The sequence below is a fragment of the Mangrovibacter phragmitis genome (assembly GCF_040429585.1).
Lineage (GTDB): Bacteria > Pseudomonadota > Gammaproteobacteria > Enterobacterales > Enterobacteriaceae > Mangrovibacter > Mangrovibacter phragmitis.
On sequence record NZ_CP134782.1, the window covers coordinates 1,379,709 to 1,495,051 of the forward strand.

General features: G+C 49.2%; 104 protein-coding genes, 2 pseudogenes and 1 other annotated feature (1 of these 107 only partly in view). Of the genes and pseudogenes, 50 read left to right on the forward strand and 56 right to left on the reverse strand.

Features of this window, described 5'->3' with window-relative positions:
• On the reverse strand, positions 1-232 hold the start of the coding sequence (locus MPHASIOC01_RS06545) for an ABC transporter substrate-binding protein (RefSeq protein WP_064593781.1). 548 nt of this gene lie to the left of the window's left edge; the window shows 232 of its 780 coding nt (coding positions 1-232); its start codon is at positions 230-232; its stop codon lies off the left edge, out of view.
• 12 nt (positions 233-244) lie between these two features.
• The gene (locus tag MPHASIOC01_RS06550) at positions 245-1,414 is read right to left on the reverse strand and encodes a methionine aminotransferase (protein ID WP_353614230.1); all 1,170 of its coding nucleotides are present in this window, start codon (positions 1,412-1,414) and stop codon (positions 245-247) included.
• A 114-nt stretch (positions 1,415-1,528) separates the two neighbouring features.
• On the opposite strand from MPHASIOC01_RS06550, the gene MPHASIOC01_RS06555 reads away from it, so the two are divergent.
• A complete protein-coding gene (locus tag MPHASIOC01_RS06555) occupies positions 1,529-2,410 on the forward strand; it encodes a LysR family transcriptional regulator (protein WP_064593786.1) in 882 nt (293 codons plus the stop codon).
• Here MPHASIOC01_RS06555 and MPHASIOC01_RS06560 read toward each other — a convergent pair.
• Both MPHASIOC01_RS06560 and MPHASIOC01_RS06565 read right to left on the reverse strand, forming a co-directional pair.
• Positions 2,373-3,866: a carboxylesterase/lipase family protein gene (locus tag MPHASIOC01_RS06560; RefSeq protein ID WP_405027768.1), complete on the reverse strand. Its 1,494-nt coding sequence runs from the start codon at positions 3,864-3,866 to the stop codon at positions 2,373-2,375. The genes MPHASIOC01_RS06555 and MPHASIOC01_RS06560 overlap by 38 nt on opposite strands.
• A complete protein-coding gene (locus MPHASIOC01_RS06565) occupies positions 3,844-4,791 on the reverse strand; it encodes a LysR family transcriptional regulator (protein ID WP_064593790.1) in 948 nt (315 codons plus the stop codon). Before MPHASIOC01_RS06565 ends, MPHASIOC01_RS06560 begins: the two co-directional genes overlap by 23 nt.
• Positions 4,792-4,886: 95 nt before the next feature.
• Between MPHASIOC01_RS06565 and MPHASIOC01_RS06570 the strand changes: the two genes are divergently transcribed.
• Entirely contained in the window at positions 4,887-5,747 is an 861-nt protein-coding gene (locus MPHASIOC01_RS06570) for an oxidoreductase (protein WP_064593793.1), read from the forward strand.
• On the opposite strand, the gene MPHASIOC01_RS06575 is transcribed toward MPHASIOC01_RS06570, so the two are convergent.
• The gene (locus MPHASIOC01_RS06575) at positions 5,744-7,114 is read right to left on the reverse strand and encodes a VOC family protein (RefSeq protein ID WP_353614231.1); all 1,371 of its coding nucleotides are present in this window, start codon (positions 7,112-7,114) and stop codon (positions 5,744-5,746) included. The genes MPHASIOC01_RS06570 and MPHASIOC01_RS06575 overlap by 4 nt on opposite strands.
• Before the next feature lie 333 nt (positions 7,115-7,447).
• Here MPHASIOC01_RS06575 and MPHASIOC01_RS06580 point away from each other — a divergent pair, with 333 nt between their 5' ends.
• Both MPHASIOC01_RS06580 and MPHASIOC01_RS06585 read left to right on the forward strand, forming a co-directional pair.
• Positions 7,448-8,368: a LysR substrate-binding domain-containing protein gene (locus MPHASIOC01_RS06580; RefSeq protein WP_353614232.1), complete on the forward strand. Its 921-nt coding sequence runs from the start codon at positions 7,448-7,450 to the stop codon at positions 8,366-8,368.
• Between the two features lie 159 nt (positions 8,369-8,527).
• The gene (locus MPHASIOC01_RS06585) at positions 8,528-10,822 is read left to right on the forward strand and encodes an FdhF/YdeP family oxidoreductase (RefSeq protein ID WP_353614233.1); all 2,295 of its coding nucleotides are present in this window, start codon (positions 8,528-8,530) and stop codon (positions 10,820-10,822) included.
• Between the two features lie 56 nt (positions 10,823-10,878).
• Here MPHASIOC01_RS06585 and MPHASIOC01_RS06590 read toward each other — a convergent pair whose 3' ends face one another.
• From MPHASIOC01_RS06590 to cybB, 3 genes are all read right to left on the reverse strand, one after another.
• Positions 10,879-12,582 (reverse strand): methyl-accepting chemotaxis protein, encoded by a 1,704-nt coding sequence (locus tag MPHASIOC01_RS06590; RefSeq protein ID WP_353614234.1) that lies wholly within the window; start codon positions 12,580-12,582, stop codon positions 10,879-10,881.
• A 169-nt stretch (positions 12,583-12,751) separates the two neighbouring features.
• Positions 12,752-14,395 carry a bifunctional diguanylate cyclase/phosphodiesterase gene (locus MPHASIOC01_RS06595; protein ID WP_064593802.1) on the reverse strand — a complete coding sequence of 548 codons (1,644 nt, stop codon included), beginning with the start codon at positions 14,393-14,395 and terminating at the stop codon, positions 12,752-12,754.
• Between the two features lie 270 nt (positions 14,396-14,665).
• Positions 14,666-15,199, reverse strand: a complete 534-nt coding sequence (cybB, locus tag MPHASIOC01_RS06600) for a cytochrome b561 (protein WP_156518962.1) — start codon at positions 15,197-15,199, stop codon at positions 14,666-14,668.
• A 185-nt stretch (positions 15,200-15,384) separates the two neighbouring features.
• Here cybB and MPHASIOC01_RS06605 point away from each other — a divergent pair, with 185 nt between their 5' ends.
• Entirely contained in the window at positions 15,385-16,296 is a 912-nt protein-coding gene (locus tag MPHASIOC01_RS06605; RefSeq protein WP_064593806.1) for an alpha/beta hydrolase, read from the forward strand.
• Between the two features lie 2 nt (positions 16,297-16,298).
• Here the strand turns inward: MPHASIOC01_RS06605 and MPHASIOC01_RS06610 are convergent, their stop codons facing one another.
• Complete coding sequence (locus MPHASIOC01_RS06610; RefSeq protein WP_353614235.1) at positions 16,299-17,111, reverse strand: YdcF family protein; 813 nt, start codon at positions 17,109-17,111, stop codon at positions 16,299-16,301.
• A gap of 318 nt (positions 17,112-17,429) precedes the next feature.
• Here MPHASIOC01_RS06610 and MPHASIOC01_RS06615 point away from each other — a divergent pair, with 318 nt between their 5' ends.
• Complete coding sequence (locus MPHASIOC01_RS06615) at positions 17,430-18,089, forward strand: O-methyltransferase (protein WP_064593808.1); 660 nt, start codon at positions 17,430-17,432, stop codon at positions 18,087-18,089.
• Between the two features lie 113 nt (positions 18,090-18,202).
• Here MPHASIOC01_RS06615 and hrpA read toward each other — a convergent pair whose 3' ends face one another.
• Positions 18,203-22,096, reverse strand: a complete 3,894-nt coding sequence (hrpA, locus tag MPHASIOC01_RS06620) for an ATP-dependent RNA helicase HrpA (RefSeq protein WP_064593810.1) — start codon at positions 22,094-22,096, stop codon at positions 18,203-18,205.
• A 216-nt stretch (positions 22,097-22,312) separates the two neighbouring features.
• Here hrpA and MPHASIOC01_RS06625 point away from each other — a divergent pair, with 216 nt between their 5' ends.
• Positions 22,313-22,798 (forward strand): Hcp family type VI secretion system effector, encoded by a 486-nt coding sequence (locus tag MPHASIOC01_RS06625; RefSeq protein WP_064593812.1) that lies wholly within the window; start codon positions 22,313-22,315, stop codon positions 22,796-22,798.
• Positions 22,799-22,833: 35 nt separating this feature from the next.
• Here the strand turns inward: MPHASIOC01_RS06625 and MPHASIOC01_RS06630 are convergent, their stop codons facing one another.
• Together MPHASIOC01_RS06630 and MPHASIOC01_RS06635 are read right to left on the reverse strand one after the other, a co-directional pair.
• Complete coding sequence (locus tag MPHASIOC01_RS06630) at positions 22,834-23,091, reverse strand: hypothetical protein (RefSeq protein WP_064593814.1); 258 nt, start codon at positions 23,089-23,091, stop codon at positions 22,834-22,836.
• On the reverse strand, positions 23,060-23,587 hold the full coding sequence (locus MPHASIOC01_RS06635) for a DUF2778 domain-containing protein (protein ID WP_064593816.1): 528 nt from the start codon (positions 23,585-23,587) through the stop codon (positions 23,060-23,062). The genes MPHASIOC01_RS06630 and MPHASIOC01_RS06635 overlap by 32 nt, the downstream gene beginning before the upstream one ends.
• A gap of 287 nt (positions 23,588-23,874) precedes the next feature.
• Between MPHASIOC01_RS06635 and MPHASIOC01_RS06640 the strand changes: the two are divergent.
• Positions 23,875-24,152, forward strand: a pseudogene (locus MPHASIOC01_RS06640) (Tn3 family transposase); the annotation flags it as partial.
• 199 nt (positions 24,153-24,351) lie between these two features.
• Entirely contained in the window at positions 24,352-24,951 is a 600-nt protein-coding gene (locus MPHASIOC01_RS06645; RefSeq protein WP_064593818.1) for an FMN-dependent NADH-azoreductase, read from the forward strand.
• Positions 24,952-25,050: 99 nt separating this feature from the next.
• Here MPHASIOC01_RS06645 and MPHASIOC01_RS06650 read toward each other — a convergent pair whose 3' ends face one another.
• Genes MPHASIOC01_RS06650 through MPHASIOC01_RS06660 form a run of 3 tightly spaced genes read right to left on the reverse strand, consistent with a single transcriptional unit; the run spans position 25,051 to position 28,185 of the window.
• The gene (locus MPHASIOC01_RS06650; protein ID WP_064593820.1) at positions 25,051-25,347 is read right to left on the reverse strand and encodes a YdbL family protein; all 297 of its coding nucleotides are present in this window, start codon (positions 25,345-25,347) and stop codon (positions 25,051-25,053) included.
• Positions 25,348-25,366: 19 nt separating this feature from the next.
• Entirely contained in the window at positions 25,367-25,555 is a 189-nt protein-coding gene (locus MPHASIOC01_RS06655; RefSeq protein WP_064593822.1) for a YnbE family lipoprotein, read from the reverse strand.
• Positions 25,552-28,185, reverse strand: coding sequence for a YdbH family protein (locus MPHASIOC01_RS06660; protein WP_353614236.1), 2,634 nt, complete (start codon positions 28,183-28,185; stop codon positions 25,552-25,554). Before MPHASIOC01_RS06660 ends, MPHASIOC01_RS06655 begins: the two co-directional genes overlap by 4 nt.
• 214 nt (positions 28,186-28,399) lie before the next feature.
• On the opposite strand from MPHASIOC01_RS06660, the gene MPHASIOC01_RS06665 reads away from it, so the two are divergent.
• Positions 28,400-29,353: a 2-hydroxyacid dehydrogenase gene (locus tag MPHASIOC01_RS06665; RefSeq protein ID WP_353614237.1), complete on the forward strand. Its 954-nt coding sequence runs from the start codon at positions 28,400-28,402 to the stop codon at positions 29,351-29,353.
• 61 nt (positions 29,354-29,414) lie between these two features.
• On the opposite strand, the gene MPHASIOC01_RS06670 is transcribed toward MPHASIOC01_RS06665, so the two are convergent.
• Positions 29,415-29,975, reverse strand: coding sequence for a recombinase family protein (locus MPHASIOC01_RS06670; protein WP_353614238.1), 561 nt, complete (start codon positions 29,973-29,975; stop codon positions 29,415-29,417).
• 684 nt (positions 29,976-30,659) lie between these two features.
• Here MPHASIOC01_RS06670 and MPHASIOC01_RS06675 point away from each other — a divergent pair.
• From MPHASIOC01_RS06675 to MPHASIOC01_RS06705, 7 genes are all read left to right on the forward strand, one after another.
• The gene (locus MPHASIOC01_RS06675; RefSeq protein ID WP_353614239.1) at positions 30,660-30,932 is read left to right on the forward strand and encodes a CopG family ribbon-helix-helix protein; all 273 of its coding nucleotides are present in this window, start codon (positions 30,660-30,662) and stop codon (positions 30,930-30,932) included.
• Positions 30,920-31,210, forward strand: coding sequence for a type II toxin-antitoxin system RelE/ParE family toxin (locus MPHASIOC01_RS06680; RefSeq protein ID WP_353614240.1), 291 nt, complete (start codon positions 30,920-30,922; stop codon positions 31,208-31,210). The genes MPHASIOC01_RS06675 and MPHASIOC01_RS06680 overlap by 13 nt, the downstream gene beginning before the upstream one ends.
• 21 nt (positions 31,211-31,231) lie before the next feature.
• Entirely contained in the window at positions 31,232-34,171 is a 2,940-nt protein-coding gene (locus tag MPHASIOC01_RS06685) for a Tn3 family transposase (protein ID WP_353614241.1), read from the forward strand.
• Between the two features lie 64 nt (positions 34,172-34,235).
• Complete coding sequence (locus MPHASIOC01_RS06690) at positions 34,236-35,036, forward strand: undecaprenyl-diphosphate phosphatase (protein WP_353614242.1); 801 nt, start codon at positions 34,236-34,238, stop codon at positions 35,034-35,036.
• Positions 35,037-35,045: 9 nt separating this feature from the next.
• Entirely contained in the window at positions 35,046-36,128 is a 1,083-nt protein-coding gene (locus MPHASIOC01_RS06695; protein ID WP_353614243.1) for an FAD:protein FMN transferase, read from the forward strand.
• Positions 36,128-37,081: a magnesium/cobalt transporter CorA gene (gene corA, locus MPHASIOC01_RS06700; RefSeq protein WP_353614244.1), complete on the forward strand. Its 954-nt coding sequence runs from the start codon at positions 36,128-36,130 to the stop codon at positions 37,079-37,081. Before MPHASIOC01_RS06695 ends, corA begins: the two co-directional genes overlap by 1 nt.
• 298 nt (positions 37,082-37,379) lie before the next feature.
• Positions 37,380-37,802 carry an META domain-containing protein gene (locus tag MPHASIOC01_RS06705; protein WP_064593829.1) on the forward strand — a complete coding sequence of 141 codons (423 nt, stop codon included), beginning with the start codon at positions 37,380-37,382 and terminating at the stop codon, positions 37,800-37,802.
• On the opposite strand, the gene MPHASIOC01_RS06710 is transcribed toward MPHASIOC01_RS06705, so the two are convergent.
• Complete coding sequence (locus MPHASIOC01_RS06710) at positions 37,803-38,078, reverse strand: DUF333 domain-containing protein (RefSeq protein ID WP_064593831.1); 276 nt, start codon at positions 38,076-38,078, stop codon at positions 37,803-37,805.
• 312 nt (positions 38,079-38,390) lie between these two features.
• On the opposite strand from MPHASIOC01_RS06710, the gene nifJ reads away from it, so the two are divergent.
• Both nifJ and ttcA read left to right on the forward strand, forming a co-directional pair.
• Positions 38,391-41,924: a pyruvate:ferredoxin (flavodoxin) oxidoreductase gene (nifJ, locus tag MPHASIOC01_RS06715; RefSeq protein ID WP_064593833.1), complete on the forward strand. Its 3,534-nt coding sequence runs from the start codon at positions 38,391-38,393 to the stop codon at positions 41,922-41,924.
• 353 nt (positions 41,925-42,277) lie between these two features.
• A complete protein-coding gene (gene ttcA, locus MPHASIOC01_RS06720; RefSeq protein WP_064593836.1) occupies positions 42,278-43,204 on the forward strand; it encodes a tRNA 2-thiocytidine(32) synthetase TtcA in 927 nt (308 codons plus the stop codon).
• 495 nt (positions 43,205-43,699) lie between these two features.
• Here ttcA and zntB read toward each other — a convergent pair whose 3' ends face one another.
• Positions 43,700-44,683, reverse strand: coding sequence for a zinc transporter ZntB (gene zntB / locus MPHASIOC01_RS06725; RefSeq protein ID WP_064593838.1), 984 nt, complete (start codon positions 44,681-44,683; stop codon positions 43,700-43,702).
• Between the two features lie 163 nt (positions 44,684-44,846).
• On the opposite strand from zntB, the gene MPHASIOC01_RS06730 reads away from it, so the two are divergent.
• Both MPHASIOC01_RS06730 and MPHASIOC01_RS06735 read left to right on the forward strand, forming a co-directional pair.
• Positions 44,847-46,028 carry a GGDEF domain-containing protein gene (locus MPHASIOC01_RS06730; RefSeq protein WP_064593840.1) on the forward strand — a complete coding sequence of 394 codons (1,182 nt, stop codon included), beginning with the start codon at positions 44,847-44,849 and terminating at the stop codon, positions 46,026-46,028.
• Between the two features lie 121 nt (positions 46,029-46,149).
• Positions 46,150-46,494: a hypothetical protein gene (locus tag MPHASIOC01_RS06735; RefSeq protein ID WP_064593842.1), complete on the forward strand. Its 345-nt coding sequence runs from the start codon at positions 46,150-46,152 to the stop codon at positions 46,492-46,494.
• A 5-nt stretch (positions 46,495-46,499) separates the two neighbouring features.
• Here the strand turns inward: MPHASIOC01_RS06735 and MPHASIOC01_RS06740 are convergent, their stop codons facing one another.
• Together MPHASIOC01_RS06740 and MPHASIOC01_RS06745 are read right to left on the reverse strand one after the other, a co-directional pair.
• Entirely contained in the window at positions 46,500-47,753 is a 1,254-nt protein-coding gene (locus MPHASIOC01_RS06740; RefSeq protein ID WP_064593844.1) for a mechanosensitive ion channel family protein, read from the reverse strand.
• Positions 47,754-48,052: 299 nt separating this feature from the next.
• Positions 48,053-49,654 (reverse strand): ABC transporter substrate-binding protein, encoded by a 1,602-nt coding sequence (locus MPHASIOC01_RS06745; RefSeq protein WP_405027769.1) that lies wholly within the window; start codon positions 49,652-49,654, stop codon positions 48,053-48,055.
• A gap of 210 nt (positions 49,655-49,864) precedes the next feature.
• Here MPHASIOC01_RS06745 and mpaA point away from each other — a divergent pair, with 210 nt between their 5' ends.
• Positions 49,865-50,572, forward strand: a complete 708-nt coding sequence (gene mpaA / locus MPHASIOC01_RS06750) for a murein tripeptide amidase MpaA (RefSeq protein ID WP_064593848.1) — start codon at positions 49,865-49,867, stop codon at positions 50,570-50,572.
• Here the strand turns inward: mpaA and ycjG are convergent.
• Entirely contained in the window at positions 50,569-51,537 is a 969-nt protein-coding gene (ycjG, locus tag MPHASIOC01_RS06755) for an L-Ala-D/L-Glu epimerase (RefSeq protein ID WP_064593850.1), read from the reverse strand. The two genes, mpaA and ycjG, sit on opposite strands and share 4 nt — an antisense overlap.
• 220 nt (positions 51,538-51,757) lie before the next feature.
• On the opposite strand from ycjG, the gene tpx reads away from it, so the two are divergent.
• Positions 51,758-52,264: a thiol peroxidase gene (gene tpx, locus MPHASIOC01_RS06760; protein WP_064593852.1), complete on the forward strand. Its 507-nt coding sequence runs from the start codon at positions 51,758-51,760 to the stop codon at positions 52,262-52,264.
• A 53-nt stretch (positions 52,265-52,317) separates the two neighbouring features.
• On the opposite strand, the gene tyrR is transcribed toward tpx, so the two are convergent.
• The 7 genes from tyrR to pspA all read right to left on the reverse strand — a co-directional run bounded on the left by tyrR (position 52,318) and on the right by pspA (position 58,272).
• The gene (gene tyrR, locus MPHASIOC01_RS06765) at positions 52,318-53,883 is read right to left on the reverse strand and encodes a transcriptional regulator TyrR (RefSeq protein WP_064593853.1); all 1,566 of its coding nucleotides are present in this window, start codon (positions 53,881-53,883) and stop codon (positions 52,318-52,320) included.
• A 194-nt stretch (positions 53,884-54,077) separates the two neighbouring features.
• Positions 54,078-55,142 (reverse strand): YcjF family protein, encoded by a 1,065-nt coding sequence (locus tag MPHASIOC01_RS06770; RefSeq protein WP_064593855.1) that lies wholly within the window; start codon positions 55,140-55,142, stop codon positions 54,078-54,080.
• A complete protein-coding gene (locus MPHASIOC01_RS06775; RefSeq protein WP_064595438.1) occupies positions 55,139-56,536 on the reverse strand; it encodes a YcjX family protein in 1,398 nt (465 codons plus the stop codon). Before MPHASIOC01_RS06775 ends, MPHASIOC01_RS06770 begins: the two co-directional genes overlap by 4 nt.
• Before the next feature lie 200 nt (positions 56,537-56,736).
• Positions 56,737-56,967 (reverse strand): phage shock protein PspD, encoded by a 231-nt coding sequence (locus MPHASIOC01_RS06780; protein ID WP_064593857.1) that lies wholly within the window; start codon positions 56,965-56,967, stop codon positions 56,737-56,739.
• Entirely contained in the window at positions 56,964-57,323 is a 360-nt protein-coding gene (gene pspC / locus MPHASIOC01_RS06785) for an envelope stress response membrane protein PspC (protein ID WP_064593859.1), read from the reverse strand. Before pspC ends, MPHASIOC01_RS06780 begins: the two co-directional genes overlap by 4 nt.
• A complete protein-coding gene (gene pspB, locus MPHASIOC01_RS06790; RefSeq protein WP_064593861.1) occupies positions 57,323-57,550 on the reverse strand; it encodes an envelope stress response membrane protein PspB in 228 nt (75 codons plus the stop codon). The genes pspC and pspB overlap by 1 nt, the downstream gene beginning before the upstream one ends.
• Before the next feature lie 50 nt (positions 57,551-57,600).
• A complete protein-coding gene (gene pspA, locus MPHASIOC01_RS06795) occupies positions 57,601-58,272 on the reverse strand; it encodes a phage shock protein PspA (protein WP_064593863.1) in 672 nt (223 codons plus the stop codon).
• A gap of 250 nt (positions 58,273-58,522) precedes the next feature.
• On the opposite strand from pspA, the gene pspF reads away from it, so the two are divergent.
• The 9 genes from pspF (at position 58,523) to pdeR (ending at position 70,524) form a co-directional block, all read left to right on the forward strand.
• On the forward strand, positions 58,523-59,512 hold the full coding sequence (pspF, locus tag MPHASIOC01_RS06800) for a phage shock protein operon transcriptional activator (protein WP_064593866.1): 990 nt from the start codon (positions 58,523-58,525) through the stop codon (positions 59,510-59,512).
• Positions 59,513-59,610: 98 nt separating this feature from the next.
• The gene (gene sapA / locus MPHASIOC01_RS06805; protein ID WP_064595440.1) at positions 59,611-61,248 is read left to right on the forward strand and encodes an ABC transporter substrate-binding protein SapA; all 1,638 of its coding nucleotides are present in this window, start codon (positions 59,611-59,613) and stop codon (positions 61,246-61,248) included.
• A complete protein-coding gene (gene sapB / locus MPHASIOC01_RS06810) occupies positions 61,245-62,210 on the forward strand; it encodes a putrescine export ABC transporter permease SapB (protein ID WP_064593868.1) in 966 nt (321 codons plus the stop codon). The genes sapA and sapB overlap by 4 nt, the downstream gene beginning before the upstream one ends.
• Complete coding sequence (sapC, locus tag MPHASIOC01_RS06815; RefSeq protein ID WP_064593870.1) at positions 62,197-63,087, forward strand: putrescine export ABC transporter permease SapC; 891 nt, start codon at positions 62,197-62,199, stop codon at positions 63,085-63,087. Before sapB ends, sapC begins: the two co-directional genes overlap by 14 nt.
• Positions 63,087-64,079 carry a putrescine export ABC transporter ATP-binding protein SapD gene (gene sapD, locus MPHASIOC01_RS06820; protein ID WP_064593872.1) on the forward strand — a complete coding sequence of 331 codons (993 nt, stop codon included), beginning with the start codon at positions 63,087-63,089 and terminating at the stop codon, positions 64,077-64,079. The genes sapC and sapD overlap by 1 nt, the downstream gene beginning before the upstream one ends.
• Positions 64,080-64,081: 2 nt before the next feature.
• Positions 64,082-64,891, forward strand: a complete 810-nt coding sequence (gene sapF, locus MPHASIOC01_RS06825; protein WP_064593875.1) for a putrescine export ABC transporter ATP-binding protein SapF — start codon at positions 64,082-64,084, stop codon at positions 64,889-64,891.
• A gap of 222 nt (positions 64,892-65,113) precedes the next feature.
• Positions 65,114-65,902, forward strand: a complete 789-nt coding sequence (gene fabI, locus MPHASIOC01_RS06830) for an enoyl-ACP reductase FabI (RefSeq protein ID WP_064593877.1) — start codon at positions 65,114-65,116, stop codon at positions 65,900-65,902.
• Between the two features lie 316 nt (positions 65,903-66,218).
• Positions 66,219-68,150, forward strand: coding sequence for an exoribonuclease II (locus MPHASIOC01_RS06835; RefSeq protein WP_064593880.1), 1,932 nt, complete (start codon positions 66,219-66,221; stop codon positions 68,148-68,150).
• Positions 68,151-68,532: 382 nt separating this feature from the next.
• A complete protein-coding gene (gene pdeR, locus MPHASIOC01_RS06840) occupies positions 68,533-70,524 on the forward strand; it encodes a cyclic di-GMP phosphodiesterase (protein WP_064593882.1) in 1,992 nt (663 codons plus the stop codon).
• Here the strand turns inward: pdeR and MPHASIOC01_RS06845 are convergent.
• Positions 70,521-71,390, reverse strand: a complete 870-nt coding sequence (locus MPHASIOC01_RS06845) for a crotonase/enoyl-CoA hydratase family protein (protein WP_064593884.1) — start codon at positions 71,388-71,390, stop codon at positions 70,521-70,523. The two genes, pdeR and MPHASIOC01_RS06845, sit on opposite strands and share 4 nt — an antisense overlap.
• Before the next feature lie 517 nt (positions 71,391-71,907).
• Here MPHASIOC01_RS06845 and MPHASIOC01_RS06850 point away from each other — a divergent pair.
• Both MPHASIOC01_RS06850 and osmB read left to right on the forward strand, forming a co-directional pair.
• Complete coding sequence (locus MPHASIOC01_RS06850) at positions 71,908-72,087, forward strand: hypothetical protein (RefSeq protein ID WP_353614246.1); 180 nt, start codon at positions 71,908-71,910, stop codon at positions 72,085-72,087.
• A gap of 297 nt (positions 72,088-72,384) precedes the next feature.
• Positions 72,385-72,603: an osmotically-inducible lipoprotein OsmB gene (gene osmB / locus MPHASIOC01_RS06855; protein ID WP_064593887.1), complete on the forward strand. Its 219-nt coding sequence runs from the start codon at positions 72,385-72,387 to the stop codon at positions 72,601-72,603.
• A 68-nt stretch (positions 72,604-72,671) separates the two neighbouring features.
• On the opposite strand, the gene yciH is transcribed toward osmB, so the two are convergent.
• From yciH to pgpB, 5 genes are all read right to left on the reverse strand, one after another.
• Positions 72,672-72,998 (reverse strand): stress response translation initiation inhibitor YciH, encoded by a 327-nt coding sequence (yciH, locus tag MPHASIOC01_RS06860; RefSeq protein WP_353614247.1) that lies wholly within the window; start codon positions 72,996-72,998, stop codon positions 72,672-72,674.
• Positions 72,999-73,733 carry an orotidine-5'-phosphate decarboxylase gene (pyrF, locus tag MPHASIOC01_RS06865; protein WP_353614248.1) on the reverse strand — a complete coding sequence of 245 codons (735 nt, stop codon included), beginning with the start codon at positions 73,731-73,733 and terminating at the stop codon, positions 72,999-73,001.
• A gap of 163 nt (positions 73,734-73,896) precedes the next feature.
• Positions 73,897-75,066: a lipopolysaccharide assembly protein LapB gene (gene lapB, locus MPHASIOC01_RS06870; protein WP_064593892.1), complete on the reverse strand. Its 1,170-nt coding sequence runs from the start codon at positions 75,064-75,066 to the stop codon at positions 73,897-73,899.
• Between the two features lie 3 nt (positions 75,067-75,069).
• Positions 75,070-75,369 carry a LapA family protein gene (locus tag MPHASIOC01_RS06875; RefSeq protein WP_064593894.1) on the reverse strand — a complete coding sequence of 100 codons (300 nt, stop codon included), beginning with the start codon at positions 75,367-75,369 and terminating at the stop codon, positions 75,070-75,072.
• A 139-nt stretch (positions 75,370-75,508) separates the two neighbouring features.
• A complete protein-coding gene (gene pgpB, locus MPHASIOC01_RS06880) occupies positions 75,509-76,246 on the reverse strand; it encodes a phosphatidylglycerophosphatase B (protein WP_064593896.1) in 738 nt (245 codons plus the stop codon).
• 202 nt (positions 76,247-76,448) lie between these two features.
• Here pgpB and ribA point away from each other — a divergent pair, with 202 nt between their 5' ends.
• Positions 76,449-77,039, forward strand: coding sequence for a GTP cyclohydrolase II (ribA, locus tag MPHASIOC01_RS06885; protein ID WP_064593897.1), 591 nt, complete (start codon positions 76,449-76,451; stop codon positions 77,037-77,039).
• 45 nt (positions 77,040-77,084) lie between these two features.
• Here ribA and acnA read toward each other — a convergent pair whose 3' ends face one another.
• The 6 genes from acnA to MPHASIOC01_RS06915 all read right to left on the reverse strand — a co-directional run bounded on the left by acnA (position 77,085) and on the right by MPHASIOC01_RS06915 (position 84,848).
• Positions 77,085-79,769: an aconitate hydratase AcnA gene (acnA, locus tag MPHASIOC01_RS06890; RefSeq protein ID WP_353614249.1), complete on the reverse strand. Its 2,685-nt coding sequence runs from the start codon at positions 79,767-79,769 to the stop codon at positions 77,085-77,087.
• Positions 79,770-80,198: 429 nt separating this feature from the next.
• The gene (locus tag MPHASIOC01_RS06895) at positions 80,199-80,369 is read right to left on the reverse strand and encodes a hypothetical protein (RefSeq protein ID WP_156518965.1); all 171 of its coding nucleotides are present in this window, start codon (positions 80,367-80,369) and stop codon (positions 80,199-80,201) included.
• An 8-nt stretch (positions 80,370-80,377) separates the two neighbouring features.
• The gene (locus MPHASIOC01_RS06900; protein ID WP_331710024.1) at positions 80,378-80,542 is read right to left on the reverse strand and encodes a YmiA family putative membrane protein; all 165 of its coding nucleotides are present in this window, start codon (positions 80,540-80,542) and stop codon (positions 80,378-80,380) included.
• 308 nt (positions 80,543-80,850) lie between these two features.
• Positions 80,851-81,825, reverse strand: coding sequence for an HTH-type transcriptional regulator CysB (gene cysB / locus MPHASIOC01_RS06905; RefSeq protein ID WP_064593900.1), 975 nt, complete (start codon positions 81,823-81,825; stop codon positions 80,851-80,853).
• A 241-nt stretch (positions 81,826-82,066) separates the two neighbouring features.
• The gene (gene topA, locus MPHASIOC01_RS06910) at positions 82,067-84,664 is read right to left on the reverse strand and encodes a type I DNA topoisomerase (RefSeq protein WP_064593902.1); all 2,598 of its coding nucleotides are present in this window, start codon (positions 84,662-84,664) and stop codon (positions 82,067-82,069) included.
• Entirely contained in the window at positions 84,639-84,848 is a 210-nt protein-coding gene (locus MPHASIOC01_RS06915; protein WP_156518966.1) for a hypothetical protein, read from the reverse strand. The genes topA and MPHASIOC01_RS06915 overlap by 26 nt, the downstream gene beginning before the upstream one ends.
• Before the next feature lie 214 nt (positions 84,849-85,062).
• Here MPHASIOC01_RS06915 and MPHASIOC01_RS06920 point away from each other — a divergent pair, with 214 nt between their 5' ends.
• A complete protein-coding gene (locus tag MPHASIOC01_RS06920; RefSeq protein ID WP_064593904.1) occupies positions 85,063-85,314 on the forward strand; it encodes a YciN family protein in 252 nt (83 codons plus the stop codon).
• 35 nt (positions 85,315-85,349) lie between these two features.
• On the opposite strand, the gene sohB is transcribed toward MPHASIOC01_RS06920, so the two are convergent.
• Positions 85,350-86,399, reverse strand: a complete 1,050-nt coding sequence (sohB, locus tag MPHASIOC01_RS06925) for a protease SohB (protein ID WP_064595442.1) — start codon at positions 86,397-86,399, stop codon at positions 85,350-85,352.
• A 232-nt stretch (positions 86,400-86,631) separates the two neighbouring features.
• Between sohB and MPHASIOC01_RS06930 the strand changes: the two genes are divergently transcribed.
• Positions 86,632-87,393, forward strand: coding sequence for a YciK family oxidoreductase (locus tag MPHASIOC01_RS06930; RefSeq protein WP_353614250.1), 762 nt, complete (start codon positions 86,632-86,634; stop codon positions 87,391-87,393).
• A complete protein-coding gene (gene cobO / locus MPHASIOC01_RS06935; protein ID WP_064593909.1) occupies positions 87,390-87,980 on the forward strand; it encodes a cob(I)yrinic acid a,c-diamide adenosyltransferase in 591 nt (196 codons plus the stop codon). Before MPHASIOC01_RS06930 ends, cobO begins: the two co-directional genes overlap by 4 nt.
• Positions 87,981-88,374: 394 nt before the next feature.
• On the opposite strand, the gene rluB is transcribed toward cobO, so the two are convergent.
• The 3 genes from rluB to MPHASIOC01_RS06950 all read right to left on the reverse strand — a co-directional run bounded on the left by rluB (position 88,375) and on the right by MPHASIOC01_RS06950 (position 90,971).
• Positions 88,375-89,238, reverse strand: a complete 864-nt coding sequence (gene rluB / locus MPHASIOC01_RS06940) for a 23S rRNA pseudouridine(2605) synthase RluB (protein ID WP_036105425.1) — start codon at positions 89,236-89,238, stop codon at positions 88,375-88,377.
• Positions 89,239-89,475: 237 nt separating this feature from the next.
• Complete coding sequence (locus MPHASIOC01_RS06945) at positions 89,476-90,096, reverse strand: L-threonylcarbamoyladenylate synthase (RefSeq protein ID WP_064593913.1); 621 nt, start codon at positions 90,094-90,096, stop codon at positions 89,476-89,478.
• Positions 90,093-90,971 (reverse strand): RNase RNM, encoded by an 879-nt coding sequence (locus MPHASIOC01_RS06950; RefSeq protein ID WP_353614251.1) that lies wholly within the window; start codon positions 90,969-90,971, stop codon positions 90,093-90,095. Before MPHASIOC01_RS06950 ends, MPHASIOC01_RS06945 begins: the two co-directional genes overlap by 4 nt.
• 159 nt (positions 90,972-91,130) lie before the next feature.
• Positions 91,131-91,226 (forward strand) — a sequence feature (Trp leader region).
• Between the two features lie 23 nt (positions 91,227-91,249).
• Here MPHASIOC01_RS06950 and MPHASIOC01_RS06955 point away from each other — a divergent pair.
• The 5 genes and pseudogenes from MPHASIOC01_RS06955 to trpA all read left to right on the forward strand — a co-directional run bounded on the left by MPHASIOC01_RS06955 (position 91,250) and on the right by trpA (position 97,826).
• Complete coding sequence (locus tag MPHASIOC01_RS06955) at positions 91,250-92,812, forward strand: anthranilate synthase component 1 (protein ID WP_353614252.1); 1,563 nt, start codon at positions 91,250-91,252, stop codon at positions 92,810-92,812.
• Positions 92,812-94,403: pseudogene (gene trpD, locus MPHASIOC01_RS06960) on the forward strand (bifunctional anthranilate synthase glutamate amidotransferase component TrpG/anthranilate phosphoribosyltransferase TrpD). Before MPHASIOC01_RS06955 ends, trpD begins: the two are co-directional and overlap by 1 nt.
• Before the next feature lie 3 nt (positions 94,404-94,406).
• Positions 94,407-95,765, forward strand: a complete 1,359-nt coding sequence (gene trpCF, locus MPHASIOC01_RS06965) for a bifunctional indole-3-glycerol-phosphate synthase TrpC/phosphoribosylanthranilate isomerase TrpF (protein ID WP_353614253.1) — start codon at positions 94,407-94,409, stop codon at positions 95,763-95,765.
• Positions 95,766-95,826: 61 nt separating this feature from the next.
• Positions 95,827-97,020, forward strand: coding sequence for a tryptophan synthase subunit beta (trpB, locus tag MPHASIOC01_RS06970; protein WP_353614254.1), 1,194 nt, complete (start codon positions 95,827-95,829; stop codon positions 97,018-97,020).
• Positions 97,020-97,826, forward strand: coding sequence for a tryptophan synthase subunit alpha (gene trpA, locus MPHASIOC01_RS06975; RefSeq protein ID WP_353614255.1), 807 nt, complete (start codon positions 97,020-97,022; stop codon positions 97,824-97,826). Before trpB ends, trpA begins: the two co-directional genes overlap by 1 nt.
• A 198-nt stretch (positions 97,827-98,024) precedes the next feature.
• On the opposite strand, the gene ompW is transcribed toward trpA, so the two are convergent.
• Positions 98,025-98,657, reverse strand: coding sequence for an outer membrane protein OmpW (ompW, locus tag MPHASIOC01_RS06980; RefSeq protein WP_064593932.1), 633 nt, complete (start codon positions 98,655-98,657; stop codon positions 98,025-98,027).
• 372 nt (positions 98,658-99,029) lie between these two features.
• Between ompW and MPHASIOC01_RS06985 the strand changes: the two genes are divergently transcribed.
• A complete protein-coding gene (locus MPHASIOC01_RS06985; RefSeq protein WP_064593933.1) occupies positions 99,030-99,773 on the forward strand; it encodes a YciC family protein in 744 nt (247 codons plus the stop codon).
• Positions 99,774-99,825: 52 nt separating this feature from the next.
• Complete coding sequence (locus tag MPHASIOC01_RS06990; protein WP_064593934.1) at positions 99,826-100,362, forward strand: septation protein A; 537 nt, start codon at positions 99,826-99,828, stop codon at positions 100,360-100,362.
• Between the two features lie 266 nt (positions 100,363-100,628).
• Here the strand turns inward: MPHASIOC01_RS06990 and MPHASIOC01_RS06995 are convergent, their stop codons facing one another.
• Positions 100,629-100,817 carry a YdiH family protein gene (locus MPHASIOC01_RS06995; RefSeq protein ID WP_036105367.1) on the reverse strand — a complete coding sequence of 63 codons (189 nt, stop codon included), beginning with the start codon at positions 100,815-100,817 and terminating at the stop codon, positions 100,629-100,631.
• A gap of 262 nt (positions 100,818-101,079) precedes the next feature.
• On the opposite strand from MPHASIOC01_RS06995, the gene MPHASIOC01_RS07000 reads away from it, so the two are divergent.
• Positions 101,080-101,460 (forward strand): hypothetical protein, encoded by a 381-nt coding sequence (locus MPHASIOC01_RS07000; protein WP_064593936.1) that lies wholly within the window; start codon positions 101,080-101,082, stop codon positions 101,458-101,460.
• A gap of 143 nt (positions 101,461-101,603) precedes the next feature.
• Entirely contained in the window at positions 101,604-101,996 is a 393-nt protein-coding gene (yciA, locus tag MPHASIOC01_RS07005; RefSeq protein WP_036105361.1) for an acyl-CoA thioester hydrolase YciA, read from the forward strand.
• A 19-nt stretch (positions 101,997-102,015) separates the two neighbouring features.
• On the opposite strand, the gene MPHASIOC01_RS07010 is transcribed toward yciA, so the two are convergent.
• Together MPHASIOC01_RS07010 and MPHASIOC01_RS07015 are read right to left on the reverse strand one after the other, a co-directional pair.
• The gene (locus MPHASIOC01_RS07010) at positions 102,016-102,741 is read right to left on the reverse strand and encodes an energy transducer TonB (protein ID WP_353614903.1); all 726 of its coding nucleotides are present in this window, start codon (positions 102,739-102,741) and stop codon (positions 102,016-102,018) included.
• On the reverse strand, positions 102,731-102,886 hold the full coding sequence (locus MPHASIOC01_RS07015) for a hypothetical protein (protein ID WP_156518967.1): 156 nt from the start codon (positions 102,884-102,886) through the stop codon (positions 102,731-102,733). Before MPHASIOC01_RS07015 ends, MPHASIOC01_RS07010 begins: the two co-directional genes overlap by 11 nt.
• Before the next feature lie 68 nt (positions 102,887-102,954).
• Here MPHASIOC01_RS07015 and MPHASIOC01_RS07020 point away from each other — a divergent pair, with 68 nt between their 5' ends.
• Positions 102,955-103,251: a YciI family protein gene (locus MPHASIOC01_RS07020; RefSeq protein ID WP_064593940.1), complete on the forward strand. Its 297-nt coding sequence runs from the start codon at positions 102,955-102,957 to the stop codon at positions 103,249-103,251.
• A gap of 86 nt (positions 103,252-103,337) precedes the next feature.
• On the opposite strand, the gene MPHASIOC01_RS07025 is transcribed toward MPHASIOC01_RS07020, so the two are convergent.
• The 3 genes from MPHASIOC01_RS07025 to MPHASIOC01_RS07035 form a co-directional block, all read right to left on the reverse strand.
• Entirely contained in the window at positions 103,338-104,915 is a 1,578-nt protein-coding gene (locus MPHASIOC01_RS07025; RefSeq protein ID WP_353614256.1) for a methyl-accepting chemotaxis protein, read from the reverse strand.
• A gap of 260 nt (positions 104,916-105,175) precedes the next feature.
• Positions 105,176-106,771: an EAL domain-containing protein gene (locus MPHASIOC01_RS07030; protein ID WP_353614257.1), complete on the reverse strand. Its 1,596-nt coding sequence runs from the start codon at positions 106,769-106,771 to the stop codon at positions 105,176-105,178.
• Between the two features lie 231 nt (positions 106,772-107,002).
• Positions 107,003-107,176: a YciY family protein gene (locus MPHASIOC01_RS07035; RefSeq protein WP_156518968.1), complete on the reverse strand. Its 174-nt coding sequence runs from the start codon at positions 107,174-107,176 to the stop codon at positions 107,003-107,005.
• A 146-nt stretch (positions 107,177-107,322) separates the two neighbouring features.
• Between MPHASIOC01_RS07035 and cls the strand changes: the two genes are divergently transcribed.
• Both cls and MPHASIOC01_RS07045 read left to right on the forward strand, forming a co-directional pair.
• A complete protein-coding gene (gene cls, locus MPHASIOC01_RS07040) occupies positions 107,323-108,783 on the forward strand; it encodes a cardiolipin synthase (RefSeq protein ID WP_064593946.1) in 1,461 nt (486 codons plus the stop codon).
• A 37-nt stretch (positions 108,784-108,820) separates the two neighbouring features.
• Complete coding sequence (locus MPHASIOC01_RS07045; protein ID WP_064593948.1) at positions 108,821-109,150, forward strand: HI1450 family dsDNA-mimic protein; 330 nt, start codon at positions 108,821-108,823, stop codon at positions 109,148-109,150.
• Between the two features lie 97 nt (positions 109,151-109,247).
• Here the strand turns inward: MPHASIOC01_RS07045 and oppF are convergent, their stop codons facing one another.
• The 5 genes from oppF to oppA all read right to left on the reverse strand — a co-directional run bounded on the left by oppF (position 109,248) and on the right by oppA (position 114,833).
• Positions 109,248-110,252, reverse strand: a complete 1,005-nt coding sequence (gene oppF, locus MPHASIOC01_RS07050) for a murein tripeptide/oligopeptide ABC transporter ATP binding protein OppF (protein WP_064593950.1) — start codon at positions 110,250-110,252, stop codon at positions 109,248-109,250.
• Entirely contained in the window at positions 110,249-111,262 is a 1,014-nt protein-coding gene (locus tag MPHASIOC01_RS07055; RefSeq protein ID WP_064593952.1) for an ABC transporter ATP-binding protein, read from the reverse strand. Before MPHASIOC01_RS07055 ends, oppF begins: the two co-directional genes overlap by 4 nt.
• A gap of 9 nt (positions 111,263-111,271) precedes the next feature.
• A complete protein-coding gene (gene oppC / locus MPHASIOC01_RS07060) occupies positions 111,272-112,177 on the reverse strand; it encodes an oligopeptide ABC transporter permease OppC (protein WP_064593954.1) in 906 nt (301 codons plus the stop codon).
• A gap of 16 nt (positions 112,178-112,193) precedes the next feature.
• A complete protein-coding gene (gene oppB / locus MPHASIOC01_RS07065) occupies positions 112,194-113,114 on the reverse strand; it encodes an oligopeptide ABC transporter permease OppB (RefSeq protein ID WP_064593956.1) in 921 nt (306 codons plus the stop codon).
• 87 nt (positions 113,115-113,201) lie between these two features.
• The gene (gene oppA / locus MPHASIOC01_RS07070) at positions 113,202-114,833 is read right to left on the reverse strand and encodes an oligopeptide ABC transporter substrate-binding protein OppA (RefSeq protein ID WP_064593958.1); all 1,632 of its coding nucleotides are present in this window, start codon (positions 114,831-114,833) and stop codon (positions 113,202-113,204) included.
• Positions 114,834-115,343 lie beyond the last annotated feature (510 nt).

Consider the following 115,343-nt stretch of genomic DNA (forward strand, 5'->3'; position numbering starts at 1 on the left):
CTGGTATCAGGGCATCAAATGACGTTTCCACCCATTCGCACTTCAGTTTTGCCGCCTGGCAAACTGCTTTGCCGAGATCGATATCAAACCCTTCCAACTGGCCTGCGGCATTACGGCTTTCAAACGGTGGATATTCAGCTTCCAGCCCAAAGCGCAGCGTGTTTTCTGCAGCAATAGCAGATAAAGAAGATAACAACCCAGCGGCTAATAACAGTGATGTAATTTTTTTCATGAGTAACCCTGCTTAACGTGGCTTAACCTGGCATAACGCCTGCGCGCCTGCCTTTAATGTCGCATCGTCTTTAGCAAAAGAGAGGCGAATCAGTTTATTGTCTGTACCATCGGTGTAGAACGCGGATAACGGAATGGCAGCAACACCATGCTCCACAATCAGACGTTTTACCATCTCGCTGTCGGGTTCGTCACTAAAGTGCCCGTAACTGGCGAGCATAAAGAATGACCCGGCACTCGGTAATAACCTGAAGGGAGACTCAGCCAGCAAAGACTGGAGTAAATCACGCTTACGCTGGTAAAACGGCCCCAGACTTTGCCAGGTGACCGGATTCGTCATGTAGTCGGCGAACGCATACTGCATAGGCGTATCTGCCGCAAACATTAAGAACTGGTGCACTTTGACTATCCCATCCATCAGCACTTTTGGCGCAACGCAGTACCCCACGCGCCAGCCTGTAACATGGAACGTTTTACCAAAAGATGAAATGATGACACTGCGTTCCGCCAGACGCGGATGTGTGGCCATGCCGTGGTGGCGCGCGCCATCAAAGACGATATGCTCATACACTTCATCTGCCAGCAAAATGATATCGGTCCCCTGAGTCAAACGCACCAGTTCGCTCAAATCTGACTCACTCAGCACCTGGCCACTCGGGTTATGTGGGGTATTGATAATTATCATGCGGGTACGGCTGTTTATCGCAGCCGACACTTCATCCCAGTTAATCCGGAAATCAGGCTGAGTCAGTTTGACAGCAACGGGCGTTGCACCCTGCAAACGAACTACCGGCGCATAGCTGTCGAAGGAGGGTTCAAAGTAAATCACTTCATCGCCCGGGTGAACCAGGCCACTGATGGCAGAGTAGATCCCTTCACTGGCACTGGCGGTAACCAGCACTTCATCTGTAGTGTCATAATGCTGACCATATGCCAGTGCGACTTTCTCACTAATCAGCTGTTTGAGGTGAGGCAAACCCGTCATTGGAGCATACTGGTTGCGGTTTTCTTTCATCGCTTTTGTTACGCCATCAACCAGTGCCGGGTCACACGGAAAGCCTGGCGCACCCTGGGAAAGGTTAATGGCATTGTGCTGGGATGAAAGCTGCCCAATTACGGTAAAAATGGTGGTACCTACATCCGGCAGTTTTGATTTGCACTGTACCGGGGATTGCATGGACATGGCCGCTCCTGTGATAGCTACGAATTGCATAACTATTCAAGCGACCCGGCATTGCAAGCACAACCGAATTGTTGTCATAATAGCCATGCAAAAATTGCATAGCTGGAGATGTGTATGCCCCGCCATTCCCTGCCACTGAATGCGCTTGAAGCCTTTATTGTTACCGCCCGGCACCTTAACCTGACTCATGCAGCGAAAGCGCTTTACCTGACTCAGGGTGCGGTAAGCCGCAAAATTGCTTCGCTGGAAAACTGGTTTGGCTTTGCGTTGTTTGAGCGGCATGCCCGGGGTTTGCACCTGACGCCACGCGGGAAAGCGTTACTCCCGGAACTTGAGCAGGCATACAGGCAAGTGCATATTGTGGCTGAACAGGCACGTCAGAAACCACAATCAGTTCGCCTTAAAGCGCCAACCTGCGCTATGCGCTGGTTGCTACCTAACCTTCTTGCCATTGAGCATCACTACCCGGACCTCGATGTGGTGTTAACCACCACAACCGATCACGGCATTAATTTTCATGCTGAACCTTTTGATGCCGCAATTGAATATGGGAAATCTGAACGTGGTGAATTGCTGTTTGATGAGTGCCTGACACCGGTAGTAAGCCCGGTGCTGGCAAACCAACTGGCAACACAACCGGAAAGCTTATCCCGCCTGACATTTTTACACCCCACGCGGGATAAAACTGACTGGTTATTGTGGTGGAACAGCCAACCCCGCCCCTGGCCGGTAATGCGTAAGAACCAGCACTTCGATACCATGGATCTGGCTATCAGTGCCGCCATCCAGGGATACGGTGTTGCGATTGCCGATGAACACCTTGTCGCCGCGGATATCAAAGCCGGGAGACTGGTGCGGCTGTCTGAACAGGCAGTGCCTACGGGAGCGGCATACCGCCTGGTGTTGCGCCAGGCGGGTAGCGAAGCAGGCAATTTAAACGACTTCCGCCAGGCGTTGCTTAGTCCAGATTTACATGGTGTTTCATCACTCGCTTAAACAGCCGCAGACGCAAAGGCATAAACCAGCGGCGATGGCGAAAACCAAACTGCCGCTGCAGGCCAATTTGCAAAACGCCATGTGCCGGCCAGGCGACCGGCCCCGCAAGAGCCTGCGCTTCCCCCTTCTTCTGGCTGGCAAATGCGGCCCAGTAATCTGCGAGAATCGAGGCGACTTTTTGGTCTGGTTCTGTAGTAGTTATCATGGTTGCCAGCGTATCAAATACGTAAGCCACTTCGTTACCATGTGACGCGCCGAAAGGCAGGCTGCCCCGTTCACCTTCACTGACATAATCAAACCAGTAACGCCAGCAAGCCTGGCCTGCTCTCTTTTGTGCATCACTGATAATCAGGCCCAGTGTGGTAAACGCCATATCACGGCAAACCTCGCGCCCGAGCGCATCATCCTGTAAAGCATGCGGGTAAAGCGTGCGGATCAGGGCAAGTCCGCCCCGGTGAGTTTTGCGCATCTGGCGGATTTGTTGTGCGGCATCCACACCAAACACAGAGAGCACGCTGGCTTCATCACTGTTACTTCCCACCAGTACTGGCAAGGCGTGTTGCTGCCCTGCCATAAAGCAATCCAGCGCGGGTTGTGGCAGCACGATATCGCCACTTATCGGCACAGGTGCGGGTGAATAAGGTGCGGCCAGAGGCCAGAAGGCATCGCCTGGTAATTCTCGCAACTGTTCAGCAGTGGCGTGCTTTAACCCCAGCACAGCCGCCACTTGTTCACCATTTTGTAATGCGTCTGGCCGGGGAGTGTCAGGTAACGTGTAACCGCTTTGAATAATCGCTCTGTGAAACAACCCCCTGGCGAGTGGTGAGGTCATCAGTGACATTACACTACGTGCACCTGCAGATTCGCCGAACAACGTCACCTGTTGTGCATCACCACCAAAAGCTGCGATGTTCTCCCTGACCCAGTTCAGTGCCGCAACTTGGTCAAGCAAACCAAAATTGTGTACCGGGCCACGGGGATCTTCTCCGTCTAACGCCGGGTGAGCAAAAAAACCGAGATGCCCAAGGCGGTAATTCACGGTAACCAGGATAACACCGCGCCGGGTGAAGCCGTGGCCTTCATAAGGCGGCAGGCCACCGGCACCAATGGTAAACCCACCACCATGCAGCCAGACCATAACAGGCAAAGGATGCACTGACGGTGTTGCGGGGGCCCAGATATTTAAATACAGGCAATCTTCACTAAAACTGCCCGGGTCCCCGCCACCCAGTTCACGGCAGTACTCTTCATCCTGCCAACTTGCCGGGCCATACACATATGCCTGTTTTACGCCCTGCCAGTTGGAAGGGGGTTGAGGTGCACGCCAGCGTAATGCTCCAACAGGTGGCGTGGCATAAGGAACGCCTCGCCATACCCGAACACCCGCTTCACACTTTCCCTCAAGTAACCCGTTGCCTGTCATCACCTGACAATTATCCACTGAGTGTGCCAGCATCATGTTTCCCGCTTTCCCTTCCGTTCGCATTCATTTCATGAATAAAATCAATAAAGGCCCTTAATGGCGCGGGCACCAGGCGGCGATCCGGGTAATAGAGCCACGGGCCACTGAATTCGGGCCACCAGGGTTCCAGTACCGGCTTGAGTTCTCCACGGGCGATTGCCGGGGCCAGCCAGTCTTCGAAAAGCATAATAATCCCCGCGCCTTTAATCGCTGCATCCACAGCCAGGTCAACGGCAGCACCGATACTGACGACCAGGGGGCCTTTGACCTGAACACGCAATGTTTCATCGCCTTTGTGAAATTCCCAGTCAGAGATAACGCCACTATGGTAGCGGCAACGAATACAGCGGTGTTGTATTAATTGCGTCGGGTGTTCGGGCTGGCCTGAAAGTTCCAGGTACTCAGGTGAGGCCACTACCGCGAACCGTTGAGTACGCGGCCCAAAGGGAACGGCAATCATATCCTGTGCCAGGCTCTCTTCGTAACGGATCCCGGCATCGCAACCCGCGCTGAAAATATCAACCAGGTTACTTTCAGCAATGATGTCGACATCAATCTCCGGGTAACGGGCGAGAAATGCCGGAATAATATCAGGCAGAATCAGCCGGGCGGCACTCACCGGTACGTTCAGGCGCAATGTACCACGCGGGGTATGACGAAAACCGTTGATTTTATCCAGCGCAGTTTCGACTTCATCCAGCGCCGGGCGTAAGTTTTCCACCAAAGCCCGCCCCGCTTCTGTCAGGGCGACGGTGCGAGTGGTTCGGTTGAACAAGCGCACACCCAGTTGTTGTTCTGCTCGCCGTACTGCATCACTGAGCCGCGACGGATTACTGTTGAGATTACGGGCAGCTTCACGAAAACCGCCCGCCCGTGCAACAGCAACCACCGCCTGCAGGTCGTTCAAATCATATGGCATTGTGCGGATTCCCGTACATCGTGTCGTGATTGACTGGAATAGTCGCACAAGACTGGCTTGTCTACAATTCAGAGTACACTAACAGGAGGTATCCAATGACAACCGTTCAACTGGCAGGCACCCGGCAATTAGGCGACAAGCAAGTATTCAGAATGGGTTACGGCGCAATGCAACTCGCCGGTCCTGGTGTTTTTGGCCCCCCGGATAACCCGGAACAGGCAATTGAAGTCCTGCGTCTGGCTATCGAACAAGGTATTAATCACATTGATACCTCAGATTTTTATGGCCCGCATATTACGAACCAACTCATCAGACAGGCATTGCACCCCTATAAAAAAGAGTTATGTCTGGTGACAAAAGTCAGCGCAAGGCGTGATGATAAAGGTAACTGGATACCGGCGATGTCGGAAAGTGAACTGACCCGGGCAGTGGAAGAAAATCTGGAAAACCTGGGCCTGGATCAACTGGATGTGGTCAACCTGAGAAGTATGTATGATGTGCATAAACCTGCAGAAGGTAGCCTCGAAGGCCCGTTAACGACATTGCTTAACCTGCAGTCACGGGGGTTAATTCGCCATATTGGGCTCAGCAATGTTACACCAACGCAAATCAAAGAGGCGCTGGCATTAACCCCTGTCGCCTGCGTACAAAACTACTATAACCTGGCCGAGCGCAGTGATGACGCGTTGATTGACTGGCTCGAACAACGCAACATCCCATACGTACCCTATTTCCCGCTCGGTGGGTTTACGCCGCTACAATCGGACGAACTCAGCGCTGTTGCCAGTGAACTCTCGGCCTCCCCCATGCAAGTTGCGCTGGCCTGGTTATTACAGCGGTCGCCCAATATTTTGTTGATTCCTGGCACCAGTAAGCCAGCGCATTTGCTGGCAAATATTGATGCAGCTAAGTTACAACTGCCTCAAGCGTACATCGAACGTCTGAATGCGCTTTAGTCGGTATCCGTTAGTCTGTTAACCGTAGCCAGCCCGCACTGGCTACGGCTGCGGTTTTCAGTTTCCTGATACAGGACAAACGGATCTTTAACTGCACAGCCCAGAGCTGCTTCAAAGGCCTGCTGACTGGCATGCCCCTGTTCCCTGACCTGTGTTTCAGCTCCAAGGTTTGACTGAAAAATCCCGGCGGCACTTACTGGCAGGAAATCTTCATAAGTGACCGGGGACGCGGCGATCCAGCCTCGTTCAATGAGTGCTTGTGGGCTGTCGTCAGGTTTAATCGCCTGACGGTTTGCGTCTCCGGCAGGTAATAACCGGTATCGGTACCAGGCGAGCCCGGACTGACGCAGTGTTGTTTCGTCATCGGGGAAACGAGCAAAGGCATTACGTAACCGGTTTTGGTGCGCAAAATTATCCGCGGCGACACCGGCTTCTGCTAACAAGGTATCGTATAAACGCCGCCCTTTTGGTGTCAGTGCCACTCCTCGCTGTTCTATTTCGCCAAATCGTGCGGTATGCGCTCCCTGTGCCCCTTCGGCAAATACCACCTTTTCTTCCAGTGCCCGGAAGCTGGTCTGGCGCAGAAGAATGGGGTGCAGACGACGGGGTGGGCCTTCAATCACGTTTTTGGGCGTAACGCCATATTCAGGCATCAGTGCCTGTACCCGGTCAATGTCCAGTGTACGTGGTGTCAGATGGTTAATATGGCATCCAGGGAAACTGACGATATCGGCCACCAGACGGTGTGCGTTATGGAGGGCCTGGTATGTTTGCGCGTCCACGCAAGCCTGCTGGCGCCAGCGAAAGGTTTCCAGTGCTTCACGCACAAAACTCTGGGCCTGGGGGGCGGTTAGACCACCTTGTTGCGCGTGGATATCGACCAGATCATGGCAGACTGGCGTAAAAATAGAACGCTTCGCCAGTATCTGCAGTGCCTGTTTACGCAAGGGGATATCTTCAATCAGTTCCGGGCGCAGTAAGGACGTAAAAACACGAAACGGGTTGCGGGCCAGTGCGGCATCTTCTGTAGGGCGAAACGCGGTTGAATGCACTGGTATACCGGCAACAGACAAATCATAGTACCCCACGGGATACATGCCCATGATGGCAAAAATCTTGCGCAATCCCGCCAGTTCTTCTGGCGTACCAACGCGAATGGCTCCATGCCGCTCAATATTCAGCCGGCCAATTTCTCCATCGTTTGTCAGTTGTTCAAGCAACATGGGGTGTTTTTCCAGCACGCCAATATTAACGTCGGCGACCAGATCCAACAATGTGCCGTATTGTGGAACTTCCTGCTGATACATCAGAGACATCGCCTGTGCGAACATTTCCCGAATTTCATCTGCGCTGACATACTCTGCCATATTGTTTTCCTCAGGCCTTTTCCCAAAGGGTAGATAACACCTCTGCGCCACACTGAAATTATTCAGCTTTTGTGATCATGGCAACGGGTAATATTTGGCGGTGATACCCCCTGCGTTCTCCATTTCTATAACCGGAGCATATGGCTGGCTGACGCGCAAAAATAGCTGGTACTGATTTGCCTCGATTCAGCCGGGGTACCCAATACAGTAGCGTAACTGGAATATTTGGTTTGTTTAAAATTTGCGATGTTTGTTAATGTAATTTTGCAATGAGGTTAGCAAAATACAGCTAAGTCACTTGAAAATAGCCAAAAACTGGTTTTAACATTCGTTATGGAAAATTATGGTCACTTCATGCAGCGCATTCGTTTGCGCCATTTACACACTTTCGTTGCCGTCGCTCAACAGGGAACTCTTGGGCGCGCGGCGCAAACGCTTAACCTCAGCCAACCGGCATTGTCCAAAACATTAAATGAGCTGGAAAACTTAATAGGAGCCCGGCTGCTTGAACGTGGGCGAATGGGGGCACATCTTACTCCAACGGGTGAGCAATTTTTGACCCATGCCCTGCGCATTCTTGACGCGCTTCAGGCCGCCGGACACTCGCTGCATTCAGCGACTCAGGGAGATCCTCAGGTGGTACGCCTTGGCGCGTTGCCAACGGCATTACTGGGGTTATTGCCTTCTGTAATCGGTCAGTTCCATCGACATCAGATTGGTGTCAGTCTGCAAGTGGCAGCCATGAATAACACCATGATTTTATCCGGGTTAAAAAGTGGTGAACTGGACTTTGGAATCGGCCGCATGTCTGACCCGGAATTAATGGGTGGATTAAGCTACGAATTGCTGTTTCTGGAATCACTGCGTCTGGTGGTTCACCCGGGGCACCCGCTACTTAATGAAACGCTGACATTTCGCCGTATTCTTGACTGGCCAGCCGTTGTGCTGCCTGAAGGCACTTCGCCTCGCGACAGAACTGAAGCATTACTCAAAGAGCAAGGGTGCACGCTGTCACCCTGCCATGTTGAGACCTTGTCGGCTTCACTTTCCCGGCAACTCGCCATTGATTACGACTACGTTTGGTTCGTGCCTTCAGGCGCGGTAAAAGAAGATCTTAAAACAGGGGTGCTGGTCTCACTACCTGTAGCCATACCGGGAAATGGTGAACCAGTGGGTATTCTGACCCGCGTCGATACCCCACTTTCTGTTCATGCAGTGACATTAATTAATACCATTCGCCAAACAATTGCCTGATTATATTGTGTTGCGCAAATCGCATAATAAGTAACACTGCCAGAACGTTCAGGAAACAATAATCGCACATTGTTGCGCGAATGTTGGAAATTTGCGGCGTATACTGCATGTATTGATTACGCGAACTATTGCGTAAATTTCCAGTATGGACGTCACATTATGAAATTTAAAACAGCGATTAAACCTTATCACGCGGCTGCAGGCGGCTGGGGATCACTGGAAGCGACCACACGGTTTGTATTTGACAGCAAACGCGCAATTAAGAATTTGCGCAACCTGATGCGTATGAACAAAGCCAAAGGCTTTGACTGCCCCGGTTGTGCCTGGGGCGATGATAATAAAAGCACATTCAGTTTTTGCGAGAATGGCGCTAAAGCCGTCACATGGGAGGCCACCCGCCGCCATATCACCGCAGAATTTTTTGCCCGGCACACTGTCAGCGCGTTACGCAAACAAAGTGACTATTTTCTGGAGTACCAGGGCCGTCTGACTGAACCTTTATGTTACAACCCCGAAACCGATCATTACGAAGCCATCACCTGGCAGGATGCTTTTGCCCTGGTCGCCAGCCATATTCGGGCAATGGACAACCCAAACCAACTGGAACTTTACACTTCCGGGCGGGCAAGTAATGAAGCGTCTTATCTGTACCAGGTATTCGGGCGTATGCTCGGTACGAATAATTTTCCTGACTGTTCGAATATGTGCCATGAAGCCAGCGGTAGTGGGCTGAAGCGCAGTATTGGCGTTGGCAAAGGTACTATTCGCCTCGATGATTTTGACAAAGCTAACGCTATTTTTGTGTTTGGCCAAAACCCAGGCACTAATCACCCTCGTATGCTTCACAGCCTGCGTCATGCGGCTGAAAACGGCGCCCGTATTGTGACTTTCAATACTCTGCGTGAACGTGGACTTGAGCGGTTTGCTGATCCACAAAAACCGCTTGAGGTAGTCACTCCTTTAGCGGGTAACATCAGCTCTATGTATTATCAGCCGAATTTGGGTGGGGATATGGCGGCAGTGCGCGGTATGGCAAAAGCCCTGTTAGAAACCCACCGGCAGCACCTGAAAGACGGTTTACCTGGCATTTTTGATGACGCTTTTATTCGTAAACATACCCTGGGAATTGAACAGTGGTTTGCTGAAATCGATAACACCAGTTGGGACTTCATCACTCGCCAGTCTGGCCTGAGTGAGCAGCAACTACGTGAAGCAGCCAGCATCTGGCAAGATTCGGAGCGGGTTATCTGCACCTGGGCTATGGGTATTACCCAGCATAAACATTCGCTGGATAGCGTGCGAGAGATAGTCAACCTGCAATTACTGGGCGGACACCTGGGCAAACCGGGGGCAGGATTATGCCCGGTACGTGGGCACAGCAATGTTCAGGGTAACCGTACTATGGGGATTGATGAAAAACCCCCTGCCGCCTTACTCGACAGTCTGGCAAAGCATTTCGACTTCACTCCACCTCGTGAACCTGGCCATAACACAGTTGAAGCTATTGAAGCCATGCTGCGTGATGAGGTTCGGGTTCTGATAACCCTTGGTGGCAACCTTGCCGCCGCAGCGCCTGATAGCGAGCGTACTGCCGAAGCATTATCCCGGTGTGGGCTGACCGTACATATCAGCACCAAAATGAACCGTAGCCACCTTTATCCTGGCATTAATGCACTGATCCTGCCTACTCTTGGGCGCACTGAAGAAGACATTCAGGAAAGTGGCCGCCAGTTTATTACTGTCGAAGATTCTTTCAGTATGGTGCATGCATCAGAAGGCATCGGCAAACCACTGGCCGCCACGCAACGGTCTGAAACAGCCATTGTCGCCGGAATCGCCGCTGCAACACTTGGTTGTGAAAAGCTTGACTGGCTTGCCCTGAGTGCTGATTACAACCTGATTCGTGACCATATTGCTGCCACTATACCAGGATTTACTGATTTCAATGAAAAATGCGAAGAACCTGGTGGGTTCTGGTTGGGCAATGCGGCGGCAAGCTATCGTTTTGCCACCCCGAGTGGTAAAGCGGAGTTCAGCGCGGCGCCATTGCCGCAATCTGTCACCCCAGTTGACGCCCCATTTATATTGCAAACACTACGTTCTCATGACCAGTACAACACCACAATTTATGGTCTGGATGACCGTTATCGGGGTGTTTACGGCCAGCGCGAAGTGTTATTTATGAATCCGGATGATATTGCAGCGCTTGGGCTGAAACCTGGTGATGACGTGGATATCGAAACCCACTGGAATGACGGTATTGAACGAAAAGTCACAGGCTTCAAACTGGTCAGTTATGCTATTCCGCGCGGCAACCTGGCAGCTTACTATCCGGAAACGAACCCGTTGATCCCACTGTCCAGCTTTGGTGATGGTACAGGTACGCCCACCTCCAAATCTGTACCTGTGAGTATTACCGCTTCACAGCCGCATCCGGGTTTACGCCTGGTATAAATGAAGCAACCCACAAGCATTGCTTGTGGGTTGAATTTGACCAATGTCCTGTCGCGTTAAAAAGTTTCCCAGTTTTCATGGCTGGCAGATGCTGTCTGAGGCAACGCAGCCTGCGGTTTTCTCGCGGTACTGGACGGTGTACTAACAACCTTCGTATCACCATATAACCGGAAGATCCCTACAGCCTGAGACAGTATTGCCGCCTGCTCCTCAAGAGAACGTGCAGCAGCTGAAGCCTCCTGAACCAGTGCCGAGTTTTGCTGTGTGGCATTATCCATTTCAGTTATGGCCTGGCCTACCTGTTCTATGCCACGGCTTTGCTCATCGGATGCAGAAGCAATTTCCTGCATAATACCGGTTACGCTTTTCACCGATTCCACAATATCGGTCATTGTACTGCCAGCTTCCCGGGCTTCTCCCGACCCCTGCTCAATAAGTGAAACTGATTCATTAATCAAACTCTCAATTTCTTTGGCTGCCTGGGCACTGCGTTGTGCCAGTGTGCGAACCTCACTGGCAACCACAGAGAATCCCCGCCCCTGCTCACCTGCCCGTGCGGCTTCAACTGCGGCATTGAGCGCCAGAATGTTAGTCTGAAACGCAATACTGTTAATAACAGACGTAATTTCCGATATTTTCCGCGAGCTGGCAGAAATGTTGTTCATGGTAGAAACCACGCCGGTGACAATACGCCCACCATGAGTGGCTTTATTTGATGCTTCACTTGCCAGTTTGCTCGCGTGGTGTGCGTTTTCAGCGTTTTGCTTCACTGTCGCAGTCAGTTGCTCCATGCTGGCGGCCGTTTGTTCAATTGCTGCAGCCTGTTGCTCGGTTCGTGAAGCTAAATCGATGTTGCCAGCTGAGATATCACTGGTTCCCTGATAAATACCACTGGCACCATCACGCACTGTGGTGACAGTACGAGCCAGAGATTGCTGCATGTGTTGCAAGTGCTTGTTGAGCATGCCAATCTCACTGCGGCTGGTTAATTCTTCTGGTTGTGTGAGGTCGCCAGCGTCAATAGCCTCAATTCGCTTAACAGCACGTTGCAAGGGTTGTATCACTATTTTTCGCAACATGACGAAGGTCATAGCTGTCATAAATAAAGCCAGCACAAAAGCGCCCCCCATCACCATCAGACCAATACTTGTATCATGATGCGCCATAGCGTTAAGGTGATTAGAGCGCGCTGTCCGAATGGCAATTGCTTTCAGCAAAACTTCATTATAGGCATCGTCAAGTTTGCGTAATTGCTCATTTTCCTGATTAATAATGGCCTCAAACATGCCGTTTTTCGCATATTTGAGCATTGGTTTCATGCCTTTTTCGATATAGTCATTAAAACGGGTTGTCAGCTCACCATCCAGTGCGATGTCTTCTGGTGTTTTTGAACGGCGAGCCATGTAAACCGCAAATCCTTCCTTAGCCTTTTTTATGCGGGCTTCTGCATCAGCGATGTCTTTGCTCATGACGTCCATATCCGCGACACGCCCTGCCGCACCAGCATGAATTAATAAAATGCGAGCGGTACGCAGGTGGTTGGAACTGTTGGAGATCCCCATGCGAACCTGTATTTCATCGGTGACATCACTGAGCGCGTTATTGCCCTGAACCAGAAAATAGCCAGCAAGCCCGATACATAACGCAAAAAGCAGTAACACACCGCCCAGGATGGCGGAAAAGAGGGGAACCAAACGGACGTGATGCCAAAAATGAACAGACCCGGTAGTGATTGGTGCAGATGTCGTTGCCCTTTCCATAATAACTCTCTTTAAATTTATAAGGTGTACAAAGAAAGCAATACCAATGACATCGGCATTTGTAGCCGTTTTATTACGCCTTAAAGGCAATTTTGTGCAGTGTTAACAAGATTATGCCGGGAAGATCACACTTTCCCGGCTGGAGGGAAACAGAAAAACGCAAAACGCGTTATAAGTGGTCTATATCCGTCGGTTTACCAAACAGGAAGCCCTGAATCTCACTACATCCTTCTTCTTCCAGGATGCGTAATTGCTCCACAGTTTCCACCCCTTCAGCTATCAATGGTGTGTGAATGGAATTACCCAGTGAAATAATAGCCCGCACAAAAGAGCGTGCTTCATAGCTTTTCTCGACATTATTGAGAAAACTTTTATCCAGTTTAATCACGTCAAACTGAAATTCTCTGAGGGTACTCAAAGAAGAGTAGCCGGTTCCGAAGTCATCCAGAGCAATACTTATTCCCATTTTTTGGAACTGATGTAATACATTGAATGTCAGCTGTTTATTAATAATAAACGCAGTTTCTGTCACTTCAAATTCCAGCAAACTCATTGGATAAGTTGAGCGTTGCAACAATGTGCGTACTCGCTCAATAAAATTAGGGTGGCGTAATTGTACCGGGGAGATGTTAATCGATATTTTTTTATTTATTCCTTTCTCCATTGCCTCCTGACATACGGTACTAATTACCCAGTAACCTAAGGGTACAATGGCCCCGCTTTCTTCGGCAATAGGGATAAAAATATCGGGTGAAATTGACCCCAGCCGGGGATGATTCCAGCGTAGTAACGCTTCATAACCCGAAATTTCTTTATCCTTAATAGCGCGTTTTTCCTGGTAATGCAGAAAAAATTGACCCTCTTTAATGCCCTTGCGGATATCCCCGGCCAGCATATTGCGATAGCGGGTTTCCTCATCCATGTCTTTTTCGTACCAGCAAATCTTAACGTCCGTAGCCTGCTTGGCACGGTACATAGCTAAATCTGAGTTACTGAGTAGTTTCTTAATATCTGTAGCATCATCAGGGTAAACAGCCACTCCCATGCTGGCCGACACGGTAAATTCGGTTGTAGCGAATTTTTGCAGCCCGGAGAAACAGGCATATAGCCGGGAAGTGAACGCACGGGCTTCCAGGCGGCTGTTGTAGCCTTTCACAGCAACGAATTCATCGCCCCCAAAGCGGGCAACCATTTCATCTTTACCCAGTATTTTGAGCGTTTGTGCTGCAACGCGCTGTAATAGTTGGTCGCCGACATGGTGACCCTCAATATCATTAATATCTTTGAATTTATCAAGGTCGATAGTGCAAACGGCAATACGCTGATACTCGCTGTTATTAAGCAACTGTTCAACAAACGAGAAAAACTCAACCCGGTTTGGCAGGCCAGTTAATGCATCATAACGCGCCATCCAGGATATTTTGTCATTGATTTCTTTTTGCTCACTGATGTCGCGGGTGATTTTAGCAAAACCCAGATGAATTCCCTCATCATCGTAAATTGGATCGACAACCACATGAGCCCAGAAACGGGAACCATCTTTGCGATAGCGCCAGCCTTCCCCTTCATACTGTCCATGGTCTAAAGCCAGTTGAAGGTTGCGTAAGGGCAAACCAGCGTTTCGGTCCTGCTCACTGTAGAAAATACCGTAATGCTGACCGACGATTTCATCGCTACTGTAACCTTTTGCCCGGTGTGCGCCTTCGTTCCAACTGGCCACCGTTCCGTCAGGATTCAACATGTAAATAGCGTAATCCTTTACTTGTTCAATAAAATGGCGATAAACAAAATCACTCAGTCGCTTGTGGCTCATGTAAGATGGACCCTGTTCCAGGTATTGTAATTAGTAAAATAGAAACTTTTTCTCACAAGCATTATCGCCTGTCATCTATTTTTCTTTATGTGTTGCGTATGGATAGATTAAATAGCATATGAGTTATCTGTAGTGCAGTTCATCCTTGATGGGTATTGTTTGCAAGCCGCGCATTGGGCACAAGAAGGTCCCCTGCCCGGGTTGCAGAACCTGAACAAGTGTGTTGCAGGAAAATCTGCCACCGGCCAGGCAGTGGCAGATTTCAGGTGATTAACTGGATTTTTTACGCGGCATCATGCGTAACAATGTATTGTCTTTCCAAAAATAATGGTGTGCCAGCGCAGCCGCGGCATGAAGACCGATAACATAGTACCCAACGGTTGCCACCAGCTCATGGATTTCTTTAACCTGCCAGGCGAAATCTTCACGAGGCGTAGCTGCGACAGGCATAGGCAAACCAAAGATAGCCCAATCAGTCCCGCTGTAATAACGATAGACTATCCCCAATATTGGCAGGGCAATAAACATCAGGTACAGCACCAGATGCGCCAGGTGAGATAACCCTGTCACCATAGGTGATGGTTTAGGTTCAATTGGCGGTGTTGGCCAGATGGCCCGCCCGGCCAGGCGCGCGAACATCAGCACCATAATAAGAATCCCGGAACCATAGTGCAGGCTGCTAAGTACGGGGCGGAAACTCCGTGGGAAAAACCCCCGCAACTCCATGGAGCAGTAAACGATAATCACCAGTAAGAAAACCAGCCAGTGCAGCGTTATCTGAACCGAACTGTACTTTCCACGCATAACGACATCCTCAATATTCAGTGAAGTGTTCAACATACTGATTGCGCATTAAGAATTCATTAATTTTCCTTTGTGTTCAGTGCAAAAAACAGCTTTTGCATAAGTGACACCTGTTTCAGGGTTAGTGGTAAGCTGTTTGTTGTTTACCTGTTGAGTGAACCCGTTCTGTTTTAAGAAGGATACTTATGAACCCTGATTACCACACCATACCACGCAAGGAGCCTGATGAAACATTTACCATTTGGTCTGCGGGTGAAGCACCTGGCGCACATACCAGTCCGGCTCACTATGTTCTTACGGAACGTAGTGAACTGGCCTGGTTGCCTGACCGTGCAGCCAGTGGAATAAAAGCTCCGTTTATCAGTATCTGGCGGCCAGAAGTATCTAATGGGATTGCCCTTTTGGTGATCCCTGGCGGCGGTTATAACCGCGTCGTTATTGATAAAGAAGGTAGCGACCTTGCCACACGTTTCACTGCACAAGGGTATTCGCTGTTTGTCATGACCTACCGCATGCCCGATGGCGGCCACAGTGAAGCCAGCCTGGCCCCCCTTGCAGATGTTCAACGCGCCATCCGGGTTATGCGCGCCCGTGCCCAAGAATGGGGATTGAATACACAGCGTATTGGTGTTCTGGGTTTTTCTGCCGGGGGGCACCTTGCCGGTAGCCTTGCAACACACTTTGACTACCCGGCTTACGCGGCAACGGAAGAAGCCGACCACCTCAGTGCCCGCCCGGATTTCGCCGCGCTGATGTACCCGGTTATCACGATGGATGCAGCGTTAACTCACCCCGGTTCAGCCCGTGCGTTACTGGGCGCAACCCCTGAGCCACACTGGCGACAACACCATTCACTGGAATTACAGGTCCGTGATGATATGCCCCCGGTATTTCTTGCGCATGCTGCCGATGATCCGTCGGTGCCTGTCGCAAACAGTTTGTTAATGTTTCAGGCATTACTTGCTCACAAGGTTCCTGCTGAAATGCATATTTTTCAACAAGGGCAGCATGGTTTTGGTCTTCGCGGCTGTCTTGATTTACCTGCCCGAAGCTGGCCTGAATTGCTGATGAACTGGATTGAGGCGCAATGTCAGTAGCGTTATGCAAGTTTGCGCGCAGCAAGCATACCACGCAGAGGCTCACAGGCAGATAAACGTCGCCATGCCAGCCTGATCTCTTCCGGTAGTGGCACATGGGCAATAAAGCCTTTCCCTGCGGGGCCATAGCCATTGTTGTCATCGTACAAACGAGGCAGTTCCCCCATCACCAGTTCGATAAAACGGTTAACCGGCCATAAGCCTGTTTCTTCATTTTCAAATACTATATCTTCGCCATGGCTGGTTAACCTGGGTACAAACCCCGGAGATGACACGCAGTCTGGCAGGATGGAAACCTGGTTTTGCAGGCGGGCAAACGTTGCCATTGTGCGCCGCTGCATGGTGGGGTCCTGAACGACAACCAGTTGCTCTGGCTCCAGCCCGCGCAATTGCATTAAACGCCATGAAAAATCAACATTTTCACCGCAGTTCGTCGCCTCGCATTCGAGTAATATTTGCTCGGGCGCCAGACCAGCAACGGTGGCGGCCATTTCACCAATCACTGATGCTTCTGTACGCCCACCAGTATGAATGTGCTGGTAACGAACGCTTTGCTGTACCGCCTGATATAACCACCCCGTAGAATGGCCGATACCACCGGTTATCAGCAAGAGTGCCTGTAATTCACGGGCCTGATGAAAAGCATGTTCAATAACTGGCAATACAGCATTGCCAGCCAGTACAACTATTGAAGAGCGTGCTGTATCAATATCAGTATCACGTTGGGCAAGCCAGTCACTAACCAGATTAAGGTCTTCAAGCATATTGTCGCTTTTGCCATGTACTGGCATAGCACTGTCTGAGGATGTTTCCAATGGTTCTCTCCTGCGCTGTTTGTTCCGGTAATGAGGCAAGTGAATTATTCGGTTGAACCGATCACGCCACCTCACGACCATGCTTTTGCCATCTTATTCTTTTAACGAGTAAAAAGGCCAGAAACATTCCAGGGTCGCCTGGTATTGTTGATGCCGGAGCATTGTCGCTGGTTGCAGAATCAGTATGCATGGTGATGGGCAGTTGCCTGGCAGTTCTGGGGTGAAGTGTGAACAGTAATCACGGTGTCACCGCTATTCATTATTTTTATGTATAGTAGTTGTTGAATTTTTGTTGGGTTAATACCTGCGAGGTGAACAATGCAAGAACAGTGGTCGGCTGTAGATAACTGGTTAATGTCAGCGTTGCTGCCGCAAGATGAGATACTGGAACGAGTGTTGAAAAATAACCAACAGGCAGGCTTGCCTGCCATTGACGTTTCCCCTACTCAGGGACAGTTTCTGGCGATGCTGATTACCATTTCTGGTGCACAACGCATCCTGGAAATCGGCACACTGGGTGGCTACAGTGCTATCTGGATGGCAAGAGCATTACCTGAAGGTGGTAAAATTGTCAGCCTCGAATTTGACCCGCACCATGGGCGCATTGCGCAACAGAATATTGATTTAGCAGGTGTTACTGGCAAAGCAGAAATAATCATTGGCCCTGCGCTGAAATCACTACCGGGGCTTGTGCAGCAACCGCCATTTGATTTTATTTTTATAGATGCAGACAAACGCAACAACCCGGCCTACTTAGACTGGGCACTGCGCCTGTCGCGCCCTGGCACACTGATTTTTGGCGACAATGTGGTGCGCAACGGCGCAATTACCGATGCGCAACACCCCGATCCCCATGTACAGGGTATACAGGCATTTTTACAGGATGCAGGGCAATCGGGAAGATTAACCGCCACTGCGCTGCAAACCACAGGAATCAAGGGATGGGATGGTTTTATGCTGGCGCGGGTTAACGAGTAAGCAGGCTGAGTATTGCAGGGCTACTGAAACGTTCAGTAGCCCTGTAGTGAGGCATCTGTGTATTAGATACCAAAGTAGTTAGATATCAGAGTAGCCAGACGCCAGGAGCCTGGTTATTCCGTTATGGCATCCATCGCCTGAATAATACGTTTATCGGAGACTGGAAAAGGTGTACCGAGTTGCTGGGCAAAATAACTCACCCGTAACTCTTCAATCATCCAGCGAATTGCCAGCACATCTTCGTCTTCCCGGCGGTTGGCGGGCAATTTGTTGAGCCATTTCACCCACGCTTGCTGAACCTGGTCCACTTTCAGCATTTGCGCCCGGTCGCGATGCGGATCCACAGCCAGCTTTTCAAGGCGCTTGTCGATGGCCTGTAAATAGCGCAGTGTATCGCCCAGTCGGTTATAGCCGTTTTGTGTAACAAAACCCCGGTAAACCAGCCCGGACAGCTGTGATTTCACGTCGGACAGAGCCAATGCCATGGTCATGTCCACTCGCCCTTTCAGGCGCTTGTTAATAGCGAAAACGGCCGACAGAATCTGCTCTACCTGGCTTGCGATATCCACGACCTGGTCATTCAACTCCGCACGCACTTTTTCATGCAGCGCCTGGAACCCCGCTTCATCCCAAACGGGCCCTCCGGCATCGGCAACCAGCTTGTCAACACCACAGGCAATACAGTCATCGATTAAATCCAGCACCTTACCATAGGGGTTAAAATAGAGACCAAGTTTGGCTTTATTGGGCAATTTTTCATGCAGGTATTTAATGGGCGATGGAATGTTGAGCAGCAGCAAACGCCTGAGCCCAGTGCGCATAGCCTGTTGTTGTTCATGAGGGTTATCAAACAAACGGATAGCGACGCTGTCTTTGTCATCCACCAGTGCCGGCCATGCTTTTACCCGGTAGTTACCGCGTTTTTGCTCATAACTTTCAGGTAAAGCGCCAAAGCTCCAGACATGCAGACCACTTTGTTCAATACCATCATCGGCAACCGCGGACAGCGTTTCCTGCACTTTTGCTTTCAGGCTTTCTTTAAGTGCTTCTAAATCCCGGCCTTCACGCAGTTTCTGGTTTTTTTCATCAACCACGCGAAAAGTCATTTTCAGGTGATCGGGCACCTGTTCCCAGTGCCAGGATTCGCGGTCAACAGTGACACCAGTCATTTTGCGTAATTCACGCTCCAGGCTGTCGAGTAACGGTTGTTGGCCATCTGTCCGGCCCAGAAATGCCTCGGCATAGTTTGGTGCAGGAACAAAATGACGGCGCACTGGCTTAGGCAAGGATTTAATCAATGCAATGACCAGTTCACGCCGCAACCCGGGAATTTGCCACTCGAACCCGGCTGGCGAAACCTGGTTAAGCAGTGGTAACGGGATATGCACTGTCACACCATCGGCATCATTACCTGGTTCAAACTGGTAACTCAGGCGCAGTTTAAGTGCCCCCTGATGCCAGAAGTTCGGGTAATCAAGCTTGCTGACCTGGCCGGCCCCCTCTTTTATCAGCATCCCTTTTTCGAAGCTGAGCAAATCCGGTGATGCTTTGCTGGCTTGTTTCCACCAGGTGTCAAAGTGGCGTGCAGAGATAGCTTCGTGGCTGATACGCTGGTCGTAGAAATCAAACAGTGTGTCGTCGTCTACCAGGATGTCACGGCGGCGGGATTTATGCTCCAGTTCTTCCACCTCGGCCCGCAGTTTCTGGTTTTCACGGAAGAAACTGTGCCTGGTTTGCCAGTCGCCTTCCACTAACGCGTGGCGGATAAACAACTCGCGGCATAAGACCGGGTCAATCTGGCTGTAATTAACCTGCCGGGCAGCAACAATAGGTAAGCCAAACAGAGTGACTTTTTCTGTTGCCATAACGGCACCTTGCGCCCGTGACCAGTGTGGTTCACTCCAGCTGCGTTTAATCAGATGCTGCGCCAGTGGTTCTACCCACTCTGGCTCAATTTTTGCCGCAATTCTGCCCCATAAGCGGCTGGTTTCAACCAGTTCGGCCACCATGACCCAGCGCGGCGGTTTTTTAAATAACCCTGAGCCAGGGAAAATAGCAAAGCGGGCGTTACGTGCGCCAGTAAACTCCTGCTTTTCGGCATCCTTCATGCCAAGGTGGGACAACAGTCCTGTGAGTAAAGCGGTATGTATGGCGCGGTAATCGCCAGGTTCGCTGTTGACCGGTAAGCGGAAAGTTTTAACGACCTGGCGTAACTGGGTATAGATATCCTGCCACTCTCTTACCCGCAGGTAATTGAGGTATTCAGCGCGGCACAGGCGGCGGAACTGGCTGGATGAAAGTGCCCGTTGCTGCTCGCCCAGGTAATTCCACAGATTTACCCAGGCCATAAAATCCGACTCTTTATCCTGAAAACGGCGATGTTTTTCATCTGCCGCCTGCTGTTTCTCCACCGGGCGTTCGCGGGGATCCTGAATAGACAGGGCCGAAGTGATTATCATCATTTCGCGCACACAGCCTTGCTTCGCCCCTTCCAGAACCATACGCGCCAGACGCGGATCGACAGGCAACTGTGCAAGTTGGCGGCCTTCAGCCGTCAGCTGCCAGCCATCGCCTTGCTTATTGTGAGTAATAGCGCTGAGTTCTTCCAGTAAACGCACGCCGTCCTGAATGTTACGTTTGTCCGGTGCCTCAACAAAGGGAAAGGCTGCAATGTCTCCAAGCCCCAGAGAAGTCATCTGCAAAATGACTGAGGCAAGATTGGTGCGCAGAATTTCCGGGTCGGTAAATTCAGGGCGCGAGAGAAAATCGTCTTCACTGTAAAGACGGATACAGATCCCTTCAGAAACGCGCCCACAACGGCCTTTACGCTGGTTAGCTGAAGCCTGAGAGATGGGTTCAATTGGCAGGCGCTGAACTTTGGTTCGGTAACTGTAGCGGCTGATACGGGCAGTACCCGGATCAATCACATATTTAATGCCTGGCACAGTCAGTGACGTTTCTGCCACGTTGGTTGCCAGCACTATGCGCCGCCCGGTATGAGACTGAAATACCCGGTTTTGTTCGTTGTTTGACAAACGGGCATACAACGGCAGTACTTCTGTGTGCGGCAAGTCCAGTTTATTGAGACCGTCTGCAGTATCGCGGATTTCCCGTTCACCGCTCATAAAAATCAGGATGTCACCCGGGCTCTCATGGCTCAGTTCATCCACCGCATCAAAAATTGCCTGCAACTGGTCGCGTTCGGTATCGTCTTCTGTATCCACAATCGGGCGGTAACGCACTTCGACCGGGTACGTTCGCCCGGAAACCTCAATAATGGGCGCATTATTGAAATGGCGGGAAAAGCGTTCCGGGTCAATGGTTGCCGAAGTGATAATAACTTTTAAGTCCGGGCGGCGAGGCAGTAACTCTTTTAAATAACCCAACAAGAAATCGATGTTCAGGCTGCGTTCGTGGGCTTCATCAATAATTAATGTGTCGTACTGCATCAGCATACGGTCTTGCTGAATCTCTGCCAGCAGAATACCGTCAGTCATCAGTTTGACATGCGTCTGTTCGCTCACCTGGTCTGTAAAGCGCACTTTGTACCCAACGCACCCACCGGGTTCAGTGTTGAGTTCTTCGGCAATACGGTTGGCGACGGTGCGTGCTGCCAGGCGCCGTGGCTGAGTATGACCAATCAGGCCTTTCACACCCCGGCCTAACTCCATACAGATCTTCGGTAACTGGGTTGTCTTCCCGGAACCAGTTTCCCCGGCCACGATGACCACCTGGTTATCGCGCACGGCTTCAAAAATAGCCGCTTTCTTTTGGCTGACTGGCAGGTCTTCCGGGTAGGTTATCACCGGGCGGTTTGCCAGACGTTGTAAAACACGCTCCTGAGCCTGATTCATCTCTTCAGCGAGCGTGGTCAGAATGGCTTCGCGGGATTCCGGACGGGTCTTTTTAACCCCATGCAAACGGCGAGAGAACGCCTGGCGGTCGCGCAGTAGTAAGTTATCGAGCTGCGCATATAACGCATTCAAAGTTATAGTTTTATTGTCCATATATTCTGTATCGACGCGGCCCGTTGCAGGTTTGCCGGGCCTAATAAGGGGTTTGAGGGCCAATTGTGTAAAAAAACACGCTAAGAACATAAGTAATTGTAATTATATATCTCTTAAAAAACCTCAAAAATACTTTTGAATACAAACTCTTCACTCAAACCGTTTAATACCCTATAATTAACAATGTCTTACATGGATTAGTTAAAGGAAAAATTTATGCCAATTCCCGCTTATCTTTGGCTCAAAGATGATGGTGGTGCCGACATTCGTGGTACCGTTGATCTACAGGACCGTGAGGGAAGCATTGAAATACTCGGTTTTTCACACGGGGTGAACCTTCCGGTTGATACAGCTACGGGTAAAATTACCGGCAAACGCTCCCACGCCCCAATCTCCTTTGAAAAAGAATTCGATTCATCAAGCCCCTACCTTTATAAAGCTGTATCAAAGGGGCAGACACTCAAATCAGCTGAATTCAAATGGTATCGAATTAATCATGCTGGTCAGGAAGAAGAATATTTCAATATGCTACTGGAAGGCGTAAAAGTAGTGTCAGTTAATCCTGGTATGCCAAATGCTAAAATGGCAGGAATGTCAGCGATAAACCACATGGAGTCGGTATCTTTCATGTATGAAAAGATCACCTGGAAATATTGCGACGGGAACATTCTGTTCTCTGACAGTTGGGAAGACCGCGCCTAAAGAACTTACCGGGCGTAGCCCGGTTTAGTTTATCGTTATTTGTTCAACATTTTTTCGATTAGGCGAACTGCAACTTGATAGCCTACTGTAGTAACAATAGTGCATACTACAAGCAACGCAATACCAACAAAACCTTCTACATCACGTTCTCCTAATAAACCAGCAGCTTTTTTCCAGAAATCGATCTGGCCTTGAGTTGCAGGATCAGATGGCCGCATGAGAAGGAACGTCAGAACAAAAATTGCTAAACCTGTAAAGATTCTAATCCCCGCCGGGACACGTCGCGCTGCCATTTAGAATTACCTCAATTGTGCCGTAGGACATTAGACCGTTGACCAGTTTCACTTGCTGCGTTGAAAGCAATGCCTGGCGTATCGCCAGGAAGTCAGTTCTGTGTTGCAGCGTAATACAACCGAGAGATATTCCTAATGGGCCGGGCGGATGTAAACGAAAATTACCTCTTTCGACGCCATTTACCCATGTATGGTCATCAATTTTTCCATCATCACGATATAAAGCAAACCACTCATATTTAATCACTGGCGTCGAAGTGGGCCAGGAATAAAAATCATGAAGATCAGTACGAATTACGCCCTTCCAACCACCGGTTGGTCTCTTAACTATATAGTAACGACCACCAGGGATTGGTCCATTATCTGGTACGCCAACACATCCAGCACGGTTACGATATTGATCATTTCCAGAATAGGCCAGAAATGTGCCAACACCATAGAACATTAGTGGACTAAAATCGGCATCGTTCACAACGAATTTTCCTTGCAGAGCCATAAATAATTAGTTCCTTCTCGTTAACTCCATAAACGATAAAGCGATTTTAGCACGCATTAGTCTTAATTTTTATGTGGTTTAGCTAAACATAGCAGGAACTGGCTGCAAAGTTACAGGTTCAATCAGAACGCTTTTTCAAACGGAAATACGTGGCGCGGGATATGCCCGTTTTCTCTGCCACTATTTTAAATGACAGCCCCTACCGGATGAGTGCGAGGGCTGATACTGTGGAGCTATGTGGTTTTCTGCCGAACTTCACACCAGACGCCATTGCAGCGGCCCGTCTTTTACAGAAGCGCTACCGTGAAGGGCAGGAAGACAGTTGGGTGCGCTCGGGGCCTGGTCACTAACGCGGGAGTACTGTGGAATTCTCTTTAATATGCGGGAGGCGCTTTCACACCTTCGCTCAACAGGCGAAACGCCAGAAGATAAGCATATTGCCTGGCTTTCGCCACTGATGCACGGTCATATCTACATGCTGGGGCACTATACGTTTACTCTGCCGGAAGATATTTTAAAGGGAGAACTGAGGTCATTACATTTAAACAATGAATTATCTGCTTAGCGTGGTTTTTTACACGCTTGAACCTCAGGGCCTAATAACAAGCTTGCCTTCAGGGTAACACATTCAGCGGCAATACGCCTTGTTCAAAAAATTCGAACATACAGTTCGATTAATTGCACTATCACTGTCTGCCATTTGTAAATAGAGTGAAGCGATTCTGCGCGTTTTCGCGCCCACTCGTATCAAAAAGGAAGTATGAATGAGCAAAGTGCTTGTTTTGAAGAATAGTATTCTGGCAGGTTTTTCCCAATCCAACCTGTTGATTGACCACCTGACCACACAATGGCAGGAAAAACACAGTGCCGATACCATTACAGTGCGCGACCTCGCGGCTGATACGGTTCCGGTACTTGATGGTGAGTTAGTCAGCGCGTTACGCCCCAGCGAAGCTCCTCTCACGCCGCGCCAGCAGGATGCCCTGAACCTGTCTGATACGCTTATCAACGAACTTAAAGCGCATGATGTAATTGTTATTGCGGCACCGATGTATAACTTCAACATCACCACTCAGCTCAAAAACTACATCGATTTTATTGCTCGTGCGGGTGTGACTTTCCGCTATACCGAAAACGGCCCGGAAGGCTTACTGACGGGTAAACGCGCAATTGTCGTGACTACGCGTGGCGGTATCCACAAAGATTCCCCGAGCGACCTTATCACCCCTTATCTGAAATTGTTCCTCGGGTTTATTGGCATTACTGAAGTTGATTTTATTTACGAAGAAGGTGTGGGTTACGGCCCGGAAGTTCTGGCTAAAGCTCAGGCTGAAGCGAAAGCCGCAATTGATGCCCTGGTGTAATATTTATACCGTTCATAAATAAGATTCATAACTGCTTAAAGGGAAAAGACTTCTTTTCCCTTTTTTATCTTCTCTGCATGGCTTCAGGCCTGTTATGTATCAGTGCTTTTGTACCCACAGGCCATTTACGCCCCGCACATACTCACCCGATTTAGCCCGTTCAACCAGTTTGCTGCCAGCCAGGCGGGCAACATCCTCCTGCGGGACATTGTTTTGCGCAGCCAACTGCCGGTAGCTCTCTGCCCGTGCCTGGTTAATTTTTGCTACCAGCGCAGCTGTTTCACTGTCATTGCTGCGCGCAGCAATGTACCCACTAAAGGTTTCGCCCACTTTACCTTGTTCGCGTGCCTGTTGCAGTGTCAGTGCCATCACCGGTGTGCTCAACATTAACAGCATCAACCCCGGTAAGGCTCGCTTAAAACAGGTCGCTGCGGTTTTTAAGAAGTGTTTCCACGTCCTTGTCCACTTTGATATGGATCTCATGTTCAATTTTCACGTTCATGTTGATAGTAATTGGCGCCTGCGGGGCCGCCAGTTCAATTCTTGGGGTACAGCCAGCCAGCATCACTGCCAGAACAGGCAACCAGAAAGCCTGTTGATTCATTGTTTCTCCTTACATTGACGGCTGCCTGTGCAGCGCTGTTCAGTCAATTGTGCATTTTGCTCCAGCCATGACTCAAGGTTGTCAGCAAAACGCAAACTACGCCACAGCGTAAAAATATTCTCTTCATGGTGGTAATTCAGGTTAACTTTCGCTGATTTACCTTCACTATAGCTGGTACCCTGAACCTGAGTCGATAACCGCAGTACACCCAGGTTATCGACGTTGATATTGCTCCATGAATGGTTAATTTCCATGTAGCGCAGCCAGTTTATCGCAGAGCCAGCCGTTACGTTGTCACGAACAATGGCATCGGCCATATCTTTATCGAGCCGGAAAGTCAGTGGTCCGGGGTTCGTCAGCCAGCCATCTTTAACAATCCACTGAGGGTTATTCAGCCATAACGGTAACCCACCGCTGATTCTCCCCGATACTGCTAACTGTTTGGCATGCACCGCAGTGAGAAGTTCACTGGAAGACAGATTATCAAGGCGCAACAAAGCAGCATCATGTTGCGGCAGGCGTAACTGGCGCATCTCAATTTTACCGTCGAGTATTTCCATACTGACATTGCTCAATTGCAGCGGATGGCTGTCACTCCATGGAACCCAGCCCTGTAAATCCGCATTTAAGTTTGTTGCGGTAACCTGGCTGCTGACCTTGCCAATCCGCAAACGCACCGGGCCACGGGTGCCCAGGTGCCATACCCCTTGCGAAAAACGAAAAGGTAATGTGAAGTTAACATTGCTGATTTCGTTATCAGGCAGTTGGGCTGCGCCTTTGCGAATAACACCATGCCCACCGGCTTCAAAACCCTGAACGGCAGCAGCAGAAAACGCCACCTGAGCGGCCAGTTCACCATGAGTAAGGTGTAACTTTATGTCGGGGGGAATAAGTGACTGGAAATGAGACAATCCCTGTACTGGCCACCAGGCTTTACCACGCAAACGCGTACCATCCCAGCGAGAATAAACAGTAACTGGCCCCAGCTTTCCTGCTACCAGTTCACCTCGCAGATTAAAGGCATCAGGATTCCGCCCTGTGAGCTGGAAGGTGAAACTTGCCGGGTCAAGATAGCTTCCATTACTAAAAGACGTTCTCCCCGTTTCGAGTGCCAGTTTTCCAGTAAAGTCTGGTCGTTGTGGGTTACGTTGCCAGCTCAGGGGCTCACGGAGTGTAAGCCGGGGTTTGGATACCAGCATACTGCCATAGCGTAACTGGTCGAATCCTGTTGAAAGAGTGTTAAGTGTAATCAGGCTGTCATGCCATTCACCTTCGCCCTGCACATCCCAGTGCGCCTGCATGGGGTTAAACACCCCTTTTCCCCAGTAACGCCAGCGCCAGCGACCGTTGTCAGGCAGAAAATTTTCCGCCACACCATCAAGGTGAATCACAAATGCACCCAACTGGTTTTCATGGGCCTTAAGAATAGCCTGTAACCTGCCAGCAACACCATGGCGGGTAAGTTTTACGCCAGCAAGCGGCAGGCGCACATCGTCAATATCCAGGGAATCCACCAGCCGCCCATGGGAGCGCAGCAGCGCACCGGGCAAGAAATGCAAAACAGATGATTGTAATGGGCCACTCAGTATAACTGGCAGGCCCACATAGAAAATCATATTGTCTTGTTTTATTTCGCCTGTGAGGCGTGCGGGTAGTGCACTGTCAACCAGGCTAAGTTTACCGGGGCCCAAAGTCATCACCAGATTACCTTTCCCGGCATCACCCTGCGTCAGGGCATTAAGGCGCCCGGATACCACCGCCTGCTCAGGGCCGCCAGACCAGTTGTCTATAGTGAGATTGACCTGGCCTTTTGCCTCACGGTTACCTTCACTCCACTGCCACCGGCCCTCTTCAATGCGTATTTGTTGAGGTGTCACTTTCCACGGCAGTACCAGCAACTGTTGTTTATCCGGCACTGATGCCCGTATTTCCCCCTGGTTTCCCTGCCAGTTAAATTCGGCCAGCACAGGTGCAGACAAGTCCGGCACAACAATGTGCGCATACAATTTCCCTTGTTCCGGCAAACCAGTTGGCACCAGATTAAGTGAAACAGCGCCCTGTAAAGTCACCGGCTTGTCCTGGCCGGGAACAACTACCGCCATATCACTGATAGTTAACGACTGCCCCGCAAGACGGGCATGTAATTTGAGTTTGTCGCCCTGCCATGACAACAGTTGCCGCTCTGAAGAAACAGAAAGGTGTACCTGCCCACCGTACTGCTGCCAGGGCACGACTTTGACATGTTCTATCCACAGATCACCTTTGGGCAACAGTTGTTGTATCTGGGTTAGTGTTTGTGATGATGCACTATCTGGTTGCACGGGTAAACTGGCGGCACACTGGGGATCAACCGTCAAAGTGCTGGCTGAAAGCCGCCAGTATTGGGGGTGTGAAAGTTGTAACTGGCTGACATCAACCAGGGTACAACCTTCCACTTTAAGCTGGAGCCCGGGCAAGGTTAGCTGGCGTAACGTGATTTTCGGTTCAGCGGTTAAAACCAGGTGTATACCTGCTGGTAACCACAAACGGGCAAGCGCAGGGAGCCACATTTGTACGCTCGCAAACAGCACAAATGGCAGCAAGGCAACCAACAAAGCCAGTGTAATAATTATCTTATAGGAACCCTTCATGGGTAGCTGCCGTCCTTCTTCGCCAGGTTAGTCAGTCGCCAGTCGGTGCAAATGTTATTTTTACATGATTGGGTTGTGCATTAAACCCTCTTGCAGACCTGTGGCTTATTGACCAGTCTTAATATGGAAACTTCTGAATTAAACCATTTTTAACTATTTGTTTAACTTATTAAATGATGACAGAATTTATATAAACTTCGATTGGAGAAACCCTATGAAACTTGCGGTCTACAGTACCAAACAGTATGACAAAAAATACATAGAGCATGTGAACAAGGATTTCGGCTTCGGGCTGGAATTCTATGATTTTCTCCTGACCGAAAAAACAGCAAAAACCGCAGTTGGGTGTGATGGTGTGTGCATCTTCGTTAATGATGATGGCAGCCGCCCGGTTTTGGAAGAGCTGAAAAGTCTGGGTGTCAAATTTATCGCCTTGCGTTGTGCAGGCTTTAATAATGTTGACCTTGATGCCGCAAAAGAGCTGGGCCTTGCTGTTGTACGTGTGCCGGCTTATTCGCCGGAAGCTGTTGCTGAGCATGCCATTGGCCTGATGATGAGCCTTAATCGCCGTATCCACCGTGCGTATCAGCGTACCCGCGATGCCAATTTCTCTCTGGAAGGGCTCACCGGTACCACTTTGTTTGGCAAAACAGCGGGAGTGATTGGTACCGGGAAAATCGGCGTTGCGATGCTGCGTATTTTGAAAGGCTTTGGTATGCGTTTGCTGGCGTTTGACCCTTACCCTAATGCGGCGGCACTGGATATGGGAGTGGAATACGTGGATTTGCAAACACTGTATTCCCAGTCCGATGTGATTTCACTGCATTGCCCACTCACGCCTGAAAACTACCATTTATTAAACCACAGTGCTTTCGACCAAATGAAAGATGGTGTGATGATAATTAACACCAGCCGTGGTGGGTTAATTGACTCTCAAGCTGCGATCGATGCACTGAAGACTCAGAAAATTGGCGCGCTGGGCATGGATGTTTATGAGAATGAACGCGATCTGTTCTTTGAAGATAAATCCAATGATGTTATCCAGGATGATGTCTTCCGCCGTCTTTCCGCCTGTCACAATGTTTTGTTCACCGGGCACCAGGCGTTTTTGACCGCTGAAGCATTAATCAGCATTGCGGAAACAACCTGGAGTAGCGGGGGCATTTGAACAGAAATTTACGGTTTCGCCCTCGCAGAGCCAACCCAAACCGTAAATGCCTGCACGAAATTCACCTGCCTTTGGCCGCCTCAATGTACTTGTAGAGCGTGGGCTTTGAGATCCCCATCATTTCGCAGATCTGATTTACCGTGTGTTTCTTCTCGTCGTAAAGCTTTACGGCCAGTGCCTGTTTGTCCTTATTGAGTGCCTTAGGCCTGCCACCTTTGCGGCCACGCGCTCGCGCAGCCTGGAGGCCCGCCTGAGTACGTTCACGGATAAGGGTGCGTTCAAACTCGGCCAGCGCCCCGAAGATATGGAAGATCAGCTTGCCTGAGCTGGAAGACGTGTCGATGGCTTCCTGGAGGCTCTTCAATCCGATTCCCTTGGATTCCAGCAATGTCACCATCTCGATCAAGTCTTTGAGTGACCGGCTCAGTCGATCCATTCGCCAAACCACTAGGGTGTCACCGGCTCTCGCGTACTGCAAAGCCCGGTGCAGCCCTGGACGCTCTGCCTTGGCACCGCTCAGCTGATCCTCGAAGATCTGCTCACATCCGACCTGGTCGAGAGCATCCCGTTGTAAGTTGAGGTTCTGATCGTCGGTCGAGACCCGCGCATAACCAACCAGCATGTGTTTCTCACTCTCCAGCTAACTTTACAAATTTTTAGGTGCTCCCACCGGATCTAAAACGTTGGCAGTTGTCGCAGCTATCCGGTCATCGCTCGTAAAAGTTAAATTACTCTTAACTCTAGGAGGTATATTAACATTGAAATATTAACCGAGTATATTTACTTTGTTTGCATTGTAACTCCGTTGCCTTTCAGGACTATGCGAGTTGGTTAATAAAACGAGGGTTTTCTTTACTCACTGGTTGACGAGAGATTTATATGCGGATAATAAAGTTTCATCCCATATAATAAAGTATCATCCTAAGCAATAAAGTTTCATACTGCTAAGTGGCAACTTGTAGTAGTAAAACTTTACCAGTTCTTGCTGCTTGTTCTGCGAAACTGGTAATTTGTGTCAGTTTTTCGCTGTTTTGTTTCGTAAAAGTGGCAGTTTGTTTGGTTTTTACCACTTTTGTTTCGTTAAGGTGGTAAATATTTCAGGTTTAGTATGAAACTTTATTATTTGAGTTGAGAACGAATATAAGCTGCTACCTAAGTCCAGTATGAATCTTTATTTCCCAGCTTCAAATTAACAAACCAAAACAAAGGCCATACAGACCGACTCAGTATGATACTTTATTGATGGGCTACAAGATTTTGTGGTATAGTATTCGATAGTACTACCTTTAAATACCGAGGTAACAAAATGGCAACATCAGTAAAGCTTGATGAAGACTTGAAGAACCGAATCCAGCATCTGGCTGAAGCTAGGCATCGTTCATCACACTGGATCATGCGCGAAGCGATCCGTGATTATGTTGAGCGTGAGGAAAAGCGCGAATCTTTAAAACAGGATGCATTACGCGCCTGGGAAGCGTACCAGAAAGACGGACTGCATCTGACGCTTGAAGAAGCTGACGCTTGGCTGGAGAAGCTTGAAGCGGGTGACGATGTGGAGTTGCCTAAGTGCCACATCTGATCTGGTCACCGCCCGCCCTCGCTGATGTACATCGGCTCTATCGCTTCCTTGCGCTAAACAATGAAGATGCGGCTAGACGGGCAATCAAAGTGATTCGGGCTGGCGTGAAAATACTGGCTCTTCAACCGGAAGCAGGTCGCCCTGTTGCAGATATGGAGCCAGAGTTTCGGGAATGGCTGATCGATTTCGGAGGCAGTGGATATATAGCTTTGTATCGCTTCGATGGAGAAACTGCAACGATTCTTGCGGTGCGACATCAGAGAGAAGCCGGTTACTAAGATAATACTGAATAATGACAAATGACAGCCAATGAAAAGTTCCTGACCCAACGGCAGCGTTACCAGCCGGTGACATTACCTCAAGACTTCTCCGATGAGGAAATGGCCAGGGACTGGACGCTATCGGAAGCCGACAAGAAGGAAGTCAACCGCTACCGCACCAACTCCCGCTTGTTCATCGCCACTCAACTTTGTGCCGTGCGACTGTATGGCCGTTTCCTGGTGGAGGTCAACGACCTGTCACCACGCATTGTGAGTTACCTGAACAGCCAGCTTGTATTACCCCCATCACTGACCATCAACACTCCGGATCGGGATGCCACGTTTTCCGAGCAACGCAAAAACATCCTGACTTATTTGGGCTTCACCAAATACGACGATACCGCGCAGGCCAGCCTGGGAAAGTGGCTCTCCAAGCAGGCCGAGCAAGGCTACTTGCCCGACGAATTGTTTCTGCGTGCAGAGCAATATCTCTTGAGCGCCAAGGTAATATTGCCAGGGCCAAGCGTCATGGAACGCTTGATTATCAGCGTGTGTTCCGATGTACATGAGCGCTTGTTTGAATCTCTCTACCAGCAGCTATCGGCGGAAATCCGACAGGCCATCGATGAGTTGTTGATTGCTGCGCCTGGCGATCAACGATCACTGTTCTACCTCCTGAAAGAATACCCGCCGTCGGCCACCATCACCTCGATTCAAAGTTACCTGGAGCGCTATCGATCCCTCGATGGTACCGGCATTGATGCCATTGAGTCCCGAATCGTGGATCCGGCCTTCATGGATTACCTCTACAAACTGGCTCGTCGCTACAACGCCAAGGACATCAAACGGTTCAAGGAAAACAAGCGCTACTCCCTGATGCTGTGTTTCCTGCTGGAGACGCGCAAGGTGTTGCTGGATCATCTGGTGAAGATGCACGACCAGTACATCCTGGACATGCTGCGCAAGAGCAAGCAGGTTCACGAAAGAAAGCACCGAGAATTTCGGAAACGCCAAAAGAAAGCCATTGATACGGTACTGGATGCGACCCACTTGATCCTGGACTGGCCGGATGACAGGCCGTTGAACAAGGTGGATCTTTGGCAACGCATCGATGAAAAGAAACTGCTGAACTCCGTGGATGATTTACATATCTTCAAGCGGTTGGAAGAGCGCGGCTATGGCGATCTGCTGCTGACTCGCTATCCCAGCTTGCGGAAGTATTTCCCGGAGTTCCTGCACCTGCCATTCCAGGCCAAGCCCGGTACCGAACCACTTCTGAAGTCCATTCAACTGATTCGCCAACTCGATGCGGGTAAACTGAAGAACCTTCCCGATGATGTGCCGACCTATTCTATTCCCAAGGAATTGCGGCGTTGCCTGAAAGGCAAGAATGGCAAGATTCAGCGCAACGCCTGGGAACTGGGTGTGGCCATGGCCATGAAGGACGCCTTGCGCTCCGGGGATCTGTTTGTGCCCAAGAGCAAACAGCACGTCTCTTTCTGGGATTTGATGCTGAACCCGAACCGCTGGGAAGACACTCGCGAAGCGGCCTACGCGGACCTCCAGCAACCGTTCAAAGACCAGGTGAAAGCACAATTGATTCTGCAATTTCACCAGGGCGTGGGCAAAGCGGACAAGCGCTTTGGCCTGGACACGTTTGCTGATATCAAGAACGGCAATCTCAAGCTGAAGCGCGACGACAAGGCTGAAATCCCGGAGACTGTGAAGAAACTCCAGAAAGTCATCGATGCGAGTATGCCCACCATTCGCATTGAAGAACTGTTGATGGAGGTGGACAGGGAAACGAATTTCACCCGGCATTTTATCCCGTTGCAGCAGCACCACTCCAGGCCGAAGAACTTCTACAAAACGCTGATCTCCGCCCTGATTTCCCAAGCCACCAACCTGGGTGTGGTGGCCATGAGTGCGAGCGTCGACGACGTAACCGTGGATATGCTGCGCCACGTCTTGCAGTTCTACGTGCGCGAGGAAACTATCACCGCTGCCAGCGCCGAGATTGTGAATCAGCATCACCAGCTACCGTTCAGCGAGATACACGGATCCGGCCAGGTGTCGTCCTCCGATGCGCAGCGCTTCCGGATCCGGGCCGACAGCCTGTTGGCGGCCTATTATCCCCGATACTACGGCTACTATGAGAAAGCGATCGGCATCTATACCCATGTGTCCGATCAGTACTCCGTGTACAGCACCAAAGCTATTTCCTGCAATCCGAGAGAAGCGCTTTACGTCCTTGATGGACTTTTGGAAAACAACACCGTCCTGAAGATCCGCGAACATACCACCGACACCCACGGCTACACCGAGATCATCTTCGCGTTGTGCTACTTGTTGGGGTATTACTTCATGCCCCGGATCCGCGATCTCAAGGACCAGCAGCTCTACCGGGTGGAGCGTAACGTCAATTACGGCGTATTCACACCCTTGCTAAACAAGACGGCGGATCTGGATATTGTTGAGGAGCAGTGGGATGAAATGATTCATGTCGCTGCATCACTAAAGGAGCGTACGGCACCGGCACACGTCATCGTAGAACGGCTGACCAACAGCTTTCCCTCGGACCGGTTGGCCAAAGCCTTCACCAACCTGGGCCGGATCATCAAGACCGAATACATCTTGCGCTACATCACCGACAAGGATTTGCGTCGAACGGTTCAGCTCCAGCTTAACAAAGGCGAGTACCGGCACAACCTGCCGCGCTGGATCTTCTTTGCCAACCAGGGGGAATTCACCACCGGTGATTATCTGGAGATCATGAATAAGGCGAGCGCGTTGAGTCTGGTATCCAATGCCATCCTGTACTGGAACACTTCCCGGATCAGCCACATCGTGGCCGAACTGAAAAGCCAGGGCGGGACCGTGGATGACGAAACGCTGGCTCACATCTCTCTGTTGCCATACAAACACGTGCTGCCCAACGGCACTTATTTCATCAAAAAAGAGGAAACGCAATCCCTATGAGACAAAGCGAATTTTGGCTCCACAATCCCCCCTGCCATTGCAAAACATTGACGTGGGAGGTTTAATGGACGTTGTTCAGGCCTTCTGGTTGGGCATCCTTCAGGGCATTACCGAGTTCTTACCCATCTCCAGCTCCGCTCATCTGATTCTGGCCCCGGTGCTGGTTGGCTGGACCGATCAAGGGGTGGCTTTTGACCTGGCGGTGCATGTGGGCACCTTACTGGCCGTTGTGTTGTATTTCCGCCGTGATGTCACAAGCCTGACCAAGGATGGAATTGCCTCACTATTACAGCGGAGTTTTACCGGACAGGGCTTGATGGCCTGCTACCTGGTTATCGGCACCGTTCCGGCTGCATTGGCCGGTTTACTGTTGCTGGATCTGATTGGCTCCCAACTGCGTTCTATCGGAATCATCTTCTTTACCACGCTGATTTTCGGTTTGTTGCTGGGCTGGGCGGATTGGCGTCCCAACCAGCGCCGGACTATCACCACACTGACCTGGCGGGATGCCCTGTTGGTCGGTATAGCTCAGGCGCTCTCACTCATTCCCGGCACTTCCCGTTCGGGTGTTACCATCACTGCCGGGTTAATGCTCGGCTTCAGCCGAGAGGCAGCGGCCCGCTTTTCCTTCCTGCTGGCCATGCCCATCACCGCGTTAGCGGCCTCTGCCAAGCTGTTGGAAGTGGCCACTGGTGATGTTGCGGTGGATTGGACCGGGTTCCTGGTGGGGGGATTGTCATCCTTCGTCATGGCGCTGACGGCCATCCACTTTTTTTTGAAATGGCTCAACCTCTTTGGGATGTGGCCCTATGTGGTCTACCGCTTGGGGCTGGCCGCCCTGATTTACTGGGTTTTAATGAGATAAGGAAACACGATGGTAATTGTTTCAGTGGCTATTCAGAGGCTTGATGCAATAGCTGGGCAAGCCTCCAGATTGATCAGCAAAAGTCTGAAGTGGCCTGTGGTGTTTGTCATCGCTTTGGTGCTAATAGGTTGCGATTCATCCAATCAGATGCATAAGCTGAGTGGTTCGGCTCAGGGTACTACTTGGCATGTCAGCGTCTGGCAATCTGGAGGCTTGGACGTTAACGCGCTCCAACAACGGATTGATGTTGAGTTCAATCGTCTGGATCGCTCATTGTCCAACTACCGGTCGGATTCTGACATTGAACGTTTTAACGCCACGGAGACCACCGCTCCGGTTGAGGTGGGTTCCGAGATCGTCGAACTGGTAGAAGCCGCCAAGCAGGTTAGTCAAGCAAGTCAGGGATGCTATGACCTGACGATCAAACCATTGTTTGATCTTTGGGGATTCTCAGGCCAAACCCTGATACCACCGGACCCAGTCACCCTGACGCAGCAGCTACAACACATCAGTTTTAGCAAGCTGGTAACCCCAACCCCCACCCAGTTGCGCAAAACCGACCCACAGCTTCACGTGGATCTTTCCTCCATCGCTCAAGGCTACAGCGTTGGCCGGATTGCAACCTTAGTCGAAGCTGCCGGGATACAGAACTATCTGGTGGAGATTGGTGGAGAGTTGCAAACCCGTGGGCACAAGCCGGACGGCTCCCCCTGGCGTATTGGCGTTGAGCGGCCTCTGCCCGGTGGTCGTTCGGTGCAAAAAACTCTCACCATCCGCCAGGATGCCCCGGTTTCCGTTATGACGTCGGGCACTTACCGCCATTATTTCGATGAACAGGGTAAGCGTTACAGCCATGTGCTGGATGCCCGCACGGGCAAGCCGGTCACCCACAATACGGTCTCGGTCATCAATGACAATCCAACCGTGGCGGACGCTTGGTCCACGGCGCTCCTGTGTCTGGGCAGGGAAGCTGGTATACCGATTGCCAATGAGAATGGCATCGCCGCCTTATTCATTACCACACACAATAACCAGTTCGAAGAGGCCGCGACTCATCGCTGGCACTCAATGAAAACCATAGAGGTTCACTGATGCTGAGATTGTTTAAGATTGAAAGTGGCCTGATCCGAGAGATTAAATACCCCTCTGAGGAGTTGGGCAGCCATCTGACCAATGCCGACTGGATTGATGCCCATGAGCCGGATGAAGACGAACGTGCACTATTGCAACACATGCTGCGCACCGAGTTGCCGGAATCGGACGAAGTCGAAGAGATCGAAGCCTCCGCCCGCTGCTTCGTGGACCAGGCCGGTATCCACGTCCACTCACTGTTTCTCGCCCAAAGCGAGGGCCGCCACACGACCGTGTCCGTTGCCTGTATCCTGCAAAAAAATTGCTTGATCACTATTCGTGAAGGAGATTTGGCCGATTTTCGCCTGTTACGTATGAGAGCGCACCGTGGACAGGTAGAAGTGCAGTCTCCACAAGACCTGTTGGTCACGCTGATGGAGCAGAAAGTGGAAAACCATGCCGATACCTTGGAAGACCTGCATCGCCAACTGGAAAAGGTCAGCTATATGGTGCTGGAGGATGAAGAGTCGGAGCTGGAAGACGCCATCGGCAAACTGGCCCGTCTGGAAGACAGCAACGGAAAAATCCGCCTCTGCCTGATGGATACCCAGCGGGATATTTCGTTTTTGTTGCGTCATCTGAAAACCCAACCGGAGCAGTCGGAGAGCCTGCGTGAGATCATGCGCGATATCGAGACACTCATGTCTCATACCACTTTCCTGTTCGACAAAATCAACTTTCTGATGGACTCGACTCAGGGCTTTATCAATATCGAACAAAACCAGATCATCAAGATTTTCTCAATTGCCGCCGTCGTTTTCCTGCCGCCTACGCTCGTTGCAAGCATCTATGGAATGAACTTTGACTATATGCCCGAGTTGAAGTGGCTACTCGGGTACCCTTGGGCAATCGGACTGATGATTATCTCCGGTATCGCACCGTATTGGTACTTTAAACGTAAGGGATGGCTCTGATGGCAGGAAGCAAGCCGTAGGGGAAATTCGTTCAGGAATATACGGTTTTGGGTGGTTCTGCGAGGGTGAAACCGTAAGTTTCTGTTCAAATGCCCCCGCTAGTCCAACCTTGAATAATCTTAAACAGCTGGAAGCGGGCGAATCCTGCACCAATCAGATTGCCTGATTTGCTACACTCATGCTGTTGCCGGATAGTTATAGTTAGCTGGTGCTGGCAACGTAACGGCAGTACGTTTGCGTTACCAGCATACTTTATCCTGTGAATAACGGACATGGACACTCTCAGGGAGTAATAAAGATGAAGAAAGTGATACCCGCATTACTGGCTATGATGGCCCTGGCAGGTTGCGCTCAGGAAGGCTCAGCCCCAGGAGCTGCACAACTGGCTGACCAGTCGTTTGTACTGAAAACATTCAATGGCAAACCATTGACAGATAACTCGCGCCCGGCAAGCCTGCACTTTAGCAATACGTTGCAAGTATCAGGCAATATGTGTAACCGCTTTACGGGACAGGGTAGCCTGTCGGGGAATACCCTGACGGTTGCAGGAATGGCAGGCACCAAAATGCTGTGCGTTGATGCGCAAATGAACCAACTGGATAACGTTATCGGCAAGATGTTAACCCAGGGTGCGGCAGTAACATTAACTGCAGATACGCTTACCCTGAAAGCCAATGACGATACTCTGGTTTACCAGCGTATGGCAGGTACCGGAAAATAATCAGTACGTTCCACAATTACCCGCGGCAAGTGCGTTCTCGTTACAGCGTTTGCCGTTGGGTAATGCACATGTGCCAATCATGGAGCCATCGAGTTGGCGTGCAGCAAGTACCATTCCACCTATCATCGCGCAATTTGCCTGGCCTTGTCCGGACATAACTGATTCAAGTGGGCTACGAGTGTGTGCCGCAGTTGCTTGCTGTACCGGTTCATTACTACTGCATGCTGTGAGAAAAAAAAGCGCCGCCCCTGCCGCCACAATAAAACCTGCCTTCATGCGTTTTCTCCTGTCCACCAGGTTGTGTCTGAATAGTCTTTTTTGACAAAACTTTTGCATCATAGGCCACACGTTTCACTACGTCGACCCTGAAACCCACGAGTTTTCAGGGTTTTTGCTATTTTTTTTGTTCCGGAGCACATTTTTTTGCATACATTCAGTGACAGTGTCACGAATTATTCTGTAACGAACAACCAAAACCCCAGGACACAGGGGGAAAAATTGCCTCGCTTCAGGTTTGCTAGACTCAAAACATAATGACAAAAAGCCTGCGCGATGCAGGCCTTATGAATGCAATGTTGAGGAATTTTTATGATAACCACTGATGGCAATGGCGCTGTTGCGTCCGTCGCGTATCGTTTAAATGAAGTTATCGCCATTTACCCCATAACCCCAAGTTCTGTGATGGCAGAACAGGCAGATGCCTGGTCTGAAAATGGGGTGAAAAATGTCTGGGGTGATGTCCCCAGAGTTGTCGAGATGCAATCTGAAGGTGGTGCAATAGCGACCGTTCATGGTGCGTTGCAGACCGGTTCCCTGGCCACCTCTTTCACCTCGTCTCAGGGGTTGTTGTTGATGATCCCGACACTGTATAAACTTGCCGGGCAACTCATGCCCTTTGTGTTGCATGTAGCGGCAAGAACCGTAGCAACGCACGCGTTATCCATTTTTGGTGACCATTCTGATGTCATGGCAGTCCGCCAGACTGGGTGTGCGCTGTTATGTTCGTCCAGCGTACAGGAAGCACAGGACTTTGCTCTGATTTCAACCATGGCGACACTTGAAAGCCGGGTGCCTTTTGTGCACTTCTTTGATGGTTTCCGTACTTCCCATGAGATCAATAAAATCTCACCACTGAGCGATGATACATTGCTCAAATTAATACCCGAATCAGCTATCCTGGCTCACCGTGAACGGGCACTGGACCCGGAGCACCCGGTTATTCGTGGCACATCAGCTAATCCGGATACCTGGTTTCAGGCCCGGGAAGCAACAAATCCGTGGTATGACAGGCTCAGTGGCGTGGTTGAGCAGGCCATGAAGGCATTTGGCGAGCAAACCGGGCGTCACTATCACCCCTTCGATTATTACGGGCATCCACAAGCTGAACGTGTGGTGATTATCATGGGTTCAGCCATCGGTTGTTGTGAGGAAGTTGTTGATTACCTGGCCGCCAACGGTGAGAAAGTCGGATTGCTCAAAGTCCGGCTATTCCGGCCTTTCAGTGCACACCATTTTCTATCTGCGCTACCCGACAGCGTTACTGATATTGCGGTAATGGATCGCACAAAAGAACCGGGAGCTGTTGCTGAACCGCTTTACCTTGATGTCATGACAACGCTGGCACAGGCCTGGCAACAGCGCCAACGGGCGACACTGCCCCGGGTTATCGGTGGCCGCTATGGGTTATCATCAAAAGAGTTTGACCCGCGTTGTGCGCTGGCTATTTTTAATGTGCTTAACCAGGCCGAGCCCCCCACCCGTTTTACTGTGGGGATATTTGATGATATTACCCATCTTTCGTTACCGTTACCTGCACAATCCCTGCCATCTTCCTCCCGCCTTGAAGCCCTGTTTTATGGCCTGGGCAGCGATGGTTCTGTTTCAGCAACTAAAAATAACATCAAAATTATTGGCAACAGCACGCCCTGGTATTCGCAAGGTTACTTCGTTTATGACTCCAAGAAAGCGGGAGGGCTGACAGTTTCGCACCTGCGTATTGCGGATACTCCGGTACGCTCCACCTGGCTGGTAGAAGAAGCCGACTTCATTGGCTGCCACCAGTGGCAATTTATTGATAAATATTCAATGGCGGATAAGCTGAAACCAGGCGGCATTTTCCTGGTGAATTCGCCTTACCCGGAAGATGAAGTATGGCAACGGCTCCCGCAGGAAGTGCAGGCGGTGTTGCGCCATAAACAAGCCCGGCTGTGGGTTATCAATGCAGCAAAAATCGCCCGCGAGTGCCAGTTAGGTGCGCGGATAAATACGGTAATGCAAATGGCCTTTTTCCATTTAACGCAGTTATTACCGGGTAGCCAGGCGCTGGATGCATTAAGGGGCGCCATTGCGAAGAGTTACCAGAGTAAAGGCCAGGAGCTGGTAGAGCGCAACTGGCAAGCTTTAGCGCTGACCGAGTCATCGCTTCATGAAGTGCCAACAGGTGATGTGAACAATAACAGCCACCATATGCCGCCGGTTGTTACGCACACCGCACCGGACTTTGTGAAAACCGTCACCAGCGCCATGATTGCCGGGCTTGGAGACAAACTCCCGGTTTCAGCCTTTCCGCCGGATGGAACCTGGCCCGTTGGCACTACGCGCTGGGAAAAACGCAATATTGCTGAAGCTATTCCCATCTGGAATCCGGGAATTTGTACCCAGTGTAATCACTGTGTTGCCGCCTGCCCACACTCTGCAATACGGGCAAAAGTTGTCGAACCAGAAGCCCTTGATGCAGCACCGGAAACATTGCAGTCACTCGATGTTAAATCACGGGATATGCGGGGCCAGAAGTACGTATTGCAGGTAGCGCCTGAAGACTGCACCGGTTGTGACCTGTGTGTTGAGGTTTGCCCGGCCAAAGACCGCGAGAACCCGGATATTAAAGCGATTAATATGCAGCCAAGGCTTGAGCATGTTGAGCAGGAAAAACAGCATTATGATTTCTTCCTTTCACTGCCAGACCGCGATCGCAGCACACTTGAGCGGATTGATATCCGCACATCACAACTGCTTACGCCATTGTTTGAGTATTCCGGAGCCTGCTCTGGCTGTGGTGAAACGCCTTATATCAAGTTGCTGACGCAGCTGTTTGGCGACCGTTTGTTAGTAGCCAATGCCACAGGTTGTTCTTCCATCTATGGTGGTAACCTGCCAACTACGCCGTGGACAACAGATGCCAATGGTCGTGGCCCGGCATGGGCAAACTCGCTGTTTGAAGATAACGCTGAATTTGGTCTGGGTTTTCGGTTATCCCAGACACAGCATCGCAAGCGGGCTGAACGCCTGTTGGCAACACTGGGTGACGCGCTACCTGATACATTACGCAGCGCGTTAAGTGAACCGGCAAGTATTGAGGAACGCCGCCAGCAAATCAGCCAGTTACGCGCGCTTCTCACTGATATTGCCTCGCCTGCAGCCGTCGAGTTATTGCATGTGGCGGATTACCTGGTAGAACGTTCTGTCTGGCTGGTTGGTGGCGATGGCTGGGCTTATGATATAGGTTATGGCGGGTTGGATCATGTGATGAGCCTGACCGAGAACGTCAATGTACTGGTGCTGGATACCCAGTGTTATTCGAATACGGGTGGGCAGGCGTCAAAGGCAACCCCATTGGGCGCAGTAACCAAGTTTGGCGAGAGTGGCAAACGCAAGGCTCGTAAAGATTTGGGCGTGAGCGTGATGATGTATGGGCATGTGTATGTTGCGCAGATTTCTCTGGGTGCTCAGTTAAACCAGACGGTCAAAGCCATTCAGGAAGCGGAAGCCTGGCCCGGGCCTTCGTTGATAATTGCTTATAGCCCGTGTGAAGAGCATGGCTACGACCTGGCCCTGAGCCACGACCAGATGCGCCAACTCACCACCAGTGGTTTTTGGCCGCTATACCGGTTCGACCCGCAACGGGCAGAACAAGGGAAAGCCCCTTTACAACTCGATTCAAGACCACCCTCTGATGCGCTACGGGAAGCATTACTCAATGAGCAACGCTTCAGGCGGCTGAACAATCAGCAGCCTGAGGTGGCTGAACAATTGTGGCAAGATGCAGCACATTGTCTGCAAAAACGCTACGATTTTCTGGCGATGCTGGCCGGTAAAAGCGTGTCGGGTCAGCCCACTGAATAAGCGTAAGCCCCCGGGTGCTACCCCGGGGTAACTCAGCATGCAATACACAAACCTGAGGTACCCACACGCCCTCTTCCGGTATGCTGCTTCAGCATAAGTCACATGTGCATAAGGTTTTTAATTTGCCTGGTATTTACTCTTTACAGTCATTACACCTACTTTCAGAAATCAGGCTAAGTGATGAAAACATGCTGGCTTTCGCCGTGGTAATCCGTACCATACGCAGCATACTTTTTACTGTGCCTTAACCTGTTCGGCCACCCTGTTGAAAACGGAAAGCATCAGCATATATCTGTGTAGCCTTTGCTGCGCATCAGTGAACTGCTTTTTCGTTACTGCCCGAGAGTTTTAGAATGCAAGATAATCAAGACGTTACCAAGAAAGAACAATACAATCTCAATAAACTGCAAAAGCGTCTGCGGCGCAATGTGGGTGAAGCTATCGCTGATTTTAATATGATAGAAGAAGGCGATCGCATTATGGTTTGCCTTTCAGGCGGGAAAGACAGTTACACCATGCTCGAAATACTGCGTAACCTGCAACAAAGCGCGCCAGTCAATTTTACTCTGATTGCCGTAAACCTCGACCAGAAACAACCGGGTTTCCCCGAGCATATTCTGCCTGAATACCTTGATACTATCGGCGTTGAGTACAAAATTGTTGAAGAAAATACTTACGCTATCGTCAAGGACAAAATTCCGGAAGGCAAAACAACCTGTTCACTTTGTTCACGTTTACGGCGTGGTATTTTGTATCGTACAGCGACAGAAATTGGCGCAACCAAGATTGCGCTTGGCCACCATCGTGATGACATTCTGCAAACCCTGTTTCTCAATATGTTTTATGGCGGTAAGCTTAAAGGCATGCCACCTAAACTGATGAGCGATGATGGCAAACATATTGTTATTCGCCCCCTTGCCTATTGCAGAGAAAAAGATATTGAGCGGTTCTCCACGGCAAAAGCGTTTCCAATTATTCCGTGTAACCTGTGTGGTTCACAGCCGAATTTGCAGCGCCAGGTCATTGCCGACATGCTGCGTGACTGGGATAAACGCTACCCAGGTCGTATTGAGACCATGTTTCGCGCCATGCAGGATGTAGTACCTTCTCACTTGTGTGACACCGAATTATTCGATTTCAAAGGGATTCATCACGGCAGTGAGGTCATTGATGGTGGCGATCTGGCTTTTGACCGCCAGGAGATCCCGTTAACTCCGGTTGGCTGGGAAGAAGACAGTGAATCGAAAAGCCAGCGCCTGGATATCCTGGAAGTAAAATAATTGATAAATATAAAACGGGCCGTCAGGCCCGTTTTATATCTCTGCACCCGATCCTTCTGTGTTAATTCTCCTGGTTTCAGCCTGTCTGCGGCTGCGCTGGTTACATTGTGTTATACCAACAGCTAATGCACTAAAGGGTGCGGGTCAGGATCCGGTACGGGCTCATGAGGTACAGGGTCAGGCCGCGGGTGTGGTTTGGTCACAGGAACAGGCTCTGCGGGAAAAGGGTCACATTTCATATCACCTCCTTTTGCTTCCTGCATAAGCTTAGAACGCCCCAGAAAACAGGCAAAAAAAAGCCGACAAAATTTGTCGGCGTCGTACGAATTAATCTTGCTATGCAGTAATTCAAAAAAGGAAGTAAGACAATATGGAGCGCAACGCCCATCGCTTGACGTTGCATTCACCTGCGAAATTGATATTGCCTTTTTCATCTGGAAAATTTATTGATGTGGCTCAATATAATTGTCTCTTTAGTTCGATAATTCTCGTTATTTACAGCCAGTTACTACGTTTTAACCACACAATAACAGCGACAACAAGAATTACCAACATAAGGCAGAAAAATGCAAAACCAAACCCCCAACTACCACCTGGGATACCACCGAGATTAACGCCAAATAAACCAGTCAGGAATGTGCTGGGAAGAAATACCATAGCCATAAGCGACATGGTATAAGAGCGGCGTGATAATGATTCCTGCATCATCTGTGATATTTCATCAGCCATTATGGCAGTGCGCGCGATGCAGGCATCAATTTCATCCAGCCCGCGTCCCAAACGGTCTGCTATATCCTGCATCCGTCTCCTTTCGTCGTCATCCATCCATGCCAGACGCTCACTGGCAAGACGCGCAAACACATCACGTTGCGGTGCCATATAGCGGCGCATGACTATCAGTTGCTTGCGTAATAATGCAAGTTGACCACGCTGAGGGACTTGCTGGTCCAGTAAATCATCTTCCAGATCGATAATCTGATCATGGAGTTGTTCAATAAACTCACTCGCATGATCAGTTAACGCATCACATACATCCACCAACCATCCGCCGACATCCTTCGCTCCGGTCCCGGATTTCAGGTCATTAATCACATCATCCAGCGCCAAAACCTGGCGCTGGCGTGATGTAATTATCATGTTTTCATTGATATACATGCGCATGGCAACCAGTTGGTCCGGTCGCTCATCTGTACTGCCATTTATGCAACGCAGTGTAATAAAGGTACCTTCTCCCATGCGGGTAACGCGCGGGCGCAGGCTTTCTCCCGCCAGCAAGTCTCTTGCGACATCGGGTAACAGTGGGGAGTTTGCCAGCCAGTCGGCACTTTGTGGATGGGTATAATTAAGATGCAACCAGCATGGATGTTGCTTATCAACACTATCTGATTGTTCCAGAGGAACAATGCCACCCATACCATCAAAACGCCAGGTATAAACGGCGTCAGAAACGAAAAAATCACGCCCGGTTAACCCACTCAAAACTACCCCCTGCTCACGCTCTGTGTTCCATCATAGTGTTACGTTGATGCAGCTATGACCCGGTTTTTACAGTCAATTTAGCAAAATTTCACATCTTATATAACATTCTACTAAAATCCTTTGTAGCATTGGTATGTAACACTTTACCCAAAAGGAACCAGATTTGTTCAGACGGAAAGTATGTAAGGCATTTGACTTACGTTACGAGCAGACACGCCAGCACGCAATAATTATGAGCGCTAACTGGTTTCTGTGGGTTAACCTTTTGTTCAGTATTGTCATTTTAGTTCGTTACTATTTTCACCCCAGAGAAAGTCTTTCTATTCCTGCCGGGCGGATGGATTTCTCGCATTTACCACTATTTGCAGTCATGGTGATAAGTGCTGCAGTGCTGTATATCCTTAAATACTCACCGGACAGACTCTCGCGTAATATTTGGACTATGCTGCGCGTGACAATGCTTATACTCAGCCTGAACTGGTGCCTGGTGCTATTTTTGCTGTTTTCCAGCGGCGGGCGCCCTGTTATTTTCGCGCTGGCTTCTATTTTATTGCTTACCGGGCTGATAGCGCTTTATGTTGATGCTCTGGCGTGGTTTTTGTTCAGTGTACCACTTCAGGCTGCCATTATTATTACCAGCCTGGTGTTTACCAGCTATATCACTGTAGTCAATGTGCTGGCATATATTTCACTCGCTTTATTGGTCGAGTCCGCGCGGCGCATGCTCAATACCTGGTTTGTTCTCGCCATACACCGGGAACAAGAAAATAACGATTTGATTCAGCGCCTGGAGATTCAGGCAAATTGTGATCCTCTTACTGGGTTGGCTAATCGCAGGGCTTTCCAGGTGATGTTAGATAAAACCGTCCAGCGCGCCTCGTTTCAACAGGGCGATAGCGTCTTTTCAATGCTTATGCTCGATGTCGATAAATTCAAAAACTACAATGACTTCTATGGCCACCAGGCAGGCGATTCATGCCTGATCCAGGTCGCTGAATCCATTGAAAGCGCGGTGCGGGCTAACCTGGATTTGGTTGGGCGATTTGGCGGTGAAGAGTTTATTGTATTATTACCTCAGGCATCAGCAACGGACGCTGCCGATATCGCAAAGCGTATACAAAGTGCACTCAGCATGCGAAGTATTGAACATATGGCTTCAGATGTTACCAATAAAGTTACACTGAGTATCGGCATCGCCGAATGGTCAGTGGGAATGAGCGCGAGCCAGCTCATTTCCCGGGCAGACAGCGCGCTTTATTACGCAAAAAATAGTGGCCGGAACCAATACCAAATATTCTACCCGGCCAATGACCAGCAGACAGAACCAACAGCAAAACAGGCATAGCACTGAAAATGTAGATTGCTTTATATGCGTTCTGCTGTTGGTTTGTGGTTATGTCAGGCGTAATGAAGTGGGGAAAACGATATACTGTGAGGTATTATAAATTACATCGCAATGGTACCCAATGACTGATAACTGGACACATAACCCCCGAGTCAACCTGCGACTCTCCCGCTCTGTTAGTGCTGCCATTCTCGGAGATATCAAAGCATTGCTACCCAATGAAGGGATTCAGATTTTTATTAATGAGCTTGATGATGAAAATTATGCCACGCTGGAATGCCAGCAAAATGACGCAATAGCGGCGTTACTGGTGCCCATTATAGTGGTATGGCGCCAACTGGGTTATATCGGACAAATTGTGTGGCAAAGCGGGCAAATCACGCGTGATGTTACCACTGCCACACAATTCCAACTACTTAGTTTAATGAAGACACCGCTGGCATTATTTATTATCCGCCAGGTGTGATACTGCTACGAGCCAGCCCGCAAGGATGACGCAAGGCTGCGCATATCATTGCCCGTTGGCGACTGATGCACACGTAAACCAAATTCACCAATCACAGCATAAATATGATCAAAAATATCCGCCTGGATAGCTTCATACTCAAGCCAGGCGACAGTATTGGTGAATGCGTAAATTTCAAGCGGTAAGCCATCCACTCCAGGAGATAACTGGCGAACCATGGTTGTCATGTTATGGTGAATACGCGGGTGCTGGTTCAGGTATGCGGTCAAATAGGCCCGGAATGTCCCTACATTTGTCAGTTGCCGCACATTGAGTACTGAGCCTGACTCGTGGTCATTTTCCCGGTTCCAGGCTGATAATTCGTTGCATTTCTGTGCTAAATAAGGCGTCAAAATACGCGACTGCTGCAAGTGCGCCAGTTCATCATCAGAGAGAAAATGGATGCTGGTGGTATCAATATTGATGCTACGTTTAATGCGCCGCCCGCCAGACTCAGACATTCCCTGCCAGTTCTTAAAAGCATCAGAAACCAGTGCATAAGTTGGGATAGTAGTAATCGTGTTATCCCAGTTTCTGACTTTAACCGTTGTCAGCCCAATATCGGTAACAGCACCATCAGCGCCATACTTGGGCATTTCCAGCCAGTCTCCCTGGTTTAACATGCGGTTAGCGGAAAGCTGAATCCCCGCCACCAGGCCAAGAATGGGGTCTTTGAACACCAACATGAGTACCGCAGCCATGGCACCCAAACCACTAATCAAAATCGCCGGTGATTTACCAATTAATACCGAGATAATCATGATGCCAATCACAATAGCACTGAGTAGTTTTATGCTCTGGACAATTCCTTTCAGCGGCAGATTCGCGGCGAATGGCAGTTGACGGGAGATAACAAACGAGACATCCATCAGGGAGAAAAAGGCCAGTAACCCATACAACATCACCCATAACTGCGCGGCAGTAAGCAGAAACAAACTGGCGTCACTACCTGCTTCCAGCCACAGTAAAGACTGAATGTGCACAATAATGCCCTGAAGCACAAAGGCCAGGCGGCGAAACAGGTGATGCTGGGTAATAACCTGAAGCCAGAGTGTATTACTACTTCGTGCGCGTTTTTCAAAAGCGCGTAACACAAGGCGATGTAACACGAGGTGAACGACGACAGCCGTAAAAAAAATGATCGCCAGGACACAAGCCAGCGCCATTGAGTTAGTTAAATTAATGCCGTAACGTCCGGCAAAATGCATGAGTTCCTGCATATAATCTCCTTTTTATTCAGGCACTATCTTGCCTTCACACAATCCATGGTGCAATGTTTGTAACGAACAGATCAACAGGCCTGAATGGCAGGGTCTGGTTAAAAGGTAATGAAAAGAGGAATATCAGAGACAGGCAAGAGAGATTTGCCCCTCCGGCGCTTATCTCCGGCACTCACAAATGTGGTGTTAGCTCTTTAGGGGCAATTCAATAATAAGATATCAGATAAATCCGATCAATGCGCCGGTGAGCAAAAATTGCCCCGCATCACAAATTGAGGCCCAGCCCTTGTACAGCCTGATTAATGCTTAATGATATACATTGTCCGACTGTAGGCGACATCTTCGGGGTTATCTATTGGGTAGCCTTTGACCCAGGGTTTAATCAAACGCCCATTGGTATACTGATATATTGGCGCTATCGGTGCCTGCTCTGCGAGGATTTTCTCGGCCTCATTATAATCCTTATTACGGGCCTTTTCGTCCGTTTCACTGGTTGCCTGAGCAATAACCTTGTCATATGCGCTTGAGCTGAAACGCGCGATATTACCACTGTTCGTTGACGTCATGAGCGACAGAAAGGTTGATGCTTCATTATAATCACCTATCCATGAAGCACGGATAACATCAAAATCACCGCTTCGGCGGCTGTCCAGGTAGGTTTTCCATTCCTGATTTTTCAGTGTCACTTCTGCACCGAGCGCTTTTCGCCACATTGAAGCAATGGCAATGGCGATTTTTTGATGGTTTTCTGATGTATTGTAAAGCAGAGATAACTTAAGCGGCTTTTCTGGCCCGAAGCCTGCCGCTGCCAGCAACATTTTTGCCTGCAGGTTGCGCTCTTCCTGAGTCATATCCTGGAACAGGGCGGGTTGAGGCATGAATCCATGTGTTACATCCGGTGTAAAATGCCAGGCGGGTTTTTCCCCGGTACCAAGAACCTTATGAGCAATAATGTCGCGGTTAATGGTCAGGCTTAATGCCAGCCGTACACGCGGATCCGCAGTTGGCCCTTTTTGGGTATTAAATGCGTAGTAGTATGTGCCCAGCTGAGGTGGTGTATAGACTTGTCCGGGAAGCGTCTCCAGCAGTTTGTGATACATGTTCTTCGGGAAGGATTCCGTAATGTCAATGCCACCGGACAGATAACGTTTGGTCGCCGCTGATTCCTGGTTAATTGGGATAAATGTCACCCTGGTGAGTACTGTTTTGGCATTATCCCAATACTGCCTGTTAGGTGTGACTACGAGTTTCTCGTTAACAACTCTGGAAGCCAGTACAAAGGCGCCGTTTCCCACCAGGTTCTCTGGGCGTGTCCAGTTGTTACCATATTTTTCTACCGTTGCCTGTTTTACCGGGAAAAGTGCAAAGCTTGCCGTTAGCAGTGGGAAAAAAGGCACGTTTTTATCGAGTTGTACCTGCAGCGTTCGGCTGTCGAGCGCACTGACACCCAGTTTGTCCGGAGCCACTTTGCCTTCGGTAATAGCCTGCGCATTTTCTATTCCGGCCAGTGCCGCAAATGACGCAAAAGGCGAGCTTGTCTTTGGGTCCACCAGGCGGCGCCAGCTATAAACAAAATCTTCTGCGGTTACCGGTGAGCCGTCAGACCAGCGGGCATCGGACCTCAGAGTAAACGTCCAGATACGGTTGTTATTAGTTTGCCACTTTGTTGCCACGCCAGGAATCAGTGCGCCTGTCGCATCCTGATTAGTAAGCCCTTCAAACAAATCACGAATTACCTGAATTTCAGGTAACCCGACAGCTTTAGCGGGATCCAGTGATGCAGGTTCATCTTTGATATGGCGATTTAATTCCTGCTTTGCTGCAAGCTGTGTCCCTGGCGGTACATCGGCGGCAAATGTGGCCGTTGTGGCACTGCCAACGATAATTGCACTGCAAAGCATTCGGGTAACGAGTTTCATGTGGCTGCCCTGGTTAGAGTTTATCTTTTCCGCACTGGTCGGCACTTTTGATAATTATTTGTTTTGACAGGAGCAATTGCAAACATTCTGTAATACTTTGTTGTAGCTTTTACGACGAACTGTAATCACGCCTGCCATACAGCAGTTCAACATGATTCGTCCTGGTAAACATTTCTGACAACAAGGTGATTTATGACGCTTTCACGAGCGAGACAATTACGCGGTAATTTCCAGACGTCCGCGCAACAATATGGCACCAGCGTTGGTGGGGCTCAGCTTCTCTGGTTTCCGGCCACTGAAATGCAGCCTTCTGCAGGATTGATTATGGCCGGGACCCATGGTGATGAAACTGCAAGTATTATCACCCTGTCCTGCGCGCTGCGGACGCTGGAAGAAACACACCGCCGCCATCATGTCATTCTTTGTGTTAACCCGGACGGCTGCCAGAGTGGTTTGCGGGCAAATTTACGCGGTGTGGATTTGAACCGGAATTTCCCGGCAGCCAACTGGAAACCGGGCGAGACCGTTTATCGCTGGAACACGCAGGCAGCGGTTCGTGATGTAAAACTCTCATCTGGTGAATTTGCCGGCTCTGAGCCAGAAACCCAGGCATTGTGCCAGTTAATCACCCGGATAAAACCTGCCTGGACTGTTTCGTTTCATGAGCCATTAGCCTGCGTTGAAGACCCATACCGCACAGCGCTTGGGGAATGGCTGGCGAAAATGCTGATGTTACCTCTGGTCACCAGCGTGGGCTACGCCACGCCGGGCTCATTTGGCAGTTGGTGTAAAGATAACAGTCTGCCATGTATTACAGCAGAATTACCGCCGGTATCTGCAGACCTCGCTTGTGAGCGTTTCCTGGATGGATTTATCAGCCTGCTTACTTACGAGGGTTAAAGATGTAACATGCCCGGTGTAAAGTTAAGCCCGGGCTCAACATCCACTGCCAGCCACGTTGGGCCATCCAGGTCCAAAAAACGCGCAGAAGGCACCAACGGTAATGCGGCAGTAATCGCACGTGAGGTACACAGCATACAACCTAACATAACCTCAAAACCTGCAGCTATTGCCGCCTGTTGTAATAACAATGCTTCTGTCAGCCCACCCGTTTTATCAAGCTTAATATTGACCATGTCATAATAGCCGGCCAGCGCATCCAGGTGTGAGCGCGTATGGCAGGATTCATCCGCACACACAGGCAAAGGGTGAATAAAATTCGCCAGTGCAGCATCGTCACCCGCTGGCAAGGGTTGCTCCAGCATGGCCACATTGAGGTCTGCAAGTAGCTGGCAACGGGCTGCCAGCCCTTCCACATGCCATGATTCATTAGCATCAACAATCAACGTTGCATCCGGCACAGCTGTACGAATAGCAACCATGCGCTCCGTTATCAGACGGTCGTCGAGCTTCACTTTTAATAAATGTGCGCCATTCAACCAGAGCCTTTGTGCTGCCTGAGCCATTCTTTCCGGGGTATCGATGACCACGGTTTGTGCCATTACCACACTTTCGGGCAAGGGAGTTTTCAGGTATTGCGGTAGCGTAAGCCCTGCGAGGCGAGACTCAAGATCCCATAATGCGCAGTCTACCGCGTTGCGGGCGGCCCCGGCAGGTAGTGCATCCTGGAGATCACTACGGTTCATTCCCAGTTCCAGGGCCGGTATGATACTTGCCACCTGAGCCAACACAGAAGCAGCTGTTTCCCCGTAACGCAGATAAGGTGTGCACTCCCCTACACCTTTTACTCCTGACTCATCAATAATTTCGACCACCACAACAATGGCCTGTTCGCGTGTTCCGCGGGCAATCGTAAAGGGTGTATTAAGTGGCCATGACTCCTCGTAGACACTGACATTTCTCATCACGGTTTATCCCTTTTGTGTTTAATGCAGTATATACCGTTGCACCCAATTATCTTCACGGACATCGGTTTAGTATTCTGGTGCAAATACTTCGCCACGGCTCTCTGTTAACAGTTTTGGCGCTACAATTGCCGGGATGTAAATAATTTTTTATATTCATTCGCTATGAGTTGGCTTACACTAGCTCAAGCGTTAACAATATGAGAACAGGAAAATAACTATGTCACAACTCGTTCATTTTCAGGGTAACCCGGTTGCCGTTAAAGGTCAGATCCCTCAGGCTGGTAGTGTTGCTGCGGCATTCACTCTGGTCGCAAAAGACCTTGCAGATATCTCCCTGAGCCACTATGCGGGTAAACGTAAAGTTCTGAATATTTTCCCAAGCATTGACACTGGTGTTTGCGCAGCATCTGTTCGCAAATTCAACCAACTGGCTACCGAAATGGATAACACTGTTGTGTTGTGCATTTCGGCTGACCTGCCATTTGCCCAGTCTCGCTTCTGCGGTGCTGAAGGCCTTAGCAATGTCGTGACACTTTCTACTCTGCGCCACCCTGAATTCCAGGATACTTATGGGGTGGGGATTGATGATGGTGCACTGAAAGGCCTGACCGCCCGTGCTGTTGTCGTGATCAACGAGAAAGATGAAGTGATTTTCAGCCAACTGGTTAATGAAATCACTGAAGAGCCGGATTACAGCGCCGCACTGGCCGCACTGAAAGGCTGATTGTTCGTTCTTTGATAAAAAGCCGGTTGGATTACAACCGGCTTTTTGTTTACTCACTCTTCCGTTTTACGCCCGCTCAGGCCATATTCCCTTAGCTTGTTCGCAATAGCGGTATGCGACACTCCGAGCCGCCTTGCCAGTTTACGTGTGCTGGGGTAATTACGGTAAAGCTGTGTGAGCACCGCACGTTCAAAGCGGCGCGTGATATCATCTAATGAGCCTTCCATAACGTCATCACCCACCGGCATCACGCTGGCATCCACATCCGGTAATAACACATCCTGAGAACGCAGTTCATAACCTTCAAGCTGAGTCAGAGCCCGGTAAATCGCATTTTTTAACTGCCGGACATTGCCCGGCCAGCTATAACGAGAAAGCACTGAATTTAATTCCGAGGATAACTTAGGCCGCGGCACACCTTGCTCATCAGCAAAGCGGGCAACGAACAACTCAGTAAGCGGCATGATATCCTGCGGGCAGTCACGCAATGGTGGAAGGTTTAATGTCAGGACATTCAGCCGATAATAAAGATCTTCACGGAATGCGCCTTTTTGCACCAGTTCGACAAGGTTTTTCTGGGTAGCGCAGATAACCCTTACATCAACATGCACTTCATGTTCATCGCCTACGCGGCGGAAGGTACCATCGTTGAGAAAACGCAACAGTTTTGCCTGCATGCGCGGCGACATTTCGCCAATTTCATCTAATAAGACGGACCCGCCATTCGCCTGCTCGAAAAACCCTTTTTTCCCTTCTGTAGCATTAGCATAAGCACCTGCAGCATGGCCGAATAATTCACTTTCGACGGCATCTTCCGGGATTGAAGCACAATTAAGCGCCAGGTAAGGTTTTTCTGCCCGGGGGCTCGCCATATGGCAGGCACGGGCAAACAAGTCTTTACCTGTACCTGTTTCACCGACAATAAGTAATGGGGCATTGAGCCCGGCCACTTTGCGCGCCAGTTCGACAACATGGCGCATTGCGCCACTCACCGCGACAACCTGGCTGAAAGCCTCCACATTTTGGTGATTCAGGTTCTGCAACTGCCTGCCCATACGAATGGTCGACTGGAGCATTACAACTGCACCACCAGGCACCGTTTCACCGCTTTCTTCAGCTTCAACCTGTACCGGGGTAATTTCCATCAGAAAATTTTGCCCGTTAATCACCACATGTTCGGTATGTGATGCAACCGGGCGGCTTTCCAGCCAACGGACAAAATTAAAACCGGGAATCAGGCTGGCCGCATTATGGTTACGTAGTTTATCAGCGTCTTGCCCAAACAATGCACAGCACGCCGGGTTTGCCATCTCCACTTTGCTTTTCATATCCAGCGATAATACGGGTTCAGGCAGTGCTTCCAGCAATGCACTTAACGCACGGTGCTCCCGCTCTGTAGGCATCCAGGGTACTGTGCGCACATCAGAGACACCAGGGATACGGCGAATTTCTGCCATCAGGCTGCTGAAGGTATCAAACGCCTGAGTGGAAAAATTGAGATAAATGCGCCCAATGGGATCAATTTCAATGCCCCGTAAATCGATACCACGCAGCACCAGTAAATCGAGTAGCTCACGCGTGAGCCCAAGGCGGTCTTCACAAAACACTTCAAGGCGCATGGCAGGAACCTATATAACAATCAAAAGGACAGTTTGTGATGATACTGCACTTCTGTGCTATCCAGAAGCTATCTGTCAACAAATATTGACAGCCATAAGTTATCAATCAGGGCATAGCGCGTTACAGGTAACAACGTGAAAGGTATCAACAAAGCAATAGCAGCACCGCACTTCTCTTCAGTGCGGTGTTTGGCTTAAGCGGAAGGTGTATTGGTCTGTTTACTGCGTTGCAATGTTGCACGAACCTCACTTATCAGTTCGCGGCGGAAATCGCCCAGTTTCGGTTTATCGCCTGTCCACGGGAGTGGGCGGCATAACTCCATGGTTTTTATTCCCAACCGGGCGGTCAACAGGCCAACGCCAATGCCCTGGGCAGCCCGGGCAGAAAGGCGTGCTGCCAGGTCCTGAGACATCCAGTCCATCCCCACTTCACGTACCAGTTCACTTGCTCCGGCGAAGGCAATATTCAGCAATACCATGCGAAACAGGCGGATACGGCTGAAGTACCCCAGTTCGATACCGTACAACCCCGCAATGTGGTTAATCAGCCGGATATTGCGCCAGGCCACAAACGCCATATCAACCAGTGCAAGTGGGCTGACTGCAATCATCAGCGAAGACTGCGCCGCTGAACGGCTGATGGCTTTACGCGCCTGGTTATCCAGAACCGGCTGTACCATTTGCCCGTACAGTGTGATGACTTCTTTGTCATTATGGGTTTCATGTAACGCCGAATACCAACGCTGCATGGCTGGATGGCGCTGATCAATCCCGGCCTTACCGGCAAGTTTTTCACAAAACACCCGTGCCTTGCCCGAAGCATAGCTGGTTAACATTTCGGCCGCTTCATGGCGTTCTTCGACTCGCTGGCGTAACTTCCATAACCTCCGCCATTCAGTTACCAGTGAACCGGCTCCCGCAACAACAATCAGCCCTCCCGCAGCGCAACCCCCCAGGCTTATCCAGTCCTGTGTGACCCAGGCATTGTGTGCCCATGTCACTCCCTGCGCCACCACGCTCACGCCGAAAATAGCCAGACCAAGCCCGACCAGACGCCGCCATACGCTTTTTTTCGGTTGCAGTGCGCGGGAAACCAGTGCTTCGGCCTGCTGGGCTTCTTCGTTTTCCGGTTCATTTACTTGCACAGGTTCAAAGTTTTCAGCCACATCAAATACTTTGGCCGGGCGCACCGTTGCTTCTGCCTTCTGCACTGGTTTTTCCTGGGAAAAATCAATGCGCGGTTTTATTGGTTCACTCATCGCAGCTTGTCTCCTATCAGGAACTCCATCGCAGCATCCAGCCGAATATGCGGTAAAGGGTTGTCAATATCCATGGGTAGCGGGCGAAATTGCTCAAAAGAGAACCCCTGCTGTTCCCAGAAAGCATTACCAGGCAAACGTGACGGCACTTCTCCTGGGAAGAATGTCAACGGTGTACCATCAGATAACCGGTGACCCTGTAACGCTGGAACTTTTTCGCCCTGATAATCCACCAACCCGGCAGTAGTTGCCTGAACAGATGCCAGCCCCATGCACTCCATTTTAATGCCTTCAAACGCAGCATTCTGCCAGGCATCCTGCACCAGTTGCTGGAGCAGGCTGACCAGGTTGGCATGCTGGTCATGGGTGACATGGTCTGCCTTGGTTGCCGCAAATAACAGCTTATCAATGACTGGTGAAAATAATCGCCGGTACAGTGTGCGCTGCCCGTAATGAAAGCTCTGCATTAATTGCGTTAGTGCGAGGCGCATGTCGTTAAACGCCTGCGGCCCGCTATTAAGTGGCTGCAGGCAATCAACCAGCACAATTTGCCGGTCAAACCGGATAAAGTGTTCCCGGTAAAAACCGCGAACTACATGCTGGCAATAATAGTCGTAGCGGGCCCGCAACATGCCTGCATTGGTTTGTTTCCCTGCCTGAGCAATGACATGGTCACCCAGGTTATCTACATCAGGCCAGGGGAAAAACTGCAATGCGGGAGCACCAGACATTTCGCCAGGCAGGACAAAACGCCCGGGCTGAATAAAGTGCAGGCCAGCCTGTTTACAGGCATGCAGATAATCAGTCCAGGCTGTGGCTATTTCTGCAAGGTGTTTTTCATCCGCCGGCGCGTTCGGGTCCAGGTCTTGCGACAAGGCCTGCCACTTTGCCGCCATCTCACCTCTGGCTCCTTTCAGCAGCCCTGTCATTTGGCGCGACCAGGCAGCATAGTCCAGCCCCAACATGGGAAGATCCAGTAACCATTCCCCCGGGTAATCCACGATATCGAGATACAGTGTGGCATTTTCTTTAAAATGCCGCATAACGCTGGTAGCTGAACGAAAACGAAGTGCAAGACGGATTTCGCTGACACCACGGGTTGGTGTGGGCCAGGCTGGAGGGCTGCCATAAAGCTGTGCAATCCCTTCATCATAGGTAAAGCGTGGAATACCCAAATTTTGCTGTGGTACCCGGCGGGCACCATACAGGCGCCCTTCCCGCGCAGCATTAAGCAAAGGCAGACGCGCGCCGGTTTGAATATTAAGTAATTGGTTAACGAAGGCAGTAATAAAAGCGGTTTTACCGCTACGGCTTAGCCCTGTGACAGCAAGGCGCAGGTGCCGGTCTGCTCCCCGGTTGACCAGAGCCTGAAACTCATTTTTTATTCGCTTCATAACATTCCTGTTATTTGCCAGTACACCCTTTGCCTGCTGCAAAGGCACCTGCATCTCATTGATTTAGATGGCAACCATTGACGACCAGGAGAAATAATAATCATACTGCTAATGACAAACACCAAACAAAATCAAGGTACTGACCACAGTATATACATGAACACCAGCCACTACACTGCCGGGGATTTACCCACCGGAGTTTATACATCAGGGTTATTATGCCAGCGTTGGGTGAATTTTTTCGCGCAAGTGCGTAACACAGGCTCCAGGGCAACGCCCAACAACAGCCGCAAGGGTTTGTGGGCCACCCGGCTAATCACCAGAGTGGCAACTCCGGCAGGCACAAAACGTAACGCGACCGTCGTGGCTAACATGGCCAGAGGTGCCAGGCGGCGATAGCCTGGCTCTGGTGTGCTGTTTACGGTTTTCATAGCTGACGAAACCGACTACGCAAAGTAAAGGAATCCGAGGTAATATAACGCTCCATTGCCTGTAGCCGCCTTTCACTTTCGCCAAGTAATTGATCAGCCTGTGCCAGCAGATGATGGTTGTCAGGTACCGGCTCCTGTTCGTCCTGCAAGCCTTCAGGTCGCGGGTCTAATGCAAATGTTAACGCGATATAGGCCACCACGACAAAAAAGAACAGACCAAAAAACAGCGACAATACCGTTATTGCCCGCACCAGCTTTACTGGTACGTCAAGGTATTCAGCAATCCCGGCACAGACCCCTTTAATCATCCCTTGTTGTGGGTTGCGCCAGAGTTTGCGTTTATGAAATGCGGCCATTAACGTTCCCTCCATCCAGGATGTTCAGCATCCAGTATTTGTTCCAGTGCCTGTATCCGGTCCTGCATACGCCTTGCCTCTCCCGTAAGTTGTTGCAAGCGTTGTTGCTCATTATTTGATAAAACACTTTCGCCTTTGTCACGGTTGCTGTAGTGCAGCCACAGCCAAACGGGGGCGACAAACAACATAAAAATGGTTAACGGAATAGCCAGAAAAAGCGCGCTCATTGGTTCTCCTTACTATATGAATGACGCTCACACAGGGTATCTGCGTGCAATCAGGCATTGTTGTCTTTGTTCATTTTGGCTTTCAGTGCCGCGATTTGTGCGCTGATTTCATCATCGGCTTTTAATTCTGCAAATTCCTGATCAAGGCTTTTACTTTTGCCAAACCGGTGGCTTTCCGCTTCTGCCTCCATCTGATCGATGCGGCGTTCAAACGCATCAAAACGCGCCATTGCTTCATCCAGTTTTCCGGTATCAAGCTGACGACGAACATCACGTGAGGAAGCCGCTGCCTGATGGCGCAAAGCCAGGGCTTGCTGGCGGGCCCGGGTTTCAGTCAGCTTATTTTCAAGCTCACCAATTTCTGTTTTCATGCGTAGCAAGGTTTCATCAATGTGCTCAACTTCGTTATTGAGGCTGGTAATAAGATCAGTGAGTTTCTGTTTTTCAATCAATGCCGCACGGGCCAGATCTTCTTTTTCTTTTCTCAGCGCCAGCTCGGCTTTTTCCTGCCACTCCAGTTGGCGAGCCTGTGCCTGGTCAATACGGCGCGTCAGCTGTTTTTTCTCTGCCAGTGCGCGGGCAGATGTTGAACGTACTTCGACCAGCGTATCTTCCATTTCCTGAATCATCAGCCGTACTAATTTTTGTGGATCTTCTGCTTTTTCCAGTAAGGAGTTGATGTTGGCATTAATGATGTCAGTAAAGCGCGAAAAAATTCCCATTTAAATCTCCTTAACCTGCCAGACTGAACATAGACAGGTTTCTGTGTTGTGCCAGAACAGGCTGGCATGCCTTTGACTGAGCTCTGGTATTCGCTATACCACCGCGATTACTCTTCTGCTGTACCCTGTGGGTATTACAAATTGCGTGCCAACATATCAACACATTGAAATAAAACATTTTTAATTATTTTACCTGCCAGGCAGAACTGGCTATAGTGGTTAAATACACCACCAAGTAGTGAATTTGACCATGACAGATGAGAAGGATAACCTGGTTGGCGAGTCCAATAACTTTCTTGAGGTGCTGGAGCATGCCTCACGCCTGGCTCAATTGAACAAACCCGTTTTGGTAGTTGGTGAACGGGGAACCGGTAAGGAGTTAGTTGCTCACCGGATTCATTACTTATCACCGCGCTGGCAAGGGCCATTTGTTTCACTCAACTGTTCGGCCCTTAATGAAAATTTACTGGATTCAGAGCTTTTTGGTCATGAGGCAGGTGCATTTACTGGGGCGCAAAAACGCCATCCCGGCAGGTTTGAACGCGCCGAAGGTGGAACGCTTTTTCTCGACGAATTAGCGACGGCTCCCATGCAGGTTCAGGAAAAACTGTTGCGGGTTATTGAGTACGGAGAGCTGGAACGTGTCGGTGGAACCCAGCCGCTCAAGGTTGATGTCAGACTGGTTTGTGCCACAAATGCCGACTTACCCGCGATGGCACACAGCGGACAGTTCAGAGCCGACCTGCTCGACCGTCTGGCATTTGATGTTGTTACTCTGCCCCCTTTACGCCAGCGTCAGTCCGATATTTTATTGCTGGCTCAACACTTTGCCATCCAAATGTGCCGGGAAATGGGCTTACCATTATTTGCCGGCTTTAGCGAACAGGCCGAGTCACAGTTACTGGCCTGGCCCTGGCCGGGTAATATTCGTGAATTGAAGAATGTTGTTGAACGCTCGGTTTACCGTCATGGTTCAAACCCCGAAGAGCTCGATAATATTGTCTTCAACCCTTTTTCAGGTTCCGGTTCGCAGTTAGCCGGGGAAGAGCCTGCCATATCACCAGCGCTTTCAGTACCGGTGTTACCCATAGATTTACGGGCCTTTCAGTTGCAACAAGAAAAAAGTCTGGTGCTAACAAGCCTGCAACAAACCCGTTTTAACCAGAAAATGGCGGCGGAAAAGTTGGGGTTAACCTACCACCAATTACGTGCTTTGCTCAAAAAACATCAAATCCACTAGCCCGTTGGCGATATTTACAGCAAACATTCCGACATTTTTTGGGATGGCGTTAAGAGTGCGATACACTTAAGTTCTTAGTTATCGTGACCCAAAAAAATATGCGCTCATTTCTCGTTTCATTGCTGGCCCTGCTGGGTTCTCTTAGCAGTACAGCTTATGCTACGTCACAGGACTCACCGCCAGACATTCACCAGAGCGGTTTTGTCTATTGTGCCAATGGCCAGGTTAATACCTTCAATCCGCAAAAAGTCAGTGAAGGTCTAACGGTGGATACCCTTGCGGCTCAACTTTATGACCGGTTACTTGATGTGGACCCTTACACTTACCGACTGGTGCCAGAACTCGCACAAAGTTGGGAAGTGCTGGATAATGGTGCCACCTTCCGCTTTCATTTACGCCATGATGTGGCTTTCCAGACTACTGCATGGTTTACGCCAACCCGCAATTTGAATGCGGATGATGTTGTGTTCAGTTTTAAACGCATCTTCGACAAGAACGACCCCTGGCATAGTGTCAATGGCGATAACTACCCCTATTTCGACAGCCTTCAGTTTGCTGATACCATTGAAAGTATTCGTAAGCTTGATAATTACACCGTTGAGTTTCGTCTTAAGCGCCCGGATGCTTCATTTTTATGGCACCTTGCCACGCACTATGCATCAGTAATGTCTGCGGAATATGCTCACAAGCTGGAAAATGCAGGTAAACAGGAGTTAATTGACCGCCTGCCGGTGGGGACCGGGCCGTTTAAACTCACTGAGTATCGCGCTGGGCAATTTATCCGCCTGGCACGGCATGAACATTACTGGCGCGGCGAGCCTAAAATGCCCCAGGTGGTGATTGATATGGGCTCTGGTGGTACCGGGCGTATGTCCCGTCTGCTCACTGGGGAATGCGATGTCCTTGCCTGGCCTGCTGCCAGCCAGTTGACCATTTTGCGTGATGACCCGCGTCTGCGCCTGACCTTACGCCCCGGGATGAATATTGCATTCCTGGCGTTCAATACCAACAAACCACCACTAAATAACCCGGCAGTTCGGCATGCTCTGTCGCTATCGATTAATAACCAACGCCTGATGCAGTCAATTTATTATGGTACGGCAGAAACAGCAGCCTCCATTCTGCCGCGTGCATCCTGGGCGTATGACAGTAGTTCCAAAATTACGGAATACAACCCGGAAAAATCACGTCAGCAACTGGAAGCACTGGGTATCAAAAATCTGACATTACAGCTTTGGGTACCAACCACTTCCCAACCCTGGAACCCCAGCCCACTTAAAACGGCTGAACTGATTCAGGCAGATATGGCACAAGTTGGCGTGAAGGTGATTATTCGTGCGGTTGAAGGTCGTTTCCAGGAAGCCCGGTTAATGGATATGAGCCACGACCTGACATTAACCGGTTGGGCAACGGACAGTAATGATCCGGACAGTTTCTTCCGACCGTTACTAAGTTGTGCCGCAAGCCGTTCACAAACCAATTTTTCTCACTGGTGTAACCGGGATTTTGATGCTGTGTTACAGCAGGCTCTGGACTCCTCCCAGCTTTCATCGCGCATTGAAGCCTACCGTCAGGCTCAGCAGATTCTGGCACAGGAGCTTCCGGTTTTACCGCTGGCTTCTTCACTGCGTTTACAGGCCTATCGGTATGATATGAAAGGACTGGTGCTAAGCCCCTTTGGCAGTGCTTCATTTGCCGGAGTCTGGCGTGAAACCCCTGAGGTGAAAAAACCATGATTATTTTCACATTGCGCCGCTTGTTATTACTGATAGTGACCTTGTTTTTACTTTCATTTGTGGGGTTCAGCCTGAGTTATTTCACTCCCCATGCGCCACTACAGGGAGCCTCGGTGTGGAATGCCTGGCTATTTTGGTTCAACAGTTTAATCCACTGGGATTTTGGTGTTTCCAGTATTAATGGTCAGTCAATTAATGAACAACTTGCCGAAGTTTTTCCGGCGACCCTTGAATTATGCATTTTGTCATTCGGTCTGGCACTGGTAGTCGGTATCCCGTTGGGTATGCTCGCTGGTGTCACTCGTTATAAATGGCAGGACAACCTTATTTCAACTTTGGCGCTTATAGGATTCTCCATTCCGGTGTTCTGGCTTGCGCTATTGCTGACTTTATTTTTCTCACTTACGTTAGGCTGGTTACCTGTCTCGGGACGAATAGATTTGCTCTATCAGGTCAAAGATGTAACAGGTTTTGCATTAATTGATGCCTGGCTTTCAGATTCACCTTATCGCACTCAGATGATTATGAGTGTGCTACGTCATATGGTGCTGCCAGTTGCCACATTGACTCTCGCGCCTATGACTGAAGTGGTGCGCTTAATGCGCATCAGCACTATTGAGGTTTTCGATACCAATTACATTAAAGCGGCGGCCACCCGCGGTGTGTCACGGTTTACCGTTCTGCACCGGCATGTACTGCATAATGCCCTTCCCCCGGTGATTCCCCGTTTGGGTTTGCAATTCTCCACTATGCTCACGCTCGCGATGATAACTGAAGTGGTCTTTAGCTGGCCGGGTCTGGGCCGCTGGTTGGTTAATGCCATTCGCCAACAAGATTATGCCGCCATTTCTGCGGGGGTAATGGTCATTGGCTCATTAGTTATTATTGTCAATGTTGTTTCAGATATTCTGGGTGCGCTTGCCAACCCATTGAAGCATAAGGAATGGTATGCCCTACGATAATGTTTACAGCGAAAAGCGTCCACCAGGGCCGTTGCTGATTACCTGGCGAAAATTTTATGGTGATACGCCAGCAATGATTGGCCTGTATGGGTGTGGGGCATTATTGCTTTTGTGCCTGTTCGGCCGTGTTTTTGCCCCTTATGGTATTGACCAACAGTTTTTGGGCTATCAATTATTGCCGCCGTCCTGGTCACGTTATGGTGATGTGTCTTTCTTTCTCGGCACTGATGATTTAGGGCGTGATGTGTTGAGCCGGCTGCTCAGTGGCGCATTGCCCACTGTGGGGGGCGCGTTTGTAGTTACCCTGGCGGCAGCATTTTGCGGGCTGATCATGGGCGTGTTTGCCGGTTCAACTCATGGTCTGCGTTCTGCCGCGCTTAACCATATTCTGGACGCACTGCTGTCGATTCCGTCACTGTTACTGGCGATTATAGTTGTTGCTTTCGCCGGGCCACACTTGTTTCATGCCATGTTTGCAGTCTGGCTTGCCTTGTTACCACGTATGGTACGTTCCGTTTATCTGTTGGTGCATGATGAACTGGAAAAAGAGTATGTCATTGCTACACGGCTTGATGGTGCTTCCACACTGAATATTCTGGTTTACTCAGTTATGCCAAATATTGCCGCCGGGTTGGTGGGGGAAGTCACCCGCGCTTTTTCTATTGCAATCCTGGATATTGCAGCGCTCGGTTTTCTCGACCTTGGCGCACAACTTCCTTCTCCAGAATGGGGAGCGATGCTGGGTGATGCACTTGAGTTGATCTACGTTGCCCCCTGGACCGTGATGTTGCCAGGCGCTGCTATCATGATAAGTGTCCTGTTGATTAACCTGCTGGGTGATGGTATTCGCCGCGCAATCATTTCAGGGGTGGAATAATGCCATTATTGGATATACGCAATCTCACCATTGAATTGAAAACCAGCGAAGGCTGGGTTAAAGCGGTTGACCGGGTCAGCCTGACACTCAATGAAGGTGATGTCCGGGGTCTGGTTGGTGAGTCTGGCTCAGGTAAAAGTCTGATAGCCAAAGCATTGTGTGGTGTCACGAAAGATAACTGGCGAGTTACAGCTGACCGTATGCGTTTTGACGATATCGATTTGATGCGCCTGTCATCAAGGGAACGTCGCAAACTTATCGGGCACAATGTTTCAATGATTTTTCAGGAGCCACAATCCTGTCTTGACCCTTCGGAATCAATTGGCCGTCAGTTAATGCAAAATATTCCGGGGTGGACCTGGAAAGGCCGTTGGTGGAAACGGTTTGGCTGGCGTAAGCGCCGGGCTATCGAGTTGCTTCACCGCGTGGGAATTAAAGATCATAAAGATGCCATGCGCAGCTTTCCGTATGAATTAACGGAAGGTGAATGCCAGAAAGTGATGATTGCCATTGCCCTTGCTAACCAACCAAGACTTTTGATTGCGGATGAGCCAACTAATGCGATGGAACCCACCACACAGGCGCAAATTTTCCGGTTACTCAGCCGGCTAAACCAGAACAACAATACGACAATTTTGTTGATAAGCCATGACTTGCAAATGTTGAGCCAGTGGACAGACCGGATCATAGTAATGTATTGCGGGCAGACCGTGGAATCAGCACCCAGTGATGAACTGATTTCAATGCCTTACCATCCGTATACCCAGGCGCTGATTCGTGCTATTCCAGATTTCGGCAGTGCAATGCCGCATAAAAGCCGGCTGAACACCCTGCCGGGCGCCATTCCGCTACTGGAACATTTGCCTATTGGCTGTCGGCTTGGTCCACGCTGCCCTTACGCCCAGCGTGAATGTATTGAAACTCCACGCCTGACTGGAGCACGTAGCCGGCAATACGCATGCCACTTCCCGTTAAATATGGAGAGCCAGTAATTATGGTGGAAACATTACTCGAAGTCAGAAACCTGAGTAAAACTTTCCGCTACCGCACAGGAATGTTTCACCGGCAACTGGTTGAAGCGGTTAAACCACTGAGTTTTATGCTCAGGGAGCGGCAAACGCTGGCTATTATTGGCGAGAATGGTTCGGGAAAATCAACCCTGGCAAAAATGCTGGCGGGGATGGTGGAACCAACCGCCGGTGAAGTGGTGATTAATGACCACCTATTGCATTATGGCGATTATGCCTGGCGCTGCCAGCAAATACGCATGATCTTTCAGGATCCGTCCACCTCGCTCAATCCGCGCCAACGGGTTTCCCAAATACTGGATTTCCCCTTACGCCTGAATACGGAGTTAGAGCCAGAGGCGCGCCGTAAACAGATAGTGGAAACACTACGTATGGTTGGATTGTTACCGGATCACGCCAGCTACTACCCGCATATGCTTGCTCCCGGGCAAAAACAGCGCCTGGGTCTGGCCCGTGCGTTAATTCTCCGGCCAAAAGTGATTATTGCTGATGAAGCACTGGCATCTCTGGATATGTCTATGCGTTCTCAGTTGATTAACCTCATGCTGGAATTGCAAGAGAAACAAGGTATTTCATATATTTATGTTACTCAGCATATAGGCATGATGAAACACATTAGTGATCAGGTAATGGTGATGCAGCATGGCGAAGTCGTTGAGCGTGGCAGTACCGCAGATGTGCTTGCATCGCCATTGCATGAGCTGACCCGCAGGCTTATCGCCAGCCATTTTGGGGAAGCACTGACTGCAGATGCCTGGCGTAAAGACAAAAAATAGCTCAGCAAGGTTTATATACGCGCTGGTTGGATGAGGCGCTATGCTATTGAGTGATATACTGCGCCAGCGTTATGCGGCCTGCTCCGCGTGCCCGCCAAATAGTTAGATAGTTATGTTGTGATTGGTGCGCTATAACTTCGGGCTGATTTCGAATAATTGAAAAAATTGCTTTTAATAAATTGAATTTAAAGCAAATAAGTACTGACAATAAGGATTAAAACTATGGGTTTTCTTTCCGGTAAGCGCATTCTGGTCACTGGTCTCGCCAGCAACCGCTCCATCGCCTACGGTATTGCTCAGGCTATGCACCGTGAAGGTGCTGAGCTTGCTTTCACTTACCAGACGGACAAACTGAAAAGCCGCGTGGAAGAGTTTGCCGCCAGTTTTGGCTCCAGCATTGTACTGCAATGCGATGTTGCTGAAGACGCCAGTATCGACGGTATGTTTGTTGAGCTGGCAAAAAGCTGGCCAACGTTCGATGGTTTTGTACATTCTATTGGTTTTGCTCCAGCCGACCAGTTAGATGGTGATTACGTCAATGCCGTCACTCGTGAAGGTTTCAAAATTGCCCATGACATCAGTGCCTACAGCTTTGTCGCAATGGCTAAATCCTGCCGCCAAATGCTGAATCCTGGCGCAGCATTGCTGACACTGTCTTACCTGGGGGCTGAGCGTGCTATCCCTAACTACAACGTAATGGGGCTGGCGAAAGCATCTCTGGAAGCCAATGTTCGTTATATGGCGAATGCGATGGGGCCGGAAGGCGTGCGAGTGAACGCCATTTCGGCTGGCCCGATTCGTACCCTTGCAGCCTCCGGCATTAAAGATTTCCGTAAAATGCTGGCTCACTGTGAAGCGGTAACACCCATTCGCCGCACCGTGACTATCGAAGACGTCGGTAATACAGCTGCATTCCTGTGCGCTGACCTTTCTGCCGGGATCTCCGGTGAAGTGGTCCATGTGGATGGCGGCTTCAGCATTGCCGCAATGAACGAGCTTGAACTGAAATAATTCGTCAAGGTGTTTTCTGTTAAACCAGAAAAGAGCAGTGATTCACTGCTCTTTTTTTATACTCTTAACAGTTTAAAGCATGCCAGATAAGCAGCCTGTTACAGATTGCCGGTACCGGGTCTCAGGAAATTTTCCCTTACTCAATGGGCAAACAGAACTGATAAAGCGTATTTAACCGGACAACCTGCTTGTAATCAGATTGCGTCAAGGGGAATAATTGCACAGACAAGTGGGAACACAGGCAAACTTCGCTTGCCGCCATACGCGTATTCGCGTAAAACTGTCTGCCGCTCTTTAGGCTACCGATACCAATATTATGTTTCAGGATAACCCGCTGCTTGCGCAGCTAAAACAGCAACTTCATTCTCAAACCCCGCGAGCAGAAGGCGTGGTCAAAGCAACTGAAAAAGGATTTGGTTTCCTTGAGGTTGACGCGCAGAAAAGCTATTTCATTCCCCCCCCACAAATGAAGAAAGTGATGCATGGCGACCGCATTATCGCCGTCATTCACACAGACAAGGATCGTGAATCGGCTGAACCCGAAGAGCTGGTTGAACCTTTCCTGTCTCGCTTTGTAGGCCGGGTACAAAAAAAAGACGATAAACTGTCTATTATTCCGGACCATCCATTACTGCGTGATGCCATTCCTTGCCGCCCTGCCCGCCAGGTAAATCATGAGTTCCAGCAAGGTGACTGGGCTGTCGCAGAAATGCGCCGTCACCCATTAAAAGGCGATCGCACTTTTTATGCCGAGCTGACTCAGTTTATTACTTTCGGCGATGACCATTTCGTTCCCTGGTGGGTGACTCTTGCACGCCATAATCTGGAGCGTGAAGCACCTGATGGTGTTGCCACTGAACAGCTGGATGAGCACCTTAATCGTGAAGATTTAACCCAACTGGAGTTTGTCACCATTGACAGCGCCAGTACGGAAGATATGGATGATGCGTTGTTTGTTCAGGCTACAGAAGGTGATGTACTGCAACTGACCGTTGCTATTGCAGATCCAACAGCCTGGATTGCTGAAAACAGCAAACTGGATAAGATTGCGCAGGTTCGCGCCTTTACCAACTACCTGCCTGGCTTCAACATTCCGATGCTGCCGCGTGAACTGTCTGATGACCTGTGTTCATTGCGTCCGAATATGCCACGTCCGGTACTGGCTTGCCGCATGGATATTCTCGCTGATGGCGCCATTGCAAACATCCATTTCTTTGCCGCGACCATCGAATCTAAAGCTAAGCTGGCTTATGACAATGTTTCTGATTATCTTGAGAAACAAGGCGAGTGGCAGCCTGACTCTGAAGCTGTAGCACAACAAATTGGTCTGCTGGCTCAAATTTGCCAGCGCCGCAGTCAATGGCGTGAAACCCATGCTCTGGTGTTTAAAGACCGCCCGGATTACCGCTTCATTCTGGGTGAAAAAGGTGAAGTGCTGGATATCGTTGCTGAGCCGCGTCGGATTGCCAACCGCATTGTTGAGGAGTCCATGATTGCAGCCAACCTTTGTGCTGCACAGGTATTGAAAGAAAAACTGGGCTTTGGCATTTACAACATTCATGCCGGTTTTGACCCGTCTTCTGTTGAACAACTCGCGGCCTTGCTCAAAAACCACGGTATTGAAGCAGATGCTCAGGCTTTACTTACCCTGCCGGGTTTCTGTACCCTGCGCCGTGAGCTTGACAGCCAGCCTTCCTCTTTCCTGGACAGCCGTACCCGTCGTTTCCAGTCTTTTGCTGAAATCAGCACTGAACCGGGGGCTCACTTTGGGCTGGGTTTTGAAGCCTACGCAACCTGGACATCACCAATTCGTAAATATGGTGACATGGTAAACCACCGTTTGCTGAAAGCGATTATCAAAGGTGAGACGGTTGCTCGTCCTGCAGATGAATTAACCATTCAAATGGCTGAGCGTCGTCGTCTTAACCGTATGGCTGAACGTGATGTTGGTGACTGGCTGTATGCACGGTTTCTGAATGACAAAGCAGGTACAGATACTCAGTTTAATGCTGAGATAATTGATGTTTCGCGCGGGGGGATGCGTGTACGCCTGGTTGATAATGGCGCAGTTGCCTTTATCCCTGCGCCGTTTATTCATGCTGTTCGTGATGAACTGGTTTGTAGCCAGGAACTGGGAACCGTGCAGATCAAAGGTGAAACTTGTTACAAAGTCACTGATGTTATTCGGGTTACCATTGCAGAAGTCCGTATGGAAACACGCAATATCATTGCACGTATCGCCGGGTGACAGCTCTGTTGAGTACTTATCACTCTGGCTGTACCGGGAGAAATGGTTTGGTTGCCTGCTCTTTTTATAGTTAAGAATAAACAAGAGAATCAGCACATTACTTCTGGTTTTTCGCGTAATCAAAGCCTCCAATTGGAGGCTTTTTTTATCGTTTATCCACAGAACTCGCTTAACTCAAATGCGTTAATGTATAGCATGGGGAGTGCTGATTATTTTTAAGATAAATCCATGCGGGTGTTGTGAGATGTATCTAATTTGTTCATTCGGTGGTGGTCACATCACTTGTAAAAACAATCAGTTTTGTAATTTTCGCCCTACTATATTAAGGTTGATTAGTTAACCACACTTATTAATGTGCAACATTGTGGGTTCAGGAGAAACCATGAAAGACGATCTGGAGCAGAACCTCCTTTTTCGTTATTCAGGCAGCTACAGTCCTTTCTGGCGCTTACCTGCTGACAGTAATGCGCTTCAGTTATCCGCAGCAGAACACGCGGAAACGTCGCAAGTGGTTGCTCTTACCCAGGAGCAGGCGGACCGTATCCGCGAAATGACGGTTATTACCTCAAGTCAGACAATTATGGTGTCTTTGTTCGGTACTGATGTCACGCTACACCTCGTGGGCCGTAAGCTTTCACGTCAGGAATGGGGAGGCTCTGTCTCCTGCTGGAACGATACGCCGTCTACAACCCGCGATTTAATCCGCGGTTTATCTTTTGCTGAACAGGTTGTAGCCGAAGCCAATTCCGTTATTGTTGTGCTGGACAAGCACGGGAATATCCAGCGCTTTAACCGTTTGAGTGAAGAGTACACCGGCCTTAAAGAACATGAGGTTGTGGGTAAAAACGTTTTCAAACTTTTCATGACGCCGACAGAAGCAGCAGCTTCAAGGCGCAATGTCAGTGCTTTTTTTCACAATGGTAATGCCTATGAAGTCGAACGTTGGGTAAAAACGCTGAAAGGCCAGCGTCTTTTTTTGTTTCGTAATAAATTTGTACATAATGGCAGCGGTAAAAATGAAATATTCCTTATTTGCTCCGGTACAGATATTACTGAAGAACGCCGTGCCCAGGAACGCTTGCGCGTTCTTGCTAACACCGATGCTATTACTGGATTACCTAACCGTAACGCCATTAATGATCTGATTGCAGATGCCATTGATAAACGCGGCGATACCCAGGTTGGCGTCGTCTATCTTGATCTGGATAATTTTAAGAAAGTAAATGATGCCTACGGGCATATGTTTGGCGACCAGTTATTGCAGGCTGTTTCCCTCGCTATTCTCGGCTGTCTGGATGGAGAACAAACCCTGGCGCGTCTGGGGGGTGATGAATTCATTATTCTGGCAACCGACACGACTCAGGTAGCCCTGGAAGCCATGTCATCACGGATTATTTCACGCCTGCGACAGGCCTTTCGTATTGGGCTTATTGAGATCTACACTGGCTGCTCTCTGGGCATAGCCATCGCTCCCCAACATGGCACTGATCGTGAAAGTGTTATTCGTAACGCAGACACCGCCATGTATACAGCCAAAGAAAATGGCCGTGGTAAATTTTGTGTTTTCTCTCCAGAAATGAACCAGCGGGTTTTTGAATATTTATGGCTGGACACCAACTTACGCAAAGCGCTTGATAATCAGCAACTGGTTATTCATTATCAGCCCAAAGTAACCTGGCGCGGCGAAGTGAGAAGTGTTGAAGCATTAGTTCGCTGGCAATCGCCGGAACGTGGGTTGATAGCACCAACGGATTTTATCAGTTATGCCGAAGAATCCGGGCTAATTGTACCTTTGGGGCGCTGGGTCATGCTTGATGTCATTCAGCAAGTTGCAAAGTGGCGCAAAAAAGGGATTAATTTGCGGGTTGCAGTAAATATTTCCGCCAGACAACTGTCTGACCAGACCATATTCAGTGATTTGAAACAGGCACTGACCGACCTCAACTTTGAATATTGCCCGGTTGATGTTGAGCTTACAGAGAGTTGTCTGATTGAAAATGAAGACCTGGCGCTCTCCGTGATTCAGCAATTCAGCCGGTTGGGTGCGCAAATACACCTGGATGATTTCGGAACGGGGTATTCTTCCTTATCGCAACTGGCGCGTTTTCCCATTGATGCAATCAAACTTGACCAAAGTTTTGTGAAAGAGGTTTATAAACATCCGGTGTCACAGTCGTTAGTCCGCGCGATTGTTGCTGTCGCTCAGGCGCTTAACCTGCAAGTCATTGCCGAAGGTGTGGAAAATAAAAAAGAAGACGCCTTTCTTATTAAGAACGGCGTCAACGAACGGCAAGGCTTTTTGTTTGCTAAACCCATGCCCGCAGCCTCTTTCGAGCGATGGTATAAACGTTATCAGGCAAGAACAGGTTTTTAACCTGCTTTACGGATCGCCGTGGCAACATGGCGATCCTGTAACATCACCAGCCTTTCCATATAACTAATATCTCTGGATTCAAGTGCAAAGGCACTCTCCACCCAGTCCTCCGTAATATCCATCAGTTCCGAGCGTGGTAACGTCAGCACCCGGGATCTTGCCCGCAGCATCGCCCTGATGCCATTAAGTTTAGTGCGAAAGGTATCAATTAAAGTTCGGGTTGCTATATACCCTTTTCCTGGCTCAAATAACTGGTCAACCAGACCATGGTTTTGATACCACTCCGCAGTATGAGACTCACCTTTGTATATAAGCTCCTCGGCGAGTTTCATTCCTGAGCGGCGGGCAACCAGGGAATAAGCGCCCATTCCGGGGAAAAGGTTAAATGCGATTTCCGGGAATCCCATTCGGGCATCATGTTGTGCCAGCACAAAGTGGTGTGCTAACGCGGCCTCAAAACCGCCCCCAAGTGCGCTACCTTCAACCATAGCCATACTGATTGCTCCGGTATCAAAACCGCGTGCAGCGGCATGTACACAGTCCACACAGGCCCTTGCGTAGGCGCGTAATGCCTCACGTTTACCGTTGCGTATGCAATCAATAAAGAAGTTAAGATCTCCGCCAGTATTAAACATATCGGGTACCAGAGAACCGGTAACCCAGAAATCCACTGTCATACCTAATTTTTTCACCAGATAACTCAAGTTCATGATTTCCTCTATTAATTGGTGATTAAAACATGGGCGGGGCCGAGAACTCAGCATCATCCAGACAGTTTTCCGTTCCTCTTCGTAATATCCGACAAGTTGCGTAAAACGCTCGGTATCAGTAAAGCGTTCACAGCCAGGTTGGTTGTTCAATGTCATAGTCGTATCCTGCCAAATTCGTCATAAAAACAGATCTAATCTCATTAGATCCCCTTGCTGAACAAAGGATTGCCTGATTCAGGCTTTCTCTCGGCAGCAACTGAGAGTTTGCGGCAAAATGGACACATGTTCATTGCCAGATAATAGTTCCGCATCTGACTGACGGCGAAAACAGCAATATTGTTCAAAATACCTGAGGTTATCAGAGGGAAACTCAGTGCAATTAACAACCGCCAGCTGACAGATTCGTCTCAACTGCGATTATTTGAAAGATGGCTATAACTGAAAACGCATAAATAAGCGCTAAAACGTCTTTATAACTATAGATTTGTGCTTCTCGCGCCCTGCGGATTAAGGCACTATAAACAACATACAGCTATGGGGAACACGGTGAAGCAGTATATGGGTTAAGGCAACCAGGGTTATAAAAGATATTGTGCTGGCAATTTACCTGTAGCAACCGTGGTAACTTCATGCTGATATGCTGATGTATAAAAGTGATTCATAAGGAGGCTCCATGGCAGAATTTGACCCCCGCGAACTGGCCGCACGAATTGATACTGTGCTGAATATTCTTGTTGCTGGTGATTACGCATCAGCCATCAATAACCTGGAAATACTTAAGCAAGAACTGGAGTCAAAATTTAGCCAGTTACCAGACAACCAAGGCACTCCCCCTTCGCCATGGGAGATTTAACTGATATCCGGTGCCTTGTGCATCGGATTACACTTCAAAAGTGACATATCCTGTCACTACCTGCTTTGGTAGCTAAATTGCGCAACCATCTCACTTAATAACACCGACCAGGCGGTGATTATCTGGTATTCAGGATTATTCCTGGCAGCCATTAAGACTATTTACCTGTTTAAACCATCAGGGGAATTTACAATGAAATAAACCGCAATACTGGTAACGCACCACTTCGCGGTTGGTAGATTCATAGCGGCAGAAATCAGTCGACGCCGTTATGAAGTAATTACTCTGGAGAATGTTATGTCAGTATATAGCAAAAAATTTGCCGCAGCGGCGTTAGCTTTAACTCTTGCGATGTCGTTATCCGCCTGCTCAAACTGGTCCCATCGAGACCGTAATACAGCAATTGGTGCAGGTGCCGGCGCTCTGGGTGGGGCAATTCTTACAGATGGCAGCACACTGGGTACTCTTGGTGGGGCTGCGGTCGGCGGCATTATCGGCCACCAGGTCGGGAAATAAAGAAACCATAATTTAGCCATAGCTGGCATGGAAAGCCAGCTATTCCCCTTAAAACCAGCCCGGTGACATTAACCGCCAGCGAGTTTAACCCTGAACCCCAGAGCTTCGAGTGTGCTCTTCAGCAAGTCACGCTTATCACCCTGAATTTCAATAACGCCATCTTTGACTGACCCGCCGCAACCGCATTTTTTCTTAAGATCCGCTGCGATTTTGGCAATAGTAACGTCATCAGCATCAATCCCGGTAATAACACAGACTCCTTTGCCTTTCCTTCCACTGGTCTGGCGCTGGATACGGACGATTCCATCCCCGGCCGGCCGCGATACCGGAGTTTGGGGTTCTTTGATACGCCCGGTTTCTGTCGAATAAACAAGACGGCTGTCTTTATTACTCATTTATAGCCCCTGTAATGACGCGAGAATTGATTTAAGCGCATGTGCCGGGTCGGCTGCACGCGTCACGGGACGGCCTATTACCATATAGTCTACTCCCGCTGCCTGAGCTGCTACTGGGGTCATAATACGACGCTGGTCGCCTGCATCACTCCCTTCAGGGCGAATCCCCGGGGTTACAAGGCGAAACTCCTTACCAATGACCTGTTTAAAACGTGCCGCTTCTTGTGCAGAACAAACCACTCCATCAAGCCCGCACCGGTTGGTTAACTGTGCCAGTCGTTCGGCATATTGTGCTGGCGAAACAGTAATACCAAGATCTGCGAGGTCAGAGGCTTCCATGCTGGTAAGCACAGTAACGGCAATCAATAGTGGCGCATCTGCTCCAAAAGGCACTAAAGCCTCTTTCGCCGCACTCATCATTCGTGCACCACCGCTGGCATGCACATTGACCATCCACACACCTAAATCCGCTGCAGCAGCAACAGCCCGGGCTGTTGTGTTAGGGATATCATGGAATTTAAGGTCGAGGAAAACATCAAAACCACGCTGATGAAGTTCACGAACAAAATCTGGCCCAAAGCGGGTGAACATTTCCTTCCCAACTTTCAACCGGCAGTCACTGGCATCAATACGGTCGACAAAGGCAAACGCCTCATCTCGTTTGTCATAATCAAGCGCGACAACAATCGGTGAGTTCGTCGTGTATCGGGGAGAAGATGAAGCAGATAGCGTCATAGTCGGATCCTGTTCTGGTAGCGGAAGCAAACAAACGGCAAGCATTCTACCTGCCATCATTTAAAAATGACAGGTGCTTTGACCTGCAAAGCTTGTATGCGATGCCGGGGTAAGCCTGCTTCATAGACAATAAGTATGTTGTAACTAATGAATGACAAAAAAATTATTGCCCATCCAGCCCGCGAATTGGTTTTACTGAAGACCATGCTCTGCATGACGGGCAATGCCAGTACAGTGTATACGCAGTAAAACCACACTTTTGGCAACGATAACGCGGTTTACTACGTAGTTGCTCTCCCACCATATCGCGCAGTACCACCAGACTTTCCCGCGCCCGCCCTTCTTCTGCATCACTCAGGTGGTAGTCCATAAGCTGGTGAAACACACGCATAGTGGGATGCTGTTGTAGCTGATGTGTAATATAAACTTGCGCAGCTTCATGCCCTTCATGCTCAGCAATGATCTCTGCCAGCATAAGCTCCGCGGTGGCCCCTGTGTTTTCCTCAACGCAGCGACGTAAAAACGCCACCCATTCTCCCTCCCGGCCAGCCTGCTGGTAACAGGTTCGCAGCATATCCAGGATTTCAGGAACCAGTTCTTTATCTTGTTCCGGTACACGAAGTAACTGTTCGATGGCTTTGCGGAAATCTCCCTGGTTCATATAAATACGCCCCAGCATAATGGAGATTCGGGCACTGTTTTTGTCCGCCGCATCCCCCTTCTTCAGGAAAGTGAGTGCTTTATCGGTATCATCACTGCCCAATGCCTGCAGCGCCAACTCACAATAAAAATGGGCGATTTCCATGCGTTGGCGATCTTTTCCCAGTTTAACCAGCCGTTCTGCGGTATCAATCGCTTTTTGCCAGTCACTGGTTAACTGGTAAATTTGTAATAACTGTTGTAAGGCTCCAACCCGAAAATCAGTTTCATCTGTAAGCTGGAGAAGCATACTTTCGGCCCGGTCGTACAGCCCGGCAGCCATATAATCACGCCCCAGTTGCTGAATAGCCAGCAGACGTTGCTCGTAGGACAGCGAAGCGCTTTCCATCAATGACTGGTGGATACGAATAGCACGGTCAACCTCGCCTCGCGAGCGAAACAGGTTTCCCAGTGTCAGGTGGGCTTCGACTGTTCCTGTGTCTTCCTTAAGCATTTCGAGGAACAAATCGACCGCTTTATCCTGTTGGTTACTCAGGAGGAAGTTAACCCCGGCAACGTATTCACGAGACAGCCGGTTTGCTTCCTGTTGCTTGTCCTGCTGAGCGCTACGACGCCCCATATACCAACCATATGCAGCTGCCACGGGTAAGAGCAGGAACAACAATTCGAGCATAAATTAACCCCGGGAGTCCGACACAGTTGCCTCATTTGAAGCCGGAGAAATTTGCTGTTCAAGTCGTTTGATTCTGCGTTGCGCACGCCCTAAAGATAACCGTGTCTTCAGCCAGAACAGCCCGCAAATCACCCAGCCGATGATAAATCCGAGGCCAAACAACGAAGCCATAAGCGTTGAAATGCGGTATTCGCCCTGAGCTATCAGGAAATTGAAAGTGACTTGCTGATCATTTTGCGCCCCCAGAGTAATTGAGATAACAAAGATAACCAGCACGACTAAGAAGATAAGAATATATTTCACACGACTTCCCGTAATGTGGAGTAGCGCAGCAAGTTATGCCGCCTGAATGCCTTATTCTGCACTATAAATTATCATTTACCTGTGCTCACGAAAATACTAAATAAGGCATTTCCTTTAGATGGTGACGAAAGTAGCCAAATCAAGTCTCGCTCTGATCGGGGGGCACAGCCAGCCCTGAACACCACCGCTGTGCCAGCCAACAGGCAATCAATGCAATAGCCGTAGAAATACCCGTTGCCATGAGTAAATCCTGCGGCCAGTGCATTCCCAGAGCCAGGCGGCTGGCCATAACGCCCACAGCCCATCCCGTAATCAGTATAACGCTTGTTCGATGCCCGCGAGGCCAAAGCAACCCAATAGCCAGTAGAGCCCAACTTGCCGCAAACATTGTGTGCCCGGAGGGGAAAGCAAACCCCGTTTCTTTTTCCCAGTGATTACGTAACCACGGAGGTAATGCCATGCTGCTTAATTGTTGGTCAACCAGTGCAGCTCGCTGGCGCCGGGGCAGGTTATAAAATTGTTCTACAGAAACCTGGTGTTGTTGCTCAAGCCAGACAACATAAGGCCTGGGTTCCTGCACCCGCTCTTTAATGACCGATTTTATCCCCTGCCCGGCCAGTATAGCGCTGCCCAGCAGAAACAGCAGCAACATAGCCGGTTTTAACCGGCACCGCAGGTGCCATAAGAACCAGCCGCACAGTATACAATGTGTCAGGATCCCAAAGGGTTGTGTCACCGTTTCAGTGAGCCAGAATAAAGGTAACAACCAGGCAGGATAGCTATTGGGTTGCCAGTGCCAGTTACTCAACATAACTGCCACTGGTAACAATATAAGCAGTAACATACCCGCCAAAATTCGTCTGGCTTGCGCTGGCATCCCGTCTCCACTGTTCTGTAAGCCCCAGGCAGAATACCTGAATTGTGCACGCAAGGGTAAACATATCCAAATACAACAGAGTAAAAATAGCCGCACAAAAGCCAATGAAGCGAATTGCCGCTGGTTATGGCAAAATACGGGATAATAAAAGTAAGGCCAGCTATCTGGCCGAAATAACTTGTGCTGTAAACTGGAGATTCACATGCAGCTTAAACGTGTGGCAGAAGCCAAACTGCCTACCCCATGGGGCGATTTCCTGATGGTGGGTTTTGAAGAACTGGCAACGGGCCAGGACCATGTTGCGCTGGTCTACGGTGATATCAGTGGTAATAAGCCTGTACTTGCCCGCGTGCATTCTGAATGCCTGACAGGTGATGCATTGTTCAGTCTGCGTTGCGACTGCGGTTTTCAACTTGAAGCAGCCCTGGCTCACATTGCCGAAGAAGGCCGAGGGATATTGCTGTATCACCGCCAGGAAGGCCGTAATATTGGTCTGTTGAATAAAATTCGTGCCTATGCGTTGCAGGACCAGGGCTATGACACCGTCGAGGCGAATCACCAGTTAGGTTTTGCTGCCGATGAACGCGATTTCACTTTATGTGCCGACATGTTCAAATTACTGGGCGTTGAAGCTGTCCGTCTGCTGACCAACAACCCCAAAAAGGTAGAAATTCTGACTGAAGCCGGTATTAATATTGTCGAGCGCGTCCCCCTGATTGTGGGCCGCAATCCTAACAACGAACGTTATCTGGCAACCAAAGCGGCTAAAATGGGCCATTTGTTGTCAGAATAATCATTTCTCATCCCCGGCGAGCCCTTGCCAGCCGGGGAGTTCAAATTATACGTCCAGTGCCATGTTGCGAATCACGTAATGAAGTATGCCGCCATTACGGTAGTACTCGTGCTCATTACTGGTATCAATACGACACCGGCAGGCTACTACCTGTTGTTTTCCATCACGGGCAAAAGTTACGTTAACTGTACTGCCGGGGGCTATCTGACTTGCGTCTTCAATTGAGATTAACTCTTCCCCGGTAATCGCCAGGCTGGTACGCGTTTCACCCTCGGGAAATTCCAGTGGCAGAACCCCCATCCCAATCAAATTGGAACGGTGAATACGCTCAAATGACTCTGCAATGACCACTTTGACACCCAACAGCATCGGCCCTTTTGCCGCCCAGTCACGGCTGGATCCAGACCCATATTCTTTACCTGCAACCACCACCAGCGGAATCCCCTCCGCCTGGTAAGCCATTGCTGCATCATAGATAGGAAGAGTCTTATTGTCTGGTAAATGTCGTGTTATTCCCCCTTCTGTACCCGGGACCATTTCATTGCGAATACGAATATTCGCAAACGTACCACGCATCATGACTTCATGATTACCCCGGCGCGAACCATAGGAATTGAATTCCTCAGGCTGAACGCCATGCTGTTGCAGGTAAAGCCCGGCCGGGCTGTCTGGTTTTATATTTCCCGCGGGCGAGATATGGTCAGTCGTTACTGAATCGCCCAACACCGCAAGGATCCGGGCATTGACAACAGGTTCAGAGGGAGCTGGCGCCTTTTGCATGTTATCAAAAAAAGGTGGGCGCCTTATGTAGGTGGAATCTGCCTGCCATGGGTAGGTTTCACTACCAGCAACAGTAATGGCACGCCATGTGTCTGTACCGGTAAACACTTCTGCATATTCCTGTCTGAACAGGTGACTGGTAACCGCTGACACTGCCGCGGTAATTTGTTCACTACTGGGCCAAATGTCTTTCAGGTATACCGGTTTGCCATCTTGCCCATAACCCAATGGGTCATGATGCAGGTTACAGTTCATATTCCCGGCAAGTGCGTAGGCTACCACCAGCGGTGGTGAAGCCAGCCAGTTAGTTCTGACCAGCGGGTGAATTCTCCCTTCAAAGTTGCGGTTGCCTGAAAGCACTGCGCCTACGGTCAGGTCGCTGGCTTTAATTCCTTCTTCAATGGGTTGCGGGAGCGGCCCGGAGTTACCTATACAGGTTGTACAACCATAACCAACAAGATTAAACCCAAGCTTTTCAAGCCAGGGCATAAGCCCGGCAGACTGCAGATAATCTGTCACCACTTTAGAGCCTGGAGCCAAAGAGGCCTTAACCCAGGGAGCACGTTGCAACCCTTTCTCAACGGCATTTTTCGCCAGTAATCCGGCTGCTACCATAACACTGGGGTTTGATGTGTTAGTACAGGACGTGATTGCAGCAATCACAACGGCCCCATCTTCCAGTGTGAACGTGTCACCATTAAATGTGACCTCGGGAAGTGTATCAGTAGAAGTACTCTGGTTGACCGAAAGCTCACAAGCTTGTTTGAACACATCAGGCACGTCCTTCAGAGCAACACGGTCCTGTGGACGTTTAGGGCCGGCAAGGCTGGGTTCAACATCAGACAAATTAAGATGCAAAGTGGAGGTAAAGCGTGGTTCATCGCCTGCTTCCCGCCACAAACCCTGTGCCTTTGTATACTGCTCAACTAAAGCCACCTGCTCCTCATCACGCCCGGTAAGACGCAGGTAGTCAAGCGTGACATCATCCACCGGGAAATAGCCACAAGTGGCACCATATTCAGGTGCCATATTGGCAATAGTCGCACGGTCAGCCAGGGGAAGTTCACTCAGACCATCACCGTAAAACTCGACAAATTTACCCACCACACCATGTTTACGCAGCATCTGCGTCACAGTTAAAACCAGATCTGTCGCGGTAATACCTTCGGATAATTGCCCCTGCAATTCGAAACCAACTACATCCGGAATCAGCATGGATACGGGTTGACCCAGCATCGCCGCTTCAGCCTCAATACCACCCACTCCCCAGCCCAGGATCCCAAGGCCATTTATCATTGTGGTATGGGAGTCTGTCCCAACAAGAGAGTCCGGGAATGCATACCATTCCCCGTCATCATTCTGTTCAGACCAAACCGTTTTGCCAAGATACTCCAGGTTCACCTGGTGGCAGATACCGGTACCGGGAGGCACCACCCGGAAATGGTCAAATGCCTGCTGCCCCCAGCGTAGAAATGTGTAGCGCTCATGATTACGGGTCATTTCAAGCGCTACATTCTGTTCAAATGCGTGATTGTCGCCAAAATGGTCAACCATTACCGAGTGGTCAATCACCAGGTCAACATTCGACAAAGGGTTAACCTGGCGGGCCTGCCCACCTAACCGCGACACCGTTTCGCGCATCACTGCGAGATCCACCACAGCAGGCACACCCGTAAAATCCTGCATCAGAACACGCGTTGGCCGCCAGGCTATTTCACGCCCTGCATGCCCCCCAGAAAGCCAACTGACTAACGCGTTGATATCATTCTGCGTTACTGTTTTTTCATCATGAAAACGTAACAGGCTTTCCAACAGAATTTTTAGCGATTTTGGCAGCAAGGACAACTCTGTCCCAAGGTGACGAGCAGCCTCTGGAAGGCTGTAGTAGGTGTAACGACGGTGATTCAGGTCAAGTGTTGCTTTACAGGCTGCTCCTGTTATTAACGACATAGCGCCTCCTTAACGAACAAGTCCGGCATTCCCCTTTCAGCGTGGGGGATTTACCATTAAAGATAACACAAAATAATGGCAACATTTTTGCAACAGCACAAACAGGCACATAACGCGCTAAGACTGGCAGCAAGATTAATGCAGAAAATATTGCAAATAGAAATAGAGGCGGGTTATAGATGAAAAAGATGAGTCTTCAATTCAGTCAATTACAAATGTGATTAACATCTCGCTAATAAAAATACATACATTAATTTTATCCAGGTCGATCACATATAATCGTGGTTTTTTCTTAAAATAACCTTAAGCGAAAAGAGTAATTGACATACTACTAAGAGAGTATTGCTGTGTGTAGAGTGAATAAATAATCAATAAGAAACGTATATTACTTGTTTTTATGCAACCAGTGTTACGTGATGTGTAACAAGGTTAAAGACTGTCATCTTCATTAAGAAAACTATCAATAAATGCTTTTTGCTGCTGGCTCAATTCCCAGGATTCAGGGATTTCGCCTAACTCTTGTGTCCTGGCTTTAGCGGTTTTATCAATATGCGAGCCCGCAATGACCTCTTGAGAGGATGTGTTTTGTTGCATGCACATATTAATTATCACCAATATTTCAGGACTAAAAGGATTACCGCCACCCAGAACACAGCAGATACTGCAAAAGCTGCAAGCCACGCTTTACGCTTCGCAGAGACCGGACTACGTGGAGACTGTTTTCCTGATGACATTGCCGTCCTGATTACTTCTGTATCGCTAATCATTTTCATTTGGAACTACCGTAAATGCCGTGGATAACTAGGAGTAATCCTAAAGAATATTGGGCTTAATTTCCAGCAAATTTACCTTTATCTTCCAGTGAATAATTTAATCTTTTGACGTGAAATAAATAATTGAAGTCGGACTAATGCAAAAGTTTTAGTTTTTTTCTGATCGGTGTCGCATATTGGCGACATAACCCTTAGGTTGATTATGGTTTTTCTATTTATTATAAAATTTAGCGCGTTATTATTTTTATTTGACTTAAAGGGAGATAATGTCGGCACTTAAACTAAATTATTCATGCCGACAATAAAGATTATTTGGAAGGCAGTCTGATGTCTTTAAACATAGCTTCTATATCTTCATTTGAGCGTAATGCAACAGCAGTATCCACTACATCTCTCGTCAAATGAGGCGCGAAACGCTGAATAAAATCATACATATAACTACGTAAGAATGTACTGCGACGAAAGCCAATTTTAGTCGTACTGTGGCTGAAAATGCTGTTGGCTTCCAGTTTAACCAGGTCTGGATCAGAGACTGGATCTACTGCCATGCTGGCTATCACGCCAACACCAAGCCCCAGACGAACATAAGTTTTGATGACATCCGCATCTGTTGCCGTAAACACAATACGTGGTGTGAGCCCTGCCCGGTTAAATGCTGTATCCAGTTCAGACCTCCCGGTGAAACCGAAAGTATAAGTTACCAGCGGATATTGTGATAATTCTTCAATCGTTATCTCCTTCTTCCCGGCCAGAGGATGATCCGGTGTGACGACAACCGAGCGATTCCAGTGATAACAAGGCAGCATCACCAGGTCTTCATAGAGGTGAAGGGCCTCAGTGGCAATAGCAAAGTCTGCATTACCTTTAGAAACCGCCTCTGCAATCTGTGTGGGCGACCCCTGATGCATATGTAATGACACACGGGGATAACGCTCAATAAAACCTTTGATGACCTCCGGAAGCGCATAGCGTGCCTGTGTATGGGTTGTGGCAACATAAAGCGAGCCTTTATCAGGCCAGGTATGCTCACCGGCAACCGATTTAATGGCGTCCACTTTGGATAAAACTTCACGGGCGATGCGGATAATTTCCTGACCTGCCGGTGTTACCTGAGTCAGATGTTTACCGCTGCGGGAAAAGATCTGGACACCCAGTTCATCTTCCAGCATGCGAACTTGCTTACTGATGCCCGGCTGGGAGGTATAAAGCCCTTCAGCAGTGGAAGAGACGTTCAAATTATGATTTACGACTTCGACGATATAGCGCAATTGTTGTAATTTCATGTATCACTTCACTTCCCACGTATATGAGTTAGCAACCCACTCTCAACAGCTTATGGTCGCCGGGCTTAGCCAACTATATCACTTATACCCTGATTGTATAGATTTCAATGATTAATTACTTTCTGGTTATATCAGTGAGAAAGAAAACAATTCAGGCGGGTTGCTACTGAGCAGGAGTATTCACATGCATTATCCATGAAAAAACCGGGACAAGCCCGGTTTTGTGTTCATGCAAACAACATTATTTTTTAGCTTCCGCCCATTTTCCGTCAACATAAAACGCAGACCAGCCAGTCGCTTTTCCGTCTTTTTCAGAAGCGACATACTGCTGTTTCGTTTTACGACTGAAGCGAACAATGGTTGGATTCCCTTCAGCATCCTGTTGCGGTGCATCGGCAAGGTAGCGCAGTTTTTCCGGCAAACGGTCACGGAAACGATACAACTCAGCAACCTGAGGCGCTCGTGTCTCACGAGATTTAGGAAACGTATTCGCCGCAAGGAAAACCCCTGCTGCGCCGTCACGCAATACAAAGTATGCGTCGGATTTTTCACAAGGCAATTCCGGCAATGGTACCGGGTCTTCTTTTGGCGGAGCCACTTCGCCGTTGCGCAGGATCTTACGTGTATTCTTACATTCATCGTTGGTGCAGGCCATGTATTTACCAAAACGCCCCATTCTCAGATGCATTTCAGAGCCACATTTTTCACACTCAACAATCGGCCCATCATAACCCTTAATCCGGAACTCACCCTCTTCGATTTCGTAGCCATCGCAGCCCGGATTATTACCGCAGACATGCAGTTTCCGCTTCGGATCGATAAGGTAGCTGTCCATCGCTGTGCCACATTTTGGGCAACGGCGTTTGGCACGCAACGCATTGGTTTCGGCATCATCGCCTTCCAGTACGTTCAGCACTTCATTTTCAGGGACCAGGTTAATGGTTGTTTTACAACGCTCTTTCGGCGGCAGTGCATAACCGGAGCAACCGAGAAACACACCTGTGCTGGCGGTACGAATACCCATTTTACGACCACATGTTGGACAGTCGATACTGGTCAGGACCATCTGGTTTGGCAGCATCCCGCCATCGTCGGGATCTTTCTCAGCCTGTTCCAGTTGACGGGCAAAGTCGTCAAAAAAACTGTCCAGAACGCTGCGCCACTCTTTCTCATGGCTGGCAACCGCATCAAGCGAATCTTCCATTTGAGCAGTGAAATCATAGTTCATCAGCTCACGGAAGTTTTCTTCAAGACGATCTGTGACAATCTCACCCATTTTCTCCGCATAGAAACGGCGGTTCTCAACACGTACATAGCCACGATCCTGAATCGTAGAAATGATAGAGGCATAAGTAGACGGGCGCCCAATACCACGCTTTTCCAGCTCTTTTACCAGTGAGGCTTCACTGAAACGTGCCGGTGGTTTGGTGAAATGCTGCTCTGGCAGCAATTCAACAAGGCTAAGTTCTTCACCGGTTTCCACCGCAGGCAACGTCCGGTCTTCATCACCTTTGCGCAGTGCTGGCATAACTTTAGTCCAGCCATCAAAACGCAAAATACGCCCACGCGCTTTAAGACGGAAGTCACCCGCACTCACGGTTAACGTTGTTGAATCATATTTCGCCGGTGTCATCTGACAGGCCACAAACTGTCGCCAGATAAGCTGGTACAGACGCTGGGCATCCGATTCCATATCCTTAAGCGATTCAGAAACCACGTTTACATCGGAAGGTCGAATTGCTTCATGCGCTTCCTGAGAATTCTCTTTGCTCGCATACTGATTAGGACTTCCAGGGAGATACTGAGAACCGAAGTTATCACCAATATAGCCACGCACCATATTAACGGCATCCTGGCTGAGATTGGTAGAATCAGTACGCATATAGGTGATATGCCCGGCTTCGTAGAGGCGCTGGGCAAGCATCATCGTCTTCTTCACACCAAAGCCCAGACGAGTGCTGGCAGCCTGTTGCAACGTGGACGTGATATACGGTGCGCCCGGCTTACTGCTGGTCGGTTTATCTTCGCGTTCAGTGACAGTGTAACGTGCTTTTTCAAGCAAACTGACCGCAGCCATAGTTTGCTCACGGTTAACCGGCCTGAATGGCTTATCACCCTGGTGAGACACCTGTACCGGTAAACTTTCACCCTGAGCTGTCGTCAGCGAAGCACCCACTTCCCAGTACTCTTCAGGGACAAACGCTTTGATTTCACGCTCGCGTTCAACGACAAGACGTACCGCCACCGACTGAACCCGCCCGGCGGAAAGGCCTCGGGCAATTTTTTTCCACAGCAGTGGTGAAACCATATAACCTACAACACGGTCCATAAAACGCCGTGCCTGTTGCGCGTTTACCCGGTCGATGTTCAGCTCACCCGGCTTTTCAAATGCCTGGCGAATAGCATTCTTGGTGATTTCATTGAAAACCACCCGGCTGTAACGTTTGTCATCACCACCAATTACTTCCCGCAGGTGCCAGGCAATGGCTTCCCCTTCGCGGTCAAGGTCGGTTGCAAGATAGATATGATCAGCTTTTTCGGCCAGCGATTTCAGTTCAGAAACCACCTTCTCTTTGCCAGGCAGTACTTCATATTGCGCAGCCCAGTTATGCCAGGGGTCAACACCCATTCGATTAACCAGCGCACTCCGCTCATCTTTCTTCACCTTTTTCTTTGCAGGTGTCGCGGACGCAGCGTCAGCACTCTTTTTTGTTGAACCACTGGTCGGCAAATCACGGATATGGCCTACGCTGGATTTAACCACGTAGTTACTGCCAAGATATTTGTTTATCGTTTTGGCTTTTGCCGGGGACTCAACGATAACGAGAGCTTTGCCCATATTCACCTTTACCTTTTTGATTCTTCCAGGAATACGTCGCACCCTGATGCACCATCCACTGGCGACGAGCCTGTTGTATATTGCGGCTGTCTTCAGGGAGATCAACCCATTTCTTAACAACTGGCCGGTTTTTACCCGGCCACAGGTTGCTCTGACGCGTTTTTATGCAAAACGGCTGGTGCAACAGCATCCTGGCTGAATGTCAAGCAATTCCATTGCCAGATATGCGAAAGCGTCACACTCTACCTGATAAAATTCGTTACGCAACTTTAATTAGCATGCAAAATTAAATATTGCCAGTCACAACAAAAACTAACCAGATACCTGCCATGTTAACGAAATTTGCGCACAAGCCCTGTGCGGGCGTAGAATACCTGCAGTTTGTAAGGAGAAAAGTCATGCAAGGCAATACCCAACCTATCGACCGTGAAACCCTCTTACTTGAAGCCAATAAGCTTATCCGTGAACATGATGATTTCATCGCAGGAATAGAGGCCACAAACGTGGTGCAAAAAGGAAGCGTTCTGGTATTTCAGGGGGAGTATTATCTTGATGAACAAGGTCTGCCCACGCCTAAAACAACGGCAGTGTTCAATATGTTCAAATACCTCGCACACGTACTTTCAGAAAAATACCACCTGCAAAATTAACAGGTGAGGCCCGCAGGCCTCACTCAGTGAGTGCATCACGGCAGCGGGCTGCCACCGCGTTGCCACCAACGTAATAGCAGGCGGTCCGCACTTTCAGCAGCGGCTCCGGTCAGGCGCTGAACCATTTTCTTACGTTCAACATAGTGTAAGTTGATGACTTCGTAGTCTTTCATACGTTCCAGCAAAGCATCATCACTGGTTCCGATTTCATCAACCAGGCCTTTTTCTAACGCCTGAATACCAAACCAGTGCTCCCCGGTCGCCACAGCATCAACGTCCAGCGAAGGTCGCATGGAGTGCACAAAATCTTTGAATAATTTATGTGTTTCGTTCAGGTCTTCACGGAATTTTTGGCGCCCTTCTTCGGTATTTTCCCCCAGAACGGTCAGCGTGCGCTTGTACTGACCCGCTGTATGTAATTCCACATCAATATCATTGCGTTTGAGTAAACGGTTGATGTTCGGTATTTGTGCCACAACACCAATTGAGCCAATGATAGAAAACGGCGCAGCAATAATTCTGTCTGCCACACAGGCCATCATGTAACCACCGCTTGCCGCTACTTTATCTACCGCCACAGTCAGTGGAATTTTATGGGCACGCAGGCGTTGCAGTTGTGAAGCAGCCAGGCCATAACCATGCACCACACCGCCCGGGCTTTCCAGGCGCAACAACACCTCGTCTTTCGGTTTGGCAACCGACAGTACGGCGGTGATTTCCTCACGTAACGATGAAACTTCCTGTGCATCCATACTGCCTTTAAAATCCATAACCCACAGAACAGGCTTACCTGACGCGTCGAATTCACCTTGTTTCGCGCGCGCTTTTGCGGCTTTTGCCTCTTGTTTATGTTTCTTCTTCTGGGCTTTGTGCCACTGTTTTTGCTGATGCGAATCCATCATGGCCGCCGCCACTTCTTCTTTCATGTCATCGTATTGCTCCGACAACCGCGTCATGCGCAACTCACCGCGTTGCTGCCTTTTCCGCTGTGACAGATTAACGATAACAGTCACTACAACCACTATCGCGAGAACAATGGTCACAACTCTGGCCAAGAACAACCCATAGTTAGAGAGTAAATCCACTTCATCCGCCTTGATAATCAGTAATAAAGACAAGCAGGGCAACAGAAAACAGCCGCCTCTGCCTGTGCAACTATAAACGCAACCAGTGGAATATCCGAAATAATTTGCATGCCCCCGGTTACCCTGAAATAACTAAACTCTCTTTATGGCTGATTGAATTCGCCCGTTGTTTCAGGCATAAAGCCCGTTAGGTTTTTGAATACCTGAACCAACAAGTGGCACAGGAGTGTTTATGCATTATCAACCACAGCGCGATTTGTTACTTGGTCGAACCATTCTGGTGACTGGCGCAACTGATGGTATTGGCCGTGAAGCGGCACTCACTTACACCCGGTTCAGCGCAAAAGTTGTGTTGACCGGGCGCGACAGTGAAAAGCTACGCCAGACAGAAGCCGCTATCATCGCGGAAGGCGGCCAGGTCAGTGGCAGTTTTTTATTTGACCTCACCAGTGCCACCCCTGAACGTTGTCTGGAATTTGCCCGTCAGATAGAGCAGGTAACACCGTTACTCGATGGTGTTCTCCATAATGCTGGTGTGCTGGGCGATGTTGCACCAATGGTTGAACAAACAGCACAAACCTGGCAGCACGTCATGGATATAAATGTGAATGCCACCTTTTTCCTGACCCAGGCACTCCTCCCCTTATTACTCCGGTCAGATGCCGGCTCACTGGTTTTCACCAGTTCAAGTGTCGGGAGGCAGGGTCGGGCAAACTGGGGCGCTTACGCCGTATCAAAATTCGCCACAGAAGGCATGATGCAGGTGCTGGCCGATGAATATAAACACACCAGCCTGCGGGTGAACTGTATTAATCCAGGCGGTACACGCACTAAAATGCGGGCCAGTGCGTTCCCCCAGGAAGATCCAAATAAATTGAAAACCCCAGCAGACCTGATGCCTTTGTATCTTTGGCTGATGGGGGATGACAGCCGCCGTAAAACAGGCATGAGTTTTGATGCACAACCAAATCGCAAACCGGGGATTGCAGAATGAGTGATTCACGTTACCAGGAACGCCAACAACGCGTTAAAGAAAAAGTGGATGCCCGTGTTGCAGCCGCACAGTCAGTCCGGGGTATTGTTATGGTTTTCACTGGCAATGGTAAAGGGAAAACAACTGCCGCATTCGGTACAGCAACACGGGCTGTCGGGCATGGCAAAAAAGTGGGCGTTATTCAGTTTATTAAGGGACAGTGGCCGAACGGTGAGCGCAATCTCCTGGAGCCACACGGTGTAGAATTTCAGGTAATGGCAACAGGGTTTACCTGGGAAACACAGAATAAGGAAACGGATACACAAGCCTGCCTGGAAGTCTGGGTGCATGCTGAACGAATGCTGGCAGATGCGGCACTGGACCTCGTCGTACTGGATGAACTGACCTATATGGTGGCTTACGACTATTTACCTCTTGAGCGCGTTATGCAGGCTTTACAACAACGCCCTGAGCACCAAAGTGTTATCATTACAGGCCGGGGTTGCCACCGGGATATTCTGGAATATGCTGACACGGTTAGTGAGTTACGCCCGGTGAAACATGCATTTGATGCCGGGATTAAGGCACAACTGGGGATTGATTACTAAGCCCGGAGTTACACCTTTATACCTGGTGATCACAGGCAGTGCCATATGCACTACCTGTGGTTTGTGGTATCTGCACGACCAGGCCAACACGGGCTTCAACTGTATGCGGAGACAGCCCTTTCTCTGCCCTGCCATCTCTGTGCATGCCTGGTATCTTCCTAATTCACGGAAGTTTTTACACCACATGCCCGTTAGCTCCGCAACGACTATAAATACCTGAACAAAGTTATTCGGTAATTAACACCCAAACTCAAGATGCAATAACAAAGATAATTCCGTGCAAAGTGCCCGGTGGTTTATTAACAACATAAATGCAAATATTTAGTTTAATATAGCCGTGCAACAAAAAACGCGCCCCTGTAACCCAGCGGCGCGCCTTGAGAACAACCAGCGATTAACGGGAGGTATTGTTACGGCGACCGCCAGTCTGGCTGTGGCGCTTAACAGCGCGACGAATCTGGTTAGCTTTAGTGCGCCGGCGGTCTTTTTCCACCGCCACCTTGGTTTCCGTTTCAGCGGGTAATTCCACTAGCTGGCGCAAATAGTTAGTTTGCTTCAGATCCAGTTCAACCCAGCCCCCACGCGGCAACTGTTTCGGCAATGGAATATCGCCGTAACGCACACGAATCAGGCGGCTGACCTGCACCCCCACGGCTTCCCACAAACGGCGCACTTCACGGTTACGCCCTTCAGTCAGCGTTACATTGTACCACTGGTTCATGCCTTCACCGCCGGTGAAACGCAGGGTTTTAAAGGCTGCCGGGCCGTCTTCCAGTTGAACACCGCGTTGTAAATCGCGTAACTTGCTGTCGTCTACCTGCCCAAATACCCTGACAGCATATTCACGCTCAACTTCACGGCTGGGGTGCATCAAACGGTTTGCCAGTTCACCATCTGTTGTGAACAACAACAAACCACAAGTATTCACATCCAGACGCCCTACCGCAATCCAGCGCGCACCACGTAACTTTGGCAACCGGTCAAAAACAGTAGGACGGCCTTCCGGGTCACTGCGAGTACACAGTTCGCCTTCCGGTTTGTAATACGCCAGAACCCGGCAAATTTGTTGTGCGGATTCACGCAAAGAAACAAGATGCCCGTCGATGCGGACTTTCAATGCCAGGCTTACTTCAACACGGTCGCCCAGCGTGGCGATTTTACCGTCCACACTGACACGTCCTGCTGCAATCATGCCTTCAATTTCACGACGTGAGCCATGGCCCGCGTTCGCCAAAACTTTTTGTAACTTTTCGCTCATGGAGCTTCCTCGGGTGTCGCCTTCCCAGGCGTCTTTGATACCTGCAAACGCCTTACGCTATTTAATTGAGCTTAACGTAAGGCTGTTAAATTTGTCTGGAATATGTTTTGTCAATAAAAAAGCCACACATTCACCATTGTGGCCGCACATAGTACACGAAATTGTTGCCAAAAGCTTATGCCATAATATCCATGCTGTATAAGCGGTTATGTCTGTGCATATCAGGTTAAGCCGGGTTTATTGAAACGGGCGAACATCTCCGACACCTTCCCGGATAACAACCGGAGTATCATCAGTGAGATCAATCACAGTGGTCGGATGCTGGCCGAGATAACCGCCATGAATAATCAAATCTACCTGTTTTTCCAGTCTGTCTTTAATTTCATCGGGGTCTGACTCAGTAAATTCACTACCAGGCAGCATCAGCGAGGTAGACAGCATAGGTTCATTCAGTGCACCCAGTAACTCAATAGCAATAGGGTTGGAAGGCACCCTCAGGCCAATGGTTTTGCGTTTTTCTTGCAACAAACGTCGTGGTACATCTTTGGTGCCTTTAAGAATGAATGTGTAGTTGCCCGGAGTATTGTTTTTTATCAACCGAAAAGCCACGTTATCGACAAACGCGTATGTAGATAATTCCGACAGGTCCCGGCACATCAGGGTGAAGTTATGCCCTGAAGGTAACTGACGAATCCGGCAAATTCGTTCCATGGCATTTTTATCTTCCAACTGGCAACCCAAAGCATAACCAGAGTCTGTGGGATAAACGATAACACCGCCCTTTCTGATAATCTCGACGGCCTGATTGATTAACCGCAATTGCGGGTTTTCCGGATGGATATAGAAAAACTGACTCATACCTCATTTACTCCTTCATTGGCACCACTCCAGCCTGCCCAAACCGGCGTTACACCTGCGGGCAGCCACAGTTTCCGCCCTAACTCTATCCATGCACAAGGTTGATGAAAGTCGGAGCCTTGTGAGGCGAGTAAATCAAACTGGATAGCCAGTTCGGCCAGTTGCTTGCGTTCCTGTGGAGCCTGTTGGCATTGTGCCACTTCCATCCCGTCGCCACCTGCAGCGTGAAATTGCGCCAGTAAACGCTTCAACCACTTCATAGATAGCCGGTAGCGGCCTGGATGGGCTAATACCGCCTGCCCGCCAGAATGGTGAATCACATCAATAGCTTGTTCTATTGTACACCACTGTGGTGGGACATACCCGGTTTTCCCGCGTGCAAGATACTTTTTAAACACATCATTATGAGTACGGGCGACCCCACTTTCGACGAGGAAACGTGCAAAGTGGCCACGGGTCACTGCGCCGTCTCCAGCCAGGCGTCGGGCGCCAGCCAAAGCACCAGGAATATGATTTTTCTCAAGGCGCCCGGCAATCATTTCTGCCCGCAGGTTGCGCCGTTCACTTTGTTGAGCAAGAAATGCCATTAACTCTGGTGACTGGATATCAATACCCAGCCCCACAATATGGATCTCGTGGTTTTCCCACACCGTTGATATCTCTACACCAGCAATAAGCTGTAGATCCAAACCGGCATTGGCAATCGCCTGGCGTGCAACCAGGATCCCATTAATCGTGTCATGATCGGTTATTGCCAGCGTTCCTACGCGCATTTCGCTTGCCCGTAATACCAGCTCAGCCGGTGTTAATAATCCATCTGAAGCCGTGGTATGGCTGTGGAGATCATAAATATTGGCGTAGTTTGATTCTTGCAAGTGTGCTCCCTGTCCCCAGTCGTGCTTGTATGTCGGGCATCATACCGATTTCCTGACAATAATAAAAAATGATGCTTGACTTTCTCCTGATGAACCAGTTAACTAGTACGCAAGTTCACTGATGAGGTATCTGCAATGACACAGCTCATTTCCAACAACAGCAAATGGTGGCGCACTTCCTGATAACGGGCGGTGTAATACAGTTTGCTTCTGGCAAAACAGATACCACAGCCCGCACTAAGCGGGTTTTTTTTTGAACAAAATAATGAGAACGCACCATGCAAACAACCAAACCAGCTTTAACACTTCTCGCTCAGGAAGGGCCATATCGTGATAACCCGACCGCACTGTTTCACCAAATCTGCGGCGCCCGGCCTTCTTCTCTGTTACTTGAATCGGCAGATATTGCCAGCAAGAACGATTTAAAAAGCCTGCTGCTTGTCGACAGTGCCTTGCGCATCACTGCCTTCGAAAACGTGGTGACCATTAAAGCGTTATCAGCCAATGGCTGTGCATTATTAACCTTACTGGATAAAGCGTTACCAGCGGAAGTAGAGTCGGTAGCGCACCCTGACGGGCGTGAATTGCGTTTTCCAGAAGTCACCGCCGTGATGGATGAAGATGCCCGTCTGAAAGCATTATCTGTATTTGATGCGTTGCGCCTGATGCTGACACTGGTAAGTGTCCCACAAGATGAGCGCGAAGCCATGTTCTTTGGTGGTTTGTTTGCTTATGACCTGGTTGCCGGATTCGAAAATCTTCCGCATCTGCGCCAGGACCAACGCTGCCCCGACTACTGTTTTTACCTGGCGGAAACACTTCTGGTTATTGATCACCAAAAGAAATCAACGCGTATTCAGGCGAGCCTGTTTACTGACTCTGCGGCTGAACACCAACGGCTCACTCAACGCATCAGCCAGTTACAAAAGCAAATGCAGGAAGCGCCCCCCACTGTACCGGTACAAAAAATCGAGTCCATGGAATTGAGTTGTAACCAGAGCGACGATGCCTATGGTGCGGTAGTGAGCCAAATGCAGCAGGCAATTCGGGCCGGGGAAATTTTCCAGGTTGTCCCCTCACGCCGCTTCACACTACCTTGTCCTTCTTCCCTTGCGGCATATCAGACACTGAAGAAAAGCAACCCCAGTCCTTATATGTTCTTTATGCAGGATGAGGACTTCACGCTGTTTGGTGCTTCGCCTGAAAGCTCACTCAAATATGACGCGACAGACCGTCAGATTGAAATCTACCCCATTGCTGGTACCCGCCCCAGAGGGCGCAAAGCCGATGGCTCGCTGGATAATGATCTGGACAGCCGTATTGAGCTGGAAATGCGCACTGATCATAAAGAGCTGTCCGAGCACCTGATGCTGGTTGACCTTGCCCGTAACGATCTGGCCCGGATTTGTACTCCAGGGTCTCGCTATGTGGCTGACCTGACAAAAGTTGACCGCTATTCCTTTGTTATGCATCTGGTTTCCCGAGTCGTTGGCGAGTTGCGAGAAGATTTAGATGTGCTGCATGCCTATCGCGCCTGTATGAATATGGGCACACTGAGTGGCGCCCCAAAAGTACGCGCGATGCAATTAATTGCCGATGCCGAAGGCACCCGCCGAGGCAGCTATGGTGGTGCAGTTGGGTATTTCACCGCGCACGGCGATCTTGATACATGTATTGTGATTCGTTCCGCCTGGGTCGAAGACGGAATTGCTACCGTGCAGGCTGGTGCTGGTGTGGTGCTTGATTCCATTCCGCAATCTGAAGCCGATGAAACTCGTAATAAAGCACGCGCGGTGTTGCGCGCCATTGCTGCCGCACACCAGGCGAAGGAGATGTTCTGATGGCTGATATCTTACTACTTGATAACGTTGATTCATTTACCTACAACCTGGTTGACCAGTTGCGCGCAAACGGGCACCACGTTGTGATTTACCGTAACCAGGTACCCGCTGACACGATTATCGCCCGGCTGGCTGAACTCACTAATCCGATATTAATGCTTTCACCAGGACCTGGCGCACCGTCTGAAGCAGGCTGTATGCCAGAGCTGTTGCAACGGATGCGTGGTGAATTACCTATTATTGGTATCTGCCTTGGGCACCAGGCCATTGTCGAAGCTTATGGCGGCTATGTAGGCCAGGCGGGAGAAATTCTCCACGGTAAAGCCTCATCCATAGAACATGATGGTATGGCAATGTTTCATGACCTGCCAAATCCATTGCCGGTTGCCCGTTATCACTCACTGGTCGGTAGCAAAATACCCGCTACATTGACTGTCAGCGCCAGCTATGCAGGGATGGTCATGGCGGTGCGCCACGATACAGACCGTGTGTGCGGTTTCCAGTTTCATCCTGAATCTATTCTGACAACACAGGGCGCACGACTGCTGGAACAGACGCTGGCCTGGGCGCTCAGCAAATAAAGGAGCCTGACATGCAAACGATTCTTGAAAAACTTTTCCAGGCTCAGGTACTCAGCCAACAGGAAAGTCAGCAGTTATTCAGTGCGATTGTGCGCGGCGAACTGGAGCAAAGCCAACTGGCCGCCGCCCTGATAAGTATGAAAGTTCGTGGTGAGCACCCTGATGAAATCGCGGGTGCAGCCAATGCACTGCTGGATAATGCACAGCCATTTCCTCGCCCTGATTACCCCTTCGCAGATATCGTTGGGACAGGTGGTGATGGCAGTAACAGCATCAACATATCCACGGCCAGTGCATTTGTCGCTGCAGCTTGTGGGCTGAAGGTTGCTAAACATGGCAACCGGAGCGTATCGAGCCGTTCAGGTTCTTCTGATTTGCTGGCGGCTTTTGGTATTAAACTGGACATGACGGCTGAGGCATCACGCCAGTCACTGGATGAATTGGGCGTCTGTTTCCTGTTCGCGCCGCTTTACCACACAGGATTTCGCCATGCCATGCCAGTACGCCAGCAACTGAAAACACGCACACTGTTCAACGTGTTGGGGCCACTGATCAACCCGGCGCACCCACCACTGGCGCTGATTGGCGTGTACAGCCCTGAACTGGTTCTGCCTATTGCGGAAACTCTCAAAGTGCTGGGTTATCAACGTGCGGCAGTGGTACACAGCGGCGGAATGGATGAAGTGTCATTACATGCCGCAGTCCAGGTGGCTGAGCTGAAAGACGGTAAAGTAAGCAGTTATACACTACAGGCAAGTGACTTTGGGTTAACCCCTTATGCCAAAGAAGAGCTGTCCGGTGGCACACCAGAAGAAAACCGTGACATTCTGGCGCGTCTGTTACAAGGTAAAGGTACGGCTGCTCAAGAAGCGGCTGTTGCTGCCAATGTCGCACTTTTGATGCGGCTGTTTGGCGAAGAAGACCTCCGTGTTAACGCCAGTAAAGCACTGGCTGTATTGCGCAGTGGCGAGGCTTATCAGCGCGTTACTGCACTGGCTGCAAGAGGGTAAGAGATGGAAACCGTATTAGCAAAAATCGTCGCAGATAAGGCGATTTGGGTAGAACAACGCAAACAACAACAACCACTGACTTCATTCCAGAATGATATACAACCGAGTACGCGTGATTTTTACCATGCCCTTGCTGGCGCGAAAACTGCATTTATTCTGGAGTGTAAAAAGGCATCTCCATCAAAAGGACTGATTCGCGAAGATTTTGACCCTGTGGCTATCGCGGGCGTCTATAAGCATTATGCTTCAGCTATTTCAGTTCTGACTGATGAAAAATATTTCCAGGGTAACTTCGATTTTTTACCCCAGGTCAGCAGTGCCGTTACACAGCCAGTTCTGTGTAAAGATTTTATCATCGACCCATATCAGATTTATCTGGCTCGTTTTTATCAGGCTGATGCCTGCCTGTTAATGCTGTCTGTCCTCAATGACGAACAGTATCGTAGCCTGGCCGCAGTCGCGCACAGCTTAAATATGGGCGTTCTGACCGAAGTGAGTAATGAAGAGGAACTGGCGCGCGCCATTCATCTTGAGGCTCGGGTGGTGGGCATTAATAATCGCGACTTGCGTGACCTGTCCATTGACCTGAACCGTACAAGAACTCTCGCCCCACAACTGGGTAGTGGAGTGACAGTTATCAGCGAATCCGGCATTCATACCTATGCCCACATTCGCGAACTGAGCCATTATGCCAACGGTTTCCTGATTGGCTCCGCGCTGATGGGTGAAACAGACCTGAACACTGCTGTACGCCGGGTGTTACTGGGCGAAAATAAAGTATGTGGACTGACTCGTCCAGAGGATGCATCGGCGGCATACCGCGCGGGCGCTGTCTATGGCGGGTTGATTTTTGTATCAGGTTCGCCGCGTGCTGTCACCGCTGAACAGGCACGACTTGTCATGTCTGGCGCCCCTCTACGCTATGTCGGGGTGTTTCGCGACGAACCTGTAGATAAGCTCACTACGCTGGCTGCACAACTGAAACTTTCTGCTGTTCAGCTTCATGGTAACGAAAACCAGCAATATATTGATGCGTTGCATCAGGCCTTACCTGCTGACATTGCTATCTGGAAAGCATTGAGCGTTGGTGATTCGCTCCCAAAACGCCAGTTTGACCACATCACACGCTATGTTTTCGATAATGGTCAGGGTGGAACGGGGCACTCTTTTGACTGGTCACTGTTACAAGGCCAGGACCTGAGTAACGTGATGCTGGCCGGTGGGCTAAGTGCAGACAACTGCGTTGAAGCAGCCAAAGCAGGTTGTGTCGGTCTTGATTTTAACTCAGGGGTTGAATCTCAACCGGGCGTTAAAGATCACGAGAAGATTGCCGCTGCATTTCGCACCTTACGCGCCTACTAACGCCAGTGTTGCCCGAATGCATTCACCGGGAAGAGCCCGGTAGTTAAGGAATACAACAAACATGACAACTTTATTAAACCCGTATTTTGGTGAATTCGGCGGAATGTACGTTCCGCAAATACTGATGCCAGCATTACGCCAGCTTGAAGAAGCGTTTGTCAGTGCGCAAAGTGACCCTGAGTTCCAGGCGCAGTTTACTGATTTGCTGAAAAATTATGCCGGGCGCCCCACTGCCCTTACCCGCTGTCGTAATCTGACTGCGGGAACCAAAACCACTCTGTACCTTAAACGTGAAGATTTGCTGCATGGCGGCGCACATAAAACAAACCAGGTTCTGGGCCAGGCTCTGCTCGCCAAACGCATGGGCAAAACCGAAATCATTGCTGAGACAGGTGCCGGGCAACACGGTGTGGCATCCGCGCTCGCCAGTGCACTGCTTGGTCTGAAATGCCGAATCTATATGGGTGCAAAGGACGTTGAGCGCCAGGCTCCGAATGTTTTTCGTATGCGTTTAATGGGTGCTGAAGTTATCCCTGTCCATTCCGGGTCATCAACCCTCAAAGATGCCTGTAACGAAGCACTGCGTGACTGGTCTGGTAGTTATGAAACCGCACACTACATGCTGGGTACTGCCGCGGGCCCTCATCCTTATCCAACTATTGTCCGCGAATACCAGCGCATGATTGGCGAAGAAACCCGGGCGCAAATTCTTGAAAAAGAAGGTCGCCTGCCAGATGCCGTTATCGCCTGTGTAGGTGGTGGTTCCAACGCCATTGGTATGTTTGCAGATTTTATTGACGAAACCAGTGTCAGCCTGATTGGTGTTGAGCCTGCCGGCCATGGTATCGAAACAGGTGAACATGGTGCGCCACTCAAACACGGGCGAGTGGGCATCTATTTCGGTATGAAATCACCGATGATGCAAACGGATGAAGGGCAAATTGAAGAGTCATACTCTATTTCTGCCGGGCTGGACTTCCCGTCAGTTGGGCCGCAGCATGCATTTCTTAACAGCACTGGCCGCGCAGATTATGTCTCTATTACTGACGATGAAGCGCTGGACGCGTTTAAAGAGCTGAGCCGTCATGAAGGCATTATCCCGGCACTGGAATCGTCACATGCACTGGCATGGGCGCTCAAAATGATCAAACAAAACCCGGATAAAGAACAATTACTGGTTGTTAACTTGTCAGGCCGCGGGGATAAAGACATTTTCACGGTTCACGATATTCTGAAATCCCGGGGGGAAATTTGATGGAACGCTATGATACGCTTTTTTCAACATTGAAATCCCGCAACGAAGGCGCATTTGTTCCCTTTGTTACCCTGGGAGACCCGGGTGTTGAGCAGTCACTCAAGATTATCGACACACTGGTTGAAGCGGGTGCTGATGCACTTGAGTTAGGTATTCCTTTTTCTGATCCTCTGGCCGATGGCCCCACGATTCAGGGTGCGGCTTTGCGCGCATTTGCGGCAAACGTCACCCCGACCCAGTGTTTTGAAATGCTGGCAATGATTCGCCAAAAACACCCGGATATTCCAATTGGGTTACTGATGTATGCCAACCTGGTTTATAGCCGTGGTATTGATAACTTCTATGCGCGTTGTGAAGAAGTGGGCGTCGATTCGGTCCTGGTTGCAGATGTTCCTGTTGAAGAGTCCGCGCCATTTCGTCAGGCGGCATTGCGCCACAATATCGCGCCTATTTTTATCTGTCCCCCCAATGCTGATGATGACCTGCTACGCCAGATAGCCTCCTACGGGCGTGGTTATACCTACCTGTTGTCCCGCGCTGGTGTTACCGGGGCGGAACAACGTGCCAGCCTGCCCATACACCATTTGGTGGAAAAACTGGCTGAATACCATGCCGTACCACCTCTGCAAGGCTTTGGTATTTCCGAACCATCTCAGGTGACAGATGCCATCAATGCAGGTGCTGCTGGCGCTATTTCCGGGTCTGCTGTGGTGAAGATAATTGAAAAACACCTGGATAAACCTGTGGAAATGCTCAAGGCGCTGAGTGAGTTTGTTACAGTGATGAAAGCCGCAACACGCAGTTAATCAATTCACTACGCCCATTCGAGTGCGTTCAGCATGATGTAAAAAGGTTCAAGACAATAAAACACCAGCCTGGAAGGTATCAGGCTGGTGTTTTTGTTTGGTACCTTGATAAAAACAGCATGCCGTGAACACTTGCTGCACTCTATTTTTGTAATGTGGAGGGAACGCCCTTCCACAAAGTCAGCCAGCGGTGTGCTGTCAGAAACGGTAGCCCGCAGAGAACATAAATACCCACGGGTCGATGCGTGTTTTAATGCTTTCTTGCTGGTCACCTGCTTTAAATTTCACAGTGGTGTCAATATCCATATACCAAACAGACATATTCACCAACCAGTTTTTGTTAATCAGGTAATCCACCCCTGCCTGCCCTGCAAGGCCCCAGGAATCTTTCAGGCTCAGGTCAGATAACCCGTCATCCTTACCTGTTTGGTTAAATTTATTATTGAAGAACGTGGTGTAGTTCACCCCGGCACCAAGATAAGGGCGCAGCTTGCTTTGCCTGTCACCGAAGTACCATTGAGCCATCAATGTAGGTGGCAGTTGGTGTACGGTTGCTATAGTGCCTGTCGGCGCAAGACCAACTTTGTGGCGAAAAGGCGTCGCGGCAAGCAATTCAATCCCCACGTTGTCAGTCGCCATATAGGTAAATGTCATACCCAGTTGCGTGTTGTTACTGACATTAAAGCCACCCAACCCGAGTACGTTATCTGACCCTGAGGTTGGACGAACAGTGGCGCTACCAGCTCGGACGAAGAATTCGCCCGCTTCATGTGCGCTCACCATTCCGGAAAAACAACTCAATGCCAGTAGTGCCACTGTTAACTTTTTCATACCCATATCCTTTGTAAGTTTTTATCAGCGGCCTGACTATACCTTCACATTTTCCTTTTTTGATCCAACATTGGTCACACTTTGTCAGATATTTCGACATTCATTGATCCATGTTAATTTGCATCTATTCCGTTAAAAACAATGAATTTGTTTTGGATCAATTTTCATATGATTCAGGCAAACTACTGTGTAACCCGCTTGTTACCAGCGGGTTTATACAGTAATTATGAAGTCAGGACAGGATAAACAGACGCCAACTTACCCACAAAATGTTCCGACAACATTCCTTTACAGGGGATGTGACTGACATCCCACCTTGAGCGGTGTACAATCGCCAGCATTTTCATCCTGACACCAACTCAAGGAGAGTGCATGACAATCACGGCAGGTTCTGTTTACCGTGACACAGGTAATTTTTTCCGTAATCAGTTTGTCTCCATCCTTCTGATTGCCCTGCTTTGCGCATTTGTTGCTGTAGCATTAGGGCATGCGTTTTACCCTAATGAAGACCAGATGGCGGCAATGTTACAGGGTGATAATCTTAAGGGTAGCCAGGGGTTTTTCGAGCTGATTCAGAATATGACACCTGAGCAGCAACAAACGCTGTTAAAAGCATCTGCAGCAACGACGTTTTCAGGTCTGATTGCTAATGCCATTCTTGCCGCCAGTTTGCTGACTCTGGTGAAACTGGTTTCAGCCGGGCAGCGCGTCAGTGCCTTGCATGCAATTGGCCTTTCTGCTCCTTTAATGCCACGGATGCTCGTGTTGATTTTTATCACCACATTCGCTGTGCAGATTGGGATTATGGCGATTATTGTTCCGGGTGTTATTCTCGCGATTGTTCTGTCTATGGCTCCGGTACACCTGGTTGAGGATAAAACAGGTATCTTTGCGGCATTACGTTCCAGTAGCCGTCTGTGCTGGGCAAATATGCGCCTGGTTGCCCCCGCGATTATTGGCTGGCTGGTTGCCAAAACAGCACTGTTGCTGTTTTCCAGCACGTTTGCAGCCTTGACGCCAACCGGTGGTGCTATTACCGTCAATACTATCAGTAATCTGCTCTCGGCATTGTTGCTTATTTACCTGTACCGCCTGTACATGCTGATCCGTCAGTAAGTCTTCAACCGGCCTGCCATGTGGCAGGTCATTTTCGATTACGGAAGCCTTTATGAAGCAGTTCCTTGATTTTCTTCCCCTGATTGTCTTTTTTGCTTTTTATAAGCTGTATGACATTTATGTCGCATCAGGTGCATTGATTGCCGCAACAGCACTCGCTCTGGTTTACAGTTGGTATAAGTTTCGCAAGCTTGAGAAAATGACACTGGTCACCTTCATCCTGGTTGCCGTGTTTGGTGGGTTAACTATCGCTTTTCACAACGTTGAGTTTATCAAGTGGAAAGTAACCGTTATTTATGTACTGTTTGCCGGGGCGCTTCTGGTCAGCCAGTGGGTAATGAACAGACCACTGATCCAGAGCATGTTAGGTAAAGAGCTGACGTTGCCTCAGGTGGTTTGGAAACGGCTTAATTATGCCTGGGCGTTGTTTTTCATCCTGTGCGGGTTGGCGAATATTTATATCGCCTTTTGGTTACCTGAAAATGTCTGGGTTAACTTTAAAGTATTTGGTCTGACCGCACTGACCCTGGTATTCACATTATTAAGTGGCCTCTATATTTACCGCCATATGCCACACGAAGAGAATTAGTACCGCTGGCGCCAGCATGGCGCCATCAACAAATCAACAAATCAACAAATCAACTACAAGGCCAGGCCCCGCTGCGCTTTTGCTGGATGTAAAGACTTCAAATACAAAAAACCACCGCATTGCAGTGGTTTCAGTAGCAGGCAACATGGATGAATCACTAAACAGTGCGTTGTCTGTAGCAACTCTTCCCCCTTTGCCTTGTGTGATAAGCCCTTCTCGCTTAACTACAGCATGTATAACACTACAGCAAAGCGCGAACTGGAAAATTAGTGAATACCCAACCGGTGAGCAAATACAATTTCTTCCTGCAATTCGATGTAAGAAAGCTCCATCAGGTCAGCAAACTCAAGTTGCAGTTGTTTAAAACGTTTAAGAAATTGTGCAGGAGTTAAATTTTCTTTTTCCCGACGAAGATATTCAAAAGCCAGAACGGTGGGGCTTAGCTCGTTTTCCATATAAACCTCAGTAAATGTGACAACCGGTAAATAATATCACAAAGAGCACAAAAAACAACCAATCAGAATGGTGGAATACTCTGGATAACTGAGCCAAAAAAATGATAACAGCATGATTATTATATTATTTTAATAACATTAGCCAGACTACACTGTCAATTAACAGGTACACAGCTCACACAAATACATTTTGTTCCCACCAGCAGCTTATGGTTTTCTCCCCTGCGCCGATAATTATCCTGATAACCCAGGAAACATAACTATGAATGCGGATATTTTCAAAGACCAGTTACCCAATTCAGACAGAGCTGAGCAATATCAGTGGGTTGACGGCAACAAAGAAACTAATGCTCTGATTGCTATCGCCGCAGAATTTATCGCTGAAGAACTCACAGTAGCATGGTTTCGCATCCGTCTGGTATGCCATCGGGAGTGTGACAATGAAGGTAAAAACATGTTCTCTGCATCATTGACTTACATGGCCACAGAACAGGACGATTATCATACATGGTGCGGTCTCGATTGCCTTAATGCAATGCGTTGCATTACTGAAGTTCTGAAAGGGAAAAACTGGAATGAGGCAGTGTTGTTTATTACCCAGCATAAAGGTATCTCATTTTACTGGCGAAGCCCGGTAGCATAAGGTGACAAATCCAGAAGCAATCCTTCTGGGTTGTTTCCCGGTTTTCACGCTACAATGTCCTGCACACCCTGAACTGCCTCAGGGACATGTTTTTGGTGTTGCATCACAGATAACAATGAAAATGCGTGATCAAGGAATAACAAATGACCACACAAAGTGATGCCCCTCAGGGCGATTTAGTTTTACGCACCCTGGCAATGCCAGCAGATACGAATGCTAACGGCGATATTTTCGGCGGCTGGTTAATGTCACAAATGGATATGGGGGGCGCGATACTTGCCAAAGAAATTGGCCAGGGACGCGTGGTAACTGTGCGTGTGGAAGGGATGACATTCCTGCGTCCTGTCGCGGTGGGCGATGTTGTCTGTTGCTATGCTCGCTGTGTGAAACGTGGAACGACTTCTATCAGTATCAATGTTGAAGTGTGGGTGAAAAAAGTTTCATCAGAGCCGATTGGCCAACGCTACCGGGCCACAGAAGCACTGTTTATTTATGTCGCAGTAGATAACCAGGGGAAACCACGCCCATTACCTTGAGCGTGATACAACTGGCGCATCACTCCATAGATGCGCCGCCATTAATCCTGAAAATAATGTTCACTACCAGGTCTTTCCCTGGGCGACCACTTTCATAACGCCAGTGGCGCATGGCCTGACGCACATCACGCTCAAACATATTGGCAGGTTTGGCGGATAAAATTCGAATATTCTCCACACTCCCATCAGCAGCTACATCAAATTTAACCCGAACATTACCTTCAATGCGCAGTACAAAAGCGCGTGACGGGTATTGAGGCTGGGTGCGTGATAAAGCTTTAGGGCCACGAGGCGCTGTGTTTGGCGGGGCCGTATTTGCCGTCGAGTTCTGTACAGAAGATGCGCGTGGAGCAACATTACCTGTAAAAGGGTTGTCCTGAGGAGGCGCTTTCTGCTCAACCGGTTTTTCGACCGTTTTAACCGGCTCTTTGCGGTGCTCTACCTTTTTAGCTGGTTTCGGTTTGGGTTTTGGCTTTGGCTTATGAATAACAACCGGGGCCTCTTTCGGCGCTTCAGGCACCGGCTCAACAACTGGCTCCGACTCTGGCTGGACAACTTGTGGGGCTGGGGCAGGTGCCGCTAAATCTGCCGGGTTTACCATGGTAACAGAAATGGGCTGTGCCGGTGAAGGCAGCTCAGTGACCTGATGCATTGAAGTATACAGAATACCTGCCAGTACAGCGCCATGTATCACTACCGAAAGCAATGCGGGCCATGGGAAACGGCGAGGAAAGTCAAGTGTCATCGAGCTCATCAGTTATCCGGTTAATAGCGCTAAAAGCCAATTTTAAATGCAAATAGCAATCATATTCAACAAGCAGGTACCAGACAGGCGTAATTTCCCCGGTGTTGAGCAAAATATCGGCTTTATAACCGAATATGTATGACATTTTCGTTGCACCTGCGGAATGATTCACTTACCGTAGTTTTACTTTCGTCTCTGATAAGGAGCCTTGCTGTGCTTTACGTGATTTATGCTGAGGATGTAGCCAACTCACTGGATAAACGGATGTCGGTGCGCCCTGCCCACCTGGCGCGTTTGCAGTTGTTGCGTGATGAAGGCCGTTTAGTTACCGCTGGACCTATGCCTGCTGTTGACAGTAATGACCCGGGTCAGGCTGGTTTCACTGGTTCCACAGTCATTGCGGAGTTTTCATCGCTGGAAGAAGCACAGGCCTGGGCAAATGACGACCCTTATGTTGCGGCAGGTGTTTATCAGAAAGTGGACGTTAAACCTTATAAGCAAGTATTTTAGGCAGGGCTGAAATGAAACGGGCCCACAAAGTATGGAGGCCCGTTTTGCGACTCGTTTTATTAGCGTACAACGTGTCGGCGCTGAGGCTAAGCCAGTGCGATTAATCGTGCAGAGGGTACCTGTTCACTGACCACAAAGACATCGACATCGGCCAGTAACTCACCAGCCTGCCCTCGCAGTGAATTAGCTGCAGCAGCCATTTGCTCTACCATTGCAGCATTCTGTTGCAGTACGCCTTCCATCTGGTTAACCGCGATATTTACCTGGCTTATGCCATGGCTTTGCTCTGTCGAAGAGTGTGAGACCTGGTTTATCAAATCTTTGGTTTCACTGACCGCGCTGGTCGCTTCTGTCATTTTATCAGCCACCTGCTGGGTATATTTCACACCGAGGGTCACTTTCTGCAAAGCTGCATCTATCAGCACTTTGATATCGCGCGCTGCACCGGAAGAACGTTGTGATAAAGTGCGAACTTCTCCAGCAACAACCGCAAAGCCCTTGCCATGCTCACCTGCCCGCGCAGCCTCTACTGCAGCATTTAAAGCCAGAATATTGGTCTGAAAGGCAATCCCTTCAATAATTGCCGTGATTTCGGATATTTTTGCCGAAGAAACAGCAATGTCATCGATAGTTTCTTTAAGCCCGCCTAATTCATTACTCGTGTTATGCACTAATTTATGTACCTGGTGCATCAGTTGGTCAGCATTACGCGTAGTTTCCACATTGCTTTGTACTGTCGCTGACAACTGATTCATACTGGCGGCGGTTTCTTCCAGAGAAGCGGCCTGTGCTTCAGTACGGGATGACAGATCATCATTACTGGCCGCAATTTCGTGCGCCGCGGTATCCACCAGGCGCGAGGAAGATTTTACCTGGCTTAATACCTGAGCCATTTTCTCGACCAGCGCATTGAAACTTAACGCCGCTAGGCCAATTTCATCACGCCGGCGGACAGTGACAGATTGGGTCAGATCCAGTTCATGACTGATAGTACTGATTTTGTCACTGAACGAACGTAAAGAAACGGCGATATAACGCAGTACGAAAAAGGACAATATTGTACTGACAGCAACAGATAACACGATAAAGACTGCCAGCATGATAATCGTTGTATTAAATTTTTCATGATTAGCAACACTGAATGCTTCGGCATGCTGGTAATTATATTGGATCTGCTGATTAAGCCCACGGGTTAATTCATCGGCCATTTTCGCCATGTCACCACCGCTTTTCAACATCGACACAGCGGCAGCCTGGCCAACCGACTCATTGGCAGTGAATAAGTCATTAAGCACTTGCATATAACTCGCCATAATGGCGAGGTTTTTATCTGACATTTGCTTATCTTTATTATCTGAGACTCTCGCATTGCGATACTTTTTGAGTGTTGCAATACTCTGGCTCATTGCATCAAGTGCATCGTGTTTATGCTGGCTCATCAGTGCATCATCATGGCTTAGCAAGTACAAATAAATTTCACGACGCGCTTTTTCACGAAAATCAATGGTGATTTGCAGCTGTTTGATACGTGGGAGGCTATTCGTAGTAATGTAGTCAAAGCTGGTTATCGAACTTTTATATACAGACAACGACCAGACACCTACAACAATGACGGAAATAATAGAAATTGCAAATGCAATAAGAAGCTTGTGTACGATACGCATAGTTTTTCCTGATTGTCCATTTCCATAATTCCGATTTATCGGCACTGTGCCTTTGTTTGTTAGAGCATAAAATGATCAGTGACACAACAAAAAGGTATTCACGGGGAATATATTCAGTGAAATCCGTGGCATATCTGCGTGGTTTTTTTAGTTTCAAAAGTAAGCAGTATTATAAACATACTAAATTATATGTTTATCTTATGTATTACTTTCTTATTTTTAACAAAAAATAAACAGTAAATACGAGAATAAAAAACAAGTTACTCCCCAGCAGATTCCTGACACTCTTTGTGCGCATTATGGTAGATCTTGATAAATTCATTGACAGGCACTGCTCGGGAATAGTACCAGCCCTGACCAATGGCAGTTGCATAGGCTGACAGAACAATCTCTTTTTCTTCACGGGTTTCAATACCCTCGAAAACTATAGTTTTATTCAACGGGACAATAATGCTCAGCAATGCATCCAGCATCGTTTTTTTAAAGTCATCCCCCAATCCCCGGACAAAATATTTATCGAGCTTAATTTCATCAAAAGTAATTTCTGTAAGCCAGTGAATATTGGCCACACCTGTCCCAAAATCATCTAACGACACCAAATACCCCAGTTGCTGAAGCTCACGCGCAGACTCAGCAATAATTTTGTAATTAACATCTGTTTTTTCTGTTATTTCCATTTTAATCTGTTGACGCAAACAGCCTGAATTGTCAGCCATAGCATTAAGATAGGGTAAGAACGTTGCGTCTGTAATATCGTGCTTGCCTACATTAATACTCAGGGTGAAATCAGGATGCTCCGCCATTAACCCGGACATATCCATCAGTGACTGCTCTATAACAAACCGGGTAATCTGGCGATAAATACCCAGGCGCTCAGCGAGTTTGATAAAAAATTCTGGGGAAACATTACCATAGACATCATCTTTCCAGCGCACCAACACTTCTGCGCCAACAACAGACTCATCAGACAGGCGATACTGCGGTTGGTACTCCAGGTGAAGAAGATGATAGAAAACTGCTTTTTTCAGGCGTGCATCGATAGAATTAATCCGTCCTGCCCACACCATTAATGCAAATCCGGCTAAATAACCAGCACCTGCCCCCAGAACGACAAGCACCAGCAATACACCTGAAGGTAAAGCAGTCAACGCGTTGTTTTGTGTTGTCGTTTCAACACACAAGTCAAATTGTTTACTACAGATACGTTGTTGTGAGCGCTGAGTAAATAGTGACAACCAGTTATGGCTATCAGACTGAGAAGGCGTAGAAAATGTATCAAATACATAAGCGCCATTGCGGGTAACCAAATGCCAGTCCAGCATTAAATCACTCATATACTGCATTTTAATATTTACTGGTGAGGTAAATATTACTGTATTGCCTTTAACAATCAGATTGTTGGTTTTCTTTACTGGCAGCATATCTGCAACATGGCGGTAAAAAGTACGCCCTTCTATATGCGAGTAATACCCTGTATCAGGCAATACTGTCGCATGCTTCAAAATACCCCATCCCGCTGTACAAATTATTTTTCCTTGCCATACCCGGCCAATATCCTGTACTAACTCATATTCCAGCGTTAAACGTCTCAACAAGTTAATATCATCGACTGTACATTCGGGATAAGGGCTGTTACTGGCAACCTGCTGTGCTGTATCTAACTCACTTGCCACGCGTTCTGCCTGTGACAAAATATGTGCTGATATCCCTGTCTGGTTTTCAAATCTCAACATTGTGCTGACCAGTTGTGTCAGGAGAACTGTAGCAATAATACTGATAATCGCCATCAGTACAGGAATAAGGCGTTTTCCGGTTAACAAGTGCGCCTTAAAATTTGGCGTATTCTGATTTACCACGCGCTATCCATCTCCATGAGTTATCACCAGTAAGGTACCAGACTGCCCTTTAATCGCTCTAACGGTAATATCGGCAAACGTGACAAGCTTCTTTACCCCTATTGTGGGATAGCGTTATATGACAGGCGAACATAATCCAACAGAAACAACAAGGTGTGCATCGATAATGACAATCGCTGATTTCTTAAAAAAGATAACTTTTAAAATCGGGCACATAACGTGCCCGGCAGGCTAAATATCGTAGACTGAAAACAGCAAAGAATTGCGCTGACGATTAACGATACATTTGCGGATTGCGTGAATACGCATGTTCCGGCGGGATTGCGCTTCCAGCCAGCGGGTTTTTCTCCGCTGGGACTGGCGTAACATCCGCCAACGCCCAACCTCTGTACGACTGTGTCTCATTTCATATTGGCTCACAATACAACAAGTAAGGGTATTATACGCCCAGGTAATTGCCCGAAAAGCTGTTTTCACCCGTTTTTTTCTTTGAGAAGCACAATCTTGTGCGTACACTCAAAAGTATACGGAAGATAAAGGATTTTTTACCTATGGCGACGCTCTATACGCTGGCAAACTGGCTGGTGATTTTGGGCTACTGGCTTCTGATTGCCAGTGTAACATTGCGTATTTTGATGAAACGCCGCGCTGTACCTTCTGCAATGGCCTGGCTGCTCGTTATTTATATTCTCCCACTGGTTGGTGTCATCGCTTACCTGTCATTTGGTGAACTGCACTTAGGGAAACGTCGTGCTGAACGGGCTCGTGACATGTGGCCTTCCACGGCTAACTGGTTAAAAGCCTTAAAAGAGAGTAAACATATCTTTGCCGATGAAAACAGCACAGTGGCGGAATCATTATTCCAGTTGTGCGAACGTCGCCAGGGCGTGGGCGGCGTTAAAGGTAACCAGCTTCAGTTGCTGACAGAGACAGATGATGTCATGCATGCTCTGATCCGAGATATCCAGTTATCCCGGCATAATATCGAGATGGTTTTCTATATTTGGAATCCAGGTGGCCTTGCTGATGAAGTGGCCGAATCGTTGATGGCTGCCGCACGTCGTGGTGTACATTGCCGCCTGATGCTTGATTCTGCGGGAAGTCTGGCATTCTTTCGCAGCCCCTGGCCCGCCATGATGCGCAATGCCGGTATTGATGTAGTCGAGTCACTTAAAGTAAACCTGATGCGTGTTTTCCTGCGGCGTATGGACTTACGCCAGCACCGGAAAATGGTCATGATTGATAATTATATTGCTTACACGGGCAGTATGAACCTGGTTGATCCGCGCTACTTCAAACAGGATGCAGGCGTAGGCCAGTGGGTGGATTTGATGGCTCGCATGGAAGGGCCTATCGCTACAACAATGGGCATTGTTTACTCCTGCGACTGGGAAATCGAAACCGGAAAGCGGCTTCTGCCTCCCCCACCGGATGCGAATATCATGCCCTTTGAAGAAGCCAGTGGTCACACAATACAGACTATTGCATCAGGCCCCGGCTTCCCGGAAGACTTGATACATCAGGCCTTGTTAACAGCCGTCTACGCCGCCCGCGAGAATCTGGTGCTCACCACCCCTTATTTTGTTCCTAGTGACGATCTTTTACATGCGATTTGCACAGCTGCCCTGCGTGGGGTGAATGTCAGCCTGATTTTACCTAAGAAAAATGATTCGCTGCTGGTTGGCTGGGCCAGCCGGGCTTTTTTTGCTGAATTACTGGCTGCTGGCGTCAGGATCTATCAGTTTGAAGGCGGTCTTCTGCATACGAAAAGTGTACTGGTTGATGACGAACTCAGCCTTGTTGGCACCGTTAATCTGGATATGCGTAGTTTATGGCTGAATTTTGAAATTACTCTGGTGATAGATGACCAGGGGTTTGGCAACGATTTGGCGGCTGTTCAGGATGACTATATCTCGCGCTCTACCTTGCTTAATGCCAGAGACTGGGTTAAACGGCCACTGTGGCAACGAATAACTGAGCGAGTATTTTACTTCTTTAGCCCATTGTTGTAAAAAGGCCCCCAAAGCCTATGACTGCGGATGTATAAAAATGGATATGGACCTGAATAACCGCCTTACTGAAGATGAAACTCTTGAGCAGGCCTATGATATTTTTCTGGAGCTGGCGGGCGATAATCTGGACCCTGCAGACATCATTTTATTTAATCTCCAGTTTGAGGAACGTGGCGGCGCTGAGCTCTTTGACCCATCAGAAGAATGGTCGGAGCATGTCGATTTCGATCTGAATCCAGACTTCTTCTCAGAGGTTGTTATTGGCCTCGCAGAAGAAGATGGCGGCGAACTGAACGATGTGTTTGCACGTATTCTTCTGTGCCGCGAGAAAAACCATAAACTGTGCCATATTCTGTGGCGTGAATAATTGCTCTGGTTATAACGGCTCAGCCTGAAAAAAACCTGAATGCGTTAAACATTCAGGTTTTTTATTCGCACTAGACAGCCGCACAGGCCGGGTCTTTTTACAGCGGGTCAACCTTCAGGCAGGAAACCGCATGGCGGAAACTTCCTTCGAGAACAGGCCGTGTTTTGGCACATTCGGGGCCAGCCATAGGGCAACGGGTACGGAACACACAACCTGAAGGCGGATTGATTGGTGACGGCAATTCTCCTTCCAGCAGTTGTATAGTTTTGTTCCGCTCCTGATCAGGGTCTGGCACCGGCACGGCTGACATCAACGCTCTGGTGTACGGGTGCAAAGGATTGTTATAGACCTCATCGTAAGTCCCCAACTCTACGGCATGCCCCAGATACATAACCAGTACCCGGTCGGAGATATGTTTTACCACTGCCAGGTCGTGGGCAATAAAAATCAAAGACAACCCCATTTCCCGCTGCAGTTGCTGCAACAGGTTAACGACCTGTGCCTGAATAGAAACATCAAGGGCTGAAACCGGCTCATCACAAATGATAAGTTTGGGTTCAAGGATAAGTGCCCTGGCAATACCAATGCGCTGGCACTGTCCACCTGAAAACTCATGCGGGTAACGGTTTACCAGGTTTGGTAACAGCCCCACTTTCATCATCATCGCTTTCACCCGGTCTCTTACTTCCTGGCGAGGCATCTTCGGGTGATACGTCCGTAACGGTTCAGCAATGATATCGCCAATTGTCATTCGTGGGTTAAGGGAAGCCAGCGGGTCCTGGAAGATCATCTGAATATCGCTGCGCACTTCACGCCACTGTTCCTGGTTCATGCCAGTCAGGTTTTTACCCAACCAGGCAACGTGCCCTTCAGTGGCTTTCACCAGTCCGATAATTGCGCGGGCAAAAGTGGATTTACCACACCCGGATTCGCCTACCACACCGAGTGTTTCACCTTCATACAGCCGCAGGGTCACCCCATCCACCGCTTTCAGGGTTTTAGCGGGTTGCCAAAACCACTGTTTGCTGTCACGGATATCGAAATGGACTTTCAGGTCACTAATTTCGAGCAGTACTTTTTTTTCTTCTGTCAGCGCGTTCATACCAACTCCTCCACTGACCTAAAGCAGGCACGTAACCGACCTTCACCAAAAGATTCCAGCGGCGGCGTATTCTCACAACCTTCCGAGGCATATGGGCAACGCGGCTGGAACGGACAACCTTTAGGTAGTCTCAACAGGTTTGGCGGGTTACCGGGGATGGTATCCAGTGCAGCACCTTCTTTATCAAGACGCGGTACAGCACTCAGCAACCCCAAAGAATAAGGATGTGACGGGTGGTAGAATACATCTCTGGCACTGCCATATTCCATGGTGCGCCCGGCATACATCACCAGCACTTTGTCACAGATACCCGCAACAACACCGAGGTCATGAGTGATCATGATAATAGCGGTATTAAATTCATGTTTCAGTTCATTCAATAAGGTCATTATTTGCGCCTGGACAGTTACATCCAGTGCTGTGGTGGGTTCATCAGCAATCAGCAGTTTTGGCCGGCATAACAATGCCATGGCTATCATTACGCGCTGGCGCATTCCGCCTGAGAATTCATGAGGATACATTCTCATGCGCTTACGCGCCTCAGGCATTTTGACCGCATCAAGCATACGCACTGATTCTTCGTACGCCTCCGTTTTGCTCATCTTTTTATGCAACATGAGCACTTCCATCAATTGCTCACCCACACGCATATAAGGGTTAAGGGACGTCATTGGATCCTGAAAAATCATGGAGATCTGTTCCGCACGCAAGCGGTTCAGTTCATGCTCCGGCAGGTTAAGAATTTCTCGCCCCCCAAATGTGGCAGAACCATCAATGCGCCCGTTTGAAGCCAGTAAGCCCATCAAAGCAAATGCTGTTTGTGATTTACCCGAACCAGACTCACCCACAATCCCCAGCGTTTCACCGGCATTCAGGGTAAAGTTCAAATCATTAACCGCAGTAACATCGCCATCCGGTGTACCAAACGTTACCCGCAGGTCTTTTACATTTAATAAGGACTCACCCGCTAACGGGGATGCACCCACTACAGAATTAATAAGTAAAGCCATGGGTACTCCTTAACGGTCTTTCGGGTCGAGGGCATCACGCAGGCCATCGCCAATGAAGTTAAAACAAAACAGCGTCACTACCAGGAAACCCGCCGGGAATAACAATAACCACGGTGAAACCTCCATTGAGTTCGCGCCATCGCTCAACAAAGCGCCCCAACTGCTTAACGGTTCCTGCGTACCTAACCCAAGGAAACTAAGGAAGGATTCAAACAGGATCATGCTGGGAACCAGCAACGAGGCATAAACCACCACCACACCCAGAACGTTTGGCACAATGTGGCGGATGACGATATTACCGGTAGATACACCACCAACCTGAGCGGCTTCAATAAACTCTTTGCGTTTGAGGCTCAGAGTCTGCCCACGGACAATACGCGCCATATCCAGCCAGGAAACCATGCCGATTGCCACAAAAATCAGCAGGATGTTTTGCCCAAAGAAGGTAACCAGCAAAATGACGAAGAACATGAACGGGAAGGAGTTAAGGATCTCCAGCAGACGCATCATTACCGAGTCAACTTTCCCCCCCAGATAGCCTGAGAGTGAACCATACAACGTGCCCAGTATCACGGCGACCAGTGCAGCAGACACCCCAACCATCAGGGAAATTCGCCCACCAATCGCCACACGCACCAGCAGGTCACGGCCTGATGAGTCAGTACCGAAATAGTGGCCAGAAGCGAAATCTGGCCCGCTGGACATCATGTTCCAGTCAGTATCAAAATAAGTAAAAGATGACAACATTGGGGCAAAGGTAACAAAGAGTGCTATGAGTACCAGTACCACCAGACTTGCCACTGCAGCACGGTTATGAATAAAACGCCGCCGCGCATCCTGCCATAAGCTACGCCCTTCCACTTCAAGCTTCTCGCTGAAGTTTTCCAGGGCCTCACTGTTTTTCTTGCTCAACATTTGGCTCACTCCAGCATCAATAACGAATTTTTGGGTCGATAACCGCATAAAGCACATCGACAATAGCGTTAAAAACAATCGTCAGGGCACCGACTAAAATCGTCAGGCTTAGTACCAGTGAGTAGTCGCGGTTCAGTGCACCGTTAACAAACAACTGACCAATCCCCGGTAAACCGTAAATTGTCTCAATCACCATCGAACCCGTGATAATCCCCACAAATGCTGGCCCCATATAAGAGAGCACAGGTAATAAAGCAGGCTTCAGTGCATGGCGCATCACAATGCGGCGCATGGGCAGACCTTTAGCACGCGCGGTACGAATGAAGTTAGAGTGCAACACTTCAATCATTGAGCCACGCGTAATACGCGCGATACTGGAAATATAGGACAGCGAAAGTGCCACCATTGGCAGCAACATATATTTGAATTCGCCTCCATTCCAGCCACCGCCTGGCAGCCACCGCAATGTAATGGCAAAGATCATGACCAGCAGTGGCGCGACAACAAAACTGGGAATAACCACACCTGTCATGGCAAAACTCATGACGATGTAATCCCATTTACTGTTCTGTTTGAGTGCGGCAATCACCCCAGCGGTAACACCCAGCACAATAGCCAACAAGAAAGCAGCCGCACCCAGTTTTGCTGAAACCGGGAATGATGCAGCGACCAAATCATTGACACTGTAATCTTTATATTTGAACGAAGGACCAAAATCGCCATGAGCCAGTTGTTTCAAATAATGAAAATACTGAGTCATCATTGGATCATTGAGATGATACTTCGCTTCGATGTTCGCCATCACTTCTGGCGGCAGGTTGCGCTCCCCGGTAAATGGACTTCCCGGAGCCAGGCGCATCATAAAGAAGGAAATAGTAATAAGAATAAAAAGTGTCGGAATTGCTTCCAGACAGCGACGTAAAATAAATTTCAACATTGCCCGTACCTTCTGGCGTGTGCCTTTGCACTGCGATGAAATAAGACACAGTGAGGCAGAGCAAACGCCCCGCCTCACAAACGGCCATTAATGTTTGATAATGTACAAATCTTTCACATACACATTATCAAGAGGGTCTTTACCGGTATAACCACCAACCCAGGGTTTCACCAGGCGCGCGTTAACATAGTAATAGACCGGGACAATGACGGAATCTTTGTCCAGCTGTTGCTCTGCTTTGTTATACAACTCAGCACGTTCTTCTTCTGTTTTCACTTTCAGCGTATCAGCCATTATCTTGTCAAAGGCTGCACTCTTATAGTGTGCTGTGTTGTTAGAGCTGTCGGACAGCATGGTGTTCAGGAAGGAGCTCGGTTCATTATAATCCGCACACCAGCCTGCACGAGCGACAGAAAAGTTCCCCTGATGACGGCTGTCGAGGAATGTTTTCCATTCCTGGTTATCCAGCCTGACATTGGCACCGATGTTTTTCTTCCAGATAGAAGAAACCGCGATAGCCAGTTTTTTATGCAGATCAGACGTATTGTAAAGCAGGTCGAAAGACAGCGGCTTATCTTTAGTAAAGCCTGCTTCTGCCAACAATTTACGCGCTTCCTCATTACGTTTCGCCTGGCTCCAGCCAAACCATGCAGGTTGAGTCAGCTTCGCACCATCAGTATACGGCGGTGTATAACCATACGCAGGCAGATCGCCCTGGTTTTTCACTTTATTGACAATGATATCGCGATCCAGGCTCAGCTTCAGCGCGGTACGAACGCGCACATCATTGAACGGCGGTTTTTGGTTGTTGATTTCGTAGTAATAAGTGCACAGATACGGGTCAACATGGACCTGATTGGGGATTTCTTTCTTCAGTTTCTGGAACAGCTCAATCGGTAACTGGTTGTAGGTCATGTCAATTTCACCGCTGCGATAGCGGTTAACATCAGTAACTTCTGAAGAAATTGGCAGGTAGGTTACCTGGTTAATTACCGTTTTGGCATTATTCCAGTATTGCGGGTTACGCACCAGATCGATACGTTCGTTCACAACCCAGTCTTTCAGGGTGTAAGCACCGTTAGTGACGATGTTACCCGGCTGAGTCCACTTTTCACCGTATTTTTCAATTGCGGCTTTTGGTACCGGAGACAACGATGCGTGAACTAACAATTTATAGAAATAAGGCACCGGCTCACTCAGTGTGACTTCCAGTGTATGGTCATCCAGTGCTTTAACGCCCAGGGTATCTGGCGCTTTTTTCCCGGCAATAATATCGTCAATATTGGCTACGTGGCCATATTGCAGGTAGCTCTCATAAGGAGATGCTGTTTTCGGGTCAGCCAGGCGTTCCCAGCTGTAAACAAAATCTTGTGCGGTAACCGGCTCACCATTAGACCATTTTGCGTCTTTACGCAGGTGGAAAGTCCAGACTTTAAAATCTTTATTTTCCCATTTTTCTGCAACACCCGGGATGGCGTGCCCTTGCAAGTCAGTAATCAGCAGGCCTTCAAACAGATCGCGGCTGACGTTAGCTTCCGGTACACCTTCAATTTTATGCGGATCCAGAGACTGGATTTCGGCCCCATTATTGCGAACCAGTGTTTGTTTTTCTGCAAGTTGAACACCTGCTGGCACATTCGCAGCCATTGCGACATTACCAGCAAATAGCGCAGTAAAAATCCCTGCAGCTACCAGATTTTTTTTCGTGATGACGGACATTGTGTTGATACTCCACTCATTATAATTACTGACTTTTACAGCCAGACTGTTTTCCCCTTTGGGGACCTGTACAGCGCAGGAGCTTTCGCGTCTGCCAGGTTATTGTTGTTTTACTGCTATCACCGACTTCATTTATTACCGGCCGTACCTGTAAGTACCGCCTGTGTCGATTCTTTCCCACCTCACCTTTCCTGTCATAAAGGCGGGGGGACTTATGTTCAGGTGCATCAGTCTGGTTGATACGATGCCCTGACAACTTTTCTGGCGGAAAGTAACAAACCCACTCGTACCAGGCTAATACTATTTGCAGATTTGTTAACCAGGGAGGCATTCATTACAAGAACGCGTTCACAATTCCCTTCCGCAAAACACACTAAAAGGAAGAACAATCCTTGTAATTACAGAGAGTTAAAAAATACGGGATGAGCCATGTGCATTTGTAAAAATTGTAACACCACCCATTTTCCACAAAAAACTTAACAACTGCTTATTTTTAGTGCATTCGTCTGC

What these genes read in the sequence shown, in the direction of transcription:
- MPHASIOC01_RS06705 (WP_064593829.1), top strand. Translation starts at nt 37,380, where the DNA reads ATGAAGAAAGTGATACCCGCATTACTGGCTATGATGGCCCTGGCAGGT.
- cysB (WP_064593900.1), bottom strand. Translation starts at nt 81,825, where the DNA reads ATGAAATTACAACAATTGCGCTATATCGTCGAAGTCGTAAATCATAAT.
- pspB (WP_064593861.1), bottom strand. Translation starts at nt 57,550, where the DNA reads ATGAGCGCGCTTTTTCTGGCTATTCCGTTAACCATTTTTATGTTGTTT.
- MPHASIOC01_RS06635 (WP_064593816.1), bottom strand. Translation starts at nt 23,587, where the DNA reads ATGGCTCTGCAAGGAAAATTCGTTGTGAACGATGCCGATTTTAGTCCA.
- MPHASIOC01_RS06645 (WP_064593818.1), top strand. Translation starts at nt 24,352, where the DNA reads ATGAGCAAAGTGCTTGTTTTGAAGAATAGTATTCTGGCAGGTTTTTCC.
- sapB (WP_064593868.1), top strand. Translation starts at nt 61,245, where the DNA reads ATGATTATTTTCACATTGCGCCGCTTGTTATTACTGATAGTGACCTTG.
- sapD (WP_064593872.1), top strand. Translation starts at nt 63,087, where the DNA reads ATGCCATTATTGGATATACGCAATCTCACCATTGAATTGAAAACCAGC.
- nifJ (WP_064593833.1), top strand. Translation starts at nt 38,391, where the DNA reads ATGATAACCACTGATGGCAATGGCGCTGTTGCGTCCGTCGCGTATCGT.
- cybB (WP_156518962.1), bottom strand. Translation starts at nt 15,199, where the DNA reads ATGCGTGGAAAGTACAGTTCGGTTCAGATAACGCTGCACTGGCTGGTT.
- MPHASIOC01_RS06650 (WP_064593820.1), bottom strand. Translation starts at nt 25,347, where the DNA reads ATGCTGTTAATGTTGAGCACACCGGTGATGGCACTGACACTGCAACAG.
- mpaA (WP_064593848.1), top strand. Translation starts at nt 49,865, where the DNA reads ATGACGCTTTCACGAGCGAGACAATTACGCGGTAATTTCCAGACGTCC.
- MPHASIOC01_RS06710 (WP_064593831.1), bottom strand. Translation starts at nt 38,078, where the DNA reads ATGAAGGCAGGTTTTATTGTGGCGGCAGGGGCGGCGCTTTTTTTTCTC.
- MPHASIOC01_RS06685 (WP_353614241.1), top strand. Translation starts at nt 31,232, where the DNA reads ATGACAGCCAATGAAAAGTTCCTGACCCAACGGCAGCGTTACCAGCCG.
- ycjG (WP_064593850.1), bottom strand. Translation starts at nt 51,537, where the DNA reads ATGAGAAATGTCAGTGTCTACGAGGAGTCATGGCCACTTAATACACCC.
- oppA (WP_064593958.1), bottom strand. Translation starts at nt 114,833, where the DNA reads ATGTCCGTCATCACGAAAAAAAATCTGGTAGCTGCAGGGATTTTTACT.
- tyrR (WP_064593853.1), bottom strand. Translation starts at nt 53,883, where the DNA reads ATGCGCCTTGAAGTGTTTTGTGAAGACCGCCTTGGGCTCACGCGTGAG.
- MPHASIOC01_RS06585 (WP_353614233.1), top strand. Translation starts at nt 8,528, where the DNA reads ATGAAATTTAAAACAGCGATTAAACCTTATCACGCGGCTGCAGGCGGC.
- MPHASIOC01_RS06835 (WP_064593880.1), top strand. Translation starts at nt 66,219, where the DNA reads ATGTTTCAGGATAACCCGCTGCTTGCGCAGCTAAAACAGCAACTTCAT.
- acnA (WP_353614249.1), bottom strand. Translation starts at nt 79,769, where the DNA reads ATGTCGTTAATAACAGGAGCAGCCTGTAAAGCAACACTTGACCTGAAT.
- MPHASIOC01_RS06930 (WP_353614250.1), top strand. Translation starts at nt 86,632, where the DNA reads ATGCATTATCAACCACAGCGCGATTTGTTACTTGGTCGAACCATTCTG.
- MPHASIOC01_RS06625 (WP_064593812.1), top strand. Translation starts at nt 22,313, where the DNA reads ATGCCAATTCCCGCTTATCTTTGGCTCAAAGATGATGGTGGTGCCGAC.
- pspC (WP_064593859.1), bottom strand. Translation starts at nt 57,323, where the DNA reads ATGGCCGCATTTCATAAACGCAAACTCTGGCGCAACCCACAACAAGGG.
- MPHASIOC01_RS06850 (WP_353614246.1), top strand. Translation starts at nt 71,908, where the DNA reads ATGGCAGAATTTGACCCCCGCGAACTGGCCGCACGAATTGATACTGTG.
- oppF (WP_064593950.1), bottom strand. Translation starts at nt 110,252, where the DNA reads ATGAACGCGCTGACAGAAGAAAAAAAAGTACTGCTCGAAATTAGTGAC.
- MPHASIOC01_RS06565 (WP_064593790.1), bottom strand. Translation starts at nt 4,791, where the DNA reads ATGCCATATGATTTGAACGACCTGCAGGCGGTGGTTGCTGTTGCACGG.
- MPHASIOC01_RS06615 (WP_064593808.1), top strand. Translation starts at nt 17,430, where the DNA reads ATGCAAGAACAGTGGTCGGCTGTAGATAACTGGTTAATGTCAGCGTTG.
- MPHASIOC01_RS06895 (WP_156518965.1), bottom strand. Translation starts at nt 80,369, where the DNA reads ATGTGCATGCAACAAAACACATCCTCTCAAGAGGTCATTGCGGGCTCG.
- MPHASIOC01_RS06555 (WP_064593786.1), top strand. Translation starts at nt 1,529, where the DNA reads ATGCCCCGCCATTCCCTGCCACTGAATGCGCTTGAAGCCTTTATTGTT.
- MPHASIOC01_RS06580 (WP_353614232.1), top strand. Translation starts at nt 7,448, where the DNA reads ATGGAAAATTATGGTCACTTCATGCAGCGCATTCGTTTGCGCCATTTA.
- cobO (WP_064593909.1), top strand. Translation starts at nt 87,390, where the DNA reads ATGAGTGATTCACGTTACCAGGAACGCCAACAACGCGTTAAAGAAAAA.
- MPHASIOC01_RS07055 (WP_064593952.1), bottom strand. Translation starts at nt 111,262, where the DNA reads ATGGCTTTACTTATTAATTCTGTAGTGGGTGCATCCCCGTTAGCGGGT.
- MPHASIOC01_RS06745 (WP_405027769.1), bottom strand. Translation starts at nt 49,654, where the DNA reads ATGCTTTGCAGTGCAATTATCGTTGGCAGTGCCACAACGGCCACATTT.
- MPHASIOC01_RS06990 (WP_064593934.1), top strand. Translation starts at nt 99,826, where the DNA reads ATGAAGCAGTTCCTTGATTTTCTTCCCCTGATTGTCTTTTTTGCTTTT.
- tpx (WP_064593852.1), top strand. Translation starts at nt 51,758, where the DNA reads ATGTCACAACTCGTTCATTTTCAGGGTAACCCGGTTGCCGTTAAAGGT.
- MPHASIOC01_RS06780 (WP_064593857.1), bottom strand. Translation starts at nt 56,967, where the DNA reads ATGAAAACCGTAAACAGCACACCAGAGCCAGGCTATCGCCGCCTGGCA.
- MPHASIOC01_RS06740 (WP_064593844.1), bottom strand. Translation starts at nt 47,753, where the DNA reads ATGCAGGAACTCATGCATTTTGCCGGACGTTACGGCATTAATTTAACT.
- MPHASIOC01_RS06945 (WP_064593913.1), bottom strand. Translation starts at nt 90,096, where the DNA reads ATGAGTCAGTTTTTCTATATCCATCCGGAAAACCCGCAATTGCGGTTA.
- rluB (WP_036105425.1), bottom strand. Translation starts at nt 89,238, where the DNA reads ATGAGCGAAAAGTTACAAAAAGTTTTGGCGAACGCGGGCCATGGCTCA.
- trpA (WP_353614255.1), top strand. Translation starts at nt 97,020, where the DNA reads ATGGAACGCTATGATACGCTTTTTTCAACATTGAAATCCCGCAACGAA.
- yciA (WP_036105361.1), top strand. Translation starts at nt 101,604, where the DNA reads ATGACCACACAAAGTGATGCCCCTCAGGGCGATTTAGTTTTACGCACC.
- lapB (WP_064593892.1), bottom strand. Translation starts at nt 75,066, where the DNA reads ATGCTCGAATTGTTGTTCCTGCTCTTACCCGTGGCAGCTGCATATGGT.
- ribA (WP_064593897.1), top strand. Translation starts at nt 76,449, where the DNA reads ATGCAGCTTAAACGTGTGGCAGAAGCCAAACTGCCTACCCCATGGGGC.
- MPHASIOC01_RS06920 (WP_064593904.1), top strand. Translation starts at nt 85,063, where the DNA reads ATGCAAGGCAATACCCAACCTATCGACCGTGAAACCCTCTTACTTGAA.
- MPHASIOC01_RS06995 (WP_036105367.1), bottom strand. Translation starts at nt 100,817, where the DNA reads ATGGAAAACGAGCTAAGCCCCACCGTTCTGGCTTTTGAATATCTTCGT.
- cls (WP_064593946.1), top strand. Translation starts at nt 107,323, where the DNA reads ATGGCGACGCTCTATACGCTGGCAAACTGGCTGGTGATTTTGGGCTAC.
- MPHASIOC01_RS06550 (WP_353614230.1), bottom strand. Translation starts at nt 1,414, where the DNA reads ATGTCCATGCAATCCCCGGTACAGTGCAAATCAAAACTGCCGGATGTA.
- ompW (WP_064593932.1), bottom strand. Translation starts at nt 98,657, where the DNA reads ATGAAAAAGTTAACAGTGGCACTACTGGCATTGAGTTGTTTTTCCGGA.
- MPHASIOC01_RS07015 (WP_156518967.1), bottom strand. Translation starts at nt 102,886, where the DNA reads ATGTCATACATATTCGGTTATAAAGCCGATATTTTGCTCAACACCGGG.
- MPHASIOC01_RS06695 (WP_353614243.1), top strand. Translation starts at nt 35,046, where the DNA reads ATGGTAATTGTTTCAGTGGCTATTCAGAGGCTTGATGCAATAGCTGGG.
- trpB (WP_353614254.1), top strand. Translation starts at nt 95,827, where the DNA reads ATGACAACTTTATTAAACCCGTATTTTGGTGAATTCGGCGGAATGTAC.
- MPHASIOC01_RS06560 (WP_405027768.1), bottom strand. Translation starts at nt 3,866, where the DNA reads ATGCTGGCACACTCAGTGGATAATTGTCAGGTGATGACAGGCAACGGG.
- MPHASIOC01_RS06900 (WP_331710024.1), bottom strand. Translation starts at nt 80,542, where the DNA reads ATGAAAATGATTAGCGATACAGAAGTAATCAGGACGGCAATGTCATCA.
- sapC (WP_064593870.1), top strand. Translation starts at nt 62,197, where the DNA reads ATGCCCTACGATAATGTTTACAGCGAAAAGCGTCCACCAGGGCCGTTG.
- sapF (WP_064593875.1), top strand. Translation starts at nt 64,082, where the DNA reads ATGGTGGAAACATTACTCGAAGTCAGAAACCTGAGTAAAACTTTCCGC.
- pgpB (WP_064593896.1), bottom strand. Translation starts at nt 76,246, where the DNA reads ATGCCAGCGCAAGCCAGACGAATTTTGGCGGGTATGTTACTGCTTATA.
- pspF (WP_064593866.1), top strand. Translation starts at nt 58,523, where the DNA reads ATGACAGATGAGAAGGATAACCTGGTTGGCGAGTCCAATAACTTTCTT.
- osmB (WP_064593887.1), top strand. Translation starts at nt 72,385, where the DNA reads ATGTCAGTATATAGCAAAAAATTTGCCGCAGCGGCGTTAGCTTTAACT.
- corA (WP_353614244.1), top strand. Translation starts at nt 36,128, where the DNA reads ATGCTGAGATTGTTTAAGATTGAAAGTGGCCTGATCCGAGAGATTAAA.
- MPHASIOC01_RS07045 (WP_064593948.1), top strand. Translation starts at nt 108,821, where the DNA reads ATGGATATGGACCTGAATAACCGCCTTACTGAAGATGAAACTCTTGAG.
- pyrF (WP_353614248.1), bottom strand. Translation starts at nt 73,733, where the DNA reads ATGACGCTATCTGCTTCATCTTCTCCCCGATACACGACGAACTCACCG.
- ttcA (WP_064593836.1), top strand. Translation starts at nt 42,278, where the DNA reads ATGCAAGATAATCAAGACGTTACCAAGAAAGAACAATACAATCTCAAT.
- MPHASIOC01_RS06570 (WP_064593793.1), top strand. Translation starts at nt 4,887, where the DNA reads ATGACAACCGTTCAACTGGCAGGCACCCGGCAATTAGGCGACAAGCAA.
- MPHASIOC01_RS06955 (WP_353614252.1), top strand. Translation starts at nt 91,250, where the DNA reads ATGCAAACAACCAAACCAGCTTTAACACTTCTCGCTCAGGAAGGGCCA.
- MPHASIOC01_RS06595 (WP_064593802.1), bottom strand. Translation starts at nt 14,395, where the DNA reads ATGAGCCACAAGCGACTGAGTGATTTTGTTTATCGCCATTTTATTGAA.
- MPHASIOC01_RS06675 (WP_353614239.1), top strand. Translation starts at nt 30,660, where the DNA reads ATGGCAACATCAGTAAAGCTTGATGAAGACTTGAAGAACCGAATCCAG.
- MPHASIOC01_RS06665 (WP_353614237.1), top strand. Translation starts at nt 28,400, where the DNA reads ATGAAACTTGCGGTCTACAGTACCAAACAGTATGACAAAAAATACATA.
- MPHASIOC01_RS06770 (WP_064593855.1), bottom strand. Translation starts at nt 55,142, where the DNA reads ATGAGTGAACCAATAAAACCGCGCATTGATTTTTCCCAGGAAAAACCA.
- MPHASIOC01_RS06775 (WP_064595438.1), bottom strand. Translation starts at nt 56,536, where the DNA reads ATGAAGCGAATAAAAAATGAGTTTCAGGCTCTGGTCAACCGGGGAGCA.
- MPHASIOC01_RS06575 (WP_353614231.1), bottom strand. Translation starts at nt 7,114, where the DNA reads ATGGCAGAGTATGTCAGCGCAGATGAAATTCGGGAAATGTTCGCACAG.
- MPHASIOC01_RS06590 (WP_353614234.1), bottom strand. Translation starts at nt 12,582, where the DNA reads ATGGAAAGGGCAACGACATCTGCACCAATCACTACCGGGTCTGTTCAT.
- MPHASIOC01_RS06605 (WP_064593806.1), top strand. Translation starts at nt 15,385, where the DNA reads ATGAACCCTGATTACCACACCATACCACGCAAGGAGCCTGATGAAACA.
- topA (WP_064593902.1), bottom strand. Translation starts at nt 84,664, where the DNA reads ATGGGCAAAGCTCTCGTTATCGTTGAGTCCCCGGCAAAAGCCAAAACG.
- MPHASIOC01_RS06845 (WP_064593884.1), bottom strand. Translation starts at nt 71,390, where the DNA reads ATGACATTGAACAACCAACCTGGCTGTGAACGCTTTACTGATACCGAG.
- pspA (WP_064593863.1), bottom strand. Translation starts at nt 58,272, where the DNA reads ATGGGAATTTTTTCGCGCTTTACTGACATCATTAATGCCAACATCAAC.
- oppC (WP_064593954.1), bottom strand. Translation starts at nt 112,177, where the DNA reads ATGTTGAGCAAGAAAAACAGTGAGGCCCTGGAAAACTTCAGCGAGAAG.
- MPHASIOC01_RS07010 (WP_353614903.1), bottom strand. Translation starts at nt 102,741, where the DNA reads ATGACACTTGACTTTCCTCGCCGTTTCCCATGGCCCGCATTGCTTTCG.
- MPHASIOC01_RS06655 (WP_064593822.1), bottom strand. Translation starts at nt 25,555, where the DNA reads ATGAATCAACAGGCTTTCTGGTTGCCTGTTCTGGCAGTGATGCTGGCT.
- MPHASIOC01_RS06985 (WP_064593933.1), top strand. Translation starts at nt 99,030, where the DNA reads ATGACAATCACGGCAGGTTCTGTTTACCGTGACACAGGTAATTTTTTC.
- sapA (WP_064595440.1), top strand. Translation starts at nt 59,611, where the DNA reads ATGCGCTCATTTCTCGTTTCATTGCTGGCCCTGCTGGGTTCTCTTAGC.
- fabI (WP_064593877.1), top strand. Translation starts at nt 65,114, where the DNA reads ATGGGTTTTCTTTCCGGTAAGCGCATTCTGGTCACTGGTCTCGCCAGC.
- MPHASIOC01_RS06630 (WP_064593814.1), bottom strand. Translation starts at nt 23,091, where the DNA reads ATGGCAGCGCGACGTGTCCCGGCGGGGATTAGAATCTTTACAGGTTTA.
- MPHASIOC01_RS07035 (WP_156518968.1), bottom strand. Translation starts at nt 107,176, where the DNA reads ATGAGACACAGTCGTACAGAGGTTGGGCGTTGGCGGATGTTACGCCAG.
- MPHASIOC01_RS06690 (WP_353614242.1), top strand. Translation starts at nt 34,236, where the DNA reads ATGGACGTTGTTCAGGCCTTCTGGTTGGGCATCCTTCAGGGCATTACC.
- MPHASIOC01_RS06660 (WP_353614236.1), bottom strand. Translation starts at nt 28,185, where the DNA reads ATGAAGGGTTCCTATAAGATAATTATTACACTGGCTTTGTTGGTTGCC.
- MPHASIOC01_RS06670 (WP_353614238.1), bottom strand. Translation starts at nt 29,975, where the DNA reads ATGCTGGTTGGTTATGCGCGGGTCTCGACCGACGATCAGAACCTCAAC.
- MPHASIOC01_RS07000 (WP_064593936.1), top strand. Translation starts at nt 101,080, where the DNA reads ATGAATGCGGATATTTTCAAAGACCAGTTACCCAATTCAGACAGAGCT.
- hrpA (WP_064593810.1), bottom strand. Translation starts at nt 22,096, where the DNA reads ATGGACAATAAAACTATAACTTTGAATGCGTTATATGCGCAGCTCGAT.
- oppB (WP_064593956.1), bottom strand. Translation starts at nt 113,114, where the DNA reads ATGTTGAAATTTATTTTACGTCGCTGTCTGGAAGCAATTCCGACACTT.
- pdeR (WP_064593882.1), top strand. Translation starts at nt 68,533, where the DNA reads ATGAAAGACGATCTGGAGCAGAACCTCCTTTTTCGTTATTCAGGCAGC.
- yciH (WP_353614247.1), bottom strand. Translation starts at nt 72,998, where the DNA reads ATGAGTAATAAAGACAGCCGTCTTGTTTATTCGACAGAAACCGGGCGT.
- MPHASIOC01_RS06735 (WP_064593842.1), top strand. Translation starts at nt 46,150, where the DNA reads ATGACTGATAACTGGACACATAACCCCCGAGTCAACCTGCGACTCTCC.
- MPHASIOC01_RS07025 (WP_353614256.1), bottom strand. Translation starts at nt 104,915, where the DNA reads ATGCGTATCGTACACAAGCTTCTTATTGCATTTGCAATTTCTATTATT.
- trpCF (WP_353614253.1), top strand. Translation starts at nt 94,407, where the DNA reads ATGGAAACCGTATTAGCAAAAATCGTCGCAGATAAGGCGATTTGGGTA.